The 115,343-nt window shown below is 38.4% G+C and carries 103 protein-coding genes (2 of these 103 running past the window's edge); 48 read left to right on the forward strand and 55 right to left on the reverse strand.

Going from position 1 to position 115,343, the window contains the following annotated elements; all coding sequences use genetic code 11:
* Both ABEG20_RS19730 and ABEG20_RS19735 read right to left on the reverse strand, forming a co-directional pair.
* On the reverse strand, positions 1-80 hold the beginning of the coding sequence (locus ABEG20_RS19730) for a DUF4270 domain-containing protein (RefSeq protein ID WP_406824941.1). Its footprint begins 1,351 nt before the window's first position; the window shows 80 of its 1,431 coding nt (coding positions 1-80); the start codon lies at positions 78-80; the stop codon falls past the left edge of the window.
* 21 nt (positions 81-101) lie between these two features.
* Complete coding sequence (locus tag ABEG20_RS19735; protein WP_406824942.1) at positions 102-926, reverse strand: glycogen/starch synthase; 825 nt, start codon at positions 924-926, stop codon at positions 102-104.
* 149 nt (positions 927-1,075) lie between these two features.
* On the opposite strand from ABEG20_RS19735, the gene panC reads away from it, so the two are divergent.
* From panC to ABEG20_RS19755, 4 genes are all read left to right on the forward strand, one after another.
* Entirely contained in the window at positions 1,076-1,921 is an 846-nt protein-coding gene (panC, locus tag ABEG20_RS19740; RefSeq protein ID WP_406824943.1) for a pantoate--beta-alanine ligase, read from the forward strand.
* 186 nt (positions 1,922-2,107) lie between these two features.
* Positions 2,108-2,458 (forward strand): aspartate 1-decarboxylase, encoded by a 351-nt coding sequence (gene panD / locus ABEG20_RS19745; protein WP_205057665.1) that lies wholly within the window; start codon positions 2,108-2,110, stop codon positions 2,456-2,458.
* Between the two features lie 4 nt (positions 2,459-2,462).
* Entirely contained in the window at positions 2,463-3,443 is a 981-nt protein-coding gene (locus ABEG20_RS19750) for a lysylphosphatidylglycerol synthase transmembrane domain-containing protein (RefSeq protein ID WP_406824944.1), read from the forward strand.
* Positions 3,444-3,785: 342 nt separating this feature from the next.
* The gene (locus ABEG20_RS19755; protein WP_406824945.1) at positions 3,786-4,925 is read left to right on the forward strand and encodes an acyl-CoA dehydrogenase; all 1,140 of its coding nucleotides are present in this window, start codon (positions 3,786-3,788) and stop codon (positions 4,923-4,925) included.
* Between the two features lie 66 nt (positions 4,926-4,991).
* Here the strand turns inward: ABEG20_RS19755 and ABEG20_RS19760 are convergent, their stop codons facing one another.
* Entirely contained in the window at positions 4,992-5,336 is a 345-nt protein-coding gene (locus ABEG20_RS19760) for a phage holin family protein (RefSeq protein WP_406824946.1), read from the reverse strand.
* Positions 5,337-5,437: 101 nt separating this feature from the next.
* On the opposite strand from ABEG20_RS19760, the gene ABEG20_RS19765 reads away from it, so the two are divergent.
* The 4 genes from ABEG20_RS19765 (at position 5,438) to infB (ending at position 10,749) form a co-directional block, all read left to right on the forward strand.
* Complete coding sequence (locus ABEG20_RS19765; protein ID WP_406824947.1) at positions 5,438-5,785, forward strand: hypothetical protein; 348 nt, start codon at positions 5,438-5,440, stop codon at positions 5,783-5,785.
* A gap of 121 nt (positions 5,786-5,906) precedes the next feature.
* On the forward strand, positions 5,907-6,371 hold the full coding sequence (gene rimP, locus ABEG20_RS19770) for a ribosome assembly cofactor RimP (protein ID WP_406824948.1): 465 nt from the start codon (positions 5,907-5,909) through the stop codon (positions 6,369-6,371).
* A 1-nt stretch (position 6,372) separates the two neighbouring features.
* Positions 6,373-7,617, forward strand: coding sequence for a transcription termination factor NusA (gene nusA, locus ABEG20_RS19775; RefSeq protein WP_090503332.1), 1,245 nt, complete (start codon positions 6,373-6,375; stop codon positions 7,615-7,617).
* 60 nt (positions 7,618-7,677) lie between these two features.
* Entirely contained in the window at positions 7,678-10,749 is a 3,072-nt protein-coding gene (gene infB, locus ABEG20_RS19780; protein WP_406824949.1) for a translation initiation factor IF-2, read from the forward strand.
* Between the two features lie 729 nt (positions 10,750-11,478).
* On the opposite strand, the gene ABEG20_RS19785 is transcribed toward infB, so the two are convergent.
* Both ABEG20_RS19785 and ABEG20_RS19790 read right to left on the reverse strand, forming a co-directional pair.
* A complete protein-coding gene (locus ABEG20_RS19785) occupies positions 11,479-12,558 on the reverse strand; it encodes an acyltransferase family protein (protein WP_406824950.1) in 1,080 nt (359 codons plus the stop codon).
* 2 nt (positions 12,559-12,560) lie between these two features.
* Entirely contained in the window at positions 12,561-13,568 is a 1,008-nt protein-coding gene (locus tag ABEG20_RS19790) for a hypothetical protein (RefSeq protein WP_406824951.1), read from the reverse strand.
* Positions 13,569-13,800: 232 nt separating this feature from the next.
* Here ABEG20_RS19790 and ABEG20_RS19795 point away from each other — a divergent pair, with 232 nt between their 5' ends.
* A complete protein-coding gene (locus tag ABEG20_RS19795; RefSeq protein ID WP_406824952.1) occupies positions 13,801-14,697 on the forward strand; it encodes a glycosyltransferase in 897 nt (298 codons plus the stop codon).
* A gap of 7 nt (positions 14,698-14,704) precedes the next feature.
* Here ABEG20_RS19795 and ABEG20_RS19800 read toward each other — a convergent pair whose 3' ends face one another.
* The 6 genes from ABEG20_RS19800 to ABEG20_RS19825 all read right to left on the reverse strand — a co-directional run bounded on the left by ABEG20_RS19800 (position 14,705) and on the right by ABEG20_RS19825 (position 20,870).
* Positions 14,705-15,508 (reverse strand): DUF5672 family protein, encoded by an 804-nt coding sequence (locus ABEG20_RS19800; protein WP_406824953.1) that lies wholly within the window; start codon positions 15,506-15,508, stop codon positions 14,705-14,707.
* Between the two features lie 8 nt (positions 15,509-15,516).
* The gene (locus ABEG20_RS19805; RefSeq protein WP_406824954.1) at positions 15,517-16,254 is read right to left on the reverse strand and encodes a glycosyltransferase family 2 protein; all 738 of its coding nucleotides are present in this window, start codon (positions 16,252-16,254) and stop codon (positions 15,517-15,519) included.
* Positions 16,255-17,055: a hypothetical protein gene (locus tag ABEG20_RS19810; RefSeq protein ID WP_406824955.1), complete on the reverse strand. Its 801-nt coding sequence runs from the start codon at positions 17,053-17,055 to the stop codon at positions 16,255-16,257.
* A 3-nt stretch (positions 17,056-17,058) separates the two neighbouring features.
* Entirely contained in the window at positions 17,059-18,876 is a 1,818-nt protein-coding gene (locus ABEG20_RS19815; protein ID WP_406824956.1) for an ABC transporter ATP-binding protein, read from the reverse strand.
* Between the two features lie 131 nt (positions 18,877-19,007).
* The gene (locus ABEG20_RS19820; protein WP_406824957.1) at positions 19,008-19,994 is read right to left on the reverse strand and encodes a glycosyltransferase family 2 protein; all 987 of its coding nucleotides are present in this window, start codon (positions 19,992-19,994) and stop codon (positions 19,008-19,010) included.
* Positions 19,995-20,870 carry a glycosyltransferase family 2 protein gene (locus ABEG20_RS19825; RefSeq protein WP_406824958.1) on the reverse strand — a complete coding sequence of 292 codons (876 nt, stop codon included), beginning with the start codon at positions 20,868-20,870 and terminating at the stop codon, positions 19,995-19,997.
* A gap of 57 nt (positions 20,871-20,927) precedes the next feature.
* Between ABEG20_RS19825 and meaB the strand changes: the two genes are divergently transcribed.
* The gene (gene meaB, locus ABEG20_RS19830; protein WP_406824959.1) at positions 20,928-21,827 is read left to right on the forward strand and encodes a methylmalonyl Co-A mutase-associated GTPase MeaB; all 900 of its coding nucleotides are present in this window, start codon (positions 20,928-20,930) and stop codon (positions 21,825-21,827) included.
* 48 nt (positions 21,828-21,875) lie between these two features.
* Here meaB and ABEG20_RS19835 read toward each other — a convergent pair whose 3' ends face one another.
* A complete protein-coding gene (locus ABEG20_RS19835; protein ID WP_406824960.1) occupies positions 21,876-23,165 on the reverse strand; it encodes an aminopeptidase P family protein in 1,290 nt (429 codons plus the stop codon).
* Positions 23,166-23,335: 170 nt separating this feature from the next.
* Between ABEG20_RS19835 and ABEG20_RS19840 the strand changes: the two genes are divergently transcribed.
* The 8 genes from ABEG20_RS19840 to ABEG20_RS19875 all read left to right on the forward strand — a co-directional run bounded on the left by ABEG20_RS19840 (position 23,336) and on the right by ABEG20_RS19875 (position 35,404).
* Entirely contained in the window at positions 23,336-24,682 is a 1,347-nt protein-coding gene (locus tag ABEG20_RS19840) for an OmpA family protein (RefSeq protein ID WP_406824961.1), read from the forward strand.
* Between the two features lie 97 nt (positions 24,683-24,779).
* Positions 24,780-24,917 carry a DUF6728 family protein gene (locus ABEG20_RS19845; protein ID WP_317039670.1) on the forward strand — a complete coding sequence of 46 codons (138 nt, stop codon included), beginning with the start codon at positions 24,780-24,782 and terminating at the stop codon, positions 24,915-24,917.
* An 11-nt stretch (positions 24,918-24,928) separates the two neighbouring features.
* Positions 24,929-25,309 (forward strand): RidA family protein, encoded by a 381-nt coding sequence (locus ABEG20_RS19850; protein ID WP_406824962.1) that lies wholly within the window; start codon positions 24,929-24,931, stop codon positions 25,307-25,309.
* Between the two features lie 2 nt (positions 25,310-25,311).
* A complete protein-coding gene (locus ABEG20_RS19855) occupies positions 25,312-26,214 on the forward strand; it encodes an EamA family transporter (RefSeq protein ID WP_406824963.1) in 903 nt (300 codons plus the stop codon).
* A gap of 6 nt (positions 26,215-26,220) precedes the next feature.
* Complete coding sequence (gene recG / locus ABEG20_RS19860; RefSeq protein ID WP_406824964.1) at positions 26,221-28,326, forward strand: ATP-dependent DNA helicase RecG; 2,106 nt, start codon at positions 26,221-26,223, stop codon at positions 28,324-28,326.
* Between the two features lie 439 nt (positions 28,327-28,765).
* Positions 28,766-32,038: a SusC/RagA family TonB-linked outer membrane protein gene (locus tag ABEG20_RS19865; RefSeq protein ID WP_406824965.1), complete on the forward strand. Its 3,273-nt coding sequence runs from the start codon at positions 28,766-28,768 to the stop codon at positions 32,036-32,038.
* Positions 32,039-32,072: 34 nt separating this feature from the next.
* On the forward strand, positions 32,073-33,944 hold the full coding sequence (locus ABEG20_RS19870) for a RagB/SusD family nutrient uptake outer membrane protein (RefSeq protein WP_406824966.1): 1,872 nt from the start codon (positions 32,073-32,075) through the stop codon (positions 33,942-33,944).
* A gap of 173 nt (positions 33,945-34,117) precedes the next feature.
* Positions 34,118-35,404: an MFS transporter gene (locus ABEG20_RS19875; RefSeq protein WP_406824967.1), complete on the forward strand. Its 1,287-nt coding sequence runs from the start codon at positions 34,118-34,120 to the stop codon at positions 35,402-35,404.
* A gap of 355 nt (positions 35,405-35,759) precedes the next feature.
* On the opposite strand, the gene ABEG20_RS19880 is transcribed toward ABEG20_RS19875, so the two are convergent.
* The 3 genes from ABEG20_RS19880 to ABEG20_RS19890 all read right to left on the reverse strand — a co-directional run bounded on the left by ABEG20_RS19880 (position 35,760) and on the right by ABEG20_RS19890 (position 41,049).
* Complete coding sequence (locus ABEG20_RS19880; RefSeq protein ID WP_134204276.1) at positions 35,760-35,975, reverse strand: PLDc N-terminal domain-containing protein; 216 nt, start codon at positions 35,973-35,975, stop codon at positions 35,760-35,762.
* Between the two features lie 18 nt (positions 35,976-35,993).
* The gene (locus ABEG20_RS19885; RefSeq protein WP_406824968.1) at positions 35,994-37,745 is read right to left on the reverse strand and encodes an ABC transporter ATP-binding protein; all 1,752 of its coding nucleotides are present in this window, start codon (positions 37,743-37,745) and stop codon (positions 35,994-35,996) included.
* Between the two features lie 97 nt (positions 37,746-37,842).
* Entirely contained in the window at positions 37,843-41,049 is a 3,207-nt protein-coding gene (locus ABEG20_RS19890) for a carboxypeptidase regulatory-like domain-containing protein (RefSeq protein ID WP_406824969.1), read from the reverse strand.
* Between the two features lie 255 nt (positions 41,050-41,304).
* On the opposite strand from ABEG20_RS19890, the gene ABEG20_RS19895 reads away from it, so the two are divergent.
* Complete coding sequence (locus ABEG20_RS19895) at positions 41,305-42,744, forward strand: hypothetical protein (protein ID WP_406824970.1); 1,440 nt, start codon at positions 41,305-41,307, stop codon at positions 42,742-42,744.
* Positions 42,745-42,818: 74 nt separating this feature from the next.
* Here the strand turns inward: ABEG20_RS19895 and ABEG20_RS19900 are convergent, their stop codons facing one another.
* Together ABEG20_RS19900 and ABEG20_RS19905 are read right to left on the reverse strand one after the other, a co-directional pair.
* The gene (locus ABEG20_RS19900; protein WP_406824971.1) at positions 42,819-44,126 is read right to left on the reverse strand and encodes an amidohydrolase family protein; all 1,308 of its coding nucleotides are present in this window, start codon (positions 44,124-44,126) and stop codon (positions 42,819-42,821) included.
* A gap of 1 nt (position 44,127) precedes the next feature.
* Positions 44,128-47,148, reverse strand: coding sequence for an amidohydrolase family protein (locus ABEG20_RS19905; RefSeq protein WP_406824972.1), 3,021 nt, complete (start codon positions 47,146-47,148; stop codon positions 44,128-44,130).
* 112 nt (positions 47,149-47,260) lie between these two features.
* Between ABEG20_RS19905 and ABEG20_RS19910 the strand changes: the two genes are divergently transcribed.
* The 9 genes from ABEG20_RS19910 (at position 47,261) to ABEG20_RS19950 (ending at position 55,587) form a co-directional block, all read left to right on the forward strand.
* Positions 47,261-47,704: a cytochrome B gene (locus ABEG20_RS19910; RefSeq protein ID WP_406824973.1), complete on the forward strand. Its 444-nt coding sequence runs from the start codon at positions 47,261-47,263 to the stop codon at positions 47,702-47,704.
* Between the two features lie 586 nt (positions 47,705-48,290).
* Positions 48,291-49,688 (forward strand): anthranilate synthase component I family protein, encoded by a 1,398-nt coding sequence (locus ABEG20_RS19915; RefSeq protein WP_406824974.1) that lies wholly within the window; start codon positions 48,291-48,293, stop codon positions 49,686-49,688.
* A 52-nt stretch (positions 49,689-49,740) separates the two neighbouring features.
* Positions 49,741-50,355 (forward strand): anthranilate synthase component II, encoded by a 615-nt coding sequence (locus tag ABEG20_RS19920; protein WP_406824975.1) that lies wholly within the window; start codon positions 49,741-49,743, stop codon positions 50,353-50,355.
* A gap of 117 nt (positions 50,356-50,472) precedes the next feature.
* Positions 50,473-51,255, forward strand: a complete 783-nt coding sequence (trpC, locus tag ABEG20_RS19925; RefSeq protein ID WP_406824976.1) for an indole-3-glycerol phosphate synthase TrpC — start codon at positions 50,473-50,475, stop codon at positions 51,253-51,255.
* A 105-nt stretch (positions 51,256-51,360) separates the two neighbouring features.
* Positions 51,361-52,551: a GTPase HflX gene (hflX, locus tag ABEG20_RS19930; protein ID WP_406824977.1), complete on the forward strand. Its 1,191-nt coding sequence runs from the start codon at positions 51,361-51,363 to the stop codon at positions 52,549-52,551.
* 402 nt (positions 52,552-52,953) lie between these two features.
* Entirely contained in the window at positions 52,954-53,331 is a 378-nt protein-coding gene (rbfA, locus tag ABEG20_RS19935; protein WP_406824978.1) for a 30S ribosome-binding factor RbfA, read from the forward strand.
* 6 nt (positions 53,332-53,337) lie between these two features.
* Entirely contained in the window at positions 53,338-53,967 is a 630-nt protein-coding gene (locus ABEG20_RS19940; RefSeq protein WP_406824979.1) for a hemolysin III family protein, read from the forward strand.
* A 10-nt stretch (positions 53,968-53,977) separates the two neighbouring features.
* A complete protein-coding gene (locus ABEG20_RS19945; protein WP_406824980.1) occupies positions 53,978-54,664 on the forward strand; it encodes a peptidoglycan DD-metalloendopeptidase family protein in 687 nt (228 codons plus the stop codon).
* A 269-nt stretch (positions 54,665-54,933) separates the two neighbouring features.
* Complete coding sequence (locus ABEG20_RS19950; RefSeq protein WP_406824981.1) at positions 54,934-55,587, forward strand: TonB family protein; 654 nt, start codon at positions 54,934-54,936, stop codon at positions 55,585-55,587.
* Between the two features lie 10 nt (positions 55,588-55,597).
* Here the strand turns inward: ABEG20_RS19950 and ABEG20_RS19955 are convergent, their stop codons facing one another.
* Entirely contained in the window at positions 55,598-56,005 is a 408-nt protein-coding gene (locus ABEG20_RS19955; protein WP_406824982.1) for an energy transducer TonB, read from the reverse strand.
* A gap of 89 nt (positions 56,006-56,094) precedes the next feature.
* Between ABEG20_RS19955 and ABEG20_RS19960 the strand changes: the two genes are divergently transcribed.
* On the forward strand, positions 56,095-56,484 hold the full coding sequence (locus tag ABEG20_RS19960; RefSeq protein ID WP_406824983.1) for a hypothetical protein: 390 nt from the start codon (positions 56,095-56,097) through the stop codon (positions 56,482-56,484).
* On the opposite strand, the gene ABEG20_RS19965 is transcribed toward ABEG20_RS19960, so the two are convergent.
* Entirely contained in the window at positions 56,473-57,345 is an 873-nt protein-coding gene (locus tag ABEG20_RS19965) for a diacylglycerol/lipid kinase family protein (protein ID WP_406824984.1), read from the reverse strand. The genes ABEG20_RS19960 and ABEG20_RS19965 overlap by 12 nt on opposite strands.
* A gap of 57 nt (positions 57,346-57,402) precedes the next feature.
* Here ABEG20_RS19965 and ABEG20_RS19970 point away from each other — a divergent pair, with 57 nt between their 5' ends.
* Complete coding sequence (locus ABEG20_RS19970) at positions 57,403-58,377, forward strand: App1 family protein (RefSeq protein ID WP_406824985.1); 975 nt, start codon at positions 57,403-57,405, stop codon at positions 58,375-58,377.
* Between the two features lie 383 nt (positions 58,378-58,760).
* On the opposite strand, the gene ABEG20_RS19975 is transcribed toward ABEG20_RS19970, so the two are convergent.
* A complete protein-coding gene (locus ABEG20_RS19975; RefSeq protein WP_406824986.1) occupies positions 58,761-59,129 on the reverse strand; it encodes a YccF domain-containing protein in 369 nt (122 codons plus the stop codon).
* 106 nt (positions 59,130-59,235) lie between these two features.
* On the opposite strand from ABEG20_RS19975, the gene ABEG20_RS19980 reads away from it, so the two are divergent.
* The gene (locus ABEG20_RS19980) at positions 59,236-59,589 is read left to right on the forward strand and encodes a hypothetical protein (RefSeq protein WP_406824987.1); all 354 of its coding nucleotides are present in this window, start codon (positions 59,236-59,238) and stop codon (positions 59,587-59,589) included.
* Positions 59,590-59,648: 59 nt separating this feature from the next.
* On the opposite strand, the gene ABEG20_RS19985 is transcribed toward ABEG20_RS19980, so the two are convergent.
* The gene (locus tag ABEG20_RS19985; RefSeq protein ID WP_406824988.1) at positions 59,649-60,848 is read right to left on the reverse strand and encodes a DUF1501 domain-containing protein; all 1,200 of its coding nucleotides are present in this window, start codon (positions 60,846-60,848) and stop codon (positions 59,649-59,651) included.
* 99 nt (positions 60,849-60,947) lie between these two features.
* Positions 60,948-62,390, reverse strand: a complete 1,443-nt coding sequence (locus ABEG20_RS19990; protein WP_406824989.1) for a DUF1800 family protein — start codon at positions 62,388-62,390, stop codon at positions 60,948-60,950.
* Between the two features lie 73 nt (positions 62,391-62,463).
* On the opposite strand from ABEG20_RS19990, the gene aat reads away from it, so the two are divergent.
* Positions 62,464-63,096, forward strand: a complete 633-nt coding sequence (gene aat / locus ABEG20_RS19995) for a leucyl/phenylalanyl-tRNA--protein transferase (RefSeq protein WP_406824990.1) — start codon at positions 62,464-62,466, stop codon at positions 63,094-63,096.
* Positions 63,097-63,431: 335 nt separating this feature from the next.
* Here the strand turns inward: aat and ABEG20_RS20000 are convergent, their stop codons facing one another.
* The 7 genes from ABEG20_RS20000 to dapF all read right to left on the reverse strand — a co-directional run bounded on the left by ABEG20_RS20000 (position 63,432) and on the right by dapF (position 75,570).
* A complete protein-coding gene (locus tag ABEG20_RS20000) occupies positions 63,432-64,214 on the reverse strand; it encodes a DUF1080 domain-containing protein (RefSeq protein WP_406824991.1) in 783 nt (260 codons plus the stop codon).
* Between the two features lie 65 nt (positions 64,215-64,279).
* Positions 64,280-64,597, reverse strand: a complete 318-nt coding sequence (locus ABEG20_RS20005) for a DUF2892 domain-containing protein (RefSeq protein WP_406824992.1) — start codon at positions 64,595-64,597, stop codon at positions 64,280-64,282.
* A 236-nt stretch (positions 64,598-64,833) separates the two neighbouring features.
* Positions 64,834-67,725, reverse strand: coding sequence for a DEAD/DEAH box helicase (locus ABEG20_RS20010; RefSeq protein WP_406824993.1), 2,892 nt, complete (start codon positions 67,723-67,725; stop codon positions 64,834-64,836).
* A gap of 458 nt (positions 67,726-68,183) precedes the next feature.
* Positions 68,184-69,584, reverse strand: a complete 1,401-nt coding sequence (locus ABEG20_RS20015) for an efflux transporter outer membrane subunit (RefSeq protein ID WP_406824994.1) — start codon at positions 69,582-69,584, stop codon at positions 68,184-68,186.
* Positions 69,585-69,594: 10 nt separating this feature from the next.
* Positions 69,595-72,777, reverse strand: a complete 3,183-nt coding sequence (locus tag ABEG20_RS20020) for an efflux RND transporter permease subunit (protein WP_406824995.1) — start codon at positions 72,775-72,777, stop codon at positions 69,595-69,597.
* Positions 72,778-72,825: 48 nt separating this feature from the next.
* Positions 72,826-73,995, reverse strand: a complete 1,170-nt coding sequence (locus ABEG20_RS20025) for an efflux RND transporter periplasmic adaptor subunit (protein ID WP_406824996.1) — start codon at positions 73,993-73,995, stop codon at positions 72,826-72,828.
* 792 nt (positions 73,996-74,787) lie between these two features.
* Complete coding sequence (gene dapF, locus ABEG20_RS20030) at positions 74,788-75,570, reverse strand: diaminopimelate epimerase (protein WP_406824997.1); 783 nt, start codon at positions 75,568-75,570, stop codon at positions 74,788-74,790.
* 311 nt (positions 75,571-75,881) lie between these two features.
* On the opposite strand from dapF, the gene ABEG20_RS20035 reads away from it, so the two are divergent.
* Positions 75,882-77,432 (forward strand): trypsin-like peptidase domain-containing protein, encoded by a 1,551-nt coding sequence (locus ABEG20_RS20035; RefSeq protein WP_406824998.1) that lies wholly within the window; start codon positions 75,882-75,884, stop codon positions 77,430-77,432.
* Between the two features lie 58 nt (positions 77,433-77,490).
* On the opposite strand, the gene ABEG20_RS20040 is transcribed toward ABEG20_RS20035, so the two are convergent.
* Entirely contained in the window at positions 77,491-77,955 is a 465-nt protein-coding gene (locus tag ABEG20_RS20040; protein WP_406824999.1) for a four-helix bundle copper-binding protein, read from the reverse strand.
* Positions 77,956-78,239: 284 nt separating this feature from the next.
* On the opposite strand from ABEG20_RS20040, the gene ABEG20_RS20045 reads away from it, so the two are divergent.
* Positions 78,240-78,743 (forward strand): hypothetical protein, encoded by a 504-nt coding sequence (locus ABEG20_RS20045; protein ID WP_406825000.1) that lies wholly within the window; start codon positions 78,240-78,242, stop codon positions 78,741-78,743.
* Between the two features lie 258 nt (positions 78,744-79,001).
* Entirely contained in the window at positions 79,002-79,193 is a 192-nt protein-coding gene (locus ABEG20_RS20050; protein WP_010599638.1) for a cold-shock protein, read from the forward strand.
* 72 nt (positions 79,194-79,265) lie between these two features.
* Here ABEG20_RS20050 and ABEG20_RS20055 read toward each other — a convergent pair whose 3' ends face one another.
* Positions 79,266-80,390, reverse strand: a complete 1,125-nt coding sequence (locus ABEG20_RS20055; protein ID WP_406825001.1) for a TlpA family protein disulfide reductase — start codon at positions 80,388-80,390, stop codon at positions 79,266-79,268.
* A gap of 308 nt (positions 80,391-80,698) precedes the next feature.
* On the opposite strand from ABEG20_RS20055, the gene ABEG20_RS20060 reads away from it, so the two are divergent.
* The 3 genes from ABEG20_RS20060 (at position 80,699) to ABEG20_RS20070 (ending at position 84,227) form a co-directional block, all read left to right on the forward strand.
* On the forward strand, positions 80,699-81,379 hold the full coding sequence (locus ABEG20_RS20060) for a succinate dehydrogenase cytochrome b subunit (RefSeq protein ID WP_406825002.1): 681 nt from the start codon (positions 80,699-80,701) through the stop codon (positions 81,377-81,379).
* Positions 81,380-81,398: 19 nt separating this feature from the next.
* Complete coding sequence (locus ABEG20_RS20065; RefSeq protein ID WP_406825003.1) at positions 81,399-83,378, forward strand: fumarate reductase/succinate dehydrogenase flavoprotein subunit; 1,980 nt, start codon at positions 81,399-81,401, stop codon at positions 83,376-83,378.
* A 78-nt stretch (positions 83,379-83,456) separates the two neighbouring features.
* Positions 83,457-84,227: a succinate dehydrogenase/fumarate reductase iron-sulfur subunit gene (locus ABEG20_RS20070; protein WP_205059332.1), complete on the forward strand. Its 771-nt coding sequence runs from the start codon at positions 83,457-83,459 to the stop codon at positions 84,225-84,227.
* Between the two features lie 437 nt (positions 84,228-84,664).
* Here the strand turns inward: ABEG20_RS20070 and ABEG20_RS20075 are convergent, their stop codons facing one another.
* From ABEG20_RS20075 to ABEG20_RS20105, 7 genes are all read right to left on the reverse strand, one after another.
* Entirely contained in the window at positions 84,665-85,036 is a 372-nt protein-coding gene (locus ABEG20_RS20075) for an energy transducer TonB (protein ID WP_406825004.1), read from the reverse strand.
* A 64-nt stretch (positions 85,037-85,100) separates the two neighbouring features.
* The gene (locus ABEG20_RS20080; protein WP_406825005.1) at positions 85,101-85,724 is read right to left on the reverse strand and encodes a TonB-dependent receptor plug domain-containing protein; all 624 of its coding nucleotides are present in this window, start codon (positions 85,722-85,724) and stop codon (positions 85,101-85,103) included.
* A 44-nt stretch (positions 85,725-85,768) separates the two neighbouring features.
* The gene (locus ABEG20_RS20085) at positions 85,769-87,715 is read right to left on the reverse strand and encodes a TonB family protein (protein WP_406825006.1); all 1,947 of its coding nucleotides are present in this window, start codon (positions 87,713-87,715) and stop codon (positions 85,769-85,771) included.
* The gene (locus ABEG20_RS20090) at positions 87,712-88,089 is read right to left on the reverse strand and encodes a BlaI/MecI/CopY family transcriptional regulator (protein WP_406825007.1); all 378 of its coding nucleotides are present in this window, start codon (positions 88,087-88,089) and stop codon (positions 87,712-87,714) included. The genes ABEG20_RS20085 and ABEG20_RS20090 overlap by 4 nt, the downstream gene beginning before the upstream one ends.
* 209 nt (positions 88,090-88,298) lie before the next feature.
* Complete coding sequence (locus ABEG20_RS20095) at positions 88,299-88,940, reverse strand: response regulator (protein ID WP_406825008.1); 642 nt, start codon at positions 88,938-88,940, stop codon at positions 88,299-88,301.
* 3 nt (positions 88,941-88,943) lie between these two features.
* Positions 88,944-89,735, reverse strand: a complete 792-nt coding sequence (locus ABEG20_RS20100; RefSeq protein WP_406825009.1) for a sensor histidine kinase — start codon at positions 89,733-89,735, stop codon at positions 88,944-88,946.
* A gap of 616 nt (positions 89,736-90,351) precedes the next feature.
* Positions 90,352-90,729, reverse strand: a complete 378-nt coding sequence (locus tag ABEG20_RS20105; RefSeq protein ID WP_406825010.1) for a hypothetical protein — start codon at positions 90,727-90,729, stop codon at positions 90,352-90,354.
* Positions 90,730-91,020: 291 nt separating this feature from the next.
* On the opposite strand from ABEG20_RS20105, the gene ABEG20_RS20110 reads away from it, so the two are divergent.
* The gene (locus ABEG20_RS20110) at positions 91,021-91,251 is read left to right on the forward strand and encodes a response regulator transcription factor (protein ID WP_406825011.1); all 231 of its coding nucleotides are present in this window, start codon (positions 91,021-91,023) and stop codon (positions 91,249-91,251) included.
* A 128-nt stretch (positions 91,252-91,379) separates the two neighbouring features.
* Here ABEG20_RS20110 and ABEG20_RS20115 read toward each other — a convergent pair whose 3' ends face one another.
* Genes ABEG20_RS20115 through ABEG20_RS20125 form a run of 3 tightly spaced genes read right to left on the reverse strand, consistent with a single transcriptional unit; the run spans position 91,380 to position 93,350 of the window.
* Positions 91,380-92,177 (reverse strand): ABC transporter permease, encoded by a 798-nt coding sequence (locus ABEG20_RS20115; protein ID WP_406825012.1) that lies wholly within the window; start codon positions 92,175-92,177, stop codon positions 91,380-91,382.
* Position 92,178: 1 nt separating this feature from the next.
* Positions 92,179-93,087, reverse strand: a complete 909-nt coding sequence (locus ABEG20_RS20120; RefSeq protein ID WP_406825013.1) for an ABC transporter ATP-binding protein — start codon at positions 93,085-93,087, stop codon at positions 92,179-92,181.
* Between the two features lie 5 nt (positions 93,088-93,092).
* A complete protein-coding gene (locus tag ABEG20_RS20125; protein ID WP_406825014.1) occupies positions 93,093-93,350 on the reverse strand; it encodes a hypothetical protein in 258 nt (85 codons plus the stop codon).
* 262 nt (positions 93,351-93,612) lie between these two features.
* Between ABEG20_RS20125 and ABEG20_RS20130 the strand changes: the two genes are divergently transcribed.
* Both ABEG20_RS20130 and ABEG20_RS20135 read left to right on the forward strand, forming a co-directional pair.
* Positions 93,613-94,638 (forward strand): sensor histidine kinase, encoded by a 1,026-nt coding sequence (locus ABEG20_RS20130; protein ID WP_406825015.1) that lies wholly within the window; start codon positions 93,613-93,615, stop codon positions 94,636-94,638.
* Positions 94,639-94,693: 55 nt separating this feature from the next.
* The gene (locus ABEG20_RS20135) at positions 94,694-95,443 is read left to right on the forward strand and encodes a LytR/AlgR family response regulator transcription factor (RefSeq protein WP_406825016.1); all 750 of its coding nucleotides are present in this window, start codon (positions 94,694-94,696) and stop codon (positions 95,441-95,443) included.
* 218 nt (positions 95,444-95,661) lie between these two features.
* On the opposite strand, the gene ABEG20_RS20140 is transcribed toward ABEG20_RS20135, so the two are convergent.
* The 4 genes from ABEG20_RS20140 to ABEG20_RS20155 all read right to left on the reverse strand — a co-directional run bounded on the left by ABEG20_RS20140 (position 95,662) and on the right by ABEG20_RS20155 (position 101,207).
* Complete coding sequence (locus ABEG20_RS20140) at positions 95,662-96,420, reverse strand: lysophospholipid acyltransferase family protein (RefSeq protein WP_406825017.1); 759 nt, start codon at positions 96,418-96,420, stop codon at positions 95,662-95,664.
* Between the two features lie 35 nt (positions 96,421-96,455).
* On the reverse strand, positions 96,456-96,905 hold the full coding sequence (gene tnpA, locus ABEG20_RS20145) for an IS200/IS605 family transposase (protein ID WP_406825018.1): 450 nt from the start codon (positions 96,903-96,905) through the stop codon (positions 96,456-96,458).
* Between the two features lie 1,178 nt (positions 96,906-98,083).
* Entirely contained in the window at positions 98,084-98,638 is a 555-nt protein-coding gene (locus ABEG20_RS20150) for an NUDIX domain-containing protein (RefSeq protein WP_406825019.1), read from the reverse strand.
* A gap of 82 nt (positions 98,639-98,720) precedes the next feature.
* Complete coding sequence (locus ABEG20_RS20155; RefSeq protein WP_406825020.1) at positions 98,721-101,207, reverse strand: TonB-dependent receptor domain-containing protein; 2,487 nt, start codon at positions 101,205-101,207, stop codon at positions 98,721-98,723.
* A gap of 258 nt (positions 101,208-101,465) precedes the next feature.
* Here ABEG20_RS20155 and ABEG20_RS20160 point away from each other — a divergent pair, with 258 nt between their 5' ends.
* From ABEG20_RS20160 to ABEG20_RS20170, 3 genes are all read left to right on the forward strand, one after another.
* Positions 101,466-102,386, forward strand: a complete 921-nt coding sequence (locus tag ABEG20_RS20160; protein ID WP_406825021.1) for an NAD(P)-dependent oxidoreductase — start codon at positions 101,466-101,468, stop codon at positions 102,384-102,386.
* A gap of 7 nt (positions 102,387-102,393) precedes the next feature.
* Positions 102,394-102,852, forward strand: a complete 459-nt coding sequence (locus tag ABEG20_RS20165; protein ID WP_406825022.1) for a hypothetical protein — start codon at positions 102,394-102,396, stop codon at positions 102,850-102,852.
* A 309-nt stretch (positions 102,853-103,161) separates the two neighbouring features.
* Positions 103,162-103,629, forward strand: a complete 468-nt coding sequence (locus ABEG20_RS20170) for an OsmC family protein (RefSeq protein WP_406825023.1) — start codon at positions 103,162-103,164, stop codon at positions 103,627-103,629.
* Between the two features lie 72 nt (positions 103,630-103,701).
* Here ABEG20_RS20170 and ABEG20_RS20175 read toward each other — a convergent pair whose 3' ends face one another.
* The gene (locus tag ABEG20_RS20175) at positions 103,702-105,582 is read right to left on the reverse strand and encodes a M1 family metallopeptidase (protein WP_406825024.1); all 1,881 of its coding nucleotides are present in this window, start codon (positions 105,580-105,582) and stop codon (positions 103,702-103,704) included.
* A 275-nt stretch (positions 105,583-105,857) separates the two neighbouring features.
* On the opposite strand from ABEG20_RS20175, the gene greA reads away from it, so the two are divergent.
* Both greA and ABEG20_RS20185 read left to right on the forward strand, forming a co-directional pair.
* Entirely contained in the window at positions 105,858-106,331 is a 474-nt protein-coding gene (gene greA, locus ABEG20_RS20180; protein WP_010603520.1) for a transcription elongation factor GreA, read from the forward strand.
* Between the two features lie 98 nt (positions 106,332-106,429).
* The gene (locus ABEG20_RS20185) at positions 106,430-106,828 is read left to right on the forward strand and encodes an HIT family protein (protein ID WP_406825025.1); all 399 of its coding nucleotides are present in this window, start codon (positions 106,430-106,432) and stop codon (positions 106,826-106,828) included.
* Between the two features lie 57 nt (positions 106,829-106,885).
* Here ABEG20_RS20185 and ABEG20_RS20190 read toward each other — a convergent pair whose 3' ends face one another.
* Positions 106,886-107,746: a hypothetical protein gene (locus tag ABEG20_RS20190; protein ID WP_406825026.1), complete on the reverse strand. Its 861-nt coding sequence runs from the start codon at positions 107,744-107,746 to the stop codon at positions 106,886-106,888.
* Positions 107,747-107,921: 175 nt separating this feature from the next.
* Between ABEG20_RS20190 and ABEG20_RS20195 the strand changes: the two genes are divergently transcribed.
* Positions 107,922-108,560 (forward strand): RNA polymerase sigma factor, encoded by a 639-nt coding sequence (locus ABEG20_RS20195; RefSeq protein WP_406825027.1) that lies wholly within the window; start codon positions 107,922-107,924, stop codon positions 108,558-108,560.
* Positions 108,557-109,738 carry a hypothetical protein gene (locus ABEG20_RS20200; protein WP_406825028.1) on the forward strand — a complete coding sequence of 394 codons (1,182 nt, stop codon included), beginning with the start codon at positions 108,557-108,559 and terminating at the stop codon, positions 109,736-109,738. Before ABEG20_RS20195 ends, ABEG20_RS20200 begins: the two co-directional genes overlap by 4 nt.
* On the opposite strand, the gene ABEG20_RS20205 is transcribed toward ABEG20_RS20200, so the two are convergent.
* The 8 genes from ABEG20_RS20205 to ABEG20_RS20240 all read right to left on the reverse strand — a co-directional run.
* Positions 109,735-110,625 carry a pirin family protein gene (locus ABEG20_RS20205; RefSeq protein WP_406825029.1) on the reverse strand — a complete coding sequence of 297 codons (891 nt, stop codon included), beginning with the start codon at positions 110,623-110,625 and terminating at the stop codon, positions 109,735-109,737. The genes ABEG20_RS20200 and ABEG20_RS20205 overlap by 4 nt on opposite strands.
* A 763-nt stretch (positions 110,626-111,388) precedes the next feature.
* The gene (locus ABEG20_RS20210) at positions 111,389-112,489 is read right to left on the reverse strand and encodes an NADH:flavin oxidoreductase (RefSeq protein ID WP_406825030.1); all 1,101 of its coding nucleotides are present in this window, start codon (positions 112,487-112,489) and stop codon (positions 111,389-111,391) included.
* Between the two features lie 11 nt (positions 112,490-112,500).
* Entirely contained in the window at positions 112,501-112,803 is a 303-nt protein-coding gene (locus ABEG20_RS20215) for an ArsR/SmtB family transcription factor (RefSeq protein WP_406825031.1), read from the reverse strand.
* Between the two features lie 272 nt (positions 112,804-113,075).
* Entirely contained in the window at positions 113,076-113,546 is a 471-nt protein-coding gene (locus tag ABEG20_RS20220; RefSeq protein WP_406825032.1) for a hypothetical protein, read from the reverse strand.
* A gap of 94 nt (positions 113,547-113,640) precedes the next feature.
* A complete protein-coding gene (locus ABEG20_RS20225; protein WP_406825033.1) occupies positions 113,641-114,039 on the reverse strand; it encodes a winged helix-turn-helix transcriptional regulator in 399 nt (132 codons plus the stop codon).
* A gap of 123 nt (positions 114,040-114,162) precedes the next feature.
* Complete coding sequence (locus tag ABEG20_RS20230; protein ID WP_090984532.1) at positions 114,163-114,357, reverse strand: hypothetical protein; 195 nt, start codon at positions 114,355-114,357, stop codon at positions 114,163-114,165.
* A 199-nt stretch (positions 114,358-114,556) separates the two neighbouring features.
* The gene (locus ABEG20_RS20235; RefSeq protein ID WP_205058652.1) at positions 114,557-114,784 is read right to left on the reverse strand and encodes a CDGSH iron-sulfur domain-containing protein; all 228 of its coding nucleotides are present in this window, start codon (positions 114,782-114,784) and stop codon (positions 114,557-114,559) included.
* Between the two features lie 84 nt (positions 114,785-114,868).
* A protein-coding gene (locus ABEG20_RS20240; protein WP_406825034.1) for a GNAT family N-acetyltransferase crosses the window boundary here: on the reverse strand, positions 114,869-115,343 show its 3' portion. Its footprint extends 209 nt past the window's final position; the window shows 475 of its 684 coding nt (coding positions 210-684); its start codon lies beyond the right edge, outside the window — the gene reads right to left on this strand; it ends in the stop codon at positions 114,869-114,871.

The raw sequence follows: 115,343 nt of genomic DNA on the forward strand, positions 1-115,343 counted from the left end.
ACACCATCGGGGTTTTTACACGATGCAAAAAGAAAAAGACCTATCAACAGGGTTAATAAGTCTTGTTTTGTAAATTTCATATTTAAAATAATAATACCTGATTAAGCTACTGAAACCAATTCATCATTTGAAATTTCTTCATAAAAATTATAGAAGTTTTCAAAATTCTCGGTTAAGTTAAAAGCTAATGTTGGCTTATTGGAATCTTTAACAAATTTTAACACATCTTTGCTCAGGTTTTCATCTCCTAAAACCACTGCGTCTGAGTGCGTTATAGCGCCGATGTGCATACTGTCGCAATCAGATGGTAAAAATGCTTTGGTATCATCTTCCGTCATATTGGCCATTACTGCCTTGGCAGCAAAATTGGCATTCAATTTCTCTGTAAAGCCATCCTCATAAGCAGAATATACTACTTTGGAATTCTTAAAGGTAGGATCGTTTTTGTAAGTCGTTTTAATGTAAGCAGGTACCAAAGCACTCATCCAGCCATGGCAGTGAACGATATCTGGTGCCCAACCTAACTTTTTAACCGTTTCTAATGCACCTTTGCAGAAGAAAATCGTGCGTTCATCGTTGTCATCAAAGAATTTTCCGCTGGCATCTCTAAATACCTGTTTGCGTTGAAAATATTCTTCGTTGTCTAAGAAATAAACCTGCATGCGTGCAGCTGGGATGGAGGCTACTTTAATGATTAAAGGATTATCGTTGTCATCAATAATGATGTTCATTCCCGATAAGCGTATTACTTCGTGTAAGCGATTTCTTCTTTCGTTGATATTGCCGAATTTTGGCATCAAGATGCGGATTTCGAATCCTTTCTCTTGCATAGCCTGTGGCAATTGGCGCGTAATTTCAGAAATTTTAGTAAGCTCGAGGAAAGGCGACATCTCGTGTGTAACAATCAGCAGCTTCGTTTTTGCCATCTCCATATTTTAAGAAAATATTAAGTTAAATAAAAGATAATGAGCTGCAAAGGTAAGCATAATAATACTATTTATCAATATAGCAAGCATTTGTTTGGTTTCATTTAGATTAATTTACACCTTTACGGCTTTAATTTAGATTGTCCAAATTGGAAATATTTAAAACTAAAGCAGCGCTTAAGGCTTTTTTACAGCCATTAAAAGCATCAGCTAAAAAAATAGCATTAGTGCCTACTATGGGGGCTCTGCATAACGGCCATATCTCGTTGATAAAACTGGCCCAGCAAAATGCCGATATTATTATCTGCAGTATTTTCGTAAACCCTACACAGTTTACCGATCCTAAAGATCTGGAAAAATACCCACGCCCTATCGAGCATGACCTGGCCATGCTGGCCGATGCCGGCTGTAACGCGGTGTTCATGCCCAATGTTGAAGAAATGTACCCAACGGGTGCTGATGAGGCCTGGCATATTGATTTAGGTAAGGCCGAATTTCTGCTGGAAGGCGAGTTTAGGAAAGGCCATTACCAGGGCGTAACGCAAATTGTAAAAAAACTGTTTGATGCTGTGGAGCCTGATGTGGCGATGTTTGGACAGAAAGATTTTCAGCAGGTACTGATGATCAAAAATATGCTGAATTATTTTAAATTGCCCATTGCCATTATTACCTGTCCTATTATCCGCGAAGATGATGGTTTAGCCATGAGCAGCCGGAATATTCATTTATCAGCCACTGAACGCGCAAATTCGCTTGTGCTGAGCAAATCGCTGCAGTTTGTTATTGATCATTTTGATGAATATTCACTTGAAACATTGATCAATCAAGCAAAGGCATTCTATCAGGATATAGAAGGGGTTGAACTCGATTATTTTACCATTGCAAACGGCAGTACACTTGAGCCAGCCAAATCAAAAGACGAAAATAACTTAGTTGCCCTGGTTGCTGCAAAAGTAGGGTCGACGAGATTAATCGATAATATGATAATTAAATAATGTAAGATGGAAGAGGTGGGATGGATGATGTAAGTTGCTGACGTAAAATGGGCGACGAGTGAAACATGTGTTCATGATTTATAGCCTGTTGTGTTAACCATCAGCCATTAAACCATTAATCATCATCCGTTTTCCATATTACATCTTCCGTTAGTGAAACTCCAAACTGATTACTAACTTTGCCAAATGGTTATCACAATATTAAAATCGAAAATACACCGTGTTAGGGTAACACAAGCCGAATTGAATTATGTAGGCAGTATTACGATAGATGAGGATTTGATGGATGCGGCTAACATTATTGCTAATGAAAAGGTGCAGATTGTAAATAATAATAACGGGGCACGTTTCGAAACCTATGTAATTAAAGGTGAGCGTGGAACCGGAACCATCTGCTTAAATGGTGCCACAGCCCGTTTAGCCCAACTAGGTGATGTGCTGATCATCATGTCATACGGCTCATTGCCAATAGAAGAAGCTAAAAAATATAATCCAATACTAGTTTTTCCCGACGATAACAATCATTTGCTAAAATAACCTTGTGACATTCGACCTTAAAACAGCGCTAAAGTTTATCATCCTGTTTTTAATAGGGATAGGGGTGTTGTATTTAGCTTTTCGGGGTCAGAATTTAGAAAAGATTTGGCAGGAAATTAAAACGGCCAATTACTTTTGGGTTGTTATTTCTGCCATTGCTGTTTTAATTGCACACGTATTAAGGGCTTTGCGCTGGCAGATGTTGTATCATTCTATCCATTACAATGTAAGCTTTTGGCAGGCGTACCATGCCGTAATGATCGGCTACCTGGCCAATCTTGCTTTGCCACGCTTTGGTGAAATTGGTCGCTGTTCCGTTGTTCATAAAGCCGCAAAGGTGCCCATGTTTGCTTCTATCGGAACCGTGATTACCGAACGGCTATTCGATGTAGTGATGCTTTTGCTAACAAGTTTGGCCATGCTCATTTTTCAATATGAGATTGTAGCCGATTTTCTTTATCAAACCATCTATCTCAATCTGGCTAAAAAAGTAAGTATGGTTAACTATTGGTGGCTGGTTGGCTTGGGTGTTGTGTTCCTGCTGCTCGCTGTTAGTGTGGTCTATTTTCTCCGTCAAAAATTTAATAAAAAATTCTTGCGTATTTTCGTAAACCTTCGTCAGGGGTTTGGTTCGTACAGTAAGCTAAAACAGAAAGGCTTATTTTTAACCTATACCCTGGGTATTTGGTTTTTCTACCTGCTTTCTGTTTATTTTGCTTTTTCTTCGATACAGGCTACTTCCGAATTGCATTTTAATGCTGCATTTACTGCCATTGTTTTTTCAGGCTTCGCAATGGCCGCCCCTGTTCAGGGCGGTATTGGTGTTTTTCATTGGATGGTTGCCCAGTCATTGGTACTGTATGGTATATCTTTTAAAGATGGCTTAGCGTACTCAACCATTATCCATTCCTCGCAGGTTTTACTGATCTTGCTTTTAGGGAGTCTAAGTTTGTTCTTTATCTTAACAAAGAAAGAACTCAGATAACGCTGTTTCTTGGGCGGTTTAATGTGTTGTTCGCTATATTCTTTTAGTCTACTTCGGCTACGCTATCATAGGTAGACTCCAATAGAATTATCGTCTCCCGGGCACGCGGAGTGGAGATATCTTTAAGCTTTGTTGTCAAGTTTAAGGATCTGCTCAGTAAGCCAGGCCTTTAAGCGAGCTCATCTTAGGTAATTTATTTCAGGTGCGCTGTAGTAAACAGTTGCTGAAGCATGTTCAGCATGACGAAGGCACCAACACAACAAAAATAAATTACTATGCAGCCATAGTAATTTCAATCAGAAATGCTACATTTGATTTACTAACCTTTTATACATAAATGTTATGCATTTTGAATTAAGTGAAGAGCAATTAATGATTCAGCAGGCTGCCCGCGATTTTGCGCAGCAAGAATTAAAGCCTGGTGTAATTGAAAGAGATGAACACCAGAAATTTCCGGCCGAGCAGGTAAAAAAACTGGGAGAACTTGGTTTCCTGGGGATGATGGTGAATGAAAAATATAATGGAAGCGGCCTTGATGCCATTTCTTACGTGCTGGTAATGGAAGAGCTTTCTAAAATAGATGCCTCTGCATCTGTGGTGGTTTCGGTGAACAACTCATTGGTTTGTTACGGGTTAGAAGCTTACGGGAGTGAGGCGCAAAAGGAAAAATATTTAAAGCCACTGGCAGCCGGAGAAAAGATTGGCGCCTTTTGTTTGTCAGAGCCGGAGGCAGGATCTGATGCCACCTCACAACGTACAACAGCAGAAGATAAAGGAGATTATTATTTGCTTAACGGTACCAAAAACTGGATCACCAACGGAAGTACCGCATCAACTTACCTGGTGATTGCACAAACCCATCCAGAATTAAAGCATAAAGGTATAAACGCTTTTATCGTAGAGAAAGGAATGGAGGGTTTTACCGTTGGGCCAAAAGAAAATAAATTGGGCATCCGTGGCTCTGATACACATTCGTTAATGTTTAACGATGTTAAAGTGCCAAAAGAAAACAGGATTGGTGAAGACGGTTTTGGGTTTAAGTTTGCCATGAAAACATTAGAAGGAGGCCGGATTGGTATTGCAGCCCAGGCTTTGGGTATTGCACAAGGTGCTTTTGAGTTGGCTACACAGTATGCCAAAGAACGTAAATCTTTCGGGAAGCCAATTGCTGAGCATCAGGCTATCGCTTTTAAACTGGCTGATATGGCGACACAGATTGAAGCCGCCAGGTTATTGGTTTATAAGGCTGCCTGGCTAAAAGATCAGGGGTTACCTTATACCCAGGCCGGCTCCATGGCAAAATTGTTTGCTTCGAAAGTGGCTATGGATGTAACTGTAGAAGCTGTACAGGTGCACGGCGGTTATGGTTTCGTTAAAGAATACCATGTAGAACGTTTAATGCGTGATGCTAAAATTACCCAGATTTATGAAGGCACTTCCGAAATCCAGAAGATGGTGATATCGAGGGAAGTGATTCGTTAGTCTTTAGTCAAAAGTCTGTAGTCCTTAGTCCAATTCGACTCATGACTACAGACTCACGACTCCGAACTAATCCTTCTCTCCGGCAACCGCACTAAATACCGCCTTGATCAGAGCGACAACTATCGCTAAAAATGCGGCAGCAATAAAACCAGAAGTGTTAAATGAAGTCATCATGTTATCAACCAGTAAAATCATTAAAACGGTAATGATAAATGATACCAATCCTAAGGTTAGGAAATTGATCGGAAAAGTTAATAGCCTCAGGATGAATCCGATTGTTGCATTTGCAAGTGCGATCAGCACTGAAGCGATAATGGCGTTTCCAAAGCCATCAATGTTTACACCCGGCACCAGTTTTGCGCCTATAAAAAACGCCAGTCCTGTTAGCAGGATTTCGATAATAAATCTCATAATTGTTATTTTTGTGAATGTTTAAACGCTATTTTGCCTATTCGGTTCTCTTTTGTGTTTCCATATCCGTGTTTTCATGCTCGAATAGAAACAAAAAACCGGTGATTAAGTTTTCTGAAGATAGCACTTCGATCATCATTAAAAACATTGATGAGGCGAGTCTCTTGCAGGTTAAAAATGCTTATCAGCGAAAAACAGATACAATTAATATGATCTCGGTGCTGATCAGGCCTGGCGATCTGGATAGTATCCAGGATGAGCAGGAAGTGCCCGGAAAGGTGGAAGTATTGGGCGATTCGCTTGTATTTAGCCCCGATCTGCCTTTTCTAAAAGGTAAAGAATATTTGGTAGAAAGTTACATTGGGGTGAAATTTGCAGCCGTTGGCGATCTGATTATGGGGAAAGGTAAGCAGAATTTGAAAGCACAGCAACAAACACTTAAACGGTAATAATCAGCATAATAATTAGTGCAGGTGTTTGATTTTTTATAAAAAATTACTACATTTGCATCGTAATCGAAGAAAAGAGAAGGGGACAATGTCCCCTTTTTCTATGAAATCAGGTTAAAATATGCAGGTAGAAAAGAGAGTTGCAGCCCTCGTAGAGGAAAAAATTGCAGATCGGCCAGAACTGTTTTTGGTTGAGGTGAAAATGTTGCCAAACAATAAGTTGATTATTCATGTTGATGGCGACGAAGGTATTAGCATACAGGATTGTGTAGCCATAAGCAGGCATGTTGGTTTTCATCTGGAAGAGGAAAATGCAATAGAACAGGCTTATAATTTAGAAGTTTCTTCGCCAGGTGTTGGTGAGCCTTTAAAATTAATCCGTCAGTACAATAAAAATGTTGGCCGTACGGTAAGTATTAAGCTGAAAGAAGGATTAAAAAAAGAAGGAAAACTGCTGGCGGTTACAGAAAGCAATCTGCTGATTGAAGAATCGGTTAAAGAAAAAGGGAAAAAAGCGGTAGCAATTCAGACAGATGTTCCGTTTAATGATATATTAGAAACAAGTGTGTTAATTTCATTTAAGTAAAATGAGTACTACAACAATTAATTTGATCGACTCTTTTCAAGAGTTTAAAGATTTCAAAAATATAGATCGCCCAACAGTGATCAGTGTGCTGGAAGAAGTTTTTCGTAGCATGTTGCGTAAAAAATACGGAACAGACGAAAACTGTGATGTGATTGTGAATCCTGATAATGGGGATTTGGAGATCTGGAGAACGAGAAAAGTGATGGAGGATGGATTTTCTGAGGATGATGATTTAGAGATTGAACTTGCTGATGTACACAAACTTGATCCGACTTTGGAAGTTGGTGACGATTATATTGAGCAGATTACCTTAGAAAGTTTCGGTCGCAGAGCGATTTTAGCCGCACGCCAAACACTTGTTTCTAAAGTATTGGAATTAGAGAAGGATGAAATTTTCAAAAAATATAAAGATCGTGTTGGTGAAATTGTAACCGGCGAGGTTTATCAGGTTTGGAAGAAAGAGACTTTGGTTTTAGATGATGAAGGTAACGAACTGCTAATGCCTAAAACCGAGCAGATTCCTGCTGATTATTTCAAAAAGGGTGATTCTGTAAGAGCAGTAATCTCTAAAGTAGAAATGATCAATGCTAATCCGAAGATTATTATTTCGAGAACGGCACCAGAATTTTTGCAACGCCTGTTTGAACAGGAAGTGCCGGAAATTTTCGACGGTTTAATTACCATTAAGAAAATTGTTCGTGAACCGGGAGAGCGTGCTAAAGTTGCGGTTGAATCATATGATGACCGTATCGATCCTGTTGGAGCTTGTGTGGGTATGAAAGGATCACGTATTCACGGAATCGTTCGGGAGTTGAAAAACGAAAATATTGATGTGATTAACTTCACCAATAATATTTCATTATACATTACCCGTGCTTTGAGCCCGGCTAAAATCACATCTATTAAATTGGATGATGAAACTAAACATGCATCGGTTTATTTAAAACCAGATCAGGTTTCATTAGCTATTGGACGTGGCGGACATAACATTAAACTGGCTGGTAAATTAACTGGTTACGAAATTGATGTGTACCGTGAAGCAGGTGAAGAAAGCGACGAGGATGTGGATTTAGAAGAATTCTCAGATGAGATTGATAGCTGGATCATTGATGAATTAAAGGCTATCGGGTGCGATACTGCTAAGAGTGTTTTAGCACTTACAGTAGAAGATTTGGTAAAACGCACCGACTTAGAAGAAGAGACCATTAAGGAAGTGGTTCAGATTTTACAGTCAGAATTTGAATAAGTGGTGTAATTGCCAAATAAACACTACTTTTGTATTATTATAAAAAATAACAGGAGCTAAATGTCAGACGACAAACCAATCATTTTAATTAAAGCTATTAAAGAACTTAATATAGGCATGGGTACGGCCGTTGAGTTTTTAAACAAAAAGGGATTCTCTGCCGAGAAAAGCCCTATGTTTAAACTTACGGGTGAGATGTATAATGCCTTATTAAAAGAGTATCAGGGAGATAAGATCGTAAGAGAAGAAGCCAAACAAATAGTGATTGGTAAAATACGTCGCGACGAGCCTGAAACTGAAAAGCCAGTAGAAGCGCCGAAGAAAAATGCGGATTTTGAAAAGAATGAGGAGATTTTAATTAAAAATACTCAATCATTTAACCCTCCGGTAGAAAAACCAAAGGCTGTAGAAACACCTAAGGTAGAAGCTCCAACACCAGCACCTGCGGCAGCAGTAGAGCCAGTAAAAGAGAATAAGGCTGAAGAAACCGGATTACCTGGAGTTAAAATTGTAGGCAAGATCGATTTAAATGATCTTAATCCAAAAACGCGCCCAGCTAAAAAAGAAGAAACTCCTGCTGCGCCAGCACCTGTTGTAGAACCAACAGTTGTTAAAGCACCAGCGCCTGTAAAACCGGTTGAACAGCCTAAAGTGGAAGAAAAACCAGTTGAGGTTAAAAAGGAAGAAACGCCTGTTGCACCAGCACCAGTAGCAGAAACACCAGTTGTTAAAGCACCTGAACCTGTAAAACCAGTTGAACAGCCTAAGGCCGAAGAGAAACCAGTTGAAACTAAGCCGGTAAGCAACGAACCTGAGGTAATTAAAGCACGTACGGTTAAATTAACTGGTCCGAATATTATTGGTAAAATTGTTTTACCAACAACACCGGATAGAAGAAACGGTCCGGTAGCATCATCTAGCGATAGTGAAGCTGCTAAACGTAAGCGTAAACGCAAGAAGACCCCGGGAGCTCCTGGTCAACCAGGCCAACAAGGTGGTCAGGGTCAGCAAGGTCAGCATAACCCTGCAGGTCAGGGTGGTGCACCAGGTCAGCCTCGTCAGCCTTACCAAGGCAACAGGCCGGGCGGTGGTACACCATATCAAGGTAACAGACCAGCCGGACAAGGTGGAACTCCTTATCAGGGAAATAGAAATAACAATAACAGGCCAGGTTTCCAAAATAGAAATGCTACACCAAGCGGACCTAAAGAAGAACCTACTGAAAAGGAAATTCAAGATCAGATTAAAGCAACACTTGCCCGTTTAAGTGGTGCAGGTAAATCGGGTAAATTTGCACAGCGTGCTAAATTGCGTCGTCAGAAACGTGATGATGTAGCATTTAATGCAGAAGAAGCCGCAAATGAGCTTGAATCGCAATCGAAAATATTAAAAGTAACAGAATTTGTTACAGCCAATGAGTTAGCGAACATGATGGATGTACCGGTTACCAAAATTATTGGTACCTGTATGAGCCTTGGTATGTTTGTTTCCATTAATCAACGTTTAGATGCTGAAACCTTAACCATCGTTGCTGATGAGTTTGGTTACGAAATTCAATTCGTAAAACCAGATGAAGAAGAAGACAATGTAATCGAGGAAGAAGATAACGAGGCTGATTTAATTGAAAGAGCTCCGGTGGTGACTATTATGGGACACGTCGATCACGGTAAAACCTCTTTGCTGGATTATATCCGTAAAGCAAATGTGGTAGCTGGTGAGGCCGGTGGTATTACCCAGCACATTGGTGCTTACATGGTAACTACGCCTTCAGGTAAAAAAGTAACTTTCTTGGATACTCCAGGTCACGAAGCCTTTACGGCGATGCGTGCTCGTGGTGCCAAGGCAGCCGATATTGCCATTATTGTTATTGCAGCGGATGATGCCGTGATGCCTCAAACAAAAGAGGCCATTAACCATGCACAGGCAGCAGGTGTACCATTGGTATTTGCTTTCACTAAAGTAGATAAACCAGGTGCCAATGCAGATAAAGTACGTGAGCAGTTGTCTGTAATGAATATCCTGGTTGAAGATTGGGGTGGTAAATACCAGTCACAGGAAATCTCAAGCAAAAGCGGCTTAAATGTTGATTTGCTTTTAGATAAGGTATTATTAGAAGCAGAATTATTAGAACTGAAAGCCAATCCGAATAAACGTGCTACAGGTACGGTAATTGAATCGGCATTAGATAAAGGACGTGGTATTGTAACTACAGTATTGGTTCAGGGTGGTACCTTAAAAGTCGGAGATCCAATCTTAGCGGGTAGCTATAGCGGACGTGTAAAGGCATTGACCAATGAGCGTGGTGCTAAAGTAGAATCTGCAGGTCCATCACAGCCTGTACAGGTTTTGGGTATGCAGGGTGCGCCTACAGCAGGTGATCGATTTAATGCTTTAGAAAGTGAAACCGAAGCACGTGATATTGCAAACAAACGGATGCAATTACAACGTGAGCAGGGCTTACGTACACAGAAGCACATTACTTTGGATGAGATTGGCCGTCGTTTGGCCATCGGTAACTTTAAAGAACTTAATATCATTGTTAAAGGTGATGTGGATGGTTCTATCGAAGCATTGTCAGATTCATTACTGAAACTATCTACAGAACAAATCCAGATCAATATCATTAGTAAAGGTGTTGGTCAGATTTCAGAATCTGATGTATTGTTGGCCTCGGCTTCAGATGCAATTATTATCGGTTTCCAGGTTCGTCCATCAACAGGTGCACGTAAACTGGCAGAAGCTGAGCAGATTGATATCCGTTTATATTCTATCATTTACGATGCTATCAACGAGATTAAATCGGCAATGGAAGGTATGTTGGATCCGGAATTTGAAGAGAAAATTGTGGCAAACGTTGAGATCCGTGAAACATTCAAAATCACTAAAGTGGGTACCATTGCAGGTTGTATGGTATTGGATGGTAAGATTACCCGTAACAGCAAAATCCGTATTGTTAGGGATGGTGTTGTAGTATACACAGGTGAACTGGCATCTCTAAAACGCTATAAAGATGATGTTAAAGAAGTGTCTAAAGGTTACGAATGTGGTTTAAATATCCAAAACTTTAATAATATTGAAGTTGGCGACATTGTAGAAGCTTACGAACAGGTTGAAGTAGCCAGAAAATTGTAATCAGTTTTTAAAATAAAGAGTTAAAAAGTGGCATCCTAAAAAGGCCACTTTTTTTATGCATAATATATTTAATCTTAAAATTATCGGATAATATTGAGTTAGCATCTTAAAAATATCGGTATTTGCAGATGATATTTATAATTATGGAAAGGTCAGCGGCACTATGGATTCGATTAACGAATAAATAATAGAGCATATAGCATCAATAACGTTGATTCCGTTTTTGTTGGAAAGAAATTATGCTGTTCTTTTTAAAATCCGATTGTATGATAATTTCATGGATGGATACTTCATATAGGTCAGCAACTTTATTTAGTTGCGATAATGAAAAATTTACCTCATTATTATTCCGCTTTCTGTAAGCAGTCCTGCTTATTTCGACATGCTATAGGCGATAAAAGTTCTATTAAATCGGTTATTGAAGGGAATCTGGTTAGGTCTTCAGAGCGTAGAATATATCTAGGTATGCATGGACAAACTTATATAGCCGTTTTCGGTACTAATCCGCCGATTACCAATCTATGTATATTGATATAATTACCTTTCCTGTAGGTAATCCGATAGTATTAGGAGGCCAGGCTGGTGAAAGATATTACCAATGGAGAGAATTACTTGCAAGATGGCCAAAAATAAGCCTATTTGTTTTAATACTTCATTCGCCTAAACAGTTCTATTATTTGTTGGCATGATTAATCCGGATTACTTTCATATTCCAATATCTTTTCATTTTTACCTTCCTATTAGCCACTTGGCTTTCGGCATTTTGTTAATCATCGAAACAATCAGAATTGAACCGGTGTACACAATAAGAAATGTCATTAATTGAACGCCTAAGAAATAATAGGCTGATTTATTTTCAAAGCTTATGTGAAGTGGCCTAAAAATTAAAGGCATTAATCTAAATACTAAAATTTGATGTACCAGATATATCCCAAAGGTGAATATGCTTGGGTTAAATCGTTTAAACTGGATTTTGGAGCCAAGTTTATATAAGAAAACAAAGCTCAGTAACGAGTAAATTATATTGGTTATCCTTAAAGTATTAAAAGGATCTGCAGGTAATAATTTAAGCAGGTAATAGCTCTCTAAACTTGCCATTGAAAAGGCTACAATTAATAATATAAAGATTAAAGTCATTGAGGTTTTGCCAACAATGGATTTAAACTGATCGTAGTATTTATTGATTTGTACACCTAACCATAAATAAAATATAAATCCAAACAAGGCTGTAGTATGCGAAGTAGGAATAACATCAATATAAAGGTTAACAGAATAAAAAAGTGATAACAATAAAAGTGCAACGCCAAGTTTTATAGAATATAAGTATTTCCTGAAAACTAGCAATATGGCTATACATATAAGGAAATTGGGTATAAACCAAAAACTTGTATTAAAAACAATATTTTCGATACTTAATAACACATTCTGGATATTTATAGAAAGGAACGGGTTATCTCCATATCTGAGATTTTTTACAATAACATCGATGTAATTGGTAATGAGCAGAATTATTACCCAAAAAAGCCAGGGTTTTAGCGTGTTTTGAATCCTTCTTTGAAGATATTCTTTCGTGCTGTATTTTGTAAATTTGTCACCGATTAAAAAACCTGCCAACAAGAAAAAAATTATTGTCCCAAACTTAAAAACCTGTAAGCTAAAAATTTGAACTATTTTTTCGTTTAGTGTATTAAATTTAGCACCAAAAAAGAAAGAACTGTGCTCCATCACAATTCCAAACATGGATATGAAGCGCAACGAATCAATGAAGGCGTAATTTATTTTAGGGGAATTTACAGTAGAAGTGCTCAAATTTAATTTTTATTAAAAACATGGTTAACGGCTTTATCGAAATTTTCTTTTTCAGCGAAGATTATCTGTTTGTAATCGTTGAATAATTGAATTTTATCTTCAAATTTATTTAAAGTTAGTGCAATTTGGTTGGCAACTACTTCCGGACTATCAACAGCCTCATTAAATTTAAAACCTTTAGGCAAAGGAACGTCATCTTGATACGCCGCAGAGCCCTGGCTTCCGGTTATTACACAACAAGACATTAAAATTGCCTCGCGTGGCATACGTTCCTGGCCTGGGTGATAGCCAAAATCAACATAAAGTTTGCTTTTGTTCATCCAATGTGCTACTTGATCGGGCGACATGTTAATCAATGCTTTCCACGATAGATCAGGGCAGAGCGCTTTCACACGCGCTAAATATTCGCCATTTTTTTTCGGATTGTATAGTATAAAATCTTCTTTTTTAACATGATTGTCTATCTTATCATAGAAAGAGTCGCTCATGTAATCAGAAATTTTCCCAATAATTTCCAGTTTATTGGTTTTTAAAAAATCCATTGAAAAATGAGAATGCGCAAGATTTAAAACTTTTTTTCTTTTTAATGCAGGGATTGTAGGGAGAGGCGCATATTTTTTTGGATTTAAATAAGACTTGATGTTGTAGAATTTCTTATGTTTTACCTTTTCCTTCGCTTCATTATAAGTAATTTGATAATTTGTAACACTTAGCCACCAAACAATTTTTTTCATGGCATTATATTCTGACTTGAAAATTGGAGCCAGATAGGTTTCTGGTAAAATGATTAAATTATTTTCACTGTTTACAATTTCATCAGTATAAGGTAAGTTATATTTCAAATAGTTTGGGTGAACAGGGTTTCGGCCTGTTTTAAAGATATAATGCATAAAAACATTAAAGCCTAAACTACTTAGTCTATGCCCAAGCTGATGAAGGGCTTCAGGACCTCCTGTTGCAAAGTTGGCCGGGCAAAAAATATAAAATGTAGCGTCTGAATTAACTTGCATTAAAGAGATATATAATATTTTGATTGTCAAAAATAATTAATTATATAGGTTTAAGAAGATTATTCTTTGATTGTTGGATATGCATTGGTTTTTTTAACAATTCAATGCCCGAAAATTTAGCCAAATCCCGAAATCTGTCAGGTAGGTTAACTTAAATGATATTTAACTAAAAACCCAAGGTATGTTTTTATTTCTGTAACAGGTACTGATTTTTATTTTATTTTTGGGCAATATGGTATCTGTAGTAATTGCGTCTGTTAATGAAGCACAGCTTCTTGCTGTTAAAGAAAATATAAAGCAAACTATTGGTGTTGAACATGAAATTTTAAGTTTTGTCAATGCTGATGGAAGAATGGGACTGTGCGAAATTTATAATCTTGGCGCAAAGCAGGCAAAATATAATATGCTCTGTTACATGCATGAAGATATTGAAATTAAGACTAGCGGGTGGGGAGAAAAAATGCTTAACTTATTTTCCCGTGAACCAAGGATTGGTGTTGCTGGTGTGGCAGGATGTGCCTATAAAACATTCACGCCTTCTGGCTGGGGAGCTGAAAGCTTTGAAGTAAACCTGGTGTTCCAAAATTACCTGCAGCATTTCAAACATGCTGCAAAACCTACAGTTCATGCTTATTCTAACCCTAATGGCAATAGTTTTGAAAAGGTAGTAACCGTTGATGGTATGTGGTTTTGCACAACCAAAGAAGTAGTAAACAGGCTAGGTTTTGATGAGCAAACTTTTAAAGGATTTCACTGCTATGACCTGGATTTTTGCTTAAACGCAAGCCAGCTTTATGATATTGTAGTAACTTTTGATGTACTGATGGAGCATTTCTCGGAAGGAGGGTATAACCGCGACTGGTTTTTCGAAACCTTAAAATTGCACCAAAAATGGGAGCACACCCTCCCCAGAACTGTGGCAGAGTTATCAGCTAAAAATATTCAACTCATTGAAAAGCGCGCCTTTAAACGTTTGCTCTCTAAACTGGTTGAGCTTAAGTTTGATAAAAAATACATATTAAACCTTTTAGATCAGTATAAGACAAAAACAAATATGGACAATAGCCTCTACTTGAAACTTAGGTATTACTTATTTGGCTTTTTATACCTTGGTAAAAAAGTAAGATGATAACCCGTTACAGCTTGTAACCAAAGGCTGCAATTTTATCTTTCCAAAATTCCAGATGTTTCTCCCAGGCATGGCAGCCAAAGGGTATGGTTTTGCGAATCAGTTTATAGCCGTACTCTGGAAAAGTTTCAATCGAAAATTTAAGTGAGGTTTTATAATCCGGAATCCTGATCCGATTCTTTTTTCGGTTGATTTCTATCGACCAGAAAAGATCCTCATTAAATGCGAGGTTTTTCAGATTAATGTAATATTGGGCCAGTGTTTTCTCCTCATTGGCCAGCTGGTAGAATAGTTTAATATTCCTGAGGGAGAAACCGCCATTCCCTGTTTTATTGTAAAATTGCTTGCTTTTAGGCAATCCGTCGCGGGTTACATTAAATTTAGTGTATAAATAGCTTTTGAAGTTATAAATAGCACGGTTCACGGCATTGTCAGGCTTTAATGGCTTAATCCAGGGGGCTCCTATATAATCGTAACCTTGTGCACACCAATAATCCAGCTCATCAGCAAAAGCAAAAGTATCTGGTTGGTAAATCAGCATGAAATTGTATGATAAAAATGCCTGATAAAACACCGGAGATAGCATGAGTGCATTGTAGCCGTGGATGCTTTCGAAAAAGTGATTTTCGAAAGAGATCACTTGACTAAAAGGAAATCTGGAGAGGAGGGGAGAAATATCCAGGCCATTGGGTTTAACTGCTATAATGGTTTTATCCCTAAAAATATGAAAACATTGTTGCAGGGAAATCAGTTCGTACTTATTTAAGTCTGTTTTGTAAAGTGGAACAATTACAATATTCTGGCTACTCATCTTGATGTTTAGCTTTTCCGGCCTTTAATTTTATGCCTTAAGCGGCGCAGTTTATACAACAGGTAAATTCTTAATCCGAAAGCCTTTTTAATAATTTCGCCCCGGTCTTTGAAAAATGGCTGATCTTCAAAAACACTTGAAAAACCTCCATCAGCAAATTTAGCAATAAATATAGGGTAGTGCTGAAACCTGATATCGGGATCGGCAAAACACCTGATATTTAAATCATGGTCTGCCCTTACTTTATATTTTAGATTATAATGGTAACGCGTAAAAATGGTTTTGGGGTAAAATATACTTTGATGGCAGATGTTAAACTTTGCTAAACGGTAGGCGGTAAATTCTCCGCCGAAAACGTTGTTGTTTATTTTACTGTCGCCGTAATAAACGCAGTTACTGTCTTTAAGCCGGAGGCACATTTCACTAAATTCCGGCAAGAGCCTGTCGTCGGCACCAAGAAATAAAACCCAGCCTCCATTGGCATACTGTATCGATTTGTTCATGGCATCGTAAATGCCCTTATCGGGCTCACTGATCCAGAAACAGACCTGGTCTTTTATTAAATCGATGGTTCCATCCGTACTGCCACCATCAATTATAATGTGTTCGATATTCGGATACGATTGGGCTTTTACACTCGCTACACAATCTAAAATAAACTTGCTGGCATTATAGGTTACCGTAATTACAGTAACCAAGGGAAATTGATTATTTTGCTCTGATGTAGAGTTGTAGTGCTGATCCATTTATTTAGCCCTTTTCCTTATGCCATTTAACATTCTAACAAAAAAAAGCGAAACTGGATTGCCCAATAGCCTGCCAATAAAAGAACCCGATAGATGAAACACAGTTGAATTGGTTTGTATCCATCTTGATCTGAAAAAGTGATTATATTTTTTAATCAGCGCTTTTCTGATGATAAAAAAACTATTATCGCGGTTTCCCCGGCTTTTATGGGTAAGGTTAAAGGGAATAACATAAGTTGTATAACCGTTTAATTCGGCTTGCAAAACCAGGTCGGTTGCATACAAATGAAAGCCTTCTAAATTGTTCGAAACTTTTAAAAGGGCCGAATTTTTAACCAGCATAAAGTTTTCATCTAGTGCCGAAACCTTTATCGGAAAGGTTCCTTTGTTCATAAAAGTGCCATCAGGATAAGAGATGTGATAAACGATGTGGTTAGGGCCGGCAGCACCGGCATTTCCACATACCGCCCAGCGAGGATCCTTTTTCTCCAGACTGGTTAAACAATTTCTAAGGGTTTCTATATCATCTTTATCGATTAATACATCCTGATGGCAGATGATAATAAATTTCCCCCGGGCATTTCTTAAAAATAAGTTAATGGCCAAAAAGGCATCGAATGTATTGCTTTTTGTATTGTCGGCATATAAATATTCACAGCTTTTTTCATCAAATCCTTTCTTCAGAAATGAGTCTAACATCTCTTCATATTCTGCCTTTCTGGTTACGAGTGTACATATCGAATACTCATATTCGTACATAGGAGAAGAAATCGATCTGGCTATATTTAAAGCTGTACCCATAAATTAATCTGTAAATGCCTGCATATCGATTAAACGCTTGTATAAGCCGCTTTTAGCCATTAGTTCGCTATGGTTTCCGGTTTCTACAATGCTGCCTTTATCTATTACTACAATCTTATCAGCATGTTGTATAGTACTTAAACGATGGGCAATTACAATTGAGGTGCGGTTTTTCATCAGGTTATTTAAGGCATCCTGAACTAATTTTTCAGATTCTGTATCTAAGGCTGAAGTAGCTTCATCCAACAACATGATGGGTGGGTTGGCCAATACAGCCCTTGCAATACACACACGCTGTTTTTGTCCGCCCGAAAGCCTATTGCCCCGATCGCCAACAAAAGATTGGTAACCGTTTTCTGTTTGCTCTATAAAATCGTGGGCATTTGCAATTTTTGCGGCCGCCATTACTTGCTCCATTGTAGCATCCGGTTTGGCAAAAGCAATGTTATTAAAAATGGTATCATTAAACAGAAAAGATTCCTGGTTAACAGTTCCCATTTGTGCCCTGATGCTTTCTACGGTAAGCTCCCTGTAATCGTAACCATCAATTTTTATTGTTCCTGATTTTGGGTCATGGAAACGCGGAAGCAAATCCATCAATGTACTTTTTCCACCACCTGACGGACCAACCAAAGCCACAGTTTTACCTTTTTCAATATCGAAGGTTATTGAGTTAAGGATTTGTTTTTCTCCATAACTGAATGATACATTTTGCAGACTTATTGCGCTGTTAAAATGATCAAGTATTTTAGCATCTGGTTCATTCACCAATAATGGTTTCGTATCCATTAATTCCAAAACACGTTCGCCTGCCGCGATACCCGAATGGATTCCACTAAATGAATCGGTAAGTGCTTTTACTGGCTGCATTACCTGCGAGAAAGTGGCAATATACACCAGGAATTTTGCAGGTGTTAAATCTCCCTGACCAGTTAAGATCATTGTTCCACCATAAAGCACAATAAAAACGACAACAAATACCCCTAAAGTTTGTGAAACAGGTGAGGCAAGCTGTTGTCTTCTGGCCATTTTTCTATTCAGGTAAGAATAGAATTTGTTCTCCTGGTCAAATTTTTCTTTAATCTTTGGGGTTGCATTAAAAGCTTTTATGATTTTAATGCCGCTCAAAGATTCGTCCAGGAATCCTATCATTTTTGCAAACGATTCGTGAGATTCTTTCGCCTGGTGTTTTAGGCGTTTAACAATTTTACTAATGATAAAGCCTGATACGGGAATTACCAGAAGAGAGAACAATGTAAGTTTAACCGAGATTGAAATGAGCACACCTACGTAGAATAACAACTGGAGCGGCTCTTTAAATACCACTTGCAAAGTGTTGGTAACGGTAAATTGCACCACCTGAACATCTGATGCTACTTTAGAAATGATATCTCCTTTACGTTCATTATTAAAGAACCCAACATGTAGGTTCATGATGTTATTGAAAACCTTTCTGCGGAGATTTAATAAAGTGTGCACCCTTAAATCTTCCATGAATCTCTGCGAGAGGTAACGGAAAAGATTTGCCAATACCACTGTAACTACAATAACAATACATACCAATTTCAAAGTTTCGGTTTTACCGTACGTATCAATAGCGTGCTGTATATATTGGCTAAATCTGCCCATAAAATCTATTGATGAGCTAACTTTTGATAGTGTTGTAGGAGCGTCTTTTATAAAAAGTGTTTCTAACAAAGGTCCTAATAGTGTAAATAGAAAGGTGTTAAAAACTATGGCGAATAATGTTGCAATAATGTAAGGTATTGCAAATTTCTCAATCGGTTTGGCAAACGATAATAAACGAAAGTAGGTCTTCATTTTGTGTAAAATGGAATATGTAAAATAGAGAAATGTATTCGCATTACTCTAAAAAAATCTAATTAAGACATTGGCAAATGTACGGTTTTCAAATAAACCTTGCCGGCTTTCAAAACCTAATGGGTTTAAAATTACAATCGGTTAATTTTCTTGGTACTAACAGATTGATTGATAATGTTTATTACATTCGAGACGTTTAGGTTTGAATGATGTTTCTGTTTCAGCATATTAAGCTGCGACCTACTGTTGTTAATACGTTGCTGATGCGCTAAATAATCTTTATAGCTTTCAAGTACCCAGGTTTTACCCATAAACAATTTTGGAATAATCTCGGTAAAAATCTGCTGAATTGGGTAGAGAACTTTTCTTATTCCATGTAAATGTACTCCCTGGAGGATGTAGCGGTTTCGATAATAAATCTTTTTAATAAAATTAGATTTAATCTGGGTTTTAGTGCTGCCACTTACATGGTGAAAGCAATATGAACGGTGTTCATAATAACATTTCCAGCCCAATTGCCACGCCCGTAAACTTAAATCAAAATCTTCTGATGAGAAAGGAGAATAAATCTCATCAAAACCACCTAATTCTTTTAATTTTTTGGCATCAACCAAAGCGTTTGCGCCAGAAAGATAGGCCGTGTATGTATTTTCATCCTGCGGATTTTCGCTATAATAAAATTTGTTTGCTTTAATTCGGCAGCCACCATAGTATAAAAAACGAGCGGCATCTTCTATCCGGCTTTCATCAAAACTCATAATACGGGCCATTACACCAAACGTGTCCGGTTTGTCGAAATATTTCCACTGGTGCTCAAAATAATCAGGCGTAAGCTTTACATCAGAGTTTAAGAGTAAAATTAATTCATATCTGGCTTCGCGGATACCATGATTGCAGGTATAAGCAAATCCTCTGTTCCTATCATTAATTAATAATTTTACCTGCTGATAATTTTGTTTGATAAACGAAATACTATCATCCTTTGAGCCGTCATCAATGACAATGATTTCAAATGCTGTATCTGCGTTTTGAGCAGCAATAAAAACAAAAGGCAAGTATTTTTCCAGCAGATGCCTGCCATTATAATTGGGTATTATGATAGAAACACTTTTCTGCATCTACTTTACGATTTTATAATTCCGGTACTCAAACAACCTCAATCCGGTTAAATCCTCTATTTTTTGTAAAACTCTTCTGCGGAAATTCATTTTTGGAGTTTCTTTGGTTAAATCTTTATCAAATTTCCAGTTTGCGGCTGCAATTCTGGATTGCATTACTTTTGGATGGTTACCTTTAAAATAGACCAGGCGATCGGCATTGTGCATATCATAGGTTTCTTGAAGCGGATAATTTTCTTCAATCCACTCGTCTGTCTGATAAAACTGATTAAAATTCCGCACTTTGCCCTGTAATCCCTTCGGTGGTTTTACCCAGCCGTAATGATAAATATAAGCATCAATTAATTTAACCTTAAGTTTTCTATCGTTAATCCTAAAGCCTTGTGCATCGCGGTAAGAACGTACACCCGGTAGGTTTTTGATAATCCGAACCTCTCTTCTATACCAGCGCCTTGATTCGGCCAGGTAATCATAAGAAGCATAAAAATGTTTATACTTTAAAAGTAAGGCCTCAACATCGTTATTGTTGAGTTCAGCTTCCATTTCTTTTTTGATCAGTGGAAGATCATCTTCATGTATGGCTTCATCGCCCTGGATATAAATCATCCAGTCGGTATCTGCACTGATTTCAGCTAAAGCTTTATTGGTTTCATCGGCAAAAACACGTCCACCTTCGCGGATGCTTTCATCCCAAATGGTATCGGTTGTTCTGATTTTAGGATCAATGCTTTTAACCATTTCGGAGGTTTCATCTGTAGAGTTTCCCAAGGCCACGATAAAATCATCGCACAAAGGCAGCACAGAAAGTATGGCTTCTTTCGCGGGATAATCATTTACAATTGCATTTCGTAAAAAGGTAAAACCGGTAACTTTCATTATGGGGTGCCTTGTAGCTGATAATTTTTGTTAATTTGTACAAAGATAGTTTTATTGATGAATACGCATCTATCCATTTTAAGTGAAGTAAAAGCGGGCAATTATAAGGTTTTGGCAAGAACATTAACGCTTATTGAAAATGATATTGAGCCGTCAGATGCTATTTTAAGAGGTTTAGATAGCAGAACTGATGTTCCGGTTCTGGGTATTACGGGGCCACCGGGTGCCGGAAAGAGTACATTGGTAAATGCGGTAACCAATCATTTTGTTACTGAAGGGAAACGCATTGCCATATTGGCAATAGATCCAACCTCTCCATTTAATTTTGGCTCTTTGTTGGGCGATCGTATCCGGATGGCTGGCCAGTTTAATCATCCAAATGTTTTTATCCGTTCGTTAGCTACGCGTGGGGCTTTGGGCGGGATTTCGGCAAAAACAATTGAAATGGTTGATGTTTTAAAGGCCGCTAATTTTGATCTGATTATTGTTGAAACTGTTGGGGTAGGGCAATCGGAAGTAGAAATTGCAGGATTGGCAGATAAAACCATTGTTGTTTTGGTGCCGGAGTCTGGAGATGAAGTTCAGCATATCAAATCTGGTTTGATGGAAATTGCCGGTTGTTTTGTAGTTAATAAGGCTGATCGGGAAGGAGCAGATACCTTTGCCAATAATCTCAAAAAAATCGTTCATCAGGGCGTGAAAACTATTCCCATCTTAAAAACTGTTGCTGATAAAAATATAGGTATAGACGAATTGTGTAAATGGATCATCAAACCCGAAATTTTTGACCATCACCGAAAAGCTTTTTTATTTGCAGAAAAAGCATGGAAAGTTATACAGCATCAAAAAATGCAGCGTGTTGATAAAAAAAGGCTGCGAGAAAAAATTCAGGCAGCCTTAAAACAAAATGATTTTAATATTTATCGTTTTGCTGATGAATTTATCAGCAATGGTTAAGCTATAATTTGAAACTGATTAACTGAAAACGGCCAACTGCAAAATGAACTAACTGTTCATAATATCTTCAATCTCTTCTGCTTCTAACGGTATATCTGCCATTAAATCTATATTTCCATTTGCGGTGATGAGGATATTGTTTTCCAAACGGATGCCCAAGCCTTCCGCCGGAATATAGATGCCGGGCTCAACAGTAAGGATGTTTCCGTTGGCAAAGGGGGTGTATCTTCCTGCAAAATCGTGTACATCGATACCCAGATGATGCGAATTGCCGTGCATAAAATATTTTTTATAAGCTGGCCATGCTGCGGTTTGCTTTTTTACATCTGCAGTTGAAATGAGCCCTAAATTGATCAGTTGCGCTGTCATGATTTCACCAACCTGCTCGTGGTAAGTATTCCATATTGTCCCTTCGCCAATTAATTTAATCGACTCTTTCATGACGTGCAGTACGGCATTGTATACATCCTTTTGTCTTTTTGTAAACCTGCCGTTAACAGGGATCGCCCTACTCATATCTGCATTATAATTGGCATATTCTGCTCCAAAATCGAATAGTATTACGTCTCCATCTTTACAAACCTGGTTATTATCGTTGTAGTGGAGGATGTTGGCATTATGGCCCGAAGCAATAATTGGGGTATAGGCATGGCCTGTTCCGCCCTGGCGGATAAACTCGTGTATAATCTCCGCTTCAATTTCATATTCTTTAACACCAGGTCTGGTAAATTTTAGCACCCTGATAAAAGCATCACGCGTTATTGTACATGCTTTTTTTGTCAGTTCGATCTCCACATCCGATTTAACTGCACGCAAATTTCGCATAATGGGTGCCGAGCGTTCATAATGGTGCAATGGGTATTTTGATTTCATTTTTTCAATGAACCGAATATCTCTGTAAGGAACTTCATGAGCGTACCTGTCGTTCTCGTTGGTATTTAAATAAATGTGTTCAGCATAGTTAACGATGCTATGTAAAATGTTATCAAAGTCTTCCAGCCAGTATACAGACTGGATCCCTGAAGCAGCCTTCGCTTGTTCTTTGGTATATTTATATCCTTCCCAAACTTGGATATAGTCGTTCGTCTGTCTTAAAAACAGGACTTCTCTGTACAAAGGATTAGGACAATCAGGATACAACAATAAAATTGTTTGTTCCTGGTCAATTCCTGATAAATAAAATAAATCGGGATTTTGCTTAAAAACAAAGTTCTGATCACCACTTCTAGGGAATTCATCACTTGAGTTGAATATGGCTATTGAATTGTTTTTTAGGTTCTTACAGAAGTTTTTTCGGTTTAAAATAAACAAAGACTGATCAATAGTAGGATATTTCATGAAACTGTATTTTATGTGGGGAAGGGCCAAAAGTAATAAAATGATTAATGACTGGCGAAGTTTGGAACGGAGTTTGTATAAAAGTTTGAAAATTTAAAATTTTGATTAATTTTGCCATTACTGAAAAATTAATCAATTAAATTGTTTAACCCTTAAAAAAGAAAAAGATTATGAATTATTCTACTTTAAAGAAAAGTGTTGCGCTTTCTTTAGTGGCATTAACAGGAGTTGCTTCTCTTGCTGTCGCTCAGGATGCTCCTGCAACCTCTTCTGCTGTCAAGGTATTTGGCGGTAGAGGACAGTACAGAACTTGGTCTATCGGTGTACACGGTGGTGTTTTAATGCCAGTTGTTGCTATCGGTGGTACTAACGACTTTAACAAATGGGATGCTAACTTAGGTTACGGTTTAAACATCCGTAAACAGTTAGGTCACTCTTTTGGTTTAGAATTAAACGGAACACGTGGTAAACTTTCAGGTAATAACGAAGGTATTTCTAACCCTGCTGTTAAAGATTTCGAAACTCAATTACAATATGCTGTAGATCTACGTGGTGTTGTAAACGTAGGTTCTATCGACTTCTTACGTCGTGAGAACTCAGTAGGTTTCTTCTTAACAGCTGGTGCTGGTTATATGGCTTATGCGCCAAAAATTACTACTGGAGCTGGTCAAGTTATCGACTGGAAAGGTAAAGCTGTTGGTCCTGCTGATGACAGACACGATGCTAAAGATTACGTAAAAGGTTTCTACATCCCAGTTGGTGCTGGTGTTAAATTCAAAGTTTCTGAGCGTGTTAACTTTAACTTAGGTTACACCATGAACTTTGTTGATGCTGATAACTTAGACGGTGTTTATGCAAAAGGTCAAACTAAAGATAAATTCTCTTACGGTTATGCTGGTTTAGAATTCTCTTTAGGTTCTTCTGCTAAACCAAGTTTAGAGTGGACTAACCCATTAGCTACTATGTATGATGAGTTAAAAGATCCAACTTTACGTCAAGAAGTTGAAGCATTGAAAAACCGTGTTTCTGCTGTTGAGAAATCTGTTGAAGATTTGAAAAAAGATACTGATGGTGACGGTGTTGCTGATCAATTCGACAAATGCCCAGGAACTCCTGCTGGTACTGCTGTTGATGGTTCAGGTTGTCCTCTTCCAAAAGCAACTCCAGTTGATTCAGTAGCTTCTAACGTAACTGGTTTCGAAAAAATCGGTTTCGATTTCAACTCTTCAGTTTTAAAAACTGAGTCTTACCCTACTTTAGATAAATTATCTTCAGTGTTACGTGAAAACGGTGGTAAAGTAACTGTAAACGGTTATGCTTCAAGCGAAGGTACTGCTGCATATAACTTGAAATTATCTAAAGACAGAGCTAACTCTGTTAAAACTTACTTAGTAAACTCTGGCGTTAACGCTAGTCAAGTTGCTACTAAAGGTCATGGCGAAGCTAATCCAATTGCTTCTAACGATACTGAAGAAGGTCGTATCCAAAACCGTCGTGTTGAAACTGCTAGAAACTAGTATTTCAATATAAAGCTTAAAAAAGTCCCGATGCAAATCGGGACTTTTTTTATGCCTTTTAGTTTCGCGTATTAAGCTTTTTAGCTAAGTTTGTATTATGTACTTCTTTAGAAAAAAGGATCCTAATAGGCCAAATAACATCAATCTGAGGATTATGCATTTTATTAATGCATTGGCCATATTAATTTTTCTAGCAGGTATCATTTACAAGCTTATTCAGTGGCTTGCCAAATAACCTTAAATTGTATGAAACAAATTATCAAAACAAGCAATGCCCCAGCTCCAATTGGGCCATATAGCCAGGCTGTACAAGCTGGAGACTTCTTATTCGTATCGGGCCAGGTAGCTATTAATCCCGAAAGCGGAGAATTAAATATTGGCCATATTGAAGAAGAAACGCATCAAGTAATGCGTAACCTTAAAGCTGTTTTGCTTGAGGCCGGTTTAACGTTTGATCATGTAGTAAAATCTACTATTTTTTTAAGTGACATGGGTACTTTTGCTCAGGTAAATGAAGTTTACGGGCAATACTTCACGGCTGATTTTCCTGCCCGTGAAACGGTTCAGGTTTCTGTATTACCTAAAAACGTTAATGTAGAAATCTCTGTAATTGCCATTGTAGGCTAGTTTTGACAGACAATAAAATTAAATACTTCATATCGGGCATTGTTCCTTACATGATCTGGGGAACAATGTCTATACCTTTACGTAACATCAAGGGTTTTCCACCACACGAAATTTTATATTATAGGATATTCGTTTCCACTATTTTAGTTTGGGCAACCATTTTTTTATTCAGGAGAGAAGCACTAAAAAGTGATTTGAAGTTCTTGAAATCATTAAGCACGCGCAATAAAACTAAATTAATGCTGCTTACGGTAGTGTCGTCATTTCTAATTACCGGAAATTGGTTCACCTATATTTATGCCGTAAATAGTGTGAGTTTAAAGGCAGCAGCTTTTGCCTATATGGTTTGCCCGCTGTTAACTGCACTTTGCGGATTTATTATTTTAAAAGAGCAATTAACCAGGGCAAATGCTATTGCGCTTATTGTTGCTTTTATCAGTATCATACTGTTGGCAACAGGATCCTTACATGAAGTAATATGGGCCATTATCATTGCTTCGTTTTATGCCATGTATGTTATTTTGCTGAAAATAATTAAAGGAATAGATAAATTTAATTTTTTAGGCGTTCAGTTAATTTTATCCGGATTAATGATGCTGCCATTATATTTTCTCCATGCTGCGCCTTTTCCAACCGAAAATATTTTTTGGCTGCATATATTTTTGATCGCTATTGTATTTACCATTATTCCACTTTTTTTAAATTCTTATGCGCTGATGGGAATGCCTTCATCTGCCCTGGGTATTTTAATCTATATCAATCCAATTGTTGCTTTTGCCGTTGCATTTTTCTACTTTAAAGAGAAGATAGATCTGCACCAGCTTTTTGCTTATTTGCTTTTGCTGCTATCGATTGTTATTTTTAATGCACCATTGCTAAAAAGTGTTGTTTACAAGAAACAGTAGAATATTTTGTTTAATTCGGTATTAGATACACCTGTTGAGTTTTTGAAAGGCGTTGGGCCAAGTCGTGCCGATGTTTTAAAAAAAGATCTCGGCCTGTTTACCTATCAGGATATGCTTGCACATTATCCCTTCAGGTATATCGACCGGACAAAATATTTTAAGATCAACCAGATTAATCCCGATTCGCAGTATATCCAGATCATTGGCCGGGTAATCAGTAAAAAGGTAATCGGCGATAAAAGGGCAAAGCGTATTGTGGCTGTTTTTAAGGATGAAACCGGAATGATGGAACTGGTTTGGTTTCAGAGCCTGAAATGGGTTGACGAGAATATTACCGTTGGTACCGCGTATGTAGCCTTTGGGAAACCCAATTTTTTTAACGGAACATTCAGTATCTCCCATCCGGAGATGGAATTATACCAGCGTAAGCAGATCGGAAGAGGAAATTTAACCCTACAGCCAGTTTATAATTCAACAGAAAAGCTTAAAAAATTTAATCTCGATTCAAAGGGCATACAACGTTTAATTGCTGGCTTGCTCGATCAGATTATTCCTCAGGTGCCGGAAAATTTACCGCAATATATTATAGATAAGTACCAGCTGCCAGATAAAAGACTGGCCTTGCTAAATATTCATTTTCCCAAAAATCAACAGGATTTAAATGCTGCGGAAAGACGGTTAAAGTTTGAGGAGTTATTTTTCATTCAGTTACAGCTTTTACATAATAAACAATTGCGCCAGTTAAAATTTAAAGGCGCAACCTTCGATAAAGTTGGTGAAAAGGTGAACCGTTTTTATAAGGAATTTTTACCTTTCGAGTTAACCAATGCTCAAAAACGTGTAGTTAAGGAAATCAGGATCGATACGCAACGCGGTGTGCAGATGAACAGGCTTGTTCAGGGCGACGTAGGGAGTGGTAAAACAGCGGTTGCCTTGATGAGCATGCTTTTGGCAAATGATAATGGCTATCAAGCCTGTATGATGGCGCCGACAGAGATTTTGGCCCGTCAGCATTATGCCTCTGTTACCGAGCTTGTATCCGGTGATCTGGTTCGTGTGGCCATTCTTACCGGAAATACTAAAAAGAAAGAGCGGACCATTTTGCATGAGCAATTGGAGAATGGAGAGATCGATATTCTGATCGGAACGCATGCATTGATTGAAGATAAGGTTCAGTTTAAAAACCTTGGGCTGGTTGTAATTGATGAACAACATCGTTTTGGTGTGGAACAGCGTGCTAAACTTTGGCGCAAAAATATTATCCCTCCACACATTCTGGTCATGACCGCTACGCCAATTCCACGTACGCTGGCAATGACCTTATATGGTGATCTTGATGTTTCGATTATCGATGAATTACCAGCGGGCAGAAAACCAATAGAAACGAAGCACCTTTTTGAAGGTCAACGGCTTAGGATGTTTGGTTTTATGAAGCAGGAAATTGCAAAAGGCAGGCAAGTTTATATTGTTTACCCTTTGATTAAAGAAAGTGAAAAACTAGATCTTTTACATCTTGAGGCTGGAATTGAGCAGCTGAGTTATCAGTTTCCACGCCCCGAATACCAGATGAGTATTGTACACGGCCAGATGCCAAATGCTGATAAACAGTTCGAGATGCAGCAGTTTATTGATGGTAAAAGCCAGATTATGGTAGCTACAACCGTTATTGAAGTTGGTGTTAATGTTCCTAATGCTTCAGTAATGATAATTGAAAATGCCGAACGGTTTGGTCTGTCTCAGCTTCACCAGTTACGCGGAAGGGTAGGCCGTGGGGCAGAACAATCTTTCTGTATCTTAATGAGCGGCAACAAACTCAGTAAGGAGGGCAAGATCCGTTTAGAAACCATGGTTCGGACTAATAACGGGTTCGAAATATCAGAAATTGATCTGCAGCTTCGCGGTCCGGGCGATATTACCGGAACGCAGCAGAGTGGTGTACTGGATTTAAAACTTGCTGACCTTGCTAAAGATCAGATAATTTTGTCTGAAGCACGCAATACGGTTATCGAACTTTTTTCGGAAGATCCGCAGTTGGAGAAAACTGAACATTCTGTTTTAAAAGCATACCTTCAGAAGTTAGAAAGAGGGATTTCTTTTGATAAGATAAGTTAACCAACAGCCACAGAAATTCTTTGTCTTATACAATAATATTTAACATTGTATCATTTGTTCTACTTTATGTCATCTTTGTAATGTTTTTTTTACAATTCAGTCTGGTATAAATATTATTTGGCCAGCATTTTTAAGTTCCTAATATTCCTATCTTGCGTGTAACCAATATTAACTGTTTAGTTGACAAGTATAAGTCGGGATATGCCTGTTTATGTAGCTATTAAATAGTTAGTTTATGTATCAGATAAGGGGATTCATAATGGTTAACCGTGCTTTGTTGACATCGTATTCGAGAAGACTACAATCTTTTTAGAGAAACTGATGTAGATGATCGATTCAATAAATCAAAGTATTAATAATGCACTGATGAAAGTTCATGATTACTCGTGAATATTAAAATGTATTACAATCAATATCTAACCAAAATAAATTAAAAACTATGAAAAAAAATCTATTGAGGACTTTTGCCAAAAGTAGCCTATTTCTTGTTTGCGGTGGTTGTCTCTTTTTTTCGCCACTTGCCAGCATGTCTGCTACGGCATCATTGCATGAAAAGGAACCTTTTGATTTTTACAAACTGCCCCTTCAGGATATTATTGTTAAGGGGAAAGTTACAGATGCCAAAGGCCCCATTCCAGGTGTAAGCGTGAAGTTGAAGGGGGGTACAGCAACCACGGTAACCGATGGATCGGGAAATTTTAGCATCAAAGTACCTGAAGATGCAACGTTGATATTTACTTATATCGGTTACGCAGACCAGGAAGTTCAGGTAAAAAACCAAACCAATATCAATGTAAAGTTATTAGAGAATAACCAAAATCTTTCGGAAGTGGTTGTAGTAGGTTATGGCACACAAAAGAAAGCCGTTGTATCCGGAGCAGTGGCTTCGGTTAAAGGTACCGAACTCGCTAAATCCTCATCGGTGAACTTAACCAACTCATTAGCGGGCCGGTTACCTGGTGTAACAGCTTTGCAGGGGAGTGGAGAGCCGGGCTATGATGGGTCAACCATCAGGATTCGTGGTACAAACTCGCTTGGAAATAACAACGCACTGATTGTAATTGATGGGATACCTAACCGTGCAGGTGGTATTGAACGGTTAAATCCGAACGATATTGAAAGTGTATCGGTGTTGAAAGATGCATCTGCTGCTATCTATGGTTCGCAAGCGGCCAACGGGGTAATCTTAATTACCACCAAATTGGGTAAATCTGGTAAGCCTCAGTTTTCCTATGATTTTAGTTATGGCTTGCAACAGCCTACAAGGATACCGAAAATGACTAATTCGGTACAATATGCCGAAATTCTGAATGAGCTGAATATCTTCGGTTCTGACATTAACCCTAACGAATGGGCTGCCGCATGGAATAGTTTTAAATCTACCGGCTCCTACACTTCTACAGGAGGAAAAACAATTAATGCTGCTTATAAAGCTGATGAGATCAGAAAGTTCGGCGATGGATCAGATCCGTTAAGATATCCTAATACCGATTGGTTTAAAACTACTTTTCAAAACTGGTCGCCTCAACAAAGGCATAATGTTCAGATCAATGGAGGGAGTGAAAATGTAAAGTATCTTGTTTCTTTGGGCTATCTTGATCAGGATGGCTATTATAAAAACTCTGCAACGGGATACAAACAGTATGATATGCGGTTTAACCTCGAGGCAAAGCTGAGTAAATATATTACCACAACGCTAGGGGTAACGGCAAGGGAAGAAGACCGTAATTTCCCTACAGTGGGTGCAGGTGATATTTTCAGGTTTTTAATGCGGGGAAGACCAACTGAAATTGCAATATGGCCAAATGGTAAACCCGGAAGAGATATCGAATATGGTTATAACCCGGTCGTATCGACTACGGATTTAACCGGTTATAATAAAGATATCAGAGATTACTTCCAAACTACAGGTAAAGTAGAGATTAAAATCCCCGGTGTTGAGGGGTTAAAAGTAACCGGAACTGCAGCAATAGATAAATATTCTGGCAGGCAGAAAAACTGGCAATTGCCCTGGACACTTTACGATTGGGACAAGAAAACCTTTGAAGCTGATGGGGTAACACCAGTATTAACTGGTACGGTAAGGTCGCAATACACCGATCCAAGACTAAGAGAAACAGCTGGTGGGCAATTGGCTATCAACTTAACCGGAATGATCAATTACGATAAGAAAATAGGTGATCATAACATTGGCTTAATGGCCGGTGTAACCCGCGAAAAAGCTACAAATGATGGATTTACAGCTTTTAGGAGATATTTTATTTCAACATCTGTTCAGGAATTATTGGCCGGTGATGAGCGTGAACAATCGTTAGGTAATAATCCAGGCGATCCGAACAATTTATTTAACAGGGCGCGTTTAAGTTATTTTGGAAGGGCTGGGTATAACTATAAAGAGAAATATCTTGCTGAATTTTTGTGGCGGGTAGATGGTTCTTATATTTTTCCAACCAACAGGCGTTTTGGTTTTTTTCCTGGTGTATCTGTGGGATGGCGTTTATCTGAAGAGTCTTTTTTCAAGGAAAATGTTAAGTTCATCAATAATTTAAAACTGAGGGCATCATATGGGCAGATGGGTGCTGAGGCATATTTCGGTGATGCACTGCAGGAATATCAATACCTCAGTTTAATGAATTTTGGAACGTATACCTTTAATGACCTTGTTACTAAAACACTAACAGAAGGTAAAGTACCGAACTTCAACTTTGGTTGGGAAGTAGCCAACAATACCAACGTAGGTTTGGATGCCTCCTTCCTAAACAACAAACTATCACTTGAATTGGATTATTTCTATAATAAACGCACCAATATTCTGATTAGTAGGGGGAGCTCTGTACCTGAAAGCTCAGGTATTACGGACCGTTTACCTCCTGTTAACCTGGGGAAAGTAAACAATAAAGGTTTCGAGTTTAAATTGAGTTACAACGATCGGGTTGGCGATTTAGATTTTGGCGTAAGTGTAAACGGCGGTTATGCCAAAAACAATATTGTTTTTTGGGATGAAACCCCAGGCGCTCCAGAGTGGCAGCTTTCAACTGGTAGGGTAACCAATTCTTGGTTGGTGTATGATTACGATGGTGTTTTCAAAGATCAGGCAGAAGCTGATGCCAATAAACAAAAATATAGTGCATTAACCAGTAATCTTCGCGCAGGTGATATGAAGTTTAAAGATATTAACGGCGATGGTAAAATTAATGCTGATGATAAAATACGTCTGGATAAAAACGGCACCCCAACCTTTACCGGAGGTTTTAACTTAAACTTACAGTATAAAGGGTTCGACTTATCTGTTCTGATTCAAGGTGCAACTGGCGGAATGCAGATTGTAGGGATCACCGAATCTGGCGATATTGGTAATTTCTTAGAATGGTCTTACAAAAACCGTTGGAGCATTGAGAATCCAAGTTCGGTAGATCCACGTTTATCAAACCGCGGAGCTACCTATTACACCGATAGCAACAATGCACTGAACAATACCTATTGGTTGCGGAGCAATAATTACATCAGGCTTAAAAATGTGGAGTTAGGTTACACCTTGCCTACTGGCTGGGTTGAAAAAGTTGGCTTAAACAGCGTAAGAGTATATACCAATGGATTGAATCTGGCCACTCTTGATAAAATCAAAGTTTGGGATCCGGAGTCAACCAATTCAAGCGGTCAGTACTATCCGCAGGCCAGGGTAATCAACTTTGGAATTAAAGCCGCTTTTTAAAACGTAATTAAGTTTAACCGTTACTATCAAGAATATGAAAGCAATAAATAAAAGTATAAATATCTATATATTAATTTTCGCAACCATTTTTGCAACATCCTGTAAAAAAGATTTTTTAGATGTAGACTCGCCCAGTCAGGTGCCAGCAGAATCAGTATGGAAAGATCCTGCAACTGCACAGGCCTTCGTTAATGACATCTATAACGGACTAGGTAATGGGGGTTTCTCTGAACAAATGTTAGCTTCTGTATCAGATGAAGCGCTGTTTACTCACCCAACCCGCGGCATTGATCTGGTTAATAGTGCTACCATTAACCCTTCTACATTAGGCTGGGTCGATGATACCTGGGCTTATAAACAAATGTACACACGCATCAGGGCCTGTAATATTACCATCGAAAAAATAACCAGTGGAGATAATGGTCTAAGCAGCCAGTCGCTGAAGGATCAGTTATTGGGTGAAGCTTATTTTTTAAGGGCTTACTACTATCAGCAGTTATTGCGTTATTATGGCGCTATACCCCTTATCACAAAAGTTTATGTGCTAGATGATGAATATAAAGTAAAAAGAAATACATACGAAGAGTGTGTAAATTTTATTGTTAAAGATTGCGATGAAGCCAACAGGCTGTTAACCGGTAAAACACTTGATAAGGGACGTACCACGGCACTTGCTGCTTTAGCATTAAAATCAAGGGTGTTAATTTACGCTGCCAGTGATTTGCATGACAGGGCAAAGCTTAATGTTAAATTTACAGGTATTGCTGCTCAAAAATTAGATTTTTTAAGTTATGCCAGCGGTAATCAGGCTGATCGTTACAGATTGGCGCAAACTGCTGCCAAAGCCGTGATGGATTTAGGTACAGGTTATAAATTAAATCTTTCTGCTCCTGCTACGGATGGTCAATTGAATTATAAAAGCATTGCTATGGGCGGAGCAAGCAAGGCATCAGGGATAGACGCTACTGCATCATCAGAACTCATTTTTGCGCGTTATTTCATTATCCAGAATAACATCAAACATGCGCAGCAGAATGGTCCGAATGGTTACCATAACTGGGCAGGTAATACACCTATAGGTTTGTTGGTTGATGATTATGAGATGAAAGATGGCAGCAAGTTTAGCTGGGCAAATGCTGTACAAAAAGCTAATCCTTATCAGAATAGAGATCCTCGTTTTTATGCTACTATTTTATACGATGGTGCAGGTTGGAAACCACGCGATAAGGCTTCGGGAAATGTAGATCCGGCAAGCCAGATTCAAACGGGCATCTATGATTTGTTAGATGATAAAGGAAACAGATTCGATTTTAGAGGATTGGATACAAGAGCTAGTTCTATCGAAAACTGGAATGGAAGCTGGACAGGTTATTATTACCATAAATTTATCGATCCGGATCCAACCATTGTAGATGCTTCTATGTCGCAGAATGTGCCCTGGCCTTTCTTCAGGTATACTGAAGCGGTATTTAATTATATTGAAGCAAGCATTGAATTAGGAGAACTCAGTAATGCTACAACCTGGTTAAACAAAATCCGTTTCAGGGCAGGTATGCCTGCGGTAACGGCTACAGATCAAGCTGGACTTAGAGAGGTTTACCGCCACGAGCGCCGCATAGAAATGGCTTATGAAGAACAACGTTATCATGATGCCCGCAGGTGGTTAATTGCCAGTGAAACATTAGGCAGAAAAGTGACGTATATTAAGGTAACAGGTAAGTTTAAGTCTGGCAAAACCATGACCGCTCCTTACCATTACGATCCAACCATTTATGATTACACTTATAATCCGGTTGAGGAAAATGCGCAGGAAAACAGAACCTGGGACAATAAACTTTATTTCAGGCCATTTAGCCGCGATGAAGTAAACAAAAATAATTTACTCGAACAAAATCCTGGTTACTAAGCTAGCCTGATTTGATAAACCCGATGGATAATTATTCATCGGGTTTTTTAGGCTTAAAAGTATGGGCTATCACGCTGTTATTTTACTTTTAAATAGAAAAATAACCAATGTTGAGCATTTTTCTATTGCGCTATTTAATTTTCAAAGCTTAGTTTTGCAAATAATTTTTCTACATGGCAGATTCAGGCCCCAACCCCGTTATTGTAAAACCAGACCCATTCGCAGCGCTACGATATAAAGAATTTAGATCATTCCTGGGCATGCGGTTCTTTTTTACGCTTGCTTACCAAATGCAGGCTGTGGTTATCGGTTATCATATTTACGATTTAACACATGATCCGCTAAAACTCGGTTTGGTTGGATTATGTGAAGCTATACCAGCTATTGGTATTGCACTATATGGTGGCTACATTGCCGATAAAAGTGAAAAACGTGGGTTGTTAATCAAGATATTTTCAGGTGTTTGGCTAGCCTCCGTCTTAATGCTGGTAATTACCAGTAAATATCTTCACCTGGAAGAAGACCTTATTGTACTGATTATGTATGGTTTGGTTTTCTGTATTGGCTTGGCCAGGGGCTTTTTTGGTCCGGCAACATTTTCTTTAATGGCCAAAATTGTACCAAAAGAACTGTACCCGAACTCAAGTACATGGAACAGCAGCAGCTGGCAACTGGCTACTATTATTGGTCCGTTGGTTGGTGGTTTAGTAAACTGGTTGTGGGGAATTACAGCTGCATATAGTGTAATTGTAGTTCTGATTACCATCTCATTAATTTGCATATCTACTTTTAAAAAGCACCCGGCTACTTATGTGCCTACGCAGAATATATTCCATAGTTTAAAAGAAGGAATCCAGTTTGTTTTTAAAACGAAGATGATGGTTTGGGCCATGAGTTTAGATTTGTTTTCTGTCTTTTTTGGTGGGGCTGTAGCTTTATTGCCCATGTTTGCCAAAGATGTTTTTCATTTAGGGTCTTTTGGATTGGGCATGATGCGCGGTGCAGCATCTTCAGGGGCTGTAATTACGATGCTGGCCATGACACGCTTTTCACCAATGGGGAAACCTTGGCGTAACCTATTAATTGCAGTAACAGGTTTCGGCCTCAGCATTATTTGCTATGGTTTATCTAAAAACTTCTATCTCACCTTATTTTTTCTTTTTCTGGAGGGATCGTTTGATAGTGTAAGTGTAATTATCAGGCAAACCATCATGCAATTGCTTACACCAGATGAGATGCGTGGAAGAGTTTCGGCGGTAAACAGTATGTTCATTGGTTCATCTAACGAAATCGGCGAGTTTGAATCAGGTTTAACAGCTAAACTAATGAAGCTGGTTCCTGCAGTTGTATTTGGAGGAAGCATGACGATTGCCATTGCCGGTATTACCTGGTTAAAAACAAGATCGTTAACCAAACTCAGTTTACAGGATATTAATGAGCAGACCGCTAAGAGCGGTTAATGCAAAGAGCCGTCACCTGGTATTTTGGATCTAAGACAGAATGTTACTTTTTATAGTTAGGAAAGCAATAGTGTGCAAAATTTTTCGGTAGTCCTGCCTTTCCTCCAATCTTTCTGTTAGTGGTGTTATGGCATTTTGATTTACTGCAACAAAAAGTATTTCCGTACAGTCAGGTTTAATGCAATTGGGTTTTTGCTACTATTAAAGGTTGACAGGCCTGACGCTAAACAAACAGTTGGGTGGTATTGAAATTTGTCAACTTTTTAGCGTTTCGGCTATTAAAGTTGACAAATTAAATATACGATTTAAAAACTGAAGTCTGTGGATACAAAGTCCCTGGCTTTATTTAAATCATTTAAAACTTCTTATTCTTACCCCACATAAGGTAAATAATAGAACCTAGAAAAGGCGCCAGCAGGATAATAATGAACCATAATACCTTTACGCTAAAGCCCATTGAGCTGTTTCTGGAGATATGATAAAGGGCAATCAGGATTAGGGCCAGCCATAAAACGGCAGGTATAATCACGAACAGCGCTACCTGGTTGCTATTGATTTCTGCTAATAACATCTGAAATATTTTATTTACTTAAGCTTCAACAATCCGCTCGCCAATTTGTTGGCGCCACATGGCCTGGTACAAGCCATTTTGTGCAATTAATTCTTCGTGATTGCCCTGCTCAATAATATGCCCTTTTTCTAACACGTAAATTTTATCAGCATGTTTGATGGTTGATAAACGGTGCGCAATTAAAATGGTAATGTGATCGGTTAAATTAGAAACCGAACGGATGGTTTTGGTAATTTCTTCCTCGGTAATCGAATCTAATGACGATGTGGCTTCATCAAAAACGAGGATATCCGGCTGGCGTAATAAAGCTCTGGCTATAGATAAACGCTGTTTTTCACCTCCTGAGACCTTTACACCACCTTCGCCAATTAACGAATCCAAACCTTTATCAGCCCGGGCTAATAAAGTTTGACAAGCAGCCTGGTTTAATACTTTATAACATTCCTCATCTGTTGCAGTTGGGTTTACAAATAACAGATTTTCTCTAATCGTACCCGAGAATAACTGCGTGTCTTGCGTTACGAAACCAATTTTCTCACGTAAGGCATCAAGATCGATATCACTACTTGGAATACCATTATATAAAATCTCACCCTCTTTTGCCGGATATAAACCCACCAATAGTTTCACCAGTGTACTTTTTCCGGAACCCGAAGGGCCAACAAATGCTATGGTTTGGCCGTGATGGGTTTCAAAGGAAATATTTTCTAAAGCATTTCTATTGGCCGTCAGGTGTTTGAAGCCAACCTTACTAAAGGTTAACTCTTTAATTTTTTCGATCGAAGTCGGGTTTTCAGGTTTTTTATCAATTGGTGTGCTCAAGATCTTTTTAAAGTTACCTAACGAAACCTCAGCCTCACGCCAGGTTAAAATCACGTTGCCAAGCTCCTGGAGCGGACCAAACAGGAAGAAGGAGTAAAAAAGGAATGAAAAGTATTGTCCGGCAGAAATGGTATTGTCGAAAATAAGCAAGAGCAGCACCAGCACCATTGTACTACGCACCAGATTTACGGTAGTACCCTGAACAAAACTCATACTCCGTACATATTTCACTTTTTTAAGCTCCAAACCAAGAATTTTATAGGTGGTTTTGTTTAGTCTTTCAATTTCCTGATCGGCCAGACCTAAACTTTTAACCAGTTCGATATTTCTTAGAGATTCTGTTGTAGAGCCTGCCAGCGCAGTTGTTTCGCCAACTATAGAGCGTTGTATGGTTTTGATTTTACGGCTTAAAAACCAGCTGACGAAGCTAATGATCGGAATAGCTGAAAAATAAACCAGCGTAACTTTGTAGCTTACCGAAACCGAATACACGATAACGAAGATCATTCCGATTAGACTTACAAAAAGAATACTGATAAAGGAGGTAATAAATTTCTCAGAATCTAAGCGTACTTTTTGTAAAATACCCAGAGTTTCGCCGCTGCGCTGATCTTCGAAAACCTGATAAGGTAATTTAAGTGAATGCTGCAAACCATCAGCATACATTTTTGCCCCAACTTTTTGCACAATCACACTGGTGAAGTAATCCTGAAAATTTTTAGCAATACGGGAAACCATGGCTGCACCAATAGCAAGGCCAATTAAACCCAGCGAACCCCAAAGGTATTGAGCGTAGGTGAGTGTATCTTTTTTATTGATAAAGCGGTCTAAAATGCGACCGGTGATATATGGATCTAAAAGTGAAAAGCCAATATTGAAACCTGCAAGCAATAACGCCAGAACCACAATCCACTTGTGGTGTTTCAGGTAGTCTAATAATAATCCCATTAAGTTTTGTTGTTTTAAGTACAAACATAAAAAAAGGGAACGGATAAAAATCCATTCCCTTTTTTTATGACTTTAAGCTAAGAAAGTTAGCTAATGATTATTGAAATCCATAACGTAAACCGATTTGTATCTGCCATGGATTGCCCGACGGGGTAACAATGCCGGAGTTATTTACACGGTAATTGAACGATTTTGTAGTGGAGTTGTAGTTCGGAACGGCAGGGATTTCAGGTGTAGTTGATGTAGCTGGAATTCTCGCTGTACCATTTAGTGCATACAATGCCTGATTGCCCAGCGTTTCGTTCACACCCCATTTCTTCTTAATCAGGTTGCCAAGGTTAAAAATATCTCCCGAAACCTCTATTCCATGGGTTTTATAAATCTTTATTTTTTTAGAAACTCTTAAATCAACAATTCCATAAAATTTATTTATCCCACCATTTCGCTCAGCAATCTGACCAGAATATTTGTTGATATAATCTTTCAAACTTTGGCTGGCATCAGGGTTATCTAATAATGCTTGTAAGCCGTTGCGCACATTTGCAGGTACATTAGCATTGTTTCTGTCGAAAATAAAAGCTAAATCATTGGTTGCTACGAAATCGCCATTGTTGTTGGCACCAGATAATAAGCTGTAACGTGTACCACCAATACCCGAATAACGAACAGCAATGGTTACCCCATAAAAGCTCGGAAGCGTACCGTAAATTACTACTTTGTTGCGGAACTGACCATCTGAATAAGACATTTTAGTTAAGTTTCTTGGATCGTCTTTTACAGGTAATGATAAGGTAGCGGTGTTTGCTACGTTTCCATTGTATGAAGTATTGTCTTTGGTATTATTCCAGGTATAACTGGCCGAAATTTCTCCATCTCTGAAATAATTCCATGTTGCATCTAAAACAACGGCAAACTGGTTTACTTTACCTTTGCTGTTTAATTCTAAAACGCGGCCAAAACTATTGCTTAGGCGACCAGTTTTCCAATCTGGGGAGCCATTATCAGGCATAGTTGGTACAAATACTCCTCTATTGCCTTCATTTGGCAGGGTAAAGAAAGGATTGGCTACCATATTTCTATCCACATACATATAGTTGTTACGGCCCAATGTGGCATAACCTGTAATACCAACCTTTAGTTTATCTGTAATTAATCGATTATATGATAAATTAGCCTTATAGACCACCGGTACTTTTGCATCAGGGGCATAGGTATTAATGGTCGGTACTTGTAATGCAGACAAGGTAGGAGTTTGCACAGTTCCATTTCTGTAACCTATAAAGTTTGGGGTTGGAACATCAGCACCAAAAACATCAACAGTAGCAAAGTGTTTACCATCAAAAGTGAGGTTGTTAATGGTCATATAGTTGTTAATGTCCGATCCGAAGATACCTGCACCAAAGCGTACAAAATCGGTTCTGTTTTCATTAACATCCCAGTTAAATTGGATTCTTGGCTGAACTAAGAACTGCTTTAATTTATTATCAGTTCTGACACCAATAGCATCAAATAACTGTTGGTTAAGTGGCGATTTTGGATATGCACTGTAATCAATACGTAAACCTCCTGTAAATTCTAATCCTTTAGCCAGTTTGGTTTGCATTTGTCCGTATATAGCGGTATTCCAGATGCCTGCTTTTACTGTGGGGTCTGCAACCAAAGGCACTTCTCTGTAAAACCTGTTTGCAATAAGGTTATTGAAATTTTGTAGTGATGTAGCAGTGGTTGAGTTCGTATATTCAAACCTTCCGTTTACTTCGCTACCATAAAGTGATTTTGCATTGGTATACTGCAAATCAACACCGAAGGTGTACTTTATCTTATCAGTGTTATAGTAAAAGTTATCTACCAATTGCAATACATTGTTGGTAAAACCTTCCTGACCGAAACGATGCCCGCCAATTTGGATACTGGTATTTCCCGTTGTACCATCTGAAAGCGTTGAGCGAACATTACCTACAATAGCTCTTGGGATAGCGCTGGTTAACTCATCGTTTTGTGTACTGGCCTGGAAAGTGTATAAGTGTTGTACTTTTAATTCGTTAGTAACCTTGCTGCTAATTGTGGAGCGTAAAGTAGCCAGTAAACTATTATCCACGTTTTTATCGTTACCATAACTCTCATAAAAGTTAATGGCAGTATTATCGGCTAAGCCTAATGGGTTTCTGTCATTGGTGTAATTATCGCGAACGGTTAATAAATTCTTTTCGTCGATCTGCCAATCTAAACGGGCAAATGCAGCATCTGAACCACGTTTTTTAGGGAATGAGCCATATTGTGGGGTATTGGCTACGCCATACTTATTGCGGGCATAACCTGCAAACTCCTCTAAGGTAGCGTTGGTAATCCTGAATCTTGCTTCATCGGCAGGACCGTTTATGTCGGCAATAATTAACGGGCGCGAATCTTTCTGATGATCCAGACCCACAAAATAGTGTAGCTTATCTTTAATTATCGGCCCACCCAGGGTAAAGCCATATTGATAGGTAGAAAAATCATTGTCGCGTTTAACACCCCTGATATCATAACGGCTGGCTAACCAATCGGCACGGCCATATACAAAAGCACTACCGCTTACGGTATTGGTACCCGATTTGGTAACCGCGGTTACAGTACCACCACCTGCACGGCCTAAGGTAACATCGTATTGGTTGGTTACTACCTTAAACTCGCGAACGGCCTCGATAGAAATCGAATATGGCGCACCACTACGACTCGTAGTACTACCAGCTGATGTTGGGTTTTTAGCATTCATTCCATCAATGGTATAATTTGTAGAGGAACCTAACTGTCCAGAAATATTTCCGCCACGGCTTAGTGGAGATAAATCCATTAAGTTGGAGAAGTTACGGCCGTTAACCGGTAACTGGTTCATGGTTTTTGCCGAAATTTCTGTAGAAGCACCAAAATTTTGAACTTTGTTCCTTAAACCTGAAGCCACAACCTGTACGGCTTCTAAATCCTGTGAAGCTTCCTGCATCGTAACGGCTACCTTTACCACATCGCCAAGGTTTAACATATAACCACTTCTAGTTTGCTCTCCAAAGCCTACATAAACGGCTTTAACTGAGTATGGGCCACCTAAAGGAAGTTCTTTAAAGGTATATTCTCCCTGAGCATTTGTTGATGTTCTGGTGGTAAAACCAGTAGAGTTGTTTCTAATTTGAACAGAAACACCTGGAATGGGCTTCTTTTGATTATCCGTTACAATTCCGGAAATTGATGCTTGAGTAGTTTGTGCCATAGCCGAATTACAGGCGTAACATAAAAACAGCATCACTGCAATAAGTAAATTTTTCATCATGATCAGTTTTTTGATTTGTTATCTGATCGCAAAGGTGTTATTGTGGTGTTAAGCTGATGATGATTTAATATTACCAATTGGTTTAGAAATTTGATCGAATGTTAAGAAAAGAATAGGAAACGGTTTTAAGGCTTTTATTTCATTTTCTTGATCAATATCTTCTTATTAAGTTTTATCTTGATAATTTACGATAAAGTAATATAAATCTTACGTGTGATTAATTTTAAAACTGTCTTTTTACTAAAAAAATCAGATATGAGAAAAATTAACACTCTTTTGGTACTATTAGTACTGGTAATCTCGGCATGTAAAAAGGATGAAAAAATTGTCGATCAAACAACGCTATTTTCAAGGTCAAATTCTAGATTAAGTAGTTCAAGGCCACTGCATCCAGGTGATCCAAACTTGGATGCATCTTGGGATTGGACCCAACATAGCTGGACTGCTTATTTTAATAATGCCAATGGATCTGTTGGTAGTGTTACTACTCTAAATCCATTTATTGATGGTGCTCAATTAGTTTATGGTAATGTGGATGTTTCAAAAGCAGACATGTATCCTGCTAGTGGTTGGATGTTGGTATCGAGGGATTTTGGTACGCCGACTGAAGCTAACGCTTATCCATTTTTGTTGCTATATAATAAATATCGAGGCATTTTGAGAGTATGTGTGTTAAGAACTTATGATGTTTTATCATCATATCAACAAATTACACTTGGTTATGCTACAAATACAACATATCCAAAATTCTTTAAATATAGCAGCACAAAACCACCATATTCGGGGGCGGATGGTCCTAATGATAATACCCAAAGTGCAGGTTACAAACAAACTGCAATTACGTCTGCAGGTGTTCAGCAGTGGATGATTGCAGACTTTGATGTAACTGGTTATAGCGAAACATTTGATGTCAACACATCATTTAATATTAGTGTTTCAGAAGTGTCATTATCTGATGTTGCTTTAAATGGAAATATACAACTTGATGGAACTGCACAACCACAAGCCGGTGGTGGTCCAAATGCTGAGGGTTTAATAAAAAATGCGGAGACTTTTTATGCTAAAACTGCACAGGGTGTGTCAAATGTTTTGAAAATTTCGCCAGATGATGTAATAGGAAAAATGGCTGGAGGTCCAGTATTATTCGTTAAAACTTTTTTTAATCTATTAGCTGGTTTTTCTGGAGGAAGTTCAGGTGTACCCTATAGCATCAAACTTAAAGGGACAACTAATCAAACTGGATCTATTAAACTAACATCCCCAAAAACGTCCTTTAGTGTATATTTAAAGCCACTAACAGGTGTTATAGGTTATCGGGCTTTACAAAATATACCATGGGGTATATTCAATCTTGAGGGTACAAGTGCACAAGTAACATATCAAACGGTTTACACAACTGTTACTGATGAATATGGCTATCCAGGTGATGTTTGGGATGGCGATTTTAGGTGGGTGATTTTTCAACCTAACTATTTCAATAATGACTTAACAATTAACCCTGCTTTAATTAGTGAAGTAAAAAGTATAGAAGTGTTGTACGGTGATAATAATATACCTTATGGTTTTATACCAATTTCAAAATTCGATGAGACACAAAGAATGATAGCTCCTCCCAAAAACGTATTCGAATTGCAACTTGGAATTAAAATCGAATTTAATAATGGTAGTGTCGTCTACAAATTAATTTCATACTAGTGATAGTTTCTGTCATATTTAAAGGAAACAGGCCAATATTAATTTATTGGCCTCTTTTTAAAAACAATATCGGCTTATTTCTGGCCGGTATATTTATCACTAAACTTTTTATCCAGTTGTTTGTGCAGGTTATCAAGATTGATATCACGACCCTGAATAAATGCCTGCTCAACTTTATTGGTGCGCATATCCAATGCATCACCAGCGGAGATAAAGAAAGTAGCGTCTTTGCCGGTCTCGATACTGCCGGTGGTTTTATCAACGCCCATGGCTTTAGCTGCATTTAAGGTAATGGTTGATAAAGCTTTTTCTTTGTCTAAACCCCAGGCCGTAACGGTACCCGCCATAAAAGGCAGGTTGCGCTGTTGCCAGTAACCATCAATACTCAATACGACATTTAAGCCCGCATTGGCCAGTATTGCCGCATTTTTGTAAGGCATGTTTACATCATCATCATTGTTGTTCGGCAAGGCATGTGGTTGCTTAACCACTAATGTGATGTTGTTATCTTTTAAGAAATCGATGATGAGATAGGCTTCATCTGCACCCGTAATTACCGGGCTAATGCCGAACTTTTTGGCGAAATTAACTGCTGCAACAATATCTTTCTGGCTTTCGGCTGCGATAAATAATTTTTCGTTCCCTGCGAATACTTTTTTCATCGCCTCGAAACGGGTATTTATGACTTCTGGTTTACCCATTTCGGAATAAGCTTTTGCTTCTGAAAAAAACGATGTTAACTGCGCAATGGCCGCCTGTGTTCTTTCGGCTAAAATTTCCGGTGACTGTTGCTGACGACCAAACCCCCCAAAACCGCCTCTAAAACGCGGAGTAACGGGCCAGGTCATGTGCATGGCGTCGTCAGTTTTAAGCGCTGCATCTTCCCAGTTCCAGGCATCGAGCTGAACCACTGATGAGCTGCCTGAAACCGTCCCGCCCTGTGGTGTTGGCTGTGCCATTAAAATGCCATTGCTGCGTAAAGTTGCCGGAACTTTCGAATCGGTATTATAAGCCACAATAGAACGAATGTGCGAATTAAAATCACCAATTTCCTGAAAATCCAATGTTGCTTTTACCGCTTCAATTTCTGTTAATCCTAAATTGGTAGTGGCTGCAATAAAACCCGGATAAATATGTTTTCCTGTGGCTACAATACGCATTACATCGTCCTGCGGTACTTGTCCATTGGCAGTTACCGAAATAATTTTTCCATTCCCAAAAAGGATGGTACCATTTTCGATCACTGTTCCATTACCCACATGTACGGTTGCACCGGTAATGGCAATGGTTTTACTTTGTTTTTTGGCTGGCGATATGTTGGCCTGCGCAAAACACATCAGGCTTGTTGCCGATAGAGCCAGGCTTATTAAATATGTTTTCATGTTAGTGTACATGTTCTTTTTCTGTTAGTTCTGCTGAATAGTTTTCTAAAGTTTCGCAATTATACAGGCGAGGTGCATCACCCAATGGGCGTTGTGTACGGCTGCCTTTGCTTTTACTTTCTAACATTTTCTGGATCAATCGGGCTTTTTCAGTCTGCATGGCTTTAATTACCTGTGCATCTTTGTCAATATCCCAGTAAGCAATACCATCTACAAAAGTTTTTTCTGCCCTGGCATAAATAGAAAGCGGATTGGCCGTCCAGATGACCACATCAGCATCTTTGCCCGCTTTTAAGCTGCCCACCTGATCATCGATGTGCAGCATTTTTGCCGGGTTTAGGGTTACAAACTTAAAGGCTTCTTCTTCAGGCACATTCCCATATAATACTGATTTACCGGCTTCCTGGTTTAAGTGACGGGCCATTTCAGCATCATCCGAATTAAAAGCTGTGGTAACGCCCACATTATGCATAATTTTCCCGTTGTATGGAATAGCTTCGGCCACTTCATTTTTATAAGCCCACCAGTCAGAGAAAGTTGAGCCGGCAATGCCATGCGCCTTCATTTTATCGGCCACTTTGTAGCCTTCTAAAATATGTGTAAAAGTATTGATCTTAAATCCTAAACTGTCTGCCACATGAATGAGCATGTTAATTTCGCTCTGTACGTAAGAGTGGCAGGTAATAAACCGCTTGTTGTTTAAAATTTCTACAATAGCATCCAGTTCCAAATCGCGGCGTACGTTGTTACCTTTTGCCGAGCGTGCTTTGGCATATTCTTTTGCGCGGATAAATTCATCAACAAAGGTTTGCTCAACACCCATGCGCGTAACCGGGAAACGGGCACCTGTGCCAAAATTACTTTGTTTCACATTTTCGCCCAGGGCAAATTTGATAAAACCATCTGCACCTGCGAATTTCAGTTCCTCAGGCGATTTACCCCAACGTAATTTAATTAATTGCGATTGGCCACCGATGGGATTGGCTGATCCGTGCAGGATTTGAGACGTGGTTACCCCTCCGGCCAACTGGCGGTAAATGTTTACATCTTCAGAGTTGATGATGTCGGCAACACGTACTTCGGCAGAAACCGATTGCGCACCTTCATTGATTCCTCCAGCGCCGGCAATGTGCGAATGTTCGTCGATAATACCTGCAGTAACATGCTTACCGGTAGCATCAATCACTTTAGCGCCGCTCGCCGAAAGGTTTTTACCAACCGCTTTAATCTTTCCGTTTTCCAGAAGTACATCAGCATTCTGAAGGATGCCATCTTTTTCATTCGTCCAAACGGTACCGTTTTTAATCAGTACGGTTTCTTGTTTAGGCAATTCAGTATTTCCAAAAGCAGAGAAAGGATAAATTACAGGTCCCATGGCCAAAGTAGCCTTAGGATCCTCTTTTTTAGGTGTTTCTTTCGCTGCTTCTTTATAAGTTGCGGTAAATTTACCTGTAGTGCCATCTGCCAATGCCGATTCGCCTTTAATCGTAACCGGATTTGCAGAAGTAATGTAACCGCTTAAACGGATATCGCCTTTAGGATTTTTCTTTAAGTTATAATTGATGCTTACCCAATCGCCATTTCTGGTAAAAGTAGCGGTCGTTTTGATGCTATCAACACCAACTCTTTCAATTGCTGCGGTAGATCCGCCACCTGTGCCGGTTATTTTTAAAGTTAAAGCGCCAACACCGTCAATATTTAAATTGTAAGTGCCACGCAAGTCGCTTACATCCATCTTATTCACGATAAAACGTTTGCCCTGTACCCAGTTTTCGAAAATGATATTTCCGTTTTTGAACAGGTTATCTGATGAGATCAAAAAGTTGGCTACTTTTCCTTTTTCTAAAGTACCCACTTTATCACCTATGCCTAAAAGTGAGGCCGGTATTTCGGTGACCGATTGTAAGGCTTGTTTTTCGGTTAAGCCATTTTCTATCGCAGTGCGGAGATTTGCCCAGAAATCGCGGCTGTTTTCCAATCCAAATGATGTTAAAGCAAATTTAATTCCCGCTTTTTCTAAAGCTGCCGGATTGGTTGGTGCCAGTTCCCAGCCTTTCATTTGTGATAAAGTTACATTTCTGGCCTCTGCCGGATCTTCCACATCGTAAGCCTTCGGGAAAGTTAACGGAATAATTAAACTTGCCCCTGTAGCTTTAACTTCATTAATGCGCTGGTATTCATCTCCGGTTGATTTAATGATGTATTTCTGGCCAAATTCTTTCCCTATATTATCTGCCCGCAGAATGTTCTGCCATCCATCAACTTCAAAAATCTGTGGGATATTTTGTTGCTTACCAAATTCCTCCAAAGAGATGTTGTATTCATCTTTTTGTTTGCTGTACCATACTGCATCATAATAGGTTTGACGCAATAAGGCAATAGCGCCCATTAACGATGTAGGGTAATCGTTTGATGAACTTCCTTTGTTGAATGAATAGTTTGCTGCGGTTTGGTCTTTCAAAAATACGCTGTTATCTGCACCTTCATTTAAGGTTACCGCTGCAGAAACACCTCGTGCAATGCCATCGCGGTTAATTACATTTACACTTCCAAAACCAACTTTACGCAATTCGTCCGCCTTTTTACTGTCGGTAGAAAAAATGCTTTTTACATAACTCTCAGGTCTGATCGCTTCATTCCAGCCATAAGCACCTTTTTTGGTCGAGACAAAAATAGATTGACGTTGACCACCAAAGCCGCGTTGTTGCACAGGTGCGTCGTTAAGGCCGTAGCTGCTAAAGGCATCAACCATTGATGGATAAATGAATTTCCCCTTTAAATCGATCACAACATAACCTTTAGGTACGGCTAAGCCGGCTCCAACAGCCTGAATGGTTTGTCCTTTAATTAAGAGGGTTGCATTTGTTAAGGTTTGGTTGGCATTTACCACTATCGTTGCATTGGTGAAGGCAAACATTCCGGGTCTGGTATCATAAGAGCCATTTACAGGGAAGGAGGTTTGCTGTGCAAACAGAAATGTAGCAGAAAATACCAGCCCAAGGGCAAGTAAAATTTTCTTCATAGTAAGTTTGGATTTTAATTTGTTTAAAACTAATATAAATAAGCGTTCATTTTACAGAATATCCTATTTTTTACAATTAATGCCTACTTTTGATTAAACATATTTTAGAAAAATGTACAGTATCTTAAAATCTGCGCACTCCGGATGGCGCTACATCGTATTGATTTTATTGGTTGTTGCGGTAATCAACGCATTATCGGGCTGGTTTGGAAATAAAAAATACACGGAAGGTAACCGCAAACTGAATGTATTTACGCTGATTGCTGCGCATATTCAATTTTTGATTGGTTTGGTTTTATTTTTCCTAAGTCCGCTAACTAAATTGCCTATGAGCGATGCCATCGGTCGTTATTTTAAAGCTGAGCATACCTCTATGATGCTTATTGCGATCATTTTAATTACGATTGGTAACGCAAAGTCGAAAAAAGTAACAGATGCTATAGCTAAGCACCGCACCATTGCTATTTTCTTTGGATTGGCACTGGTTCTAATTATTGTTGCTATTCTATTAATGGTTAAAGCAGTTCCGGGAAGATCGTTTTTTGGAGTTTCTTAATTGAAAATATCCAGTAATTGATATGAAATCCCGTTTTAAAAGAGCGGGATTTTTTTGGTTCTAATACACTCGTTTTTTACCACAAAGTACACAGAGGAAGGGCACGGAGGCTCAGCTAAGCTAGGTATGCCAGCAGTCGTCATCTCGACTGGAGCATTGCGGAATGGAGAGATCTATCTAGGCAGATTTAGCTTAGCTGAGCCTTCGGGTTCTCGACTGCGTTGCACTCTGCTCCAAATGACGACATTGTGTAAAAGATCCATCGCTGTGCTCAGGATGACAATGTAACTAATATCACGACTTCGGGCTTCTGACTCTAGACTAAACTTATTTTCATAAATATTTTGCTTTTTCAAAATTCTTTATATTTTTGTGGCTCATGATCAACAATATACATACATGGCTTTGGCAAAGTAGTTCGAAAACGGATTGCGCTGGCTGCGTATGAAAGAAATATAGTTTATCAACCTAAACCTTATTAAAGAACCATTAAAGCCCGGCGTAGAACCACACGCCGGGCTTTTTATTGTTAAAAATAATTTAACCGTTATTGCGGTGCACGAAGCAATAACAACATCGTAAAATCATGTATAAAATAAATACAACTTACAAAAAACTACTTGCCGATACCACCACTCCGGTAAGCATCTACCTGCGCCTGCGCGATGTTTATCCAAACAGCATTTTACTGGAGAGTTCCGATTACCATAGCCGCGAAAATTCCATGAGTTTTGTTTGCGCCGATCCGGTTGCCGGTATCATTTTAAAAGGTTCTCGATTGGAAACCTATTTTCCTGATGGGACGGTCGAAATTACCGAGAGCAAAAACCTGATTGATGAAATTGCTGATTTTAAGGATAAGTTTAAGGAAACTGAACTGCCTGAAATCAAATTTATTTCGAGCGGCCTGTTTGGTTATTTCACCTGGAATGCCGTGCAGCATTTTGAAGATATCAGGTTTACTTCCGAAACGCCTGAAGGCGAAGAGATTCCGGAAATGCAGTACCACTTGTATCGCTACATCATTGCCATTGATCATTTTAAGAACGAAATTACGCTATTCAAAAATACTTTCGATGGAGAAGAAGAGGGGGGACTGGAAAAGATGGAATACCTGATCCAGAATAAAAATTATCCTGAATATAAGTTTCAGCTTCGTGGTGAGGAAAGTTCAAATCTAACCGATCAGGGTTTTATGGATCTGGTAGAGAAATTACAGAAGCATATTTACCGTGGTGATGTTTTTCAGATTGTTCCTTCAAGAGCATTTAAACAGGCTTTTACCGGAGATGAATTTAATGTATACCGTTGCCTGCGTTCGATAAATCCATCACCTTACCTGTTTTACTTTGATTACGGGAATTTTAAACTGTTCGGCTCTTCACCAGAAGCACAGATTACGATCAAAAACAATTCGGCCAATATTTTTCCAATCGCAGGAACATTTAAGCGAAGTGGAAACGATATTGAAGACGCAGAACAGGCCAGGAAGTTAGAGCAAGATCCTAAAGAAAGTGCCGAGCATGTAATGCTGGTTGATTTGGCCAGAAATGACTTAAGCAGGCACTGTAACCGCGTTGAAGTAAAGTCTTTTAAGGAGGTGCAGTACTATTCGCATCTGATCCACCTGGTGAGTAAAGTGAGTGGACGTTTGCAGGAAAATGTAAGTGCCTTTAAAGTGGTTGCCGATACTTATCCCGCAGGTACTTTGAGTGGCGCACCAAAATATAAAGCCATGCAGCTGATTGATGAAAATGAAAAACTCGGTAGAAATTTTTATGCCGGTGCCATCGGTTTTATGGGTTTCAACGAAGATTTTAACCATGCCATCATGATCAGGACTTTTATGAGCAAAAATAACGTACTGCATTACCGTGCCGGGGCAGGTATTGTGGCCGATTCGGTACCCGAAACCGAAATGCAGGAAGTAAATAATAAAATTGCGGCATTGCGTAAAGCGGTGCAAATGGCAGAGCAGATCTAGTTTGGAATCGGGAGTTTTTAGTCTGGAGTAAAATCCACCAGTAAAAAATACAATGGAAAAAAATATAAATAGTAATCACCCTTCAGGGGGCAAGGGAGTGGTTCTTGTGATCGATAATTACGATAGTTTTACCTATAATTTAGTGCATTTAATAAATGAAGTTGGTTATGAGGCGGAGGTTTGGAGAAACGATAAATTCGATCTGGCCGATGTAGAAAAGTATGATAAAATATTGCTTTCACCAGGTCCTGGTATTCCGGAAGAAGCAGGTTTATTGCTGGATGTAATTAAAACTTATGCGCCAACAAAAAGCATTTTTGGGGTATGTTTAGGCCAACAGGCCATTGCAGAGGCTTTTGGCGGCACGCTATACAATTTAGGTAGGCCAATGCATGGTATTGCTACGCCGGTTACGGTTGTAGATGGCGATGAGCCTTTGTTTTGGGAATGCCCGCAAACCATTAATGTTGGCCGTTATCACAGCTGGGTAGTGAGTAAAGATAATTTTCCTGCCTGTTTAAAAATTACGGCCCGAGACCATAAAAATGAAATTATGGCGTTAAGACATGAAACGTTGGATGTACGCGGGGTACAGTTTCATCCTGAAAGTGTGCTTACCGAGCATGGCAAACAGATGATGGAGAATTGGTTAACTTCGACACCCTAGCGCTTTATTCATCCGGTCGTCATCCTGAACTTGATTCAGGATCTTACTGGAATTAGTTAATTATTAGATGCTGAAACAAATCCGATAGCTATCGGATCAGCATGACGGATTAGTAAAATGAACATACTAGATAAAATCGTATTACGTAAAAGAGAAGAAATTGCTACAGCAAAAGCGTTGGTTTCTGTTAATGATTTGGAGAATTCGGTGCATTTTAAGCGGATACCTTATTCTTTTAAAGAATTTTTGCTCGCTAAAGACCGGACAGGTATTATTGCAGAATTTAAGCGCCGCTCGCCATCTAAAGGTTTAATTAATGGCGTTGCTGATGTTGCTGAAGTAACGCAGGCATATAATGCTGCGGGGGCATCTGCACTTTCGGTATTAACAGATGTAGATTTTTTTGGGGGTAAAACCGATGATCTTCTGGCTGCCCGTGCTGCAAACAATATTCCGATTTTGAGAAAGGACTTCATGATCGATGAATATCAGATCCTGGAAGCAAAAGCCTGGGGTGCTGATGTTATTCTGTTGATTGCCGCTATCTTAACGCCACAACAGATTAACGATTTTGGAAAGTTTGCACATAACCTTGGTTTAAATGTGCTTTTAGAGGTGCACAATCTCGAAGAGCTGGAAAGAAGTATCTCACCTCATCTAGATGCCATTGGGGTAAACAATCGAAACCTGGCTGATTTTACAGTTGATATTCAAACTTCGTTCGATTTGGTGAACAAAATTCCTGATGAGTTTTTAAAGATTTCGGAAAGTGCGATCAGTAATCCGCAGACCATTAAGGATTTGAAAGTAGCAGGTTTTAATGGTTTTCTGATTGGCGAGAATTTTATGAAAACGGATAATCCGGGAGCTGCTATTAAAAAATTTGTAGCGCAGATATAGTCAACATTGACTTCCGAAGTTTGCTGGCGCCCTGGCCTTCGAAACTTCGGAAGTCTTTACAGCTTAAATTTACGTTCGCAAATTTCGTATCTTTGTAGCAATTACATGGGAAAACAAAAATTTTATGATACTGCCGTGGTGCAGGAAAGGGCAATTTTAGTGGGTGTGGTTACGCCCGGCGAAAAAGAAGCCCAAACAAAAGAATATTTAGACGAGCTGGCCTTTCTGGTAGATACAGCAGGAGGGAAGGTAGAGAAGGTTTTTACGCAAAAAATGCTTAAGCCAGAGCGAGCCACTTTTGTAGGTACAGGAAAACTGGAAGAAATTAAAGCATATGTAAAATCAGAAGAAATTGATACCGTAGTATTCGATGATGAATTATCGCCATCGCAACTGCGTAATATAGATCGAGAACTGGGAGTTAAGGTATTGGACCGGAGTAATTTAATTCTCGATATTTTTGCTAACAGGGCACAAACTGCACAGGCTAAAACGCAGGTTGAACTGGCCCAGTTACAATACGTATTACCGCGCTTAACCGGTATGTGGACACACTTAGAACGCCAGAAAGGTGGTATCGGGATGCGTGGTCCCGGTGAAACGCAGATTGAAAGTGACAGGCGGATTATTTTAAATAAAATCTCTTTGCTAAAGGAGCGTTTAAGAAACATTGACAGACAAAACGAAACACAACGTAAAAACCGTGGTCAGCTGATTCGGGTAGCTTTGGTAGGCTATACTAATGTGGGTAAATCAACCATCATGAACATGTTGTCGAAATCGGAAGTATTTGCCGAAAATAAACTCTTTGCTACTTTAGATACCACTGTTCGCAAAGTAGTAATCGAGAATTTACCTTTCCTGCTTTCTGATACTGTTGGGTTTATCCGCAAACTGCCTCACCATTTGGTAGAATGTTTTAAATCTACTCTGGATGAAGTGAGGGAAGCCGATTTGCTGATTCACGTGGTCGATGTTTCGCATCCAAATTTCGAAGACCAGATTAATACCGTTAATGAAACCTTAAAAGATATTGGCGCAATTGATAAAGATATGATCCTGGTTTTCAATAAAATTGATGCCTATGTTTCGCCGGAAGTGGAAGGAGATGATGACGATGGTAAATTGACACTGGAAGATTTTAAAAATAGCTGGATGAGTCATGGTAAAATACCAGTGCTGTTTATTTCGGCTACACAAAAAGAGAATATAGAAGAATTTAAAACGTTATTGTACGATAAGGTTAAGGCTGCACATGTAGCGAGATATCCGTATGACAGTAATTTGCTTTATTAGATTAAATTCCGTTGTTAAATAGAGAAATAAGCCATTAGTTTTTAAACCTAAACCACAGATTTGATTATATAATTTCTACTAAGATGCTTCTATGTATTTTTTAAACTTAGAATCGTCGCCCTGATCCGATAGCTATCGGATTTATTTCAGGGTCTATTTGCAGGAGAGATGCTGAAATGAATTCAGTATGACGATATGCATAGGATACTATTAATTGAGCCCGGGTGGTGAGGTTTCAAAAGTTTTTTAGAATATTATTGTTAATGCCATTTAATATTAGCAGATTGTTCATGGTCTGATAATTGAATATTGGTTATTGATAATTTAAAACCTTATCAGTTTAATATTATCTGCCTTGCTTGGTTTGATAATTGATTATTGGTAATTGATAATTATAACATTATGGAAAGTAAACGTCAGCAGAAATTTGCAGGAGTATTACAGGAGGAGTTGGCACAGGTTTTTCAGCGTGAAGGTGCTGCATTTTTGCCTAATACATTGGTAACCATTACCCGGGTAAGGGTTTCGCCTGATTTGGCCGTGGCTAAAGTTTATCTCAGCTTTTTTAATACCAATAATACCACACTTTCAATCAATACCGTTAATGCACATGCCGGAGAGATCAGATATAAGTTGGGAAGCAGAATCCGCCATCAGGTAAGGGTGGTGCCAGAACTTACTTTCTTTGTGGATGATACCAATGAATATGTAGAACGCATGGATCATCTTTTTGATAAGATTGCCAGAGAGCCCAGACAAAAAGACGAAGAGAGCGAATAATTTTTGGTGAGGAAGCTAAGGGAACCCGTTAATTTCTTTACACACTTTATACCGGCTTTGTTAGCGGTTCCGGCAGGATACTTGTTGCTTCAAAAATGCAATACACCTATTGAATATACCGCTGCATGGATTTACAGTATAGGTACTTTTATTCTTTTCGGCGTAAGTGCTATGTATCATGGCTATCCTGCAACTGAATATGGTGTGCGTTTTTGGCAGAAATTTGATCATTGCTGTATTTACCTCATGATTGCCGGTTCTTACAGCCCCACTGCCTTACTGGTTTTTGACGGCTGGTTGCGCTGGAGTCTGTTAACCATCGTATGGATTATAGCTATTGTAGGCTGTCTGCTCAAAATTTTTAACCGCTTAAAAAGTATAGCTATATCTTTGTCTATCTACATTTTAATGGGCTGTTTAATTGTACCTTTACTCCAGAAAATGTTGGTTAATTTACCCATTGGAGCCATTTTCTGGCTACTGTTAGGTGGTCTCTTTTATATTGGCGGCACTTATTATTATGCAAAAGATAAACAATTATCCAGATGGGTGCACAGTCACGAAATTTGGCATTTATTCGTAATCGGCGGTGCATTGTCGCACTACATTTACAATTACGTTTATATCTTTAAATAAACTTCCACCGATGCATATCCTTAAGCAGATAATAGAAAAGAATCATAGCTTGATCCATCAGGTAGTGGATTTTAATCCGGAACATGATCGGCTTTTGGGGCTTGATTTTACCGCTACAAACACTGAACTTACTGCTGAAATTTTAGGAGATATCGACCGGTTTTCAGCATGGATTGATGAAAAGCTTAATGCACACCAAGCGCGGTATGGCATTGGAGGCTACAATGAACACCGCACCATTTATTCAAGAAGTGTACATTTTGATACTGAAGAAGAACCGCGCAGGTTACATTTAGGTGTAGATATCTGGGCAGCTGCAGGAACACCAGTTTACAATTTTTATGACGCAAGCGTTCATAGCTTTGCCAATAACAACAAATTTGGCGATTACGGTGCAACCATTATTCTGGCTTATGATATTGCCGGGTATAAATTCCATGCGCTTTACGGTCACCTGAATTTAGCTTCTTTAAGTCATCTGGAAGAAGGAATGCACATAAAAGCAGGAACAAAATTTGCCGAATTGGGCAAAGAAGATGAAAACGGTTGCTGGCCACCACATCTTCATTTTCAGCTGATAAAAGATATGCAGGGATTAAAAGGCGATTATCCGGGCGTTTGTAAGTTTAGCGAGCGCAAAAAATATCTAACCAATTGCCCTGATCCGGAGTTTATTTTGAGCGCAACTTTTTCTTAGTTTTAACCACAGAGAAAATAGAGCGGAAGGCACGGAGACCACACAGAGAGAATTGTTTGCGATGACGTGCTGGGGAATGTCATTATAAGAAGGCTTTTTTCAGCCGCTAAGCAATCTTACAACGATTGCTACTTGAATGCGCTTTAAGATTACCCGCCTGCGTGGGAATGACGACCTTACCATTAAATTAAAACGCTCATTTTCTCTGTGAAAAACTCGGTGTCTCTCTGTGGTAAAATGCTTTCAGCTTTTTTTAGTAATTTAGTACAATGAAAAACCTGTTCACCATTTGTTTACTTTTCTGCTGTTCACTAGCGATGGCCCAGGTTCAGTTTAAATCTGGTAAAAATGGTTTTACAAACTTCTTAACGCAGAATACCATCTATCCGCAGTTCTCTAAAGATAATTGTATCCAGGGAACAGTGAACATCAGTTTTAAGCTTAATGCACAAGGAAAGGTTTATTTTTCAAAAGTGAGCAAAGGGATATTGTCTGACCTGGATGAAGAAGCATTGCGTTTAGTTAGAATGAGCAGCGGTAAATGGCAGGTTCCTGCAGGTTACGATACAACCGTTTCGATCGTTGCTCCGGTTAATTTTAAACTTTCGGGCTACAATTGTGAAGGAAAATCAAGTGAAGCCATGCAGGAGGCCATTCGCAGCTATCAGGCTGAGGAAGGGCTAACCAATTCAGTGATTAATTTCTATAAAAACATCGATCAGGCCAAACCCGGACAGGAAGTTCAGATGATAGCAATCAAAAATCAACTGGGTATAGATGATGAATACCTCGACGATCGCATTCAAATGGGCTTAAAAAAAATAAAACAAGGCGATAAACAAGGCGCTTGTGAGGATTTTACTTTCGTTAAATATATGGGAAGCAAAAAAGCAGATGATTATCTGCTCAAATACTGTAAATAACAAAATGTTTTTACTGTAAGCATATCTGACACGATAGGGTTGTTATTGTGGCCACCTTTTTACCCTTACACCTTGCCGGAATCCATTTGAAAGATTTTGCAATCTTTAACATCTGCTCGCCAACTTTACCAACCTCATCCTTTACTACCCGTTCTCTGGAAATACTGCCATCTACGTCAACTAAAAACGATACCATGAATTTGGTTGACGCGTGATTTGGAATCGAATCCAGTCTTACGCCAGACATGGCTCTATAAAGTTTAACCTGGCCTCCTTCATTTGTAGCGGGTTCATCATAGCTGCTGTAAATTTCCTTGCCCGTTAAAAGGTCTTTTTTATGGGAGCAGTCTGTTTTGTTATTGATAGGGAAAAACGCCTCCTGATCATTAAAATAACCGAAAACTGTGCTGAAAAACATAGAAACCGTTAACATTAATCTGAACATGGAGCAATGAATTGGAGTAAGGGCTAAACCAAGATAAACAAAATTGATTAATTTAGCCAACAATGAAGAACACCAGTCGATTTTTTGCTTTATTGGATCTCATCAGTATCGTTTTGTTAGCCAGACAATTTTGGCAGATTTTAACCCATTTAAATGAAATTCCCGATCAGATCCTTTCGCAGGCCAAAGTAATTTTACTTTTGCCTTTGTTTGTATCATTATTTATTTCTGCAATCGGTTTAACCCTATTTAAGAAATTTGGATTTATAGCCTATTATATTCAATTTCCTTTCCGTTTGGTGGTTTGGGTATTCTCCATCGGTTTCATCACTTTTTTACCAGAAATGTTAAACCTTGGCGAAAGGTGGTTTGATATTTTATTCCGGATCTGTTTTATTGCCGAATTTTTCAGGTTGTATTTTACGATTACAATTCACCGTTCAGTTTTCTAATGCCCCAGGTAAAACCACTGTTATAGCAGCAGGAAGAATTTTTGCTTCAACAGTATTCACCTTTTCAATGTATTCTCCATCAATCTGAAAGTGCGCTTTATGTTTTGAAGAAATCTTTACTTCTGCAGTTTGAAACACTTCTATCTTTTTCGGATTAAATGGTAATTTAGTGATCCATATTTTTAAAATCTCCAGGTAGGAGTAATCTTTTACCATAACTACTTCAAAAAGATCATCATCTAATTTTCCGTCAGGGTTAATCTTTAACCCGGTTCCATACATGGTGGCGTTGGCAATGGCCACCATAGCTGCTTTAGAGCTAATGGTTTCATTTTTAATTTTTAGTTGCACATCCATCCTTTTGTGGTTCCACAAGGCGTGCCAGGTGGCTTTTGCATAGCCCCACATGCCACGCTGTGGCAGCGTATCAAATTTCTTTACCAGATAGGCATTAAAACCTAAATCGGATAAATGGATGCAGATTTCATCATTAAGTTTAATCACGTGGATTTTTTGCAAATAGCCTTCATCCAAAATGGCCAAGGCCTGCTCAATATCAGTAGGTATGCCCAATTCTTTTGCCATCCCGTTAGCCGAACCGGCAGGAATAATGCCGATAGGCGTTTCGGTATGCAACAGGCATTCCGCAACCAGTTTCAAGGTTCCGTCACCACCAACGGCTACTACACGATCTGCTTTTGCACTTTTTATCTTCTCCTTTATCTTCTCTAAAGAACAATCTTCAGGTAATTCGAAAAGATCAATTTCTGAATGTTTTGAATCGAAATGGGCAGAAATTACTTCCTTTAAATTAAGATCATGGCTGCCTGAGCCTGGGTTGATGATGAATAATAATTTCATGTTTACCTGATGGGGTTTATCAACAAACAACTTTAAATAAACTCTGTTTTAATATAGATGAATAAATCTGTTAGTGTAAAAGTATATCACGGTTATGGCCATGCGCACAATTTGGTTGTTTATGGTCATGTTTTTAAACGTAGGGCGAAAACACGGCAGGTTTACAGTAATAGTCTGTTCGTTAACATTGTCCATCTTTTAAAACTCTTTATTTTAAAACCTTATGCTTTTGTTGAGGTACGGTTGCAATTTTTTGATCAGACGGTTTACAACAAAACCGAAGCGGATGGTTTTTTCAAATTTGAATGGAAGGCGCAACATGATGTTCCGGCAGGCTGGCACAATGTTAAAGTGGAAGCTATTGATCAGAACGGATCTGTTTTAAATATTGGAGAGGGCAGGGTATATGTGCCGCATATTACGCAATATGCTTTTATTTCTGATGTGGATGATACCGTAATGGTTTCTCACTCAGCAACTATTGGCAGAAGGTTGAGAGAGTTGTTTATCAAAAATCCGCGTACCCGTAAAACCTTTTCAGATACAGCCAGCCACTATCAGCAATTGGCCCTTTCGCACACGGAAGCAAATCAACCCAACCCCTTTTTTTATGTAAGCAGCAGTGAATGGAATCTTTACGATTATTTGGTAGAGACTTTCAGGTTTAATAAACTGCCTGAAGGTGCTTTTCTGTTGAATACACTTAAAAGATGGAAATATTTACTCAAAACAGGCAAAACCGGCCATGAGGGTAAATTATTAAGGGTAATGCGCATATTAGATACCTTTCCCAATCAAAAGTTTGTATTTTTTGGTGATAACTCGCAGCAAGACCCGGAAATCTACAGTGCGATAGTAGAAAAATACCCGCAAAACATCGAGGCGGTTTATATTCGTAATATCCGGCCCGAAAAAGAAACTGAAACTAAAGAATTACTTAAAAAAGTAAAAGATAAAGGAGTGGAAGCTTGTTTATTCAAAGAGAGTGAAGAGGCCATCAAGCATTCTAAATCAATAGGATTGATTCGATAGTTTCAAGGGGCATCATTCCCGCGCAGGCGGGAATCTTCATGCAGCTTACCCCCCTGTCAAGGCATTAAGATTTCCAATGAGGTTGTAAATGACGCTACGATATAGTACGAAAGTTTTTGCTCACAGGAACAGGCCATAGTTCAATAAACCTGACAGCAGCGAGCACCGAACGCAGAGAGGTAAAGCGGATGGCGGGACTGTCGGATCCGATAAACACAGCACCCCGGTTTTTCAAAAGAATGATAGCGTAATCGTACGAAATATCAATTGAGAGGCTGGAATTGCGCAAGCCGAAGCAGTCTCAAATAGCGTCTTCGTAAGATTGCTTCGTCGTTCCTTCTCGTAATGACGAATAAGGGGTAGAAATTTTTTAAATTTAATGATCAAGAAATCGATTTGCCGAAAGGCGTAAAGGCCAGATTCATTAGTTTAAAATGCTGACGACCGAACGGAATGCCCACAATGGTGATGCAAAGCAGGATGCCGAAAAATAAATGAGTTAGGGCAATCCAAAAACCACCACAGAAAATCCAGATTAAATTCATAATGGTAGATAAGCAGCCGGTATTTGATGAGGTGTCGGTTATTTTAACGCCAAAAGGCGCTAAGCCAACAATGGCAAATTTAAAACATTGAATACCGAAAGGAATTCCCACAATAGTTAGGCAAAGGATTACTCCTCCAATAATATATTCGAAGAAAATAAAGATTCCACCAAAAATAACCCAGATGATATTGCCTAAAAAGTTCATGATGCTTTTTACGTTAAGATTTAATATTGGGTATTTTGTTACAGATCGTGCCAGTATTCTAATTGGATTCTTTGTAATTTAGCATTACACACAAAAGAAACATCATATGAAAAAAATTACTCTTGCAGCGGCAATGATCGCGTGCTTCTGGCTTTGTACTGCCAAAGCCCAAAATGTAAACGGTATGAAATTGACCGACATCCATGTAGATTATATCCAAATACGCGCCATAAAAATTTTTTTAGCTGATAAACAATGGATTGCGCTGGAATATGGACAAAAAGCGGGCGATGTAAGTGAACTGTACATCAGGGATGATGATGGTAAAAAACTCGAATTTAATTCAGCCTTAGATGCGGTGAATAAAATGAAAGCCTATAATTATGAACTGTTTAGCGTTTATACGGAGCAGATTGATGAGGATAGCAACCGGCCGGTATATGTATTAAAAAGGAAGTAAATCATAAAGAAGTCAAGTTCATTATGCGCTGGCTATTACACTTGACTTCTTTGTAAACCTTATATAAAATCCAGCGTATTAAACTTCTTATTCAGAATATCAGCATTATTTACATCGAGCCACTTATCTAAAATGGTACCGTAAACCTGCCTGAAATCCAACTGGTATTTTAAATCTCCGGTGTCTAAATCGCTCAGGTTAGGCGCTGCATTGAAGATTCCCTGTTTCTTCAGTTTCCCGCCAAAAACAAACATGTTATTGGCAGTTCCATGATCTGTACCGTTACTGGCATTTTGCTCTACCCTACGGCCAAATTCAGAGAAAGTGACTACTAAGGTATCCTCAAGCTTATTGTTAGATTTCAAATCTTTTAAGAAAGCTGCCATGCCCTCGCTGTACTGTTTAAGCAGGTTACCTTGTTGGCCAATCTGATTCACATGGGTGTCAAAACCGCTTAACGATACATAATAAACCCTCGTTTTTAATCCCGAAGAAATAAATTTTGAAACTGTTTTTAATTGATTGGCAAAACCCGAATTGGGGTAAGTGAATTTAGACTGATAAACTTTGGAAGTATTCTGTATATAGTTGGCTGATGATGAGGTTTCGATCATGGTCTTATACAAATAACCCAGGTTATCTTCATCTAAATGTTCCTTATCATTCTGTAGCATGGCCTTAAAAAACGGGTCATTGGTGTTGCGGAACAAAGCTGCAGGATCTTTTAGTGCAATTCCTTTTTTGGTTTGGCCTTTCATGGCCAAAGAAAGTGAGTCGTCAACTTCTATCGCGGTATAAGGAAATTTACAGGTTTGGCAATTGCTATCTAAATAGCGGCCAATCCATCCGGTTGATAAAAATTGATTGCTATCGCTACCGGTTTGCCAGATATCCATCGATCGGAAGTGCGAACGGTCGGGATTAGGGTAGCCAACATCGTTAATGATGGTCATCCAGCCTTGGTCGTAGATTTCCTGCAGGGCGGCCATGTTCGGATTTAATCCCTGCATATCATTCAGTTTAATTACCTCTTCGGGTTTAATGGCAATACTATTTCTTTTTTGATAGTATATATCATTTCCAAAAGGAATTACGGTGTTTAAGCCATCATTTCCACCAGAAAGCTGTACCACAACCAGGTTTTTGTAGAGGCTCAATTCATCGAGTGCCATGGCCTCAAGCGGTTTCATAAAAGCGGGAACAAATAGCGAACCTGCTGCAACAAATGCTGTATTTCTTAAAAAATTTCTTCTGTTCATCTTGTTAGTGTTTTGTTCACTTGTTCATGGGTTGGTGGTCCGGATGTTTAGCTAAACAGCTATCAACCATGAGCCATCAAACCATCAAGCTATATTCGTCTAGCACAACTGATACTCCGGCATGCTCGTAATCTCCACCGCAGTACTCCGCAGTCCTTTATTATCACTTACCATGGTCGTGATTTTATCGTTTAATTTTGGTTGTAATAAAAACTCGGTGAGCGCCAATGGTGTTAATCCTTTTGGTAAGGTGCTTAAAAACTTAGGCCAATCTGCATTTGCATTTACATAAGATTTTGGTTTCATATTGGCATTTGCGTTGCTTGTAGCTGTGCGGCTTAGTGCAATTACCGCTTCATCTTCAGGATCGGCCTTGCCACTAAAATCAATTTCTCCATCATTTAATACAAGCGAAGGAATCCGCATCCTTAACATTAGTGATGAGCTATCAATCCAGCTTTGTCCGCCAGGCCAGCCTGCAACATTAGGCGGATTAAATAAATATTGCCCTAAACTGCTCTGTAGCTGTATTAAAACCTGTGGCTTGTTATAGGTAACATAAAACTCACGACTCAAACCCACTAAAAATTCGGCCGGCGATTTAATTTTTGTGCCAACATTTTCCGGACTATAAAACCAATCAGAAGTAAACATTTTTTTCATCATGGAAGCGATGTCGTATTTCGAATTGTAAAAATGTGTGGCCAGTTCTTTAACATGTGCCTCATTAGGACTATCATTAACGAAGAATTTATATACTTTCCAGGCAATAAACTGTGCGGTTTCTGGTTTTTCGAGAATAATATCGATAATGTTTTCGCCCTCGAAATTCCCGATTTTACCGAAAAAGGTTTTTGTACCGGTATCATGAAGGTTCTTCCTGAAAATAAATGAACCATCTTTATCATACATCCAGCCGGTAAATGAACGGGCAGATTCTTTAATATCCTGTTCTGAATAATTTCCCCTTCCCAAAGTAAAAAGTTCCATTAGTTCGCGGGCAAAATTCTCATTTGGCTTACCTTTTTTATTCTGCTGGTTATTTAGATATTGCAGCATTGCAGGCGACTTGGAAACCTCAACCAATAAGGTTTTAAAGCTACCCAAGGCATTTGCCCTTTGAATGTTGTTTAATTGTTGTGCAAAGAAAGGATTGTTGCTGCGGCAGGCAAAATGTCCGTGCCAAAAGAGTGTCATCTTCTCCCGCAACGGAGCATCCGTATTGATCATCCTGGTAATGAAAGCAATATTCAGGTCGCGGCTTACTTCATTCTGTTCGCGGATAATCTGCTGGCGCATTTTCTTTTCATCATCAGTAAGGTCTTTTTTGGCATATAGACCGGCCTGTACCAAAAGCTGCCGTTTTGATTCAAAATCATTTACCATGTTAATGGGATCGTCTTTTTGCGAATCTTTAAGCAAATTATCTACTACTTTATCTAGTTTTTTTCTGCTTAATTTTTCTAAGTCGGTATAAGAAACCCCGAAGCCTGCCCGGTTATAAAGATGTTTTACTTTTAAGAAATTATCTTTTGTGTTCATAATGGACTGTTTTACAATATGACTTATTTAGAACGTCAGGGTTTAATCTTTGTTTTCTTTCTTATTTTTGATCATGTTTTTTCAGTTGATAGATGAGCACCCGGGATTTCCCGATCCGGCCCTGGCAGAAGAGGATGGTTTGTTGGCCATTGGAGGCGATTTAAGTACGGAGCGGTTATTGATTGCTTATTCAAATGGTATATTTCCATGGTTTAGTGAAGGTGAACCCATTCTCTGGTATTCGCCACACAAACGCTGTGTGATTTACCCCGATAAAATCAAAATCAGTAAAAGCATGAGGAAAATTTTAAAACAGGAGGTTTTTAAAATTACTTTCAACCAGGCATTTGCCCAGGTGATCCAAAATTGTGCTACTACAGCACGAAACGGGCAGGATGGCACGTGGATTACCAATGATATGCAAAATGCTTATATTAAACTCCATCAACAAGGTTATGCGCACAGTGTAGAGGTTTGGCTGGAGAATAAGTTGGTTGGGGGGTTATATGGATTAAAGGTAAACCGTGTTTTTTGTGGCGAAAGTATGTTTAGTCATGTAAGTAATGCCTCTAAAGCAGCATTGATTTTTTTAAGTAACATGACTATTGATTTGATAGACTGCCAGTTACCGAACGATCATTTAATGAGTTTAGGTGCCGAAATGATCAGTCGGGAGTTGTACATGGAAATGCTTCAGGCTTCTTAAGCAAAAGGCGGGATTTATTTTTGAAGAATATTAATATAATTATCAGTGCCCTATGCCGTATGGTATTAAACCTTTGAGTCATCAAAAAAATGCGAAACCGGAGCGATTGCAGAATAGTAACAAAAATTTTCCTTTTGCATCATGATCAATGGCATGTACCACTAAGGGGGGCTGACCTCCTTTTCTTTTAATAATAATAACCAATAAGGTATAAGGTGGCTGCAGGAAGTAATGCCAAACCATGCACAATAACAGGCCGTTATCAGTCAAATTATTTATAAAACAAAACCTGCAAACTTTTGGCCTGCAGGTTCCTTATTGCTGTTTTGTTGAAATTATAATTCTCTAACCCAAATGTTTCTGTAGCTAATAGCAGGGCTTGGATCGCCATGATCTTGTAATTTAATAGAAGAAGGGCCATGTTTTTTATATTCAGGGGCGCCTATATACCTTGTTGCTCCTTTTAATACAAATCCATTCTGCAAAAGTACGCCATTTAAAAACAGCGTAACACTTGCTGGTTTTTGTACTGTTCCATCTTCGTTAAAACGTGGCGCATTCCAAATGATATCGTAATATTGCCATTCGCCAGGTTTTTTATTGGCATTGGCTAATGGAATTGCTTGCTTATAAACACTTCCTGTTTGGCCGTTCACATAGGTTTTGTTGTTATAAACATCTAAAATCTGGATCTCATAACCATCATCACCACCACCGGTTGAAGCTAAAAATACACCACTATTTCCACGTGCCTGGCCTTCGCCAGTAATGTTTTCAGGGATTTTCCATTCCAGATGCAGTTGATAATCGGTAAATTTTTTATTGGTTTCGATGTTTCCTGTCCCTTTTTTTACAGTAAAAAAGCCATCGTCAATGGTCCATGCCGCTGGTTTAGATGGGTCTTTAACAGAGTGCCATGCGTCTAAATTTCTACCGTTAAAAAGAATAATGGCATCAGATGGTGCATCTTGAGGCAATTTGCCAGGCGTAACAATTTTAGGAACAGGTTCCCAAACCTCCGTTGTTTTTGGATCGTTTGCAGGATCTGGTTTCTTATCTTGTGCCATAGCTTGCCCTGCAAAAAGTGCGGGGATAAATAATAGTGTGTACTTGTTCATGATAGTGGTTTAACTTTTTAAAGTTAACCAGTTTATTAAGAAATGGAAATTTAGTATTTAAAATTTTACCCTAAATCGTCAACAACATAGGTTTCAGTAATCACGACTTCATCAGGTGCAACATCTTTTCTGCGTTGTTCTGCTAAATCGCGCAGGGGGCAATAGCCTGTAATACCACGGTAAAGTAATCCTGCACCGATTGCTGCACCCGTTAAGCCAATTACAGGATGCGAAAAAATGCCGGTAATGCCCTTGAAAAGTAAATATGTACCTGCTGCGCCAGATAACCAACGCTCAGATTTTGAAACATTTTCGAATAACTCCGGATATTTCCATGCCTCTTTAACATTGTTTACTGCGGTATTAAAATCTTGGTTTGTCATAATAGTAGAATTTATATTTTATTATATAACAAACAAGGTGAGAATGAGTTTTGAAAAGGAATTTAAATTGTTTTTCCATTAACTTCATCATCATTTCGGCAGTAGTGCATCACCATTGGAGAAATCTACATACTATCTGTCATTCTGAACGTAGTGAAGAATCTCAAAATTATGAAAGCATAAGAAAACCTGATCTATTAATAAGATCCTTCATTGCATTTAGGATGACATAGATTTTAATTCAATATATCCCTGATGTCCTCTTTGCTCAGCGATTTAAAGAAACTTTCTTCAGTAGTGATTAATGAATTGGCCAGTGATTTTTTACGGTTCTGTAAAGCCAGGATTTTCTCTTCAACAGTGTCTTTTGCAATAAATTTATAGATGAAAACCTTTTTATCCTGCCCAATGCGATGGGTCCTATCAATGGCTTGCTGTTCTACCGCAGGATTCCACCATGGATCCAGGATAAAAACATAATCGGCCTGTGTTAAGTTTAAACCTACACCACCAGCTTTAATGGAGATTAAGAAAACCTTTAACTCGGTATTCTGCTGAAATTCAGAAACGATCTCGCCACGGTTACGGGTTGAGCCATCTAAATAAGCAAATGGTATATGTTCCGCTTCAAAATGTTTTTTGAAGATGTCAAGGTGTTTTACGAATTGTGAAAAAACCAGCACCTTATGGCCGCCCTTAAGTACATTATCTAATGTATGGATGACGTTTTCAAACTTGCCCGAGTCGGAGATGTATTCCCCATCAATCATTAGAGGGTGGTTGGCCAGCTGCCGTAAAGCGGTTAATCCCTGTAAAAGCTGAACCTGTTTCTGTGCAAAAGTTCCATCATCCATGCTCTGCAATAAATCATTGCGGTAAGCCGATTTTGTTTTTTCGTAATAAGCAGCCTGGTCTTCGCTCATGTCGCAGTAGATTACCTGTTCCGTTTTAGGAGGTAATTCTGCAGCTACCTGCTCTTTTGTTCTGCGGAGTACAAAAGGTTTGATAATAGATTGCAGTTTTCGTGCTTTTTCTTCATCCTTTTTCTTTTCTATTGCCTGCACATATTCTTCGTAGAAAAATGCCTGCGTACCCAATAAACCAGGATTTAAGAAAGTTAACTGCGACCATAAATCACTTACTGAATTCTCTACAGGTGTACCACTTAGAATCAGTTTGTGTTTTGATTTTAAGCTCCTAACGGCTTTGAAAGATTTTGATGCCGGATTTTTAATGTTCTGACTTTCATCGAGAATGATGTAATTGAAATAGAAATTTTTCAATTCATCTACATCTACCCTGGTTACACCATAGGTTGTAATGATAATGTCGTAATTGGCAAAATTGGCTACATCTTTATTGCGATTAGTACCAGTATGTGCCAGTATTCTGAGCTTTGGTGTAAATTTTTTAGCCTCTGTTAACCAGTTATAAATTAAAGAAGTAGGCATGATGATAAGGGAGGTAGTCTGCGTTTCAAGCAATTGATCATCTTCCTTTACCTTTTGCAGCATGGCCAGTGTTTGGATGGTTTTACCCAAACCCATGTCGTCTGCCAGGCAACCACCAAAATTATATTCGCGTAAAAAGCTGAACCAGTTATAGCCGGCTTTCTGGTAATCGCGTAAACTGCCTTTAAAATTTACCGGCATCTGTGTATCTGCAATATCTTCAAAGTCTGATAGCCTTTGTAGCTTGCGTTCGAGGGTCACATTCGCCAAACTGTCTTCGGCCAGATCGTTGATTAAACCGATATGGTGTTTCTGTAATTTAAGCGTTTGCCCTGTTTCTGCCAAACTGAACAGACTGCCGTATTGCGTAAACCACTTATCGGGGATAATGGCTACTTCTCCGTCAGGTAATAAAAATTCGCGCTTCTTATGTAAAATATGCTGCTTTAAAGATAGAAAAGGGATCTGGTATTTACCAAACCAAACCACTGCATGGATATCGAACCAATCATTCCCTTCTTTAACCTCCAGGTCTATTTTACTGGCACCGAGTACAAATTTTTTCTGCCCGGTGGCCTGTTCAATTTCAAAACCCGATGCCTCTAAGATTTCGATATGTTCATTGACCCAATTTATTGCGCCGTAACTTGGGTTTTCTTCTGCTGAAGCTACTTCCAGATTACTGAACAAAGAACTTGTTTTTTTTAGCCCTAACGAGAGGAGTAGATTGAACTGCTTTTTCTCCCAGTCTGCCGAACGTTTAATGCGGTGAAATATATAGTTATCGGCCGTTTTTTCTAAACGTACCGTAACTTTATGTGCATTTTCTACCGGAAATGTATATTCCCCATATTTAAAATAGAGCTGAATCTGAGAAAGACCGCCATCAACATATAAAACTTTAATCACGGGTATAGCCTCAAATTGTTCGGTCCTGATCTCGAAACCTTCGGCATATACATGATGTTTTTCTATTAAGGGGGCGACAAATTTTTCGAAATAGGTGGCTTCGGTTGTTTTGGGTATGGCAATAAAGCGTTTATTTAAAAAAGGTTGTAATTTCTTGCCCTCAATATCCTGATCAAAAAAGTATAATACATCATTCAGCAATAACCACGCAGGTTTGTTACTGATAATCTGTGCTTCTTTAAACATGAATTCGATGCGCAGGTTCTGATATTTGATCGTTGGAAAATAACGTGTTTCCGTTTCATTCCTCCGGAAATGGAAAAGGATAGATGCAGGCTCGTTGGCGAGTTCGATTTTGCGCTCTACCGGCCAGCCATCTTTGTCCATTACATAAAGCTCATTTTTTACCTTTAAGATTTCTAAAGCTTCGGCAAGTTTCTTTTCAATTTTAGGACGAACATTTTCATAAAATTTATCGTCGAAAATTTTGGTAAAGAATTCAGTAGGCCTGATTAATTTTTTATAATACTTTTTAATGAGCGAATCCTGCTCAATATCATCCAAAATCTTGATCAGTTTATAATCAATATCACTTAAGCAGGCAATAAATTCTTCAGCGGTATGTGTGAAAATTCTTTGATAAGTAAAGGAAAAATCTCCCTGTGGGTTTAGCTGAACTACGTGTGGTTCAATTAAATAGCCCAAATACTCATGCTTGCACAAAGAGTACACCACTTTACAGGCTTTAGAACTATCGACACGTAACATTGATTGGTTTAAAAATTTTTCTAAGCTAAGCGCTTAAAAAAATTTAAACTTACAATATTTTGCGGTTACATCAAAAAAACTGGCCTTTTTTGGGATAGAAAATATGTTGAATTTTATGCTGCAATGAAAAGGGACTGTAATGCAGTCGTTTAATTTTCTTATCCCGCAAAGGAGATATCTTATTTTTAAGATCCTTCGCTGAGCTACCATTGGCGGAATTTACTTTTAAGGTCGTCATTCCCGCGCATGCGGGAATCTTAATGCGAGCGTTTAAGATTCCCAATCAAGTTGGGAATGACGATTTCTCGATGGACATTATCTACTTAAAATTTACCTGTCATTCATATTGATTTTTATATAATAAATAATCCTTCAGGATGAAAATTTCCTCTTTATTTAACCAAAAAAAAAGGCATCCTGTCAATCAGAATGCCTTCAATGTGCTTTTTAATGACGGTTTATTTCCAGCCACCGCCCAATGCACGGTAGAGGTTGACCACTGACTGCAGTTTTTGTAATCGGTCATTAATCCCATTTAATTGAGCTGTTAATAAACTTTGTTCTGAAGTTAACACATCAGTATAATTTGTTGCTGAACTGTAACGCAATAATTCTTTGGTAAAATCTACCGCTTTCGTTAAAGATGCAATTTGTTTTGCCCTTGTTTCCTCTTTCTCTGCAGCAGTTTGGTAAGCATACAATGCATTTGATACTTCCTGGCCACCTGTTAAAAGTGTTTGTTGAAAGTTGTAAAAAGCAATCTGTTGATTGGCTTCAGCTGTTTTCAGTCGGGCTTTGTTTGCTCCCCTCGCAAAAATTGGCTGTGTTAAACCGCCTACTAAATTATAGAAGATAGATTTGCTGAAAAAATCCTGTAATTGCAGGCTCGATAATCCACCGGCCGCGGTGATCGTTAATGCCGGATAAAAGTACGCCTTGGCTACATTGGTATTTTCGAAAGCTGCCCTAAAACCAAATTCTGCAGCGGTTACATCCGGGCGGTTTTTTAACAATTGTGCTGAAACGCCTGTCTGTAAATTCGCATAGGGGGTCTGTTGATCTAAGGTGGTACGGTTAATCGCATCCGGTGCTTTGGCTACCAATACACTTAATGCATTTTCAGTCTCTTTAATGCTTCTTTTTAAATCAGGTAAGGTTACCTGGGCAGCATATAAATTGGCTTCACTTTGTACCACTGCAGCGCCATTTACCACAGCGCCTTGTTTTAATTCTTTCATGGTTTCCACATCCTTCGCTCTTACCTCAATGGTTTGTTCAGTAATAGCCAGCTGTTTGTCGAGTGCCAGTAAAGTATAATAATTATTGGCAATAGTGGCAATTAATTGCGTTTGGACTGCTCTTCTTGCGGCGTCAGTTTGTAATAAAGTTGCATATGCGCCACGTTTTGCACTGGTTAATTTCCCCCATATATCGGCTTCCCAGCTCGTGCTCAGCTGTGCCTTATAGGTTTGGGTTTCTAAATTAATATTAATTCCAGGAGGAAAGTTTAAGGAGGCCTGCGACTGTTTATTATCAGTCACATTTACATCTGCCTGTAAGCTTGGCAGTAATGCCCCACGGCTCTGTATTAAAGTAGCCTCTGCAATTTTAATCCGCTCAATAGCCTGTTTAAGGTCTAAATTTTCATTTATCCCTTGTTGGATCAGCGACTGTAAAGTGGTATCCGAAAACAACGTTTTCCACTGCAGGTCGGCCATTGTAGTCGTATCTGTTGTGTTATTATCCCGGTACAAACCCTCGCTTTTTACCTGGGGACGTTCGTATTTTTTAGTCACACAGGCACTTAGGGCAACAATGGCTAAACCGGTTAAAAAGGTGTGCTTATATTTAAAATTCATTTTCTTAATATTAATGTTTGCTATTCGCAGTAGCCAATTCATATTCCTCTTGCGTTTGCTCATGATCAATACCTTCGTTAAAAGGAGATTTATTGCTGATGCGCTCCTGCAACGATTGGAATATGATAAACAGCGCTGGAATTACGAAAACCCCGAAAATTGTTCCAATCAGCATACCGCCCACAGCTCCCGTACCAATTGAGGTATTACCTGCTGCACCAACACCTGAAGATAACATTAGCGGTAATAAACCAAGAATGAAGGCAAAAGAGGTCATTAAAATTGGGCGTAAACGTGCTGTTGCACCATCAATGGCCGCATTGGCTATACTCATACCTTTTTTTCTTCTATCTACTGCATATTCCACAATCAAAATGGCATTTTTGGCCAGTAGTCCAACAAGCATGATTAGTGTAATCTGCGTATAAATGTTATTATCTACCCCGAAAATTTTATCGAAAACAAATACACCTGCTAAACCAACTGGTAAAGAAAATAAAACGGCTAACGGTAGAATATAACTTTCGTATTGTGCAGCAAGAAGGAAATAAACAAAAATTACGCAAAGTAAAAAGATGAAAACCGTTTGACTTCCGCCAGCCATCTCCTCACGTGATAAACCTGAAAATTCATAGCCATATCCTGCAGGTAGATTTTTGGCAGCCTCTTCCTGCACGGCCTTTAAAGCATCACCTGAGCTATAGCCTGCATTCGGGTTACCGGTTACTGAGATTGAAGTAAACAAGTTGAAACGGGAAATGGCCTGCGGTCCATATACTTTGGTTAAAGTAATAAACTCTGATACCGGAGCCATTTCCCCTGAAGAGGTTCTAACAAAAATGCGGGTCAGCGTCTGCTCATTAGCACGATATTGGGCATCAGCCTGGTACATTACCCTAAACTGTTTACCGAATTTATTGAAGTTTGAGGCATAAACACCACCGTAATAGCCCTGCATCACACCCAATACATCACTAACATTCAGGCCGGCCTGTTTAACTTTCGCCACATTTACATCGATCTGATATTGCGGGAAATTTGGGTTAAAAGAGGTAGAAGCATATTGGATTTCAGGACGTTTACTTAATGCTGCTAAAAATCCATTTCCAATTTCGTTGAATTTTTTGATATCTCCACCGGTTTTGTCCTGTAACTGGAATTCGAAACCACCGCTGGTACCAAAACCCTGGATAGTTGGCGGCGCAAAGAAAATAATTTTAGCGCCTTTAATGCCTGCAGTTTTTGCAAACAATTCGCCTATTATCGCTTTTACATCGCGGCCTTTGCGTTCATCCCACGGGGTTAAACGCGAAATCACCATACCATAAGAACTTCCTGAACCACTGATCATACTTCGTCCAACAATCCTCAAAGTGTTTTTAATTTCTGGGATCTGGTGGGCAATACTATCAATCTTGGTAATGATCACACTGGTTTCCTCCTGCGAAGTTCCTGCAGGTAATGAAATATCGCTCATAATGGTTCCCAAATCTTCATTCGGCACGAAACCTTTAGGCGTAGTATTCATTGTCCAAACCAATAAGGCAACGAAAAAGGCAATAGCCAATCCAACGATCCATTTCGTTCTGGAAAGAAAGCTTATCGATTTTTTATATTTTCCGGTTACCGCATCGAATGATGTATTAAACGCATCATAGAAGCGCTGCAAAAAGTTTTTAGATTTTTGGTGATCTTCTTTATGCGGTTTTAAAAATAAAGCACATAATGCCGGACTTAAAGTCAGGGCATTAATCGCTGATAAAATGATCGAAATGGCCAGTGTTAAACCAAATTGCTTATAAAATACGCCGGATGATCCAGAGATAAAACTTACCGGGATAAATACAGCAGCCATTACCAGGGTGATCGATATAATCGCTCCGCTAATCTCATCCATGGCATCAATGGTTGCTTTTTTGGCGTCGGTATAACCTTCATCCAGTTTGGCATGTACGGCTTCTACTACCACAATCGCATCATCCACCACAATACCAATAGCCAGTACCAGGGCGAACAAGGTGAGCAGGTTGATGGTAAATCCAAATAAACTCAGGAAAAAGAATGTTCCGATAATGGCCACCGGTACGCTAATCGCCGGAATCAAGGTTGAACGGAAATCCTGTAAGAAGATAAACACCACCAGGAACACCAAAATAAATGCTTCAATCAAGGTGTGAAGTACTTTTTCAATCGATGCATCCAAAAAGTCGTTCACGTTAACCAAAGTAGAGTAATGTACCCCTTTTGGAAAAGATTTTTGAGCTTCATCAAGGGTTTTGATCGAGTTCTCGATTACCTCCTTTGCGTTTGAACCAGCTGTTTGGTTAATTGCGATACCCAAAGCCTGTTTCCCATTGAATTTAACCGAACTGGCATAACTTTGTGCACCTAACTCGATTCTGGCAATATCTTTTAAACGAAGAATCTGGCCATTATCGGTAGTCCGGATAATAATATTGCCAAATTGTGCCTCATCTTTTAACCTGCCTGTGTATTTTAAAGTGTACTGAAATGCCTGATTACCAAGTTCTCCAAACTGACCTGGAGCGGCCTCCACGTTCTGATCGGCAAGGGCTACGCTAATATCGTTTGGTACCAGGCCATAAGTGGCCATCACATCCGGTTTTAGCCAGATCCGCATGGTGTAATCCAACGTTCCGAAGGCACTTGCATCACCAACGCCATTGATCCTTTTAATCTGTGGAATAATGTTGATATTGGCATAGTTCTGCAAAAACTTCTGATCATAAGAAGGATCATCGCTATATAAACCAAAGATCAGTACGTTACTCGCTTGTCTTTTCGCTGTAATCACCCCCGATTTAGTTACCTCAGCAGGTAATAAACTTGTCGCACGGGCAACCCTGTTCTGGACGTTTACGGCTGCAAGATCGGGGTTGGTACCCAGTTTAAAGTTTACCGTAATGGTTGCAGAACCATCGTTACTGGCACTGGAGGTCATGTAGGTCATGTCTTCCACGCCATTTATCTGCTCTTCCAGCGGAACAACTACGCTATTCATCACCACATCGGCATTGGCACCCTGGTATGAAGTAGAAACCTGCACCGTTGGTGGGGCAATTTCCGGATATTGTGAAACCGGCAGCGTAGCTAGACCTAAAACACCGAGTATAACGATGATGATGGATATAACCGTTGATAAAACCGGTCTTTCTATAAATTTCTTAAACATAATTAATATTGGTTACACTATAACAGTGTGATAAGCAACATGACATTGTTATTTTTTGATCTCCGCATAAACTGAATCGGCACTTTTTTCTTCTGGTTTGATTTTCGTTCCATCTTTTAACGATTGGAAACCCTCTAAAACAACTTTATCCCCACTTTTAAGGCCTTTGGTTACTACGTAAAACTTACCCTTGGCCAGATCCATAATCTCAATTTCAGTATTGATTACTTTAGCCGAATCGCCTAAAACATAAACGAATTTTTTGCCCTGTAAATCGATTGTTGATTTTTGAGGGATTAAGATGGCATTTTCAATGTGCTGAGGAACCCTTACTGAAGCGCTGGCCCCATTTTTTAATAAAGAAGTAGGGTTCGGGAAAGTGGCTCTTAAACTTGCGGAACCTGTACTGGTATTAATCTGTCCGTTGATGGATTCGACTTTACCATTTTGTGCATAAACTGTTCCATCTGCCAGTACCAAACTTACCGCCGGGATGTTTTTCATTTGCTGTGCCAGGGTATTTCCCTTGTAAGTTCTTGAAAAATCCAGCAGTTGTTTCTCATTTAAAGAGAAGTATGCATACACCTTTGATATGTTAGAAACTGTTGTTAACGGTTGTGTACTGGTACTGCTTACTAAACTTCCATTTCTGAAAGGAATGCTGCCAACAACTCCGTCAACCGGGCTTTTAACCGAGGTGTAGCCTAAGTTAACCTGTGCATTTACCAATTCGGCCTTTGCCTGCGCCAATGCTGCTCTTCTGCTTTGCAAGGTTAGTTGGGCAGCATCAAGATCATATTTGCTGATGATGTCTTTTTCTACCAAAGGTCTCGTTTTATTTACCGTTAACTGGGCAGCATTAACATCTGCTTCTGCACTACTAATGGCCGCTCTTGCGGTGCGTACCTGTTGTTCGTACTGAGGTGCATTGATGGTGAAGAGTAACTGGCCTTTTTTAACCACTGCACCCTCATCTACAAAAATCTTTTCGATAAAGCCGTCAACTTTTGGGCGGATATCTATATTTTGAATACCCTCAATCGTTGCAGGATAATCAGAATCTAAAGTGGTATTTTGTGTATTTACCGTAAAAACCGGATAGGCTTGTGGACCAGCTGCTGCGGCAGCAGCTGCTTTTTTAGCATCATCATTGTTTCCGCAGGATGCTAAAAGCATACCTATGCTCACGCTAAAAAAGAGAGTTGTTACTTTTCTCATGGACTATTTCTGTGTGTGTATAAATTTGAATTTCCGGAATTAAGAGTGTCGCCAAAATTTAGGACTTCGATTCCGTAATTATTGTCCAAAAATAGCGCCTAACCAAAAATAAATCTGTCCAAATTCTGTCATTTAATCAATCGATTGATTTATTTTAGGGTTTCATCACTTCTTAAATATCATTGAAGTGTTGTTTATAAGTGTTTTAAAGGCGTTTTTTATTTCAAAACGATACTTGTAAATATCTTGAGACAGTTGTTAAAAGCTGTTAAATTGGTATTCTAAATAGGAATTAATGAAACAAACTGTTGCTTATATCAAGCAGTTGGCAATATTTAGAGTGTATATTTTACACTACTACTCCATGAATGATAATAGTAATTTTTCTTAATTTTAAGATGATGAAATATCTTTTGCTGTTAGTGGTTATGGTATTTAGTTCCAGCTGCTTAATGCTTGGCGCACCTCACTATTATATTTATCAATCAACCCGCGAAAATGTAGATTCGGTTGTGGTGATTTCTTATCCTTCGAGACTCGACTACCAATACCGCTTTACAAAAAATAAATGGGATAGTGTTAAGGTTTTTGATCCTGTACAACTGCAATTTAAAAAAAATGACACTGGTCCAAAATGTTGATTTTTATCCAAAAGCCTATTATTCTTTTTACAAGAATGAACGCTGGAATTTAATAAAGATGAAAAATGTTGAAGCAATTATTGTTAAAAGGTATCAACAAAATATAGCAGATGTAGATACCCTCTATTATAAGGTTCTTAAATGAGGTTGCTTATTCCACTTCTCCTTCAAAAACCAATTTAGCTGGTCCGCATAAAAATACATTGGTAAATGTTTTACCATCGTAGTCGAATTCTATTTGAATATCGCCCCCCAAAACCTTAATATCAGTTTTAATATGGCCCGTTTGGTTTTTGTGTTTGGCCATGGCCATGGCAACCGCTGTTACACCGGTACCACAGGCATAGGTTTCATCTTCAACACCGCGCTCGTAAGTGCGTACAAATAAATGATCGCCTTTATCTTCAACAAAGTTTACATTTATACCCTTCTCCGCATATGTTGCATTGTAGCGTATATATTTTCCTTCAGTAAAAACATCAAAATCTTTTATATCACTTTGCAGCGAAACATAATGTGGCGAACCCGTATTCAATACATAGGCTTCACCATCTTTGGTAATCGTATCAACATCAATCATTTGTAAATCGACCCATTCTCCATTTTCTGAAATTCTGGCATAATGTGGGCCATCGACTGCCAAAAAGTTTGTTTCCCGATCAATGATGCCGAGTTGTTTGGCAAAGGCTACAATGCATCTGCCTCCATTTCCGCACATGCTTCCGGGCTTGCCATCTGCATTGAAATAGTGCATCTCAAAATCATAATTCTCGTGCTTGGTTATAAACATTAGTCCATCGGCACCAATGCCAAATCTTCTATGGCATAATTGTTCAACCCATTGATTATTAATACTGTTTAATGGATAATTGGTATGATCAATTAAAATAAAATCGTTGCCTGCGCCCTGGTATTTAAAGAAATTAATTTTCATGAAAGCTTCATTTTCTAATGCAATATTTGAGATGCAAAAAGCTGATTAATGATGTGTTTTTTTGATTTAACATTTTTTAACACAAAACTAAGTGCTTTGAGGATACAAATATCGTTTATATGGTATTAAATTTGAATAAACATACTAAAGAAAATTTAAGCAGATAAAAACTGCTGGAGCGACATGCTTAAATCAAAATTAAAACGCTTCCGCAATAAGAATATTTAATAAATGATTATTATAAGCTAAACCATTAGCTAGCAAACTAGTTTATAATAAATCACGGCCATTAAAAAACAATATACAGACACATGAAAAAGATATTAGGAATTAGCGTGTTGGCTGCTTTTATAGGTGGAGCAGCAGCAATTGGAGGTTATAAACTATTTGAGCGTAACCAGACAGGCAGTACAATTACCGAAAAACAGAATTTGTATTTTGCCAATAACCCACTAAAAGTATCATCAGCAGGAACTGCAGATTTCACTCAGGCGGCTGCAGCAGTTGCGCCGGGTGTAGTCCACATTAAAACAACTTACGCTGCGCAGAGTGGTGGCGGCAGAAGTTCTTCTCCGTTCGATATGATGGAAGATTTTTTTGGCGGCGGTGGCCGTCAGATGCAGCGTCAGCCAAGAGCGGCATCAGGTTCTGGTGTAATCATCAGTCAGGATGGTTATATCGTAACCAACAACCATGTGGTAGAAAATGCGGAGAAGGTAGAAGTGGTTTTAACAGACAGACGTAAGGTAGAGGCAAAAGTAATTGGCCGCGATCCGAATACCGATTTAGCATTAATTAAAGTAAATGCAACTGGTTTGCCTGTTGTAAAAATGGGTAATTCGGATAATGTTCAGGTTGGAGAATGGGTATTGGCTGTTGGTTTCCCGTTAGATTTAAATACAACCGTAACAGCAGGTATTGTAAGTGCAAAAAACCGTAGCATCGGTATCATTGGCCGCGAGCAACAAGGTAATGAAATTACGGAAGAAGAATATCGCGAATACCAACGTACCGGTAAAAGACCAGATCGTCCGGCAAATACCAGTATTGAGTCATTTATCCAAACAGATGCTGCCATTAACCCTGGTAACAGCGGTGGCGCCCTTGTAAATGCGAGTGGCGAATTGGTAGGTATCAATTCAGCAATCGCATCGCAGAGCGGATATAATCAAGGTTATGGATTCGCAATTCCGGTTAACCTGGCCCGTAAAATTGTAGACGATTTTATGAAGTATGGTTCTGTTAAACGTGGTTACATTGGTGTTAACTTTGTGCCGTTAAGTGGTGAAGAAAAACCAGAAGGCATCAAAACCAACGAAATAAGTGGTTTATATGTAAATGATGTAGTTGCTGGTGGCGGTGCTGCTGCAGCGGGCATTAAAGCAGGTGACGTGATTAAAAAAGTTGATGGAGTAGTGATCAACGATTCGCCTGATCTTCAGGAAAGAGTTGGCCGTTTAAATCCTGGCGATAAAGTTAAATTAACAGTGTTAAGGGATGGTGCACTTAAAGATTACACCGTAACTTTAAAAGGAGAAGCCAGCGTGGGCCTTACCGCTAAAACCGCTGCAGGCAAAAGTATTGAAGTTTCGAAACTAGGCGCAACCTTTGTTCCGGCTACCCAAGCACAAAAATCGAAATACGGAATTAACAGTGGCGTGGTTGTAACATCGGTTACCACTGGTAAAGCTTTCGACAATATTGGGGTAGAAAAAGGTTTAATTATCACCAAAGTAAACGGACAACCTGTAAATTCTGTGGCTGATGTTCAAAAGGCATTACCTTTAGGCAGAAACAACATGGTGAGTATTTCTGGTGTAAGTGAGCAAGGTTCATATAACTACAGTTTCCCTGCCCAGTAATCGAAGGTAATAAATAGTTTAAAAGGCTTCCCAGTTTAATTTGGGAAGCCTTTTTTATTTAGTCCTGATTGATAGGTTCGTGGTTAGCGTGGCAGGCCGCTGCACATTCTTCACAAGCCACCGCGCATTGTCTGCAGTGTTCATGATCGTGCTTGCTGCATTCGGCCGCGCAAAGCCTGCATATTTCTTCGCACAACAGCAAATATTGATGCCCTATAACTGAATCTCTCTGTAACAGTCTCGCCGCTTGCGTACAAATATCTGCACAATCTCTATCGAGTTTAATACAATCAATCATCATGTTGATATCTTCTTCCTTTAAGCAAGAGGATGCACAGTGTTCACAAGCGAGCGCACAATCCAGTAGGGTTTGGATTAATGCATGGTTGTTTCTCGTTTCCATATCGGTAATGATTTTAGTTATAAATGTTTTGTGTAGTAATAACCTGCCAGAAATTAAACTGTTTTTAAAAAAGTAAATCTGGATAATCTCATCGCGTTGTTTTTTGCCACGGATAAACATAGAAGAGCACGCAGGGTTGTTATACTGAATATAAGGTTCCGTATTTTATGGGCAGAGATTCTTTACTGCGTTTAGAATGAAAATTGATCTGAGTAGCGAAAAGGCTATTTGTTAAAATACCTTAAATCTTATTTGATCAGCTCCCTTTCTTATACGCAAAACAATATTCATCCGTTTTTCATAATCAAGATTTAGTTTCGCTATTACTGATTGATCGACAACCTTTACCGGTAGCAATTAATTTTTATTTTTCCATATTGAATCAGCAACAAAAACCGAATATTATGGCTTTAGCTAGTATTAACCTGAGTGTAAAACAATATTTCAATTTCATGTGCAAAACGGATTTTGAAAGACGGATATTTCACGATACTTATAAAGAATTTCAAAAAAAATCAAAAATGTACAGCTTAGGTCAAAGCCTGCATACTTTTTATCAGATGCAAGAAGCCAATGAAGAGGCTGTTACCCTAAATCAGAAACTGCAGTATTCGGTAATAAACAGTATTGCAGCTTTAGAACGTAAAATACCCGTTTTAAATGATCTTGAAAATCATCCGGTCCTTTTCGATTGTGCCGAACTGCATATTTATGCTTCAGATCTGTTAAATAAAGCAGCGCACGTCGTTTCCATCACTTATACTACCCCGAAACTAATTTTACACGAAATTATTGGTGATTTGATGATCTTAAACTATCGTAATAATGCCAATGAAACATTAGTTGTAAAAATTGAAGAAAATGTAACCGTGAATTACGAGCAGATCGAAAGTCTTGTGTATAGCTAATGTACGTGTGGATTGCTAAGGTTAAATTTGGCGCTAAGTTTATTTTTAGGCAGAAAAGCGAATCGACAAAGCCTATTTTGAACAATATTTATTGATAAAACAAGATCATACCTCAATAATTGATAAATTAAATTTGGTTATAAACAGGGCTTAAAAGGCACATAGACAATGTATTTGGCGTATTTTATATAATAAAAAAATAAAAAATTGATTTATAGGTATTTAACCCTATCTTTGGTAAAATTAAAATACAATATAATGCAACAAGGAACAGTAAAATTTTTTAATGAAACTAAAGGTTTCGGATTCATCACTCCATCTAATGGCGATGCCGAAATTTTTGTTCATGCTTCAGGCTTAATCGATAACATTCGTGAGAATGATACCGTAAACTACGATGTAGAAGAAGGTAGAAAAGGCCTAAACGCGGTAAATGTTAAAGTAGCTTAAGAAAACTCGAATACATAAATCGTAAAAAGTCCCGATGCAAATCGAGACTTTTTTTATGCGTAGTTATTTAGCTCATTCTCTATTTACTAAATGTTTGCTTATTTCACTGTCAACGAAATCAAGTGTGAGGTTATTATTGCTGAGCACTATACCATTTTTATCGACTAAGAAGAAATAGGTTGCGCTAAAGTTACTTAGGTTTTTTGCATTAGATGATTTTGCGCCCAGAAGATCAGAATATTGCGGCCAAATTAATTTATCTGCTTTAATGATTCTTTCCCAGCTGTCTCTTTTCTTATCGAACGATACCCCTATAAATTCTACATCACGATCCTTATATTTTTGGTAAAGATCAACCAATATCTTGTTATTCTTTCTGCACTTTCCGCTGTAAGCAACCCAACAAATAACCAGGTTAACTTTTTTCAATACATTCAAATCAAATTTTTTTCCATCAGGCGTTTCGCCTTCTATATTGGGCATTTTATTTCCGGCCATCATCTGGTTGGCCTGCATGATTTCTGAAAGTAGTTTTTTGCCCGCTTTACTTTCCTGCACTTCCGGATCTAAACTTTTAAAGATGGACAGGTATTTTTTAGTTTCAGAATCGGCTCTTCCAAATCGATCCAGTAAAAATATGGTAGCGTTGGATTTGGGATGTTTTTCGGCGAAAGTTTTAATATCATTCAGTTCTGATTGAATTTTTTTCTCTCTCCAGATATCAGCTTTCCTTGCCATTTCTGCGATATTATCAGAAGTAGCAAGGTCGAGTTCATGCTCTGCAAATGCTAAACTATCGAGCAGGTTATTATTCATTTCCTCTTTTTGTTTGTAAAAGTCTATCATTTCTTCGCCTTCTTTAGTCGGTACATTTTTAAACGGGTAAGCGTCGGTATTTTTTCCGTCAATTGTGCCTTTATAGTTCCCCTGATCCAGATAAAAAATGTATTCTTTCTCTTTGCCGCCATCGTATATACTTAATGTTGAGTAACCCGTTTTTGGCATATTGATCTTGAATGTTTGACTGCCATTACTGATGTTTTCGGCTTTTAGGGTCTCACCGTTTTTGGAACTTTTGATAACGATTACTGCATTTGGTCCGAAATCTTTAGTTTCAAAATTAAAAATAGCAGGGGCAGGTTTGCAGGCGCAATAGAGACAGGCGAACAAAAAAAGGAAAGAGAGCTGTTTTTTCATATTGATTACTCGATGATGTAATATAACGAAAAAATTAGTTATACAATAATTTTTGTATTGTCCATGTTTTGGATTTTATCCGGAGCAGGTTGAGTTTGTTCACGGTCAGAATATGGTTAGCCAACCTATGATACCTGCAAATTCTAAAAATCGAAACACTAAATAATCGCGTATTCTTTCGATTAATTACGAATATGCTTTAGAATGTTTCTAAATAAATGTTTTATCGCTGTTTTGTCATAATCGTTTATAAATTAAACTCATAATTAGATACTTTTGCAAGAAATTTAGATATAAATCCTAATCAAATGAGTGGTTTCGGAAATGCATTTTCTTCATCAATAGGGAAGAAATTCATCATGGGTATTACAGGTTTGTTCCTGATACTTTTTTTAATAGTACACTGCGGTATTAATGCTTTGATTTTTATTAACGACGGTGGCTTAACATTTAACGTAGGCGCACATTTTATGGCCACCAACTGGATTATCCGGGCTGGCGAGATTGTGTTGTTTATTGGCTTGCTTGCACACATTTTTCAGGCTTTACGCTTAACCTTGGAAAATCAGAAAGCACGTCCGGTTAAGTATGCTGTAAATGACGGGAAGGCAAATAGTAAATGGTACAGCCGTTCTATGGGCTTGCTAGGTACGCTTTTGCTGATTTTTTTGGTCGTTCACTTAAAAGATTTTTGGGTAGTTTCCCGTTTTACAGGTATTCCAACAGTTGACGCGAACGGGCATGAAGATCTTTATGCGGTAATGAAAGAAAAATTCCAGGATCCGGTAAGGGTTGCTGTGTATATTCTGGCTATGTTTTCTTTATGCTACCACTTATTGCATGGGTTTGCTTCGGCATTCCAGACTATGGGATGGAACCACTCAAAATATAACGGTATCATTAAAGGTGCAGGCGTTTGGTATTCGATTATTATTTCGATCCTTTTCGCGGCCATGCCGATTGCAGTTTATTTCGGTCTTATTCAATAATTTTTAGCACAAAAGATATATGTCAGATATTAATTCAAATATTCCAGAAGGTGAATTAACCAGCAAATGGACAAAATATAAGTCTTCTGTGCCTTTGGTTAACCCATCGAACAAAAGAACTATTGAGGTGATCATCGTAGGTTCAGGTTTAGCGGGTGCTTCGGCAGCGGCTACTTTGGCTGAGATGGGTTACAAGGTAAAATGTTTTTGCTTCCAGGATTCACCGCGTAGAGCACATTCCATTGCTGCTCAGGGTGGTATCAATGCAGCAAAAAACTATCAGAATGATGGTGATAGTGTTTATCGCCTTTTCTACGATACGATTAAAGGTGGCGATTACCGCGCCCGCGAAGCCAATGTGCATCGTTTGGCCGAAGTAAGTGCCAACATTATAGATCAGTGTGTAGCACAAGGTGTGCCTTTGGCACGTGAGTATGGTGGCTTGTTAGATAACCGCTCATTTGGTGGTACCCAGGTTCAACGTACCTTCTATGCTGCCGGTCAAACTGGTCAGCAATTATTATTAGGTGCATATTCTGCTTTAGAACGTCAGATTGGTATGGGTAAAGTAGAAATGTATACCCGCCACGAAATGCTTGAGGTGGTTAAAATTGATGGTAAAGCACGCGGTATCATTGCCCGTAACTTAATTACCGGAGAAATCGAGCGTCACTTCGGTCACGCCGTTGTATTAGGAACAGGTGGTTACGGTAACGTATTCTATCTTTCTACCAATGCAATGGGAAGTAATGTAACGGCTGCGTGGAAAGCGCACAAACAAGGTGCTTATTTTGCAAACCCTTGTTATACGCAGATCCACCCAACCTGTATCCCGGTTTCCGGCGATCACCAGTCTAAATTAACCCTGATGTCTGAATCGTTGCGTAACGATGGACGTATCTGGGTGCCTAAAAAGAAAGATGACAACCGTAAAGCTTCAGAAATTCCTGAAGATGAAAGAGATTATTACTTAGAACGCCGTTACCCTGCTTTTGGTAACCTGGTTCCCCGTGATGTGGCCTCCCGTGCGGCGAAAGAGCGTTGCGATGCCGGTTATGGTGTTGGTGCTTCTAAGCTGGCTGTTTATCTGGATTTTAAAGCCAATACCGAACGTTACGGAAAAATTGAAGCTGCTAAAGCCGGTAACCACAATCCGGATAAAGAAACCTGCATGCGTTTAGGTACTGCGGTAATTAAGGAAAAATATGGTAACCTCTTCGATATGTATGCGCAGATTACCGGCGAAAATCCTTATGAAACGCCAATGCGTATTTATCCGGCGGTTCACTACACCATGGGCGGTTTATGGGTTGATTATAACCTGATGACTTCTGTACCTGGTTTGTATTGTACCGGTGAGGCTAACTTCTCAGATCATGGTGCTAACCGTTTAGGTGCATCTGCTTTAATGCAGGGTTTAGCTGATGGTTACTTCGTGCTACCTTACACTATTGGCGCTTATTTATCAAAAGAAATTTCAGTAAAAGCAATTCCAACTGATCACCCTGCTTTTGTAGAAGCTGAAGCCAGAGCAGTAAGCATTTTAAATACCCTGGTTAATATTAAGGGGACCAAGTCGGTAGATCATTTCCATAAACGTTTAGGCCACATTATGTGGGAGAAATGCGGTATGGCCCGTAACGAAAAAGGTTTAAAAGAAGCCATTCAGGAAATCAGGGCATTACGTGCCGAATTCTGGAGTGATGTTCGTGTACCTGGAGCTGTTAATGAGCTTAATCCTGAACTGGAAAAAGCAGGCCGCGTGGCTGATTTTATCGAACTGGGCGAGTTGATGTGCATTGATGCTTTAAACCGTAACGAAAGTTGTGGTGGTCACTTCCGCGAAGAGTATCAGACAGAAGAAGGTGAAGCCTTACGTGATGATGAGAACTATGCTTACGTAGCCGCCTGGGAATTTAAAGAAGGTGTAAACTTCGAACTTCACAAGGAAGAATTGAAGTTTGAAAATATTAAAGTTGCACAAAGAAGTTATAAATAGTGACGCGTATAGCGTTCAGCGTAACGCGGTTAATCGCCAAACGCTAAACGCAACCCGCTAACCTAAAACCTCAATATCATGAGTACAGGAAATATGAACTTAACGCTAAAAGTTTGGCGTCAAAAAAATAACAATACCAAAGGTGCTTTGGTAGATTATAAATTGGCCGATATTTCACCGGATATGTCTTTCTTAGAGATGTTCGATGTATTAAACGAACAATTGATTAACAAAGGTGAAGAACCGGTTGTATTCGACCATGATTGCCGTGAAGGGATTTGCGGAATGTGTTCAATGTTTATCAATGGCCGTCCGCACGGACCAAAAGATTTGGTTACCACCTGCCAGTTGCATATGCGCTCTTTCAAAGATGGCGATACCATAGTTGTTGAGCCCTGGAGGGCAGCTGCTTTTCCGGTAGTAAAAGATTTAACCGTAGATCGTTCTGCATTTGACAGGGTTATTGCTGCCGGAGGTTTTATTTCGGTAAACACAGGTAATGCACAAGATGCCAACAATTTGCCAATCCCTAAAATGCAGGCTGATGCGGCTTTCGAAGCGGCTGCCTGTATTGGTTGTGGTGCTTGTGTGGCAACTTGTAAAAATGCTTCGGCAATGTTATTTGTATCGGCAAAGATCTCTCAGTTGGCTTTATTGCCACAAGGTCAGCCAGAGCGTTACCGCAGGGTGCAAAGCATGGTTGCACAAATGGATGCTGAGGGTTTTGGTAACTGTACCAATACAGGTGCTTGCGAAGCAGAATGCCCTAAAGGAATCTCTTTAGAAAACATCGCTCGTATGAACCGCGATTTTGCGTCTGCAAAATTTGTTTCAGAAGAAACCGTTTAAAAATATACTGTGTACCTGGTGTAACCACCAGGATTTAAGCCTCCACCTAGTGGGGGCTTTTTAGTTTACTGTAAGAAGCTTGTTAGCCGTAAAATAATGCTGCCGTGGCGTTAAACATACTGGTGTAATTTTCAATACTTTGTAAGTGTTGGCAAATGGTTAAAGTAATGCTTGTTTAAACAATTGCCGGCTATTATGAAAACATATGAAACATTAAATTTTAAAAGCGAAAGCTTGTATAATAAATCATCTTCAAAATAAAAGTTTGCGAAAGTTGTAATAATCTTATGTGTGCATATTAAATTTTTACGTATTTGGAAATTTTATTCTGCAATATTTGCATATATCTTAAAGATTTTTTAAATTTAGTCTTCCGAGACAGGAGAGAAAACACAAAACCCCGGCAAATTTGCTGGGGTTTTGTGTTTGGGAAAATATTAAAAATAATTATGAGTGCATTTTAAAATTAACATTATATGGTATCTCACGCGTACGGGTACTCCATTGTGCAAAGCAGGTTCCCATCTTGGTGATTTTCTCAGTATCCTTAAAGCTTCAGCATCTGTTTCTGGAGAAAGACTTCTGGTGGTCTGAATGTCGGTTAAAGTACCATTTTTTTCTACTATAAAATTAGCGAATACTTTGCCTTCAATGTTGTTTTTCTTGGCAATCTCCGGGTATTTAAGCGCTTGTTTTATAAAAGCATAGAATTTTTTAATTTCATCCGGATATGCTGGTTGCTTCTGAATGGAAACAAAATAATATACTTTGTTGGAACTGTTTTGTGCTTTTGCTAAATTAAGATACACGGGGCGGCCCACTAGGGCTAAAAAGATCAGCTTTCACATCATTTTTTATTAAACGACTTAAGATTTAGTTTTGCTTGGTTGCTGCTTTTTTAGTCGTAATCATTATCACCCCATTTTTGCCTTTATCGCCGTATAGTTTTTGTGCGCTGGCGTCTTTTAGTACTACTACGGATTTTATGGATTGTTCATTTACATTAGGGTCGGTAACTTCTTTTCCATCCACAATGTATAGTGGCTTTGCTTTATCATCGAAGTCTCTATTTAGGAGATATCTCCTGATTACGGGAGTTTCACTATCGGGTAGAGGACGTGCTTTAAATCCTGATACATTTCCCGGCAGTTTAAGATCTGCGGTATCTATGGCTTTGCGTTTAAACAGGTTAGTGCCAACACCATTATTTTTGGTTTCAATTTCTATCACCCCTGCAATACCATCATTTCCATATTTTGCAATAGCGAGGCTATCTTTCAAAATATTAACTGCTTTAATCTGACCAGGGTTAATTTCAGATAAGGATGCCGTACCCCGTGTATATTGTTTGTTCCCATCAATTACAATTAACAGATCTGAACCTAATGTAGAATTCCCTCTGATGGTAGTTTTTGATGTGCCTTTACTATCTGTCTTTTGCGCAAAAACGGCTAAACTAAAGCTCATCACTATGCTAAATATGATTATGTTTTTCATATTGAATTTGGCTGGATTTTTTTGAAGGGAAAAAAACAGTCTTTTTATTTATCATAAGCTTTTGGGCTAAGTGGACTAAAAACATTGCTTTTTGAACTTTTACTGGTCACTAAAATTACTCCACCCTTGGCTTTTGGTCCATATAGATTCATTGCCGTTTGATCTTTTAATACTTCAACTGATTCGATACTGTTTGGGTTTATTGTATTCAATTGACTGTTGTCTGCTAATTTAACGCCATCTAAAATAATTAAAGGATCTAGATCTGTCCCCTCTTTTAATCTGATCCGATCGTTAGAAATACTGCTTGTTTTATTCTCTTTTACGGGGTCGTTAAGCTTAAAATTAATGTTGATATTATATTTTACCCTTACAGCTAAGCCATTTTGGATGCCCGGGTTCCATTTTGGCGATTCTTCTAAAACCCTTATGGCTTCTTCATCTGTACCACTTCCTAAACTACGTGTAATCTGAATATCTGACAGCGAACCATCTTTTTCTACAACAAAACTAAGGAAAACCTTACCTTGAACATTTTTATCCTGCGCCATCTTTGGATATTTGATCGTGCTGCCCACATATTGATAAAACTTGGTGATTCCGCCCGGAAATTCTGGTTGTTTCTCAATCGAAACAAAATCGTATACTTTGTCGGTAATTTCGGATTTACCATTGCTGATTCCGTTCTCATTATTTTTGGGAAGATAAGATATGATATTAATCTTATTCAGATTTACGTAATCTGCCGCTTTAGGCAACAGTTTATGCTTAAACGCTGCTGAAGATTCCGGAATGCTAAAACTTACGGTTAAGGCATATTTGCCATCAGCTATTACTTTGAATCCTTTGTAGGTTAAAATTGCCTTCATTACCTCTTCGTCGCAGCCGGCTCCTAATTTTATATTTGATGTAATACGGGTAACCTTTCCGCCCTGTAAATTAAACTTGATCTGGGTATTGCCCTGAATTTGATTGCTGTTGGCTGCTTTTGGATATTTGATGTTTTGTGCTAAAAACTGATAAAATCCTTTCCAGTTCGAATCTGTTTTGCCATCAACCGAAATTTTAGGAGGAATAATGGTATTCTCAGGTGAGGTAACCATATTTTCAACCATTTCTATTGGCTTATCCATCGGGATTTGATCGGTAATGGACAACAATTTCTCATTTTTACGTACAGTAGCTGATGCCAGTACAATGAGAAGTGCAAATAGCGGGATAAAGATTCCATACTTCACAATAGCGATCTTTTTAGACCGCTCTTTGTGAAGCATGAAAATTCTTTTTTTGATTAAGGATTTTTCTAAAAAGCCGTTAGTTAAGGTATTTGGTGAAATACCAAAAGACTTACTGAGTAACAACATGGCATATTCAGCCTTATCTCCCTGAAATTCGGCGGCAAGTTCATCAGCCAAATACTCGTGGATATTTTTAATGGCTTTCTTATAAAGATAAATTACCGGGTTTAACCAGGTAATAATGCCTATAATTTCGAAAAACAGAATATCCAGGGTATGCCATTGTTTGATATGTGCTTCTTCATGAATATCAATCACATCCATTTGCGGTAATTCATGATCAATTACTTTGTTTCCAAAAAAAGAAAAAGCTGAACCGGCCTTACTTACAGTAATGAGTTTTTTAACAGCGAATAAGTTAAATATGAACCTACCTAAAAAGAACACCATTCCTGTGCAGTAGATATACACAAATGCATTTCCCCAGTTAACACCATCATTGCGTTCTGTTACAATGGATGCTTGTGCCAATACGGCTTCCCAGTTAACCGATGTGTAAACTTGTTGCGCCGCCCGCTGTTCTGTTAACCATTCTAAACGGATAAATGGTGTGCATAAAGATAAAACTCCTGCGGTTACTAAGTAAATGCGGTTTAAGGTAAAGTAGGTTTCCTTATCTAACAGTAATCTGTAAAAACCAAAAAAAACGATTAAGTATAAGTTTACCTGTAACAGGTAGTGGGCAAAACTCATTTTGGCTTGTGTTTAATCTGATTAATCATTTTTAAAATCTCATCAACATCACTTAAATCCAGTTTTTCTTCTTTAACAAAGAATGAGAACATACTCTCTACAGAGTTTTCGAAGTAATTGCCTAACAGTTTTTCTGTAGCATGGCGTTTATATTCTTCCCTGCTGATTAAGGGATGGTACTGGTGAGCCTTTCCGAAAGCTTCGTGACCGATAAAACCTTTGGTTTCTAAAATTCTAATGATTGTTGATACGGTATTGTATGCCGGTTTGGGGAGGGGGAGTTCCTGAATAACTTCTTTAACAAATGCTTTCTCCAATTGCCATAAAACCTGCATAATCTGCTCTTCCGCTTTGGTTAAATCTTTAATTTCCATAATAGTTAATAATAATAAGGATGATGGCAAATTGATTGCCTTAACTAAAGTTAAAACTAATTGGTTAGTTATCCAAATTTTATCTGATAATTATTGAAAATAAATAAGATCGTGCTTTTGTGCCGTTTTTAGGGGTTTTTATTGGCACAGTGGTAATAAAATAATAGTGTATATGTGGCAGTAAATCAGCGACTTGATTGCTTTTTAGATTAAATGTTGATCAGGTTGTTTTTGATGCCATATACCACTAACCCGGTGCGGGATTTAATATTTAACTTGGCAAAAAGAGATTCCCTATAGTTGTCAACAGTTCTGGGGCTCACGTTCATCAGATCGGCAATTTCCTTATAAGTAAGTTCTGTACTGCAATATTGTAAAAAAGTAAGTTCTCTGGCAGAAAATGTTGGTTTAACATCTCCGTCTTTTAAAGCGACTAAAAGCCTGCCTGATACGAGTTCATTTACATAAAACCCTTTATTTACAATCACCTTAATCGCCGTCAATAAATCAGATGGTGTAGATTCCTTGAGCATGTAACCTCCGGCACCCGCTTTGAGCATCCCGATGATTGCTTTTTCGTCCTCAAGCATGCTGAGCGCAAGTACATGAACGTTCGGATAGTTGGCTTTAACCCATTTAGTCGAGGCAAAACCATCCATTACGGGCATGTTAATATCCATTAAAATAAGCTGAACTCCGGGATGCTGATTGATTTTAGTTTGAAGATCAATGCCGTTCATGGCTTCGAACATCACTTCTATTTCATCAAATTCTTCTAATAAACTCGCTAATCCAGAGCGGAAGAGCGTGTGGTCATCAACAATTGCAATAGAAATATCAGGGTGCTGCATAAATTAAGGATAGGGGATTTCAATTGAAATAGACGTGCCTTCGCCAGGAGTCGAATTTAGTACTAATTTTCCATTGATCATCTCCATTCTTTTGTAAATAGAATTTAGGCCCATCCCCGATTTTTTAGTCTTCATTTCACCTGGGTCAAATCCTACACCATTCTCAGCTACCCTTAAATATAAAACATTTTTCTCAAGATAGGTATTTATATCTATCTGTTTTGCCTGAGCATGTTTTATAATATTATTAATGATTTCCTGCAACAAACGCAGAATGATCAAATCTTTATCAGGGGATGTGATCTGCAAATCTACCAATTGGTTATTCACTTTTAGTTCATATGTTCCTGCCTTGTTAAGCCAGTTAATTTCCTGATCTATGGCATGGCCAATGCCATGCTCTACCAGTTGTTCGCCATGTAATAGCTTTGCCAGCTCCCTTAACTCTTTAATGGATTTGTTAACAAGTGCTAAGGAATTGTCGATTTTCTTTTTGGCCTTCTCTCCGTCATTTAAATTTACAGAGTTTAACGTCAGGGTGGTAAGACTGAGCAGCTGGCCAACATTATCATGTAATTCGGTAGCAATACTTTGCATGGTCTGGTCTTGTACTTCCACACGTGTCTGAAGCATCTCAGACTCAAATTGCTGCTGCATATTCTGTTTTTCCAGAAAATGATTCTTTTTATGCCGATTGTAAGATCTGATGTATAAAATCAAAAATACGGGCACAAGCAGGAATATCAGCGTTGCTGTGGCAACTAAGAGTGCAATTTTCGTTGTTTCATTCTGCATATAAAGGAATATAGCCAACAGCTATATAAGATAAGGTTTAATATGATATAAATGCAATATCTCAGGGTAGCAAAGCCGATGAGTTTAACGGTAAATAATCCATCAAAAATATTCGACATTGTACTTCCGAAATAATAAAACAAAACACCTGTAACCCACCAAAATTCAGGATGTGTTTGAATCTCAATAAAGTTTTCATCTTTTAACAGCAAGTAGTAATAGTAAAGGCAAAAAAAAGTGAAAATTACAGACATTACAGTAATTGTAACTGTGTTTAAATGCGAAAAGGATTGAGTAGTTAAAAAGAAAATGTAGGTAAGTATTATAGTACCCAAACCTATAATAAATATAGGCTTGGGATTAACATATTTTTTTAGACAATGGTAAAGACCATATAATATGGCGCTGATTTCAAAAATAATATAGATATTGAATAACCATAAATTATGTATTCCCCTTATGGCCAGATAAGCTGCAGCCTCCTCTGTAACCAGCGCAATAGCCAAATAGCAGGTAATTACTTTTCCGAAAGCATTTTTATCTTTCCATATAATAGCGAGTGCTGCTATAAAGCAAATCACCTCTGCTATAAATATGGGCGATAGATATCTTATCATTATAAAGCTGCCCCATTGCATTGATCAGGACAGCCCTGCCCGCGATTTCCAATATTGTACAAATCATCTTTGTGATCATCATCTCCATTGCCGTTACCCACAGTTGGTGTAGTTGGTACCAATAATAAAGTATTTCTACCTTCGTATGATTTAGGAACACCTTCGATTGCTCCTTCTAAATATTGTGCGAAATAAATTCTTAATCCATCATATTTGCCTTCGCTAATTGATTTTGCGATCTCCAAAATCTGTTCAGCCGGAAACCATACTGCCTTTGTGTAAGATTCTGAAGAAGTCATACCATCTTTAGCATAGGCAACAACCATAGCTTTTGCAACCTTCGGGTCGATAGGTTCCATATTTAATTTTTTGCTCATAAAATTTGAAGTGTTTGTTTGTAAAAGTCTAAAAATCGATAATAATTAATGATCTATCAAGAGGTATTTGCAAATAAAATACCGTAAAAATACCTTTTAATTTAGGGCGTTTTATGCTCATCTCATATTGTGCCCGGCCACTATTTTTGGTATACAATAGCAATGAATAGTTTGTTGTTGTAAATATTGAATGCTGTCTATCTTATAAAAATAAACATTTTGGACTGATGTCAAAATAAGTCCGTTTTTGGTAAATCTTAATTATTAGAAACTATTTAATTCTCTCAAAAAATGATAAATAATATCCTGTTACAGGAAAATCATAGCACAATTAGTGAAAGGGAAGTCGAAATTGTACACCTGTTATCAATGGGTTATAACAGTAAAGAAATTGGCTCAATGCTTTTTATCAGCGAGCACACCGTTAATACGCACCGAAGAAATATGGTAAGAAAGCTGGACCTTAAAAATTCTTATCAATTAATTGTATGGGCGTTTAAAGAAAGAATATTATCTCTATAAGAGTTAAAAATACATATAACCTCTCAGTCTAAACAACAAAGCCTGCTATTTGATACTAAAGTCAAATCAGCAGGCTTTTATTTGTGGGTATGTTTATTTGGGCAATGACTTTTATTCATTAAGTGCGATTACTTTATGCTCTTTTTGGTTACAATGAAATAGCCAATGATGAAAAGAGCTGAAGCATAAATTAAACTTGTCCATATTTCCTGGGTAAAAACAGGAATAGCTAATGGATCAGCGCCTTTTTTTAATTTGGTTATTTTTAAAGCCAGTGTGGGCAAAGAATAGGGAATCAGGTAAGCGTATTTCCAGCCTACATTGGCGGTAATAATCCCCATGATAGTGCCAACAAAGCCAATCCCCATTGGTTTAAGGAAATCGCTCCATAGCAAACTCAATATAAATTGGAGGGATAAAATGCCTAAAGAAGCTAAAAATAATTTACTATAAGAGTTAATTAGAATATGTAATGGGTTATACTGATTAAAATTAAATTTAGGAACCAATGCCTGTAATAAATGTCCGGATGCATAAGTAAGCGTGGCAAATAAGAATAGGCAAATCAATATTAAGAATATAGCATATAAGTATTTTGCAGCATAAATTGAAAATTTATTGAGGGGTTGGGCAAATAACATTTTCCATGTATCGTTTTTGTGTTCGATATTATTGACCGAAAAGGCCATAAATATAACATAGAAAGGCATTATTAAGAATCCCATTACACCTAGTGCTGCGCCGCTGTAATGTGCCCATAATAGCATCGGAGGGTAATGGTTAGCCATGATTTTTTCAGCATCGTAATAAAAACCAGCGCTGATTAAACCACAAATAATGAGGGGTAATAATATGGCCGCCCAAAAGGCCAAGGTTTTTCTTGATTTGTAATATTCTGATATTAAGGAAATGTAAAGAGCGCGCATGTTAGGTAGTTTTAGTAATATCCAGGAATAAATTTTCGAGGTCTTTTCGTTGCTGATACAGACTGCTCACCACAAAACCATTCTGGATCAGTAATGTATTTAGTTCTCCGCTTTTTTGCGAAGAAACAAATGGTACCGTAATTACCTTTTCTGTTTTTGCTGCAACTTCATATCCCTGCTTTATTAATAAGGTACTTGCATTTTCAAGGTTGTCAACTTCTATTTCGAGCATGGGTTTGCTCAATAAATGAAGTTCGTTAATTGTACCCTGAAATAATAATTGGCCTTTATTTATAATGCCAACGTGGGTTGCTGTTCTTTCTATTTCGGCCAATAAATGGCTTGAAACCAGTATTGTTTTTTGATGTTTTGTGGCTAAATCGATCATGAGGTTCCGAACCTCAATAATACCATTCGGGTCTAATCCGTTGGTAGGCTCGTCCAGCAGGAGTAATTCTGGATCTGAAATTAGTGCCTGCGCAATGCCCAGGCGTTGTTTCATGCCTAGTGAATATTTGCTGGCTTTTTTATTTGCTGCTTCTGCCAAGCCTACCAGCGACAGCATTTCATCAGCTTTTGCTTTTTTGATGCCCAATAAGATACAACGGTTAACCAGGTTTTCTTTTCCTGTTAAATGACCATAAATGGCTGGTTGTTCTACCAAAGCACCTATGCGTTTAAGAATCGCTATACGATTACTGTTTATTTCCTTACCAAATATAAAAACCTGATCGGCTGGTGACTTCAATAGGTTCAGTAGGATTTTGATGGTAGTTGTCTTGCCAGCGCCATTGGGTCCTAAAAAACCATATATACTGCCTTTTGGTACTTGTAAAGACAGATCTTTTACTATAGCCTGGTTGCCGAAGTTATAGTTTAGACCTACCGTTTCGATAGCGTAACTACTCATTATTCCTATTTGAAAATAGCGGTTGCCTGTTTCACAATAGAAACAGATGTTTTTGCAGGCTTTACAGCTATGTCCGTATCATTCTGATTGGTGTTCACGTTAAGTGTTAAAATAATCATCATAAATACTGGTACTAATAAAAGTAAAAATGGCGATGTGTTGGCTAACTTTTTCATGATCGATAGTTTTATTTGAGAGATTGTGAAAAGCCCATCAGTAATTACGGTTTGATTTTTTAAGTTGATTGCTGATGATGTTTTCATTTTGTTTTCGTTTTGATGATTCAAAGAAACTCAAGAAAAATAACCTGCTAAAATCTATTATACCAAGTGTTCAAGATTCTAGATCAACAGACATTTTTGGCGTTTGTCGATAAAATCTGCCTATTGGGCCGTTGGTAGAAAAAAAAAGCCCGTTGGTAGATTGTATAGGTAAATCGATAAAACTTTATTTATTTTGGATGCATGAAAAGTGGTGTAGCTATACTTGTATGGCTCGCTGCTGTTTCTGGTAAATAATCTGTAAATGAAAGAAGGTAAAGGCGCTTTAATATTGCACAGTATTTTTTGGGCAACTATAGTGATAGGTGCAGTTGTAATTCTAATCACCACTGGCTCCGGAATAACGCTGAAGCGGGAGTTTATTTCATTCGGCGTATTCGGAATCCTAAATGTTTCACTTTTCTACATCAATTACATTTTTTTGATTCCGGAACTCATTAAAAGAAAAAAGAGGTATTGGCTTTATGTTTTTGCTTTTTTTCTGATGATTGCAGTCTTTGCCTTAATTAAGACAATCATTGCAGTCTTGTACCCTGCCGATATGATGATGGTGAGAGGAAAAGCCGCTGAATACAATGTAAATGAATATTACGCAGGTAAAGCTTTTGTTGGTGGCTTTTTCATGATCAGTAGCTGTATTATCAAATTCACTATCGATTGGTTTGCCAGCGAAAGGATCCAGCGTAACTTAGAGAGTGAGCGCCGTGAGATGGAACTTCAGTTTCTAAAATCGCAGTTAAACCCGCACTTTCTCTTCAACTCGCTTAACAATATCTATTCGCTGGCTTATCAGAAATCGGATAAAACAGCTGATGCGATTATGAAGCTTTCTGAAATTATGCGTTACATGATTTATGAAAGTAATACGCCAACGGTGGCCTTAAGCAAAGAAGTAGATTACTTAACCAGTTATATTGAACTGCAAAAGATCCGGTTTAAAGATGGTGCCTATATCGAACTAACTTTGAACGGTGAGATCGATAATCAGAAAATTGTTCCTTTGATGCTGATTTCTTTTGTGGAAAATGCGTTTAAACATGGTGTGGTAACTGATCCGGCAGAACCTGTAAAAATCAATATCATTGCCAACCAGAAGATTTTGCATTTTAGTGTAGTGAATAAAAAGAACCAGCAGAATAAAGATGCACAAGGTGGAGTGGGTTTAACCAATGTAGAACGACGGTTACAATTGGTTTATCCTGACAGATATAAATTAAATGTTGTAAATTCGGCTACGCATTATACCTGTGAACTGATGATCGACATATAATCCGGGATAACCAAACATAAGCCGGATTAGTGATTAATTAAAATAATAACCTCAAATGAACCTAAACTGTATTGTTGTTGATGATGAGCCTTTAGCGCTTGATATTTTACAGGATTATATTTCTAAAGTGCCTTTTTTAACCATGGTTAAAAGGTGCGAAAACCCTATAGAAGCTTTGCAGATTGTTCAGGGTGGGGGTATTGATCTGGTGTTTTTGGATATTCAGATGCCTGAGTTAACCGGAATCCAGTTTTTAAAAATTGCCGGCAATAAATGTCACTATATATTAACCACTGCTTACCCGCAGTATGCTTTAGAGAGTTACGACCTTAATGTTTCTGATTATCTGTTAAAACCTATTGCTTTTGATCGTTTTTATAAAGCGGTAGAAAAAGTACACAATCAGGTAAAACCGACTGAAGTTCCCGCCAGTGTAGCACAACCTATTGTTACACCTGCACCATTTTCAGGCTCGCCAAACCCGGTTCAGGATTATATTTTCGTGAAAACAGAACATAAGATCCAGAAAATTTACCTTCACGATATTTTATTCATCGAAGGATTAAAGGATTACATCTCCATTTTTACCAAAGATGAACGTGTAATTACGCTGCAAAGCATGAAAAAAATGGAGGAAGCTTTGCCTCAAAGTCAGTTTATCAGGGTGCATAAATCTTATATTGTAGCTGTGGATAAAATCGAAAGTATTGAGCGTAGCCGCATTACCATCAACCAGAAAATTATTCCTGTGGGCGATACTTACCGCGATGAATTTTTTAGGGTAATTGGGAACAAGAATATTTAGAGCGGTTGGCGTTAGGCGTTTAGCGTTTAACCAATTAACCATTTTGTTGCTACAGATTCATAGAAAAAGGGAATGTTTTACTAGAAATCTTTCTAGACAGATCTCTCCATTTCGCTGCGCTACATCCGATAGCTAGCTATCGGATTGAGATGAATACCATTCTATGAAAATGTACCTATGGTAGCGGAGTCGAAGATCCTTAAAGAGATTAATAAAAATTACAAAATATCAGGCTGCGCCATTGGCTGATCCAAAACTTTCCTGATCTCGTTTTCTATTTCAAGCGTAATCTCATTTGCTGGTTTTACTCCTGGTTCTATTGGTTTTAAAACCGTCCATTTTAAGGCATTTCCTGTGGTTAGTGGGAACATACCAAAGCGTACAATTTTCCATGAATTTTCTATAGCTACCGGAACGATCAAAGCATTGGGTACCACTTTTAATAGGGTAGCGATACCGCCAAACTGGAATGTTTTTAATTGTCCGTCTTTTGCCCGGGTTCCTTCCGGGAAAATAACAGTGCTCCAGTTATTTTCCTTCATTCTACGGCCAAGTTTGATAATTTCAGAAATGGCCTGCTTATTATCTTTCCGGTTGATATTTGCCCCGCCACCTAAACGCAGGTTAATGGATATGGATGGAATACCTTTGGTCAGCTCAATTTTAGAAATAAATTTTGCACTGTGTTTTCTTAAGAACCAAATTAGCGAGGGGATATCGTACATACTTTGGTGGTTCGCGGCAAAAATTATAGGCCTATCCGTTGGGAGATCGTATTCATTTTTAAAACTGATGGAGTTAAAAAGGAAAAGCTGGCAATAGGTTAGGAAAAAATTAAGGATATCAACCGAAACCTTATGTGCTTTATAGCCGAAAAGCTTGTAACAAAGCCATTGTATAGGATGGAAGATACAAAGGGTTAATCCAAATAAAAAATAAAATATAGGGCTTAAAATATATCCGAAAAGCTTGCTCATCTGGTTGATTAATGGATGGCAAAGATAATAATAAATTATACTGGTTCTTTGAAGATATACTTTTCTTCATACTTGATCTCAAACATTTTTAAGAAATTGTTATATTCCTCTATAAATGTCTTTTTTCTATGGTGTTGTTCCTGGTTTTGGATATATTGAATAACCTGTTGGACATGACTTTTTGAATAGGAAAATGCACCATAGCCTTCTTGCCAGGCAAATTTTCCTGAGCAGAATCCCTGATCGTTTATCCATTTTGAACTTTCTGTTTTTACATTTTGAATCAGACCAGAAATAGACTGGTGTGGACTCATGCCGATAAAAATGTGGATATGATCGGGCATACAATTAATCTGGATCATTTTATGGTTATTCGCCTGAAATATTCCAGTAATATACTTCAGAAGTCTTTCTTTCCAATCTGCTTTGATTAATGCAGCCCTGAATTTAACTGCAAACACAAGTTGGGTGTATGTATTTGGCATGGCATTCTAAATTAAATCAACATTAATTTCCTCTGAAACTTAAATTCCTAGTTATACTGTTTTCTAACTGGAATTTGTTCTCAGAACACTAAAAATTTTAGGATGATTTAATTTTAGGATTACGTCAGCGTTTTAAACAAACCTCTTAAAAACAATGATACGCTGTGTTTCCTGATCTTTTTTTAAATTAAAAATTATTTTTCGATTTTCAAAAACCTAGGTCTTTTATTCTCATGAAACGTTCCTAAGGAACGAGAATTATAATTGTATTGGTTTTCTACATAGGATTTGTTCCTACGGAACAGCATGTATTTAATTGTTTAGCGATTTAGCATTTGAGTTAATCTGTGAGCCAATATCTTGAATGATCAATGTCTCATAAGGTACATGTAAATCTGAGCCTAATTTGCTATGAAACCCGATATTTGGTAGTTAGAAGTTAAGTTAATCTGTAACCGAGGGCGTTGAACGGATGACGTATCATATGGCATATGTAAATCTAAACCTTAATTTGCTATGAAAACTGGTATTTAGCGGTAGCATTTGAGTTAATCTTTGAGCTAAGGTCTTGAATGATCAATGTCTCATAAGGTACATGTAAATCTGAGCCTAATTTGCTATGAAACCCGATATTTGGTAGTTAGAAGTTAAGTTAATCTGTAACCGAGGGCGTTGAATGGATGACGTATCATAGGGCATATGTAAATCTAAACCTTAATTTGCTATGAAAACTGGTATTTAGCGGTAGCATTTGAGTTAATCTGTGAGCTAAGGTCTTGAATGGATGATGTACCATCGGGCATATGCAAAGCTAAACCTTAATGTGCCATGAAACCCGGTATTTGGTGATTAGCATTTGAGTTAATCTGTGAGCCATGGTCTTGAATGATGTACCATAAGGCATATGAAAATCTAAGCCTTAATTTGCTATTAAACCTAGTATTTAGCGGTTTCGCATTTGCATTAATCTGTGACCCGAGTCCTTGAATGGATGATGTACCATAGAGTCTATGCAAATCTAAGCCTTAATTTGCTATGAAAACTGGTATTTAGCGGTTTAGCATTTGCGTTAATCTGTAACCCAGGGCCTTGAATGATGTCCCATAGGGACATATGCTAGGTAGAAAAATATGGAATATTTTTTATGTTCCGTTAGGAACATTTGATGGTTATGGTCATTACAATTCCCCGTTTAACATCATCAATCTGGCTCTCAGGATTGCTGCTACGCTTATCGAGTCGGTAATTCTCCCATCCAAAACCATTTGGTAGGCCTCATGGAATGGTAATTTCTTTACAATGAGCTGTTCTGTTTCTTCTGGCATGGCAATGCCCTGAATGAGGTCAGTAGCTACATAGATAATACTTAATTCGTCGCTTACTGAGTTAGAAAGGTGCATCCTTTGGATCTCTTTCCAGTTTCGGGCACTCATTCCAGTTTCTTCCAGTAATTCCCTTCTTGCACTTTCTAATGGTGCTTCGTGGAAGGGCCCACCACCTTCTGGAATTTCCCAGCTGTAGGCATTTAGCGCATATCGGTATTGACCAACCAGCCAGGTATTGTAGGTTTCATCTAATGGAAGAATTCCGATGGCCAGATGCTTAAAATGAACGGTACCGTAAATTCCCTGCCCGCCAGATGGGTTAATAACCTGATGTTCGGTTAAACGGATCCAATTGTTATCGTATTTTACTTCGCTTTCCAGCGTTTTCCAGGGATTGATCTCTTCCATGACCGCAAGATAAGCAATCATCTTATTATTTCTCCAAAAGCAAAAAAAGAGCCTAGAAAATCATTTCTAGGCTCTTTGCTTATTAAAATGACCCTTCATCAGGACGGTTGTCCTGCTCTTCTTTTTTCTTTTTATTCGTACCGGTAAATGTAGTTTTCCCAAAGCGGTAAGAAAAAGTTAAATTTCCCATTGTTCCCTGAAACTGGCGTTCAAAATCAACAATGGTGGCCCTATCTTCAGTGGTCATGCTCCATCTCCTGGTATTAAATATATCTCTGACATTGAAACTTAATGATGCTTTTTTGTTCGGGAAATCGTATTTGGCGCCACCGTCAATTCCGTACATGGCATTGCGTTTTCCCTGAGCCATCACTTCTGGTGCCCTGTAATCGCCGCGCACCTGTACAGATAAATTTTTAACTACCGTTAAATTTCCGGTCAGGTTGGCATTCCAGCTAAAGCCACTGCTTGATGGGATGTCAAACCGTGCATCACCAGCAAATCTGGCCTGATACAGGTTTACGTTTGTGGTAAAATTTAAAGCTTTAATCAGGTCAAAACGGCCAATTAATTCCAAACCACTGTTGATCTGGTTTGACAAGTTTTGAGGCGTTGAAGTAATAATTCCATTAACCGGCGTACTTCTTACGCGTTGGATCACATCATTGGTTTGACGGAAATATAAGCTTGAGGTTAAGGTTACTTTTTTCCAGTATTTGCTATATCCTAATTCAAAAGAGTGTACATCCTCCGGTAATAAATTCGGGTTACCACCTCTGTAGTTTAATGGATCAGAAACATCCAAAAATGGATTGGTATCCCACGGGCGCGGACGGTTTACACGACGGGTATAACTCAGTTGAAGCTGATTATCACCTTTCAGTTTCTGCGTTAAGAACACACTTGGATATATTCTTTTATAGTGGATATTTCCTTCGGCAGTGGTTAATACGTTGTTCGTATAGCCTTCCAAATGCGTATCTAAACGTGCATCTTCTCCTCTTAAACCGATCTGATAACCAAAATCCTTAATCTGATTCTGGTAATTGAAATACAGGGCATGAACCTGATCTTTACTATCAAAGCCATTGATCAGCTTGTTATTGCTGATATAAATACTGCTGTTGGTTAAGATCGAATCGGCATATTGATCATTTTTTCCTAAGCGGATCTGGCTACGGTAACCCACTTCAATTTTACCCGCTTTACCTACAGGCAAGGCATAATCTGTTTGGATATTGTAGTTGGTGTTGTTACCGGTATTAAATACACGCTGTAAACTTAAAGTTTCATCAAGAGGTACACCATTACGGTTAGTGGTATTGGTGCTGTAAAATTGATCGTTATTATTGGTGCCATAAGAATAACCAAAATTAAAGCTTAGTTCTTCTTTCGGTTTCTTAAACTTCTGTACGTAATCTAAATTTGCATCATAACTTGATCCAAAACCGTCGGTGTTATTCATCCTGTTGCTAAGTAGAACTGGCAATTGGTTTTTATCTAATTGTCTGATGTCGAGTTGATCGTTACGCTCATTCTCTCTTGAATTAAAACCACCCGATAAGCTGATCACACTTTTAGGTGCTAAATAATAATCTATACCTGCTTTGGCGTTGTGTCCTTTATCCAATGATCTGGAAACTGTATTTTGGCTGGCAAACCTTGTTCTTAATGAATCTGATTTATAAGTAATGTCCTGAAAACCTCCTCCAATGCGATTGCCATAACGATAGCCATAGTTTCCATAAATGTTGACCTTGCTGTTCTGGAAACTTAAGTTGGTATTGGCATTATAGTTATCGCGATTACCTGCAGTAAGGGCAACTGAACCGTTAAAACCAAGTTTGGTATTTTTCTTAAGTACAATATTAATAATACCTGACTGGCCTTCTGCATCGTATTTTGCCGAAGGATTGGTAATAACCTCAACACTTTCGATAGAGCTGGCCGGGATTGACTGAAGAATCTGTGCCACATTACCGCCAGCAATTAAAGATGGCTTTCCATCAATTAATACTTTAACACCTGAAGAACCGCGCAAACTCACATTACCATCCATATCGGTAGAAATTGAAGGCACATTCTGCAATAGATCGCTTGCAGAGCCACCCTCGCTGATTACGCTCTGATCTACAGCGAAAATCTTTTTATCGATGCCCATTTGCATGCCTGGTTTTTGTCCGGTTACGGTAATTTCACTCAATACATTTCCTTTTGCAGGATTCATCTTGATCTCGCCAAAGTTTAAGGTACCGGTTGTAGCGGTAATGTTTACATTATCCCTCACCATGGTTTGATAACCCACAAAACTAATTTTAAAAGTAAAGGTTCCGGTAGGGAGATCAGTCATGACAAAAGCGCCATTTACATCGGTTTGAGCTATTTTTGCATTTTTGGCCGTAGCTTTATCAATCAAAACTGCTGTAGCAAATGGAATGGTTTCTTGTGTTTTTGCGTCTTTAAGTACTCCGGTAATTTTTGCCTTTCCGCTTGTTTGTGCCAAAAGGTTAAATGATAAGCTTAAAAGTAAAAGGGTAATCTGTATAGTTCTTGATTGTAAAAGTCTCATTAAAAATAAAATTTCGTGTGTTTTTATAAAGGGAGACAAAGTAACGGCAACTAAGTTTAATAAACGGGCCGTAACTATTTTATTACAGCTATTTTATAGTAATATTTTTGTGGGCAATTTTCGGTTTAAAGTTAATAATTGACACTTTTCGGTTAACAGTATGCAATTACCGGTTTTATAAAAAGTATAAATGAATATTACAATTGAACGATTTACAAAATGTTACTTTTGTTCATTACATTGAGCATAAACGAACACATGAAAAAAATATTAATTGTTGATGACCTGCACCCGGTATTTAAAGAACATGCCATTGCCATGGGTTACGAGGTAGATGATGAACCACAGATAACCCGACAACAAACTTTAGATAAAATAAAGGATTATACAGGTATTGCCGTACGTACGAAATTCCGGATCGATGCCGAGGTCTTTGCCGCTGCTACAAATTTAAAATTTGTGGCCAGGGCAGGGGCTGGTTTGGATAATATTGATGATAAAATTGCCTTTGAAAGAAATATCGAACTGATTAATGCACCTGAAGGCAACTGTGATGCTGTTGGCGAACATGCCATAGGTTTGCTTTTATCGTTAATGAACAATTTTCGCAAGGCCGATACCGAAATTAGAAACGGTGTTTGGGATAGGGAAGGAAACCGTGGTTACGAATTAAAGGGCAAAAAAGTCGGGATTATCGGTTATGGTTTTATGGGACAAAGTTTTGCAAAGAAACTAGCGGGTTTCGAAGTAGATGTAATGGCTTATGATAAGTATAAAACCGGTTTTTCTGATGCTTTTGTCCGTGAAGTAAGTATGGAGGAAATTGTGAAATACAGCGATGTGCTGAGTTTACATATCCCTTTAACGGCAGAAACCAAACAACTGGTTGATGATGAATATCTCTTTCATTTTAAAAAGCCGATCTTTTTTATCAATACAGCCAGAGGAGAAATTGTAAATACCACTGCAGTACTGAATGCAGTTAAAAACGGAAAAATTTTAGGGGCTGGATTGGATGTGCTGCAAACAGAAAAATTCCCTGCATTAGGCGAACAGCCTTGGTATGATGATTTAAAGCATAATAATCAGGTGATTTTAACGCCACATGTGGGTGGTTGGACATTTGATTCATACCGTAAGATTTCGGAAGTTTTGGCGGATAAACTGCGTAAGATTTAGTCCCTGCATGACAAATCAAGCTATTAATTCAAGAGATTATATTAAAAGTATCGATTTCGGATATGTTGAAACCTATTCCTTTCAACAAAATGCCTATTACGCTGAAACGACTAGAAATTCTGGTACAATATCCTGGCATGATCAACGTATTACTGATCCGGATAAAAAAATAAGTCCTTCTTCAAGAAAAATTAGTTCATTTAAATGTACTGATGCTGAGGGAATCAGATTGATTCGAATTTTGGAAATCGATGTGATGAATCTGCCGGCGTGGATGTGTGCGCCTATTTACAGGGATGCTATCGTATTTTATAATAAAGATCGTGAAGTTGTTTCCGCACTTAATATATGTTTTGAATGTTTGTATATGGAAAACAATATGGGAATTAATATTGAAGCAGACGAACGTACATATGATCTGCTTAAATCATTCCTGATTTCAAAAGGACACGAAATCAGGTCATAATTTTACTGAAAGATAAATACCTTACTGGGTTCGAAAATCTTTAAGGTAACCTAAAGAATTCCTGAAGTTCTTTTGCGTATGGGCTCGGTAAGCCTTTGTTAGCTAAACCTGATAGCACGGAAAGCCCGCAGCGCAGCGAGGACTTGGAGAGATAGCAGGACTTTCGGAACCGAAACACTGCCGGACCCTGCTTTTCAAAATTAATTATTTACCTTTTTAGCCATTGGTACATCTAAGCGATAAAACCCGATGGTATTCAAAAAAGTAATTTTATTTTCCTAAATTGGCTATAATCTAACCAGTTTTATTATGCCGAAAGATCATTTATATTCAACCACCATTACCTGGACGGGCAACAAAGGATCAGGTACAATGGATTATCGTTCTTACGACCGCGATTATGTAATTTCAGTAAAAGGTAAAGCTGATATTGCCGGTTCGTCTGATTCTGTTTTTTTGGGCGACAAATCTAAATATAATCCTGAAGATCTGTTATTGGCCTCTATATCAAGCTGCCATATGCTCTGGTATTTACACCTGTGTTCCAAAAACGGAATCGTAGTTATTGACTATAAAGATGAAGCGGTAGGTACAATGGAAGAGTCGGCTGATGGAAGTGGCCGTTTTAGAGAAGTTACCCTGCATCCCCAGGTGTTAATTGCCGATCAGGCACATTATGAACTGGCAGAATCGCTACATCATGAAGCCAATAAAATGTGTTTTATTGCCAATTCTTTGAATTTTCCGGTTAAACATGAGCCGGTTATCAGTTATTAGTTTGCAGTTTTCAATTGGCAGTTTTCAGTTGGCAGTTGATATAACTGCCAACTGAAAATTGGTAACTGTTAACTATTTCGCTTCCCAAACATTGTCTTTTGGCGTAGCATCTACATAAATGCCATTATCTAAAGTAACTGATTTTACTTTTCTAGCCGAATTCAGCACGATGTTCAGCTCTTTTTGATTGGCTTTCCAAACTGCCGGACTTTTGTGCATGGTTTCAGTTTTTCCATCGGTATAGGTAACCACTACATCAAATGGAATAGCAAATCCGCCCACATTTTTAACCGTTAAGGTTGATTTTTCTTTTGCCGTCGTTACTTTGCTAATGGCTAAATCGAGGTAGTTATTTGTGAAGAACCAATTCTGGAAAAACCAGTTTAAATTCTGTCCGGAACCTGCATTCATGGCGTTAAAATAATCCCATGGAATAGGATGTTTCCCATTCCAGTTGCTCATATAGGTGTGCAATGATTTTTTAAATAAATCATCTCCCAGCATATCTTTAAGCGCCAGATAAGATAATGAAGCTTTCCCATAAGAATTATTTCCATAACCTGCGCCTGAAACCTGATCAGACATCGAAATGATGGGCTGGTCTTCTTCTGTAGATTTATCGTTGATATAGTTGTTCACTCTAAATTTCCTGTAAAAATCGTCAGCAGCCTGTTTGCCATGCTCGGCAATTCCGATTAAATATTCGAATGTGGTCGCCCATCCTTCATCCATATAGGCGTAACGGGTTTCGTTAATGCCCATGTAAAAAGGAAAATAAGTATGTGCAACTTCATGGTCCTGAACCAATTGTGCAAATATAGGGTCGCCAAATTGCGAATCGTTTACCATCATCGGATACTCCATATCTGCAAAACCCTGAAAAGCAATGGTTTTTGCATAAGGGTAGGGGATGCCTGGCCAATTGTTTGAGAACCAATCTAAAGCATTAAGATTGTACTTCACCGAGTTGATAAAATCTGTTCCTGTAGTTGGGTTGTAAGCAGCCTGGGCACTTGCACGGCGGTTATTTTTTTTATCTACAATTACACTTGCACCATCCCAAACATAGTGGTTGCTCAGGGCAAAAGTAACATCGGTAATGTGGTTTACCGCAAATTTCCAGGTATTCCAATCTTTTTGCTGTGTTACTTTACCATCTTTCATTTCCTGCTCGGTGGCAATATGGATCACTTCATCTCCATTATATGATTTTTTTAAACGGGCTGAAATCTCCGGTTGTAATACCTCATCCGGATTCAGGAAATCGCCGGTTGCATAAACCACATAGTTTTTAGGCGCTTTGATCGTGAATTCGTAATCATTAAAGTCATTGTAGAATTCAGCCCTATCGGTATGTGGAATGCGGTCCCATCCGTTATAATCATCATATACCGATATACGCGGGTAGCTGTAAGCCACAAAAAAAGAATTTGGATCAATCTGTCCCTCGCGTCCGCTTTCTTTTGATAAGGGATAATCCCACTCTATTTTAACCGTGATTTTAGATTTTGGCAATAAAGGGTTTTTCAACGTAACATTACCAACCGTTCCCCAGTTTTTGCTGTCCACCTTATATTTCTGACCATCTACCCAAAAGGCCTTAATATTTAAACCTGTACTTAAAAAATCTTCGCTTACAGCACCACTTCTTGGTGAGGTGGGTTTATGCAGGTTATTTACAAATCGGATGGCCAGGTTTTTTAAGGTGTCTGAACTGTTATTGCTGTATAAAATTTCTTCTTTACCGCTTACCACTTTGGTTTCTGCATCTACCTGGATATCCATATTGTATTTGCCATGATTTTGCCAATAATTTGGGCCAGGTTTCCCGTTCATGGCACGTGTACCTTTAGCATAGGCTGCTTTAATATTCCGGGGCATGTAAAGTTCCTGTGCAGAAACTGTATATCCACTCAGGCAAACGAGCAGGGCAATAGAGAATAACTTTTTCATTTTTAAGAATAATTTAAGCTAAATTAAAATTAATGATTGAATTTTGAATGCCTGTATGATTGAATGTTATGTAAATGATTGATTTCTCTAACGATGAAAACAGTTTGGTGTAAAAAAAGGATTGTGAAATCTAAAATTCCGTTAAATCTTAATCTTTTATTTGCTTTTGTAATTTCCACATTTTATCTTCGTTATAATTGAAGCAAGACTATGTAGCAAACCAACTATATAGTCTTGTTTGTTTTTTATAGCGTTTGAACAAAATTAATAGAGCAATGACAGAGGTAACCTACTACACCCAAGAAGGGTTAGATAAATTAAAAGAGGAAGTTCATTATTTAACCACCACCGGTCGTCAGCTAATATCTAAAGCAATTGCAGAAGCAAGGGATAAAGGTGATTTATCGGAGAATGCTGAATACGATGCCGCAAAGGAAGCGCAGGGATTGCATGAAGCAAAAATAGCAAAATTAAAAAATACGTTGGCAAATGCCCGTTTAATTGATGAGTCTAAATTGGATTTATCAAAGGTATTGGCATTATCTATTGTAAAAATAAAGAATGTTAAAAACGGTGCAACCATGACTTATCAATTGGTGGCAGAAAGTGAAGCCGATTTAAAAACTGGAAAAATTTCTGTTAAATCACCAATTGCACAGGGTTTGTTGGGTAAATCAGTAGGCGAATTCGCCGAAATTGAAGTACCTGCAGGTAAAATGCAATTCGAAGTTTTAGAAATATCCAGATAAGCGGATAGCGTTTGGCGATAAGCGTTAATCGCCCACCGCCAAACGCTTACCTTAACAGCCCGGCTCCTTCCACCTTCCACCTTTTAACCTTCCACTTTATGACTATCTTTTCTAAAATCGTTGCAGGTGAAATCCCTGCTCATGTTGTTGCTGAAACTGTAGAATATTTAGCATTTTTAGATGTTTCGCCATTAACGGCCGGCCATGTGCTGGTGATTCCGAAAATTGAAGTGGATTACCTCTTCGATATGAAAGAAGATCTGTATGTTGGTTTATGGATGTTTGCTAAAATTGTGGCAAAAGGCGTAAAATTAGCTTTTCCATGCAAAAAAGTGGGCGTTTCAGTAATTGGATTGGAAGTGCCGCATGCGCATATTCACTTAATTCCAATGAATAACGTGAGCGATATGAATTTCAGCAAAGAAAAATTAAAGCCAAGTAATGAAGAACTGGCTGAAGCCGCTGAAAAAATTAAACAAGCCTTACTAGAGGTATAAAAAAGGCCGGCTGTGTAAAAACAGCCGACCATTCTATTTGTCCAACCCCAAATATTTTTATTGTGCAGGAGCAGCAGTAGCATTTAGTTGTAATACCGGCCAGGTTAAACCAGGCCCTCTGCCAATTACTATGCCCAGGTTATCTCCTCTTTTCACATCTGATACCCAGTAGTATAATGGCCATCCTTTATAGGTTAATTGTTTTTTACCTATTGTGGCTACTGTAATTACGCCAACATCAGCTTTTGCAATAGCCGAGGGCACACTGAGTACTTCAGATTCGTAAACCGGCCAGATACCTTCTTGTGTAGTACTCTTGGTGTAAGTATTTATGCCGTTTTTATCTGGCGCAAAAGCATATAGGGTACGGCCTTTGCTATCCGTTAAATAAATGGTTTTTCCATCGCCTACTGCGTAAGTGCTGGTGTAATTGATGCTGTTTCCGGTTAATTGTGCATTAGCCAGCATTAAAGAATAATCGGGCTTTGCTACAAACCATGTTCCGCCAACTCCATCCCCTTTAATTTCACCCTTTGTGGCGTCACCGGCAAAATAATATAGTGGATAACCGCGATAAGTACTCTGTTTACGGCCATCCGCACGGGTAACTTCACCAACTTCAGCTTTGTTCAGGTTTAAATCTGTACTGGCATCGGCACTGTAATAAACCGGCCAATTGGTTTCACAGCCGCCTGCGCAGGTTGGCGCTCCTGCAGCATCGTTAGCAAAAAAATATAGGGTTTTGCCATCTTTATCTGTTAAAACTGATCCGAATTTGACATCGGTTGCCAATTGGATTCCCTTATTGTTGTTAACAGGTGGAGTTGTTGGTTCGTCTGAACTGCTTTTTTTACAGGCCGTAAATACTATGGCAATACACAGCACAGCCAATAGATTTCTTTTTAAGTAGATTAGCATAGATTTTTGTTTTTAGTTTTAACTTTAATAAAAATTGATATGCTGCTATTACGCTCACAAGTTGTAAATAGTTGCCTGTAGAATGGATATTTTTCGACCAAAACGAACGAAATAAAATAATTTAAAAAAATAAATTTTTAAGGCAACCTTTTGTTGGCCCTTACCGTAATTTGTGTTGAAAGGAGAACTTGTGACCGCTAAGCGCGATAGTGAAGAAATTATACAAAAGTATATCCAGGGCTGTATTAGAAATGAAAGAGATAGTCAAAAAGCGCTATATCAACATTTCTATAGCTTTGCTATGGGCATTTGTTTGCGTTATGCAAACGATCAGTTGGATGCTGCGGGAATATTAAATGATGGTTTTTTTAAAGCTTTTAAGCACATTGCCAAATATGAACCTACCAAAGCTTTTTTACCCTGGCTTGGGCGCATCATCACCAATACCGCTATCGATTATTATCGTGCCAATCTAAAATTTGCAGATCAAGTAGATATTAGTGATCATGAAAATGTAGCGCAGGTAAGTTCTGTATATGATCAGTTGGCTTACCAGGATTTATTGGCACTGGTACAAGAACTAAGTCCGGGTTACCGTACCGTATTTAACCTATTTGCTATAGACGGATATACGCATGAAGAAATTGCTGAAATGCTTGGGATATCGGTAGGTACATCAAAATCTAACCTGTTTAAGGCAAGGCAAAAATTACAGGAAATGTTAAAAGCTACGGAGGCGAAAACTTACCAGGTAAGGGGTTCGGAAGTAGACAGGAACCTTTTACAGGTCAGGTTAAACACAAATATGCAATGAAAGAGGGAAAAGATATAGATAAATTATTTAAGGATGGATTGGAAAATCCCGACCTTCCTTTTAATGATTTAGATTGGGATAATCTGGAGGAGAGATTGCATCCATCACCAAAAAAGAGGGTAGTGCCGCTCATGTGGCTAACTGCTGTGGCTGGTATAGCTGCATTGTTGCTGGTGGTGTTTTTGTTGGTTAAACCAGGTGCTGATCAGTCTAAAAACAATCTGGTTAAAGCTAAAACAGAAAAAAATAAGATAGATAAGTCATTAAATGATAAACCGGATTTAATTAAAAAGCCGGCAGACGAAGCCACTTCTGCCGAAAACGGGAGAGAAAGATTATTGCTCGGCTATAATAATTTACATAAAGCGACCAATGCGCAAAAGGGATCTGAAACACAATTTAAACAGACAATTTCCCCAAAAATTATAGAAACCGGCAGCGATCATAGTAACCAATTGGTTAACATCGTTTATAAACCGGAAATAAGGACTGAAACGGAACCAATAGAATTTGAACATCAAAACCTGGTAGTTGAGCCTGTTCATGGTAAAACAACAAAAATTAAAGATCCGATTTTTAAGAAAAAATCACGATGGGTATTAAGCATTCTTGCAGCTCCAGATTTAACCAGTGTACAAAAGTCGGGGCAAAGTAGCTTAAGTGGTGGTTTTGGCCTGGAAGCCACCGTAATCCTGAACAGAAAATTAAGTGTTACCACAGGGGTATCTTATGCAAAGAAAATTTACAATTCGGATTTTAATTTATATAAACCCAATACAGACTATGTATTTGGCATAAAACCATCAAATATCCATGCCAATTGTGATGTACTGGACATTCCAATCAATTTAAACTATAAAGTTTTTGATAACCGGGGTAATTCTATTTCCGTAAGTACAGGTTTATCCAGTTATTTAATGTTAAAAGAGAAATATAGCTTTTCTTACAGTGGCACTTATCAGGGGCCTCAGGATTTCGAAGTAAGGAATGAGAACCAGCATTATTTGGGTATTGCCAATATTGGTGTGGAGTTTCAGCACAGAATCAATCAGAATTTAAGTATCAGTGCTAAACCTTTTATGAAAATTCCGTTAACGGATATCGGTTATGGAAATACCCGGCTTTCATCAGCAGGCGTGGCCATTTCGGTAAATATGAATCTGTTTAAAAAGAATTAATGTTTAATGTTTCGAATGGGGTCTGGTAAAGGCACAAAATCGGTTTCTCCGGGTACAGGTTTAAAAGTTTGTTCCAGCCATTTTATTTTGGCTTTTTCAATCAATTCCCTGTCAGAGGCCACAAAGTTCCAGTAAATAAAACGTTCTTCGGGAAAAGGTTCGCCCCCGAAAATGTAAACGGTGGTGTTTTCGTGCATGGTAAACTGGCACAGCTTGGCATCATTGGCAATCAGGATTAAACGCGGTTCAAAAATATTTCCATCGCTTTCAATTGCCCCCTCTAAAATGTAAAGTGCGCTTTCGCCAAATAAATAATCGCCAATGTTTACCTGTTGTTGTTTAGTGCTTTTTAATTCTAAAAAATATAAAGGACTGTATACCGGAACAGGAGATTGATGACCAAAAGCTTCTCCGGCAATTAATTTAAAATCAACGCCATCCTGAGTCCAGCCTGGAATATCTGCCCCTTCAACGTGGCAAAACTCCGGTTCCATTTGTTCCAAATCTTTAGGTAAGGCCACCCAGATCTGCAGGCCATGGAGCATTTTATCGGTATGCCTAAGGTACTCCGGGGTTCTTTCTGAATGTACGATGCCACTGCCAGAGGTCATCCAGTTTACCTGCCCGGGCTTAATTACAATATCTGATCCCAAACTGTCTTTATGCGTAATCTCGCCTTCGAACAAGAAAGTTAAGGTAGATAGACCGATGTGGGGATGGGGCGGAACATCGAGATTTTCATGATCACTCATTGCAGCAGGCCCCATATGGTCAATAAATGAAAATGGCCCAACCATACGTTTCTCTCTGAAAGGCAGCAGTCTGCCAACCATAAAATTGCCAATGTTTGCGGGCCTTTCTTCGATAATGAGTTTAATGTTCGACATGTGACAATCAATTTTTTGATGACGTGAATTTATGGAAAAAGACTGGGATTTAGATTGAAATTCTATTCGTCACGTCATTTCGAGTGAAGTGCAACGGAATCGAGAACCCGAAGGCTCAGCGAAGCTAAATCTATAAGAACGGCATTTAGTGATGTGTATTCTCGAAGGAATTGAAATAAAGATTGTATACGTTTCAGATGGAAACATCTGACCCTACAGAAAAATTGATTGAGGTGACAAAGTTTGGTCTTTTAATTTTATTTGGAAAGCAGTAACAGAAGCTTTTAGGCAATTGTATTTCCGCTCCCGCTTCTGCTCCCGATGAAACCTGTGAAACAAGCAAGTACCACACCATATAACAACAAAAATAAGTGATTAAATCGGGAGCATCCCGCTTCGATCGGGTTTAGATGGCTACGGCATTGCTACTATCAGAAGTGAAATAAACCCTGCCGACAGCGTTATCCCGAATTTTTCAGTCGGATTAAGCAAAGTGCGGGGCTGGAGCAACCGAAGTATTACAGGTATTGCTTTCATAATTATCCAAAAAGATTCCGTGCCTTCAGTATTTCCGTGGCAGAAAAATTTTTATGTACAGGATGTTACCATTTGACTGGCTAAAAATGGTATTCAGAAATTAGAAAGAGCGCAACTCCACAATTAAGATTTAAGATGTGTGTCAGATGGTGACTCTGATACCACCAGAAACTAAAAAAGCATCCCTTTCGGGATGCTTTTAAACTTAAAGAGAAAAATAAGGTTTTTATACCAATTGCATTAAAGCTTCTTTGCTAAAGCCTTTCAGTTCTTCCATGCGGTTATGTTTAATTTTTTCTACCCAGTTTGGATCTGCTAAAAGCGGACGGCCAACAGCTATTAAATCGAAGTCGCCACGGTCCATTCTACGTACCAGTTCGTCTAATGAACTTGGCTGCGAACTTTGACCCGCGAAAGCGCCAAAGAAATCGCCATCCAAACCAACTGAGCCTACCGAGATGGTGGTTTTTCCTGTTACCTTTTTCGCCCATCCTGCAAAATTTAAGTCAGAACCTTCAAACTCTGGCTCCCAGAAACGGCGCTGCGAACAATGGAAAATATCAATTCCGGCCTCTGCCAGTGGTGTTAACCATTGTTCCATTTCCTGCTCATTTTTGGCCAGTTTAAAATCATAAGCAGCTGGTTTAAATTGTGATAAGCGGATAATCAAGGCAAAATCTTCACCAACTCTTTTCCTTACCTCTTTAATGACTTCAACGGCAAAACGGGTACGCTCGGCTAAGGTTTTACCCCCATAAATATCGGTGCGGTTATTGGTTGCATCCCAGAAGAACTGATCGATCAGATATTGGTGTGCTCCATGTATTTCAACCGTTTCGAAACCTAAAGCTTTGGCATCAGCTGCTGCCTGACCAAAAGCAGCAATGGTATCGGCAATGGCCGCGTCTGTCATCGGTACACCGTTTTCGAAACCTGGACTATTAAAAGATGATGGGCCTTCAAATGGAGCACCCGGCAACCAGCCAGACGCATGGTTTGCATGAATACCCTGGTGCCAGATCTGCGGACCCATTTGCCCGCCAGCCTGGTGAACTTCATTAATGACCTGTTGCCACCCTGCTAAAGCTTCGGTACCGTAAAAATGTGGAATGTTTGGATCTGAAGAAGAGGATGGGCGGTTGATTACCGTTCCTTCTGACAAAATTAAACCTACTTCTCCGGCTGCTCTTTTTGCATAATAAGCTGCAACCTCAGGTGTGGGCACTCCACCAGGAGAGAAAGACCTCGTCATAGGCGCCATAACAATTCTATTTTTGATATTTAATGTTTTAAGGCTAAATGGCCTAAATAAACTATCTGTGTTCATATGTTTCTAAATTATAATTCGGTATTGATGATATTGCTTAATTTTTTTAAACCTTCTTTATTGCGTTTGTAATAAGTCCACTGGCCCAGGCGTGTGGAGTTGATTAAATCAGCACGCTGTAAAATAGAAAGGTATTCGGAAATGGTACTTTGTGATAAGCCACTTTTAATCTGGATTTGCCCAACACAAACACCAACATTTTCAAAATCGGCATTTGGCTGTTCTGGAAAATGTAACTCAGGTTCTTTTAACCAGGTTAAAATCTGTAAACGTGTTTTGTTGGAAAGGGCTTTAAATATTTCTACTTGATCCATGATGCAAATGTATATCGACTTTTCCCGATATACCAATTAAATAAATAAAGTTTACAATTGGATGTAAAAATTATGGATGGCTACAGTGATAAGATATACTGAAAATTAAAGATGCTTCGCCTCGCTCAGTATGACAAAGAAAAATAACCGGGAAAAGGCTAAAAAAAGAACGGGGATAAATCATACCGACCTATCCCCGTCATCTAAATTAACGCTCTCGTATATATAAACAACCAAAAAGGTGATTTATTATATATGATGTAAAATATTTTTTATTTTTTTGTTGCAGGCTTTTTTGCTGCTGCTTTTGTTTTCTTTTCAGCTACCGGAGCTTCTTCTGTTGCCTCAGCTTTTTTCTTTGCAGGCGCTTTAGCTTTTTTAACTTCTGCTGTAAGGGCTTCAGTTGTTTCTGCTTTTTTCTTAGCGGGAGCCTTCGCTTTTTTTACTTCAGTTGCAGGCGCCTTAACAACAGGTTCTTCGTTAGGCTCAACTGCTTCAGGCGTATGATCTTGTTGCAGATAGTTTGCGAGGATCTGTCTTAAATATACCTCTGGTTTAGGCATATTGATGATGGTTCCCGGTTCTTTATCCTGAGATTGTTTAATGTAAGCTGATTTAATTTTGCCCCAATCTTTAGAATAAAGTCTGATAAACATTTCTACAAATTGTTCGTCTGTATATTTTTTTGGCAACCTGCCCAACACTGCCTGAATTTTTTCTTCTTTTCTATGTAATACCGCCATGGATTTTATTTTGTACAAAGATAGCCGAATTTTATCATTATCAGTTTTTTGCTTTTTAGCTGAAATATACGATGTAAATAGTTGATGCTGGCCTCTATAATGAAACTGTTATTTCTGCTGCGGCTGAATCGGTTTTTCTATTTTTAACCAGACGTTCGCGATGTTTTAATCCCCAATCTCTTAATTCATTAATCACCCGATCAAGCGACTCACTGTAGGGCGTAAGTTCGTAAGTTACGGTAACAGGAGTGGTTGAAAATACTTTTCGAACCAGAAATTCATTTAATTCCAGATCTTTAAGTTCTTTTGATAATATTTTGGGCGTAATTTCTCCAAGTGATTTCTGAATCTCATTAAACCGCTTTGGCCCATCCTGCAAAGTAATAATTAATGGAAACTTCCACTTCCCGTTTAATACATATAGCGCATCTTTTACGGCGTTTAAACTTGCCGTACAGGTTTCTTTATTATGGTGTTGTTTTCTTAGTACCATATACAAAGATACATGCTTTCGTAAAGGATATTACTATCCTTTTGGATATTAATACCCTTAAGATAGTTAAAGGTGAATAATTGTTCATACAGTATAAAGCCTATAACTAAACACCAGTTATTATTATTTCTTCCAGCCTTTTTGCATTTTTTTATAGGCTTTTTTGCTGATCTTCGACTTTTTCTTGGATCTCGATTTGCCTTTTTTCTTTCGGGCATTAATGTTGTTTACCAATGAGTTTTTAACGCCCAACTTATTCTTTTTTTTGCCTTTCTTTTTATCCTTTTTCTTTTTGCTTTTTTTCTTCTCTTTTGCCATGATATAACTTATTTATTCATTTAACACCGAATGGTGTAAAAAAGTTCCGGTAAAAATGGCATAAGCAGAAAAGTGGTCAAATAATACTTTTAGCATCTAAATAAAGTATATTTAGGCATCATCATCAATTGGTAATGGTTTTATTAAGCCTTAAACAAAAAAGCATCAGCCTATTAAGATTGATGCTTTTAAATACTGTTTATTGAACTTTTTTTGGGGGAAGATCGAATGCAATGGCTTCATGCTCAAAATGGCCGTTATGTGCGCCATCGCAAAAGGGCTTGTTTTTAGATAAACCACAACGGCATATCGATACTACTTCTCTGCCCTGTAGGCCATAAGCATTACCGTTTCTATCTACTATTTCGAAATCGCCCTCAATTTTAACAGAGCCGTTATTGTTAATGGTAAGTTTTGTTTTAGACATGTATGTATTAGTTTGGGGTAAAACTAATACATAAAAATGTTAATTGATATGCAGTTTTCTATTTAGAAACATTCTCTCCTTGGTTTAAGCTTTTTTTTTGATGACATAGGCAATCATATCTGTTCTGATCTCAAAACCCAGTTTTTGGTAAAGTTTAATAGCGCCTTCATTGTCATTTCTAACGTGCAGAAAAGGTATTTCCAAACGGAGCAATATTCTTTTAATCTGCTCTTGTAAAATCTTCAAAGCATAACCTTTGCCTACATGATCAGGATGTGTGCAAACCGCACTTATTTCGCGATAGGGACCCGGGAAAAACCGGTGACCGGCCATTGCAGCTAATTTCCCTTCCACGAATATGCCGGTGTAATTACTCAGTTCTATGGTTCCGGCGAGAAACGGCCCTGGTTTGGTCAGTTCTACCAAATCGATCATTTCATTAATATGTTTTAAATCCAGTTCTGTTATTCCGCTTGCATCTGCCATTGGTATTTCTTTGCCACGGAAAATGAATTGAAACATATCAATTTGAGTCAACAGTTTCCATTGCCCGGGTATG

The sequence above is a fragment of the Pedobacter sp. KACC 23697 genome (assembly GCF_045348445.1).
GTDB lineage: Bacteria > Bacteroidota > Bacteroidia > Sphingobacteriales > Sphingobacteriaceae > Pedobacter.

What these genes read in the sequence shown, in the direction of transcription:
- ABEG20_RS20060 (WP_406825002.1), top strand. Translation starts at nt 80,699, where the DNA reads ATGAGTGGTTTCGGAAATGCATTTTCTTCATCAATAGGGAAGAAATTC.
- ABEG20_RS20230 (WP_090984532.1), bottom strand. Translation starts at nt 114,357, where the DNA reads ATGGCAAAAGAGAAGAAAAAAAGCAAAAAGAAAAAGGATAAAAAGAAA.
- ABEG20_RS20175 (WP_406825024.1), bottom strand. Translation starts at nt 105,582, where the DNA reads ATGAAAAAGTTATTCTCTATTGCCCTGCTCGTTTGCCTGAGTGGATAT.
- ABEG20_RS19845 (WP_317039670.1), top strand. Translation starts at nt 24,780, where the DNA reads ATGTACTTCTTTAGAAAAAAGGATCCTAATAGGCCAAATAACATCAAT.
- ABEG20_RS20190 (WP_406825026.1), bottom strand. Translation starts at nt 107,746, where the DNA reads ATGCTAATCTACTTAAAAAGAAATCTATTGGCTGTGCTGTGTATTGCC.
- ABEG20_RS20150 (WP_406825019.1), bottom strand. Translation starts at nt 98,638, where the DNA reads ATGGAAGAGATCAATCCCTGGAAAACGCTGGAAAGCGAAGTAAAATAC.
- ABEG20_RS20065 (WP_406825003.1), top strand. Translation starts at nt 81,399, where the DNA reads ATGTCAGATATTAATTCAAATATTCCAGAAGGTGAATTAACCAGCAAA.
- dapF (WP_406824997.1), bottom strand. Translation starts at nt 75,570, where the DNA reads ATGAAAATTAATTTCTTTAAATACCAGGGCGCAGGCAACGATTTTATT.
- ABEG20_RS20215 (WP_406825031.1), bottom strand. Translation starts at nt 112,803, where the DNA reads ATGGATCAAGTAGAAATATTTAAAGCCCTTTCCAACAAAACACGTTTA.
- ABEG20_RS19735 (WP_406824942.1), bottom strand. Translation starts at nt 926, where the DNA reads ATGGCAAAAACGAAGCTGCTGATTGTTACACACGAGATGTCGCCTTTC.
- ABEG20_RS20015 (WP_406824994.1), bottom strand. Translation starts at nt 69,584, where the DNA reads ATGAATTTTAAATATAAGCACACCTTTTTAACCGGTTTAGCCATTGTT.
- ABEG20_RS19895 (WP_406824970.1), top strand. Translation starts at nt 41,305, where the DNA reads ATGAGAAAAATTAACACTCTTTTGGTACTATTAGTACTGGTAATCTCG.
- ABEG20_RS19960 (WP_406824983.1), top strand. Translation starts at nt 56,095, where the DNA reads ATGAAGAACACCAGTCGATTTTTTGCTTTATTGGATCTCATCAGTATC.
- ABEG20_RS19800 (WP_406824953.1), bottom strand. Translation starts at nt 15,508, where the DNA reads ATGAGTAGCCAGAATATTGTAATTGTTCCACTTTACAAAACAGACTTA.
- ABEG20_RS19825 (WP_406824958.1), bottom strand. Translation starts at nt 20,870, where the DNA reads ATGAAAGTTACCGGTTTTACCTTTTTACGAAATGCAATTGTAAATGAT.
- ABEG20_RS20120 (WP_406825013.1), bottom strand. Translation starts at nt 93,087, where the DNA reads ATGAGTAGTTACGCTATCGAAACGGTAGGTCTAAACTATAACTTCGGC.
- ABEG20_RS20200 (WP_406825028.1), top strand. Translation starts at nt 108,557, where the DNA reads ATGAAAGAGGGAAAAGATATAGATAAATTATTTAAGGATGGATTGGAA.
- ABEG20_RS19820 (WP_406824957.1), bottom strand. Translation starts at nt 19,994, where the DNA reads ATGCAGAAAAGTGTTTCTATCATAATACCCAATTATAATGGCAGGCAT.
- ABEG20_RS19795 (WP_406824952.1), top strand. Translation starts at nt 13,801, where the DNA reads ATGGTATCTGTAGTAATTGCGTCTGTTAATGAAGCACAGCTTCTTGCT.
- ABEG20_RS19945 (WP_406824980.1), top strand. Translation starts at nt 53,978, where the DNA reads ATGCATATCCTTAAGCAGATAATAGAAAAGAATCATAGCTTGATCCAT.
- ABEG20_RS19920 (WP_406824975.1), top strand. Translation starts at nt 49,741, where the DNA reads ATGGAAAAAAATATAAATAGTAATCACCCTTCAGGGGGCAAGGGAGTG.
- greA (WP_010603520.1), top strand. Translation starts at nt 105,858, where the DNA reads ATGACAGAGGTAACCTACTACACCCAAGAAGGGTTAGATAAATTAAAA.
- ABEG20_RS20055 (WP_406825001.1), bottom strand. Translation starts at nt 80,390, where the DNA reads ATGAAAAAACAGCTCTCTTTCCTTTTTTTGTTCGCCTGTCTCTATTGC.
- ABEG20_RS19955 (WP_406824982.1), bottom strand. Translation starts at nt 56,005, where the DNA reads ATGTTTTTCAGCACAGTTTTCGGTTATTTTAATGATCAGGAGGCGTTT.
- ABEG20_RS20045 (WP_406825000.1), top strand. Translation starts at nt 78,240, where the DNA reads ATGGCTTTAGCTAGTATTAACCTGAGTGTAAAACAATATTTCAATTTC.
- ABEG20_RS19805 (WP_406824954.1), bottom strand. Translation starts at nt 16,254, where the DNA reads ATGGATCAGCACTACAACTCTACATCAGAGCAAAATAATCAATTTCCC.
- ABEG20_RS20080 (WP_406825005.1), bottom strand. Translation starts at nt 85,724, where the DNA reads ATGAAAAACATAATCATATTTAGCATAGTGATGAGCTTTAGTTTAGCC.
- ABEG20_RS19865 (WP_406824965.1), top strand. Translation starts at nt 28,766, where the DNA reads ATGAAAAAAAATCTATTGAGGACTTTTGCCAAAAGTAGCCTATTTCTT.
- ABEG20_RS19850 (WP_406824962.1), top strand. Translation starts at nt 24,929, where the DNA reads ATGAAACAAATTATCAAAACAAGCAATGCCCCAGCTCCAATTGGGCCA.
- ABEG20_RS19915 (WP_406824974.1), top strand. Translation starts at nt 48,291, where the DNA reads ATGTATAAAATAAATACAACTTACAAAAAACTACTTGCCGATACCACC.
- ABEG20_RS20035 (WP_406824998.1), top strand. Translation starts at nt 75,882, where the DNA reads ATGAAAAAGATATTAGGAATTAGCGTGTTGGCTGCTTTTATAGGTGGA.
- trpC (WP_406824976.1), top strand. Translation starts at nt 50,473, where the DNA reads ATGAACATACTAGATAAAATCGTATTACGTAAAAGAGAAGAAATTGCT.
- ABEG20_RS19875 (WP_406824967.1), top strand. Translation starts at nt 34,118, where the DNA reads ATGGCAGATTCAGGCCCCAACCCCGTTATTGTAAAACCAGACCCATTC.
- ABEG20_RS20205 (WP_406825029.1), bottom strand. Translation starts at nt 110,625, where the DNA reads ATGTCGAACATTAAACTCATTATCGAAGAAAGGCCCGCAAACATTGGC.
- ABEG20_RS19815 (WP_406824956.1), bottom strand. Translation starts at nt 18,876, where the DNA reads ATGAAGACCTACTTTCGTTTATTATCGTTTGCCAAACCGATTGAGAAA.
- ABEG20_RS20105 (WP_406825010.1), bottom strand. Translation starts at nt 90,729, where the DNA reads ATGAGCAAAAAATTAAATATGGAACCTATCGACCCGAAGGTTGCAAAA.
- ABEG20_RS20220 (WP_406825032.1), bottom strand. Translation starts at nt 113,546, where the DNA reads ATGGCGGTATTACATAGAAAAGAAGAAAAAATTCAGGCAGTGTTGGGC.
- ABEG20_RS20225 (WP_406825033.1), bottom strand. Translation starts at nt 114,039, where the DNA reads ATGGTACTAAGAAAACAACACCATAATAAAGAAACCTGTACGGCAAGT.
- ABEG20_RS19900 (WP_406824971.1), bottom strand. Translation starts at nt 44,126, where the DNA reads ATGAAAACATATTTAATAAGCCTGGCTCTATCGGCAACAAGCCTGATG.
- ABEG20_RS20140 (WP_406825017.1), bottom strand. Translation starts at nt 96,420, where the DNA reads ATGAGCAAGCTTTTCGGATATATTTTAAGCCCTATATTTTATTTTTTA.
- ABEG20_RS20050 (WP_010599638.1), top strand. Translation starts at nt 79,002, where the DNA reads ATGCAACAAGGAACAGTAAAATTTTTTAATGAAACTAAAGGTTTCGGA.
- ABEG20_RS20135 (WP_406825016.1), top strand. Translation starts at nt 94,694, where the DNA reads ATGAACCTAAACTGTATTGTTGTTGATGATGAGCCTTTAGCGCTTGAT.
- panD (WP_205057665.1), top strand. Translation starts at nt 2,108, where the DNA reads ATGGTTATCACAATATTAAAATCGAAAATACACCGTGTTAGGGTAACA.
- ABEG20_RS20185 (WP_406825025.1), top strand. Translation starts at nt 106,430, where the DNA reads ATGACTATCTTTTCTAAAATCGTTGCAGGTGAAATCCCTGCTCATGTT.
- ABEG20_RS20005 (WP_406824992.1), bottom strand. Translation starts at nt 64,597, where the DNA reads ATGACAAACCAAGATTTTAATACCGCAGTAAACAATGTTAAAGAGGCA.
- ABEG20_RS19885 (WP_406824968.1), bottom strand. Translation starts at nt 37,745, where the DNA reads ATGGGATTATTATTAGACTACCTGAAACACCACAAGTGGATTGTGGTT.
- ABEG20_RS19880 (WP_134204276.1), bottom strand. Translation starts at nt 35,975, where the DNA reads ATGTTATTAGCAGAAATCAATAGCAACCAGGTAGCGCTGTTCGTGATT.
- ABEG20_RS20155 (WP_406825020.1), bottom strand. Translation starts at nt 101,207, where the DNA reads ATGAGACTTTTACAATCAAGAACTATACAGATTACCCTTTTACTTTTA.
- ABEG20_RS19755 (WP_406824945.1), top strand. Translation starts at nt 3,786, where the DNA reads ATGCATTTTGAATTAAGTGAAGAGCAATTAATGATTCAGCAGGCTGCC.
- ABEG20_RS20090 (WP_406825007.1), bottom strand. Translation starts at nt 88,089, where the DNA reads ATGGAAATTAAAGATTTAACCAAAGCGGAAGAGCAGATTATGCAGGTT.
- ABEG20_RS20110 (WP_406825011.1), top strand. Translation starts at nt 91,021, where the DNA reads ATGATAAATAATATCCTGTTACAGGAAAATCATAGCACAATTAGTGAA.
- ABEG20_RS19965 (WP_406824984.1), bottom strand. Translation starts at nt 57,345, where the DNA reads ATGAAATTATTATTCATCATCAACCCAGGCTCAGGCAGCCATGATCTT.
- aat (WP_406824990.1), top strand. Translation starts at nt 62,464, where the DNA reads ATGTTTTTTCAGTTGATAGATGAGCACCCGGGATTTCCCGATCCGGCC.
- ABEG20_RS20085 (WP_406825006.1), bottom strand. Translation starts at nt 87,715, where the DNA reads ATGAGTTTTGCCCACTACCTGTTACAGGTAAACTTATACTTAATCGTT.
- ABEG20_RS19810 (WP_406824955.1), bottom strand. Translation starts at nt 17,055, where the DNA reads ATGGGTACAGCTTTAAATATAGCCAGATCGATTTCTTCTCCTATGTAC.
- rimP (WP_406824948.1), top strand. Translation starts at nt 5,907, where the DNA reads ATGCAGGTAGAAAAGAGAGTTGCAGCCCTCGTAGAGGAAAAAATTGCA.
- ABEG20_RS20170 (WP_406825023.1), top strand. Translation starts at nt 103,162, where the DNA reads ATGCCGAAAGATCATTTATATTCAACCACCATTACCTGGACGGGCAAC.
- ABEG20_RS19790 (WP_406824951.1), bottom strand. Translation starts at nt 13,568, where the DNA reads ATGCAAGTTAATTCAGACGCTACATTTTATATTTTTTGCCCGGCCAAC.
- ABEG20_RS19760 (WP_406824946.1), bottom strand. Translation starts at nt 5,336, where the DNA reads ATGAGATTTATTATCGAAATCCTGCTAACAGGACTGGCGTTTTTTATA.
- ABEG20_RS20235 (WP_205058652.1), bottom strand. Translation starts at nt 114,784, where the DNA reads ATGTCTAAAACAAAACTTACCATTAACAATAACGGCTCTGTTAAAATT.
- meaB (WP_406824959.1), top strand. Translation starts at nt 20,928, where the DNA reads ATGAATACGCATCTATCCATTTTAAGTGAAGTAAAAGCGGGCAATTAT.
- ABEG20_RS20165 (WP_406825022.1), top strand. Translation starts at nt 102,394, where the DNA reads ATGACAAATCAAGCTATTAATTCAAGAGATTATATTAAAAGTATCGAT.
- tnpA (WP_406825018.1), bottom strand. Translation starts at nt 96,905, where the DNA reads ATGCCAAATACATACACCCAACTTGTGTTTGCAGTTAAATTCAGGGCT.
- ABEG20_RS19835 (WP_406824960.1), bottom strand. Translation starts at nt 23,165, where the DNA reads ATGAAATATCCTACTATTGATCAGTCTTTGTTTATTTTAAACCGAAAA.
- ABEG20_RS19890 (WP_406824969.1), bottom strand. Translation starts at nt 41,049, where the DNA reads ATGATGAAAAATTTACTTATTGCAGTGATGCTGTTTTTATGTTACGCC.
- ABEG20_RS19870 (WP_406824966.1), top strand. Translation starts at nt 32,073, where the DNA reads ATGAAAGCAATAAATAAAAGTATAAATATCTATATATTAATTTTCGCA.
- ABEG20_RS19985 (WP_406824988.1), bottom strand. Translation starts at nt 60,848, where the DNA reads ATGAACAGAAGAAATTTTTTAAGAAATACAGCATTTGTTGCAGCAGGT.
- ABEG20_RS20020 (WP_406824995.1), bottom strand. Translation starts at nt 72,777, where the DNA reads ATGTTTAAGAAATTTATAGAAAGACCGGTTTTATCAACGGTTATATCC.
- nusA (WP_090503332.1), top strand. Translation starts at nt 6,373, where the DNA reads ATGAGTACTACAACAATTAATTTGATCGACTCTTTTCAAGAGTTTAAA.
- ABEG20_RS20000 (WP_406824991.1), bottom strand. Translation starts at nt 64,214, where the DNA reads ATGAACAAGTACACACTATTATTTATCCCCGCACTTTTTGCAGGGCAA.
- ABEG20_RS20025 (WP_406824996.1), bottom strand. Translation starts at nt 73,995, where the DNA reads ATGAGAAAAGTAACAACTCTCTTTTTTAGCGTGAGCATAGGTATGCTT.
- infB (WP_406824949.1), top strand. Translation starts at nt 7,678, where the DNA reads ATGTCAGACGACAAACCAATCATTTTAATTAAAGCTATTAAAGAACTT.
- rbfA (WP_406824978.1), top strand. Translation starts at nt 52,954, where the DNA reads ATGGAAAGTAAACGTCAGCAGAAATTTGCAGGAGTATTACAGGAGGAG.
- ABEG20_RS20095 (WP_406825008.1), bottom strand. Translation starts at nt 88,940, where the DNA reads ATGCAGCACCCTGATATTTCTATTGCAATTGTTGATGACCACACGCTC.
- ABEG20_RS20010 (WP_406824993.1), bottom strand. Translation starts at nt 67,725, where the DNA reads ATGTTACGTGTCGATAGTTCTAAAGCCTGTAAAGTGGTGTACTCTTTG.
- ABEG20_RS20100 (WP_406825009.1), bottom strand. Translation starts at nt 89,735, where the DNA reads ATGCAGAATGAAACAACGAAAATTGCACTCTTAGTTGCCACAGCAACG.
- ABEG20_RS19980 (WP_406824987.1), top strand. Translation starts at nt 59,236, where the DNA reads ATGAAAAAAATTACTCTTGCAGCGGCAATGATCGCGTGCTTCTGGCTT.
- ABEG20_RS20125 (WP_406825014.1), bottom strand. Translation starts at nt 93,350, where the DNA reads ATGAAAACATCATCAGCAATCAACTTAAAAAATCAAACCGTAATTACT.
- ABEG20_RS19950 (WP_406824981.1), top strand. Translation starts at nt 54,934, where the DNA reads ATGAAAAACCTGTTCACCATTTGTTTACTTTTCTGCTGTTCACTAGCG.
- ABEG20_RS19970 (WP_406824985.1), top strand. Translation starts at nt 57,403, where the DNA reads ATGAATAAATCTGTTAGTGTAAAAGTATATCACGGTTATGGCCATGCG.
- ABEG20_RS20070 (WP_205059332.1), top strand. Translation starts at nt 83,457, where the DNA reads ATGAGTACAGGAAATATGAACTTAACGCTAAAAGTTTGGCGTCAAAAA.
- ABEG20_RS19990 (WP_406824989.1), bottom strand. Translation starts at nt 62,390, where the DNA reads ATGAACACAAAAGATAATTTCTTAAAAGTAAAACATCTTTATAACCGG.
- ABEG20_RS20130 (WP_406825015.1), top strand. Translation starts at nt 93,613, where the DNA reads ATGAAAGAAGGTAAAGGCGCTTTAATATTGCACAGTATTTTTTGGGCA.
- ABEG20_RS20210 (WP_406825030.1), bottom strand. Translation starts at nt 112,489, where the DNA reads ATGAACACAGATAGTTTATTTAGGCCATTTAGCCTTAAAACATTAAAT.
- ABEG20_RS20160 (WP_406825021.1), top strand. Translation starts at nt 101,466, where the DNA reads ATGAAAAAAATATTAATTGTTGATGACCTGCACCCGGTATTTAAAGAA.
- ABEG20_RS20040 (WP_406824999.1), bottom strand. Translation starts at nt 77,955, where the DNA reads ATGTTTATCCGTGGCAAAAAACAACGCGATGAGATTATCCAGATTTAC.
- hflX (WP_406824977.1), top strand. Translation starts at nt 51,361, where the DNA reads ATGGGAAAACAAAAATTTTATGATACTGCCGTGGTGCAGGAAAGGGCA.
- ABEG20_RS19975 (WP_406824986.1), bottom strand. Translation starts at nt 59,129, where the DNA reads ATGAACTTTTTAGGCAATATCATCTGGGTTATTTTTGGTGGAATCTTT.
- ABEG20_RS19910 (WP_406824973.1), top strand. Translation starts at nt 47,261, where the DNA reads ATGTACAGTATCTTAAAATCTGCGCACTCCGGATGGCGCTACATCGTA.
- ABEG20_RS19840 (WP_406824961.1), top strand. Translation starts at nt 23,336, where the DNA reads ATGAATTATTCTACTTTAAAGAAAAGTGTTGCGCTTTCTTTAGTGGCA.
- ABEG20_RS20115 (WP_406825012.1), bottom strand. Translation starts at nt 92,177, where the DNA reads ATGCGCGCTCTTTACATTTCCTTAATATCAGAATATTACAAATCAAGA.
- ABEG20_RS19905 (WP_406824972.1), bottom strand. Translation starts at nt 47,148, where the DNA reads ATGAAGAAAATTTTACTTGCCCTTGGGCTGGTATTTTCTGCTACATTT.